Source organism: Dactylosporangium sp. NBC_01737, from assembly GCF_035963215.1.
In the GTDB taxonomy this organism is placed as follows: Bacteria; Actinomycetota; Actinomycetes; order Mycobacteriales; family Micromonosporaceae; genus Dactylosporangium.
On the sequence record NZ_CP109153.1, the window covers coordinates 2579042 to 2691218 of the forward strand.

107 protein-coding genes, 2 tRNA genes, 1 other RNA gene and 4 pseudogenes (2 of these 114 cut by a window edge) are annotated in these 112177 nt (G+C 71.1%); 66 read left to right on the forward strand and 48 right to left on the reverse strand.

What is annotated here, in order from left to right; all coding sequences use genetic code 11:
- Positions 1-803, forward strand: the 3' portion of a protein-coding gene (locus tag OHA72_RS11250; protein ID WP_327007789.1) for a carbohydrate-binding protein. The gene continues 499 nt to the left of window position 1, outside the view; only the last 803 of its 1302 coding nucleotides appear in the window; its start codon lies beyond the left edge, outside the window; its stop codon occupies positions 801-803.
- A 237-nt stretch (positions 804-1040) separates the two neighbouring features.
- On the opposite strand, the gene OHA72_RS11255 is transcribed toward OHA72_RS11250, so the two are convergent.
- From OHA72_RS11255 to OHA72_RS11270, 4 genes are all read right to left on the reverse strand, one after another.
- Positions 1041-3815: an ATP-binding protein gene (locus OHA72_RS11255; protein ID WP_327011530.1), complete on the reverse strand. Its 2775-nt coding sequence runs from the start codon at positions 3813-3815 to the stop codon at positions 1041-1043.
- Between the two features lie 156 nt (positions 3816-3971).
- Entirely contained in the window at positions 3972-4913 is a 942-nt protein-coding gene (locus OHA72_RS11260) for a hypothetical protein (RefSeq protein ID WP_327007790.1), read from the reverse strand.
- Between the two features lie 38 nt (positions 4914-4951).
- The gene (locus OHA72_RS11265; RefSeq protein ID WP_327007791.1) at positions 4952-5896 is read right to left on the reverse strand and encodes a GlxA family transcriptional regulator; all 945 of its coding nucleotides are present in this window, start codon (positions 5894-5896) and stop codon (positions 4952-4954) included.
- Positions 5897-5905: 9 nt separating this feature from the next.
- Positions 5906-6634, reverse strand: coding sequence for an alpha/beta fold hydrolase (locus OHA72_RS11270; RefSeq protein ID WP_327007792.1), 729 nt, complete (start codon positions 6632-6634; stop codon positions 5906-5908).
- A gap of 53 nt (positions 6635-6687) precedes the next feature.
- Between OHA72_RS11270 and OHA72_RS11275 the strand changes: the two genes are divergently transcribed.
- Complete coding sequence (locus OHA72_RS11275) at positions 6688-7674, forward strand: helix-turn-helix transcriptional regulator (protein ID WP_442788562.1); 987 nt, start codon at positions 6688-6690, stop codon at positions 7672-7674.
- Here OHA72_RS11275 and OHA72_RS11280 read toward each other — a convergent pair.
- The 3 genes from OHA72_RS11280 to OHA72_RS11290 form a co-directional block, all read right to left on the reverse strand.
- Complete coding sequence (locus OHA72_RS11280; protein WP_327007793.1) at positions 7627-7935, reverse strand: DUF5808 domain-containing protein; 309 nt, start codon at positions 7933-7935, stop codon at positions 7627-7629. The two genes, OHA72_RS11275 and OHA72_RS11280, sit on opposite strands and share 48 nt — an antisense overlap.
- A 22-nt stretch (positions 7936-7957) precedes the next feature.
- Complete coding sequence (locus tag OHA72_RS11285) at positions 7958-9076, reverse strand: RNA polymerase sigma factor (protein WP_327011532.1); 1119 nt, start codon at positions 9074-9076, stop codon at positions 7958-7960.
- 65 nt (positions 9077-9141) lie between these two features.
- Complete coding sequence (locus OHA72_RS11290; protein WP_327007794.1) at positions 9142-9483, reverse strand: YciI family protein; 342 nt, start codon at positions 9481-9483, stop codon at positions 9142-9144.
- 65 nt (positions 9484-9548) lie between these two features.
- Between OHA72_RS11290 and htpG the strand changes: the two genes are divergently transcribed.
- Genes htpG through OHA72_RS11330 form a run of 8 tightly spaced genes read left to right on the forward strand, consistent with a single transcriptional unit; the run spans position 9549 to position 20277 of the window.
- Positions 9549-11399: a molecular chaperone HtpG gene (gene htpG, locus OHA72_RS11295; protein WP_327007795.1), complete on the forward strand. Its 1851-nt coding sequence runs from the start codon at positions 9549-9551 to the stop codon at positions 11397-11399.
- On the forward strand, positions 11396-11758 hold the full coding sequence (locus OHA72_RS11300; protein WP_327007796.1) for a nuclear transport factor 2 family protein: 363 nt from the start codon (positions 11396-11398) through the stop codon (positions 11756-11758). The genes htpG and OHA72_RS11300 overlap by 4 nt, the downstream gene beginning before the upstream one ends.
- A 10-nt stretch (positions 11759-11768) precedes the next feature.
- Entirely contained in the window at positions 11769-12914 is a 1146-nt protein-coding gene (locus tag OHA72_RS11305) for a phosphotransferase family protein (protein WP_327007797.1), read from the forward strand.
- 38 nt (positions 12915-12952) lie between these two features.
- Complete coding sequence (locus OHA72_RS11310) at positions 12953-13447, forward strand: hypothetical protein (protein WP_327007799.1); 495 nt, start codon at positions 12953-12955, stop codon at positions 13445-13447.
- Positions 13447-14820, forward strand: a complete 1374-nt coding sequence (locus OHA72_RS11315; protein ID WP_327007800.1) for a hypothetical protein — start codon at positions 13447-13449, stop codon at positions 14818-14820. Before OHA72_RS11310 ends, OHA72_RS11315 begins: the two co-directional genes overlap by 1 nt.
- A 58-nt stretch (positions 14821-14878) precedes the next feature.
- Positions 14879-16171: a vWA domain-containing protein gene (locus OHA72_RS11320; RefSeq protein WP_327007801.1), complete on the forward strand. Its 1293-nt coding sequence runs from the start codon at positions 14879-14881 to the stop codon at positions 16169-16171.
- 9 nt (positions 16172-16180) lie between these two features.
- Positions 16181-17311, forward strand: a complete 1131-nt coding sequence (locus tag OHA72_RS11325) for an ATP-binding protein (protein ID WP_327007802.1) — start codon at positions 16181-16183, stop codon at positions 17309-17311.
- Entirely contained in the window at positions 17308-20277 is a 2970-nt protein-coding gene (locus OHA72_RS11330) for a DUF5682 family protein (protein ID WP_327007803.1), read from the forward strand. Before OHA72_RS11325 ends, OHA72_RS11330 begins: the two co-directional genes overlap by 4 nt.
- A 322-nt stretch (positions 20278-20599) precedes the next feature.
- Here the strand turns inward: OHA72_RS11330 and OHA72_RS11335 are convergent, their stop codons facing one another.
- Both OHA72_RS11335 and OHA72_RS11340 read right to left on the reverse strand, forming a co-directional pair.
- Positions 20600-21112, reverse strand: a complete 513-nt coding sequence (locus tag OHA72_RS11335; protein ID WP_327007804.1) for an SMI1/KNR4 family protein — start codon at positions 21110-21112, stop codon at positions 20600-20602.
- Positions 21113-21142: 30 nt separating this feature from the next.
- A complete protein-coding gene (locus tag OHA72_RS11340; RefSeq protein WP_327007805.1) occupies positions 21143-21835 on the reverse strand; it encodes a DUF1963 domain-containing protein in 693 nt (230 codons plus the stop codon).
- Between the two features lie 53 nt (positions 21836-21888).
- Between OHA72_RS11340 and OHA72_RS11345 the strand changes: the two genes are divergently transcribed.
- Positions 21889-22578, forward strand: a complete 690-nt coding sequence (locus tag OHA72_RS11345) for a hypothetical protein (RefSeq protein ID WP_327007806.1) — start codon at positions 21889-21891, stop codon at positions 22576-22578.
- A 101-nt stretch (positions 22579-22679) separates the two neighbouring features.
- On the opposite strand, the gene OHA72_RS11350 is transcribed toward OHA72_RS11345, so the two are convergent.
- Complete coding sequence (locus OHA72_RS11350) at positions 22680-23045, reverse strand: winged helix-turn-helix transcriptional regulator (protein WP_327007807.1); 366 nt, start codon at positions 23043-23045, stop codon at positions 22680-22682.
- A gap of 80 nt (positions 23046-23125) precedes the next feature.
- On the opposite strand from OHA72_RS11350, the gene OHA72_RS11355 reads away from it, so the two are divergent.
- The 3 genes from OHA72_RS11355 (at position 23126) to OHA72_RS11365 (ending at position 25669) form a co-directional block, all read left to right on the forward strand.
- Positions 23126-23962, forward strand: a complete 837-nt coding sequence (locus OHA72_RS11355) for an SDR family oxidoreductase (RefSeq protein ID WP_327007808.1) — start codon at positions 23126-23128, stop codon at positions 23960-23962.
- A gap of 91 nt (positions 23963-24053) precedes the next feature.
- A complete protein-coding gene (locus OHA72_RS11360; protein ID WP_327007809.1) occupies positions 24054-24539 on the forward strand; it encodes a SigE family RNA polymerase sigma factor in 486 nt (161 codons plus the stop codon).
- Positions 24536-25669 carry a hypothetical protein gene (locus tag OHA72_RS11365; protein WP_327007810.1) on the forward strand — a complete coding sequence of 378 codons (1134 nt, stop codon included), beginning with the start codon at positions 24536-24538 and terminating at the stop codon, positions 25667-25669. Before OHA72_RS11360 ends, OHA72_RS11365 begins: the two co-directional genes overlap by 4 nt.
- A gap of 7 nt (positions 25670-25676) precedes the next feature.
- Here the strand turns inward: OHA72_RS11365 and OHA72_RS11370 are convergent, their stop codons facing one another.
- Positions 25677-26300 carry a hypothetical protein gene (locus OHA72_RS11370; protein ID WP_327007811.1) on the reverse strand — a complete coding sequence of 208 codons (624 nt, stop codon included), beginning with the start codon at positions 26298-26300 and terminating at the stop codon, positions 25677-25679.
- A gap of 135 nt (positions 26301-26435) precedes the next feature.
- On the opposite strand from OHA72_RS11370, the gene OHA72_RS11375 reads away from it, so the two are divergent.
- Entirely contained in the window at positions 26436-26921 is a 486-nt protein-coding gene (locus OHA72_RS11375) for a hypothetical protein (protein WP_327007812.1), read from the forward strand.
- A 49-nt stretch (positions 26922-26970) separates the two neighbouring features.
- Here OHA72_RS11375 and OHA72_RS11380 read toward each other — a convergent pair whose 3' ends face one another.
- Entirely contained in the window at positions 26971-28038 is a 1068-nt protein-coding gene (locus OHA72_RS11380) for a hypothetical protein (RefSeq protein ID WP_327007813.1), read from the reverse strand.
- Positions 28039-28215: 177 nt separating this feature from the next.
- On the opposite strand from OHA72_RS11380, the gene OHA72_RS11385 reads away from it, so the two are divergent.
- The 3 genes from OHA72_RS11385 to OHA72_RS11395 are packed head-to-tail and all read left to right on the forward strand — an operon-like array spanning position 28216 to position 31231.
- Complete coding sequence (locus tag OHA72_RS11385) at positions 28216-29205, forward strand: permuted SH3 domain-containing protein (RefSeq protein ID WP_327007814.1); 990 nt, start codon at positions 28216-28218, stop codon at positions 29203-29205.
- Complete coding sequence (locus OHA72_RS11390; protein WP_327007815.1) at positions 29202-29909, forward strand: ABC transporter ATP-binding protein; 708 nt, start codon at positions 29202-29204, stop codon at positions 29907-29909. Before OHA72_RS11385 ends, OHA72_RS11390 begins: the two co-directional genes overlap by 4 nt.
- Positions 29906-31231, forward strand: a complete 1326-nt coding sequence (locus OHA72_RS11395) for an ABC transporter permease (protein ID WP_327007816.1) — start codon at positions 29906-29908, stop codon at positions 31229-31231. Before OHA72_RS11390 ends, OHA72_RS11395 begins: the two co-directional genes overlap by 4 nt.
- A 388-nt stretch (positions 31232-31619) precedes the next feature.
- On the opposite strand, the gene OHA72_RS11400 is transcribed toward OHA72_RS11395, so the two are convergent.
- The gene (locus OHA72_RS11400) at positions 31620-33935 is read right to left on the reverse strand and encodes an AbfB domain-containing protein (protein ID WP_327007817.1); all 2316 of its coding nucleotides are present in this window, start codon (positions 33933-33935) and stop codon (positions 31620-31622) included.
- Between the two features lie 175 nt (positions 33936-34110).
- Positions 34111-36951 carry a PQQ-dependent sugar dehydrogenase gene (locus OHA72_RS11405; RefSeq protein WP_327007818.1) on the reverse strand — a complete coding sequence of 947 codons (2841 nt, stop codon included), beginning with the start codon at positions 36949-36951 and terminating at the stop codon, positions 34111-34113.
- Between the two features lie 626 nt (positions 36952-37577).
- On the opposite strand from OHA72_RS11405, the gene OHA72_RS11410 reads away from it, so the two are divergent.
- Positions 37578-38222 carry a DUF6230 family protein gene (locus OHA72_RS11410; protein WP_327007819.1) on the forward strand — a complete coding sequence of 215 codons (645 nt, stop codon included), beginning with the start codon at positions 37578-37580 and terminating at the stop codon, positions 38220-38222.
- 276 nt (positions 38223-38498) lie between these two features.
- A complete protein-coding gene (locus tag OHA72_RS11415) occupies positions 38499-39941 on the forward strand; it encodes a DUF6114 domain-containing protein (RefSeq protein ID WP_327007820.1) in 1443 nt (480 codons plus the stop codon).
- On the opposite strand, the gene OHA72_RS11420 is transcribed toward OHA72_RS11415, so the two are convergent.
- Together OHA72_RS11420 and OHA72_RS11425 are read right to left on the reverse strand one after the other, a co-directional pair.
- Positions 39929-40999, reverse strand: coding sequence for a CaiB/BaiF CoA transferase family protein (locus OHA72_RS11420; protein ID WP_327007821.1), 1071 nt, complete (start codon positions 40997-40999; stop codon positions 39929-39931). The two genes, OHA72_RS11415 and OHA72_RS11420, sit on opposite strands and share 13 nt — an antisense overlap.
- 8 nt (positions 41000-41007) lie before the next feature.
- Positions 41008-42681: a DUF885 domain-containing protein gene (locus OHA72_RS11425; protein ID WP_327007822.1), complete on the reverse strand. Its 1674-nt coding sequence runs from the start codon at positions 42679-42681 to the stop codon at positions 41008-41010.
- A 133-nt stretch (positions 42682-42814) separates the two neighbouring features.
- On the opposite strand from OHA72_RS11425, the gene OHA72_RS11430 reads away from it, so the two are divergent.
- Complete coding sequence (locus tag OHA72_RS11430) at positions 42815-43807, forward strand: DMT family transporter (RefSeq protein ID WP_327007823.1); 993 nt, start codon at positions 42815-42817, stop codon at positions 43805-43807.
- Here OHA72_RS11430 and OHA72_RS11435 read toward each other — a convergent pair.
- Both OHA72_RS11435 and OHA72_RS11440 read right to left on the reverse strand, forming a co-directional pair.
- Positions 43703-44737, reverse strand: a complete 1035-nt coding sequence (locus OHA72_RS11435; RefSeq protein WP_327007824.1) for a PHP domain-containing protein — start codon at positions 44735-44737, stop codon at positions 43703-43705. The genes OHA72_RS11430 and OHA72_RS11435 overlap by 105 nt on opposite strands.
- A gap of 3 nt (positions 44738-44740) precedes the next feature.
- The gene (locus OHA72_RS11440) at positions 44741-45199 is read right to left on the reverse strand and encodes a hypothetical protein (RefSeq protein ID WP_327007825.1); all 459 of its coding nucleotides are present in this window, start codon (positions 45197-45199) and stop codon (positions 44741-44743) included.
- 70 nt (positions 45200-45269) lie between these two features.
- On the opposite strand from OHA72_RS11440, the gene mtnA reads away from it, so the two are divergent.
- On the forward strand, positions 45270-46223 hold the full coding sequence (gene mtnA / locus OHA72_RS11445) for an S-methyl-5-thioribose-1-phosphate isomerase (protein WP_327007826.1): 954 nt from the start codon (positions 45270-45272) through the stop codon (positions 46221-46223).
- 472 nt (positions 46224-46695) lie between these two features.
- Here mtnA and OHA72_RS11450 read toward each other — a convergent pair whose 3' ends face one another.
- The 3 genes and pseudogenes from OHA72_RS11450 to OHA72_RS11460 all read right to left on the reverse strand — a co-directional run.
- Positions 46696-46869 (reverse strand): hypothetical protein, encoded by a 174-nt coding sequence (locus OHA72_RS11450; RefSeq protein WP_327011990.1) that lies wholly within the window; start codon positions 46867-46869, stop codon positions 46696-46698.
- Positions 46870-46953: 84 nt separating this feature from the next.
- Positions 46954-47202: pseudogene (locus OHA72_RS11455) on the reverse strand (hypothetical protein); the annotation flags it as partial.
- A pseudogene (locus OHA72_RS11460) lies at positions 47100-47717 on the reverse strand (prephenate dehydrogenase); the annotation flags it as partial. The pseudogenes OHA72_RS11455 and OHA72_RS11460, both read right to left, overlap by 103 nt.
- A 126-nt stretch (positions 47718-47843) precedes the next feature.
- On the opposite strand from OHA72_RS11460, the gene OHA72_RS11465 reads away from it, so the two are divergent.
- A complete protein-coding gene (locus OHA72_RS11465; protein WP_327007827.1) occupies positions 47844-48971 on the forward strand; it encodes an NHL repeat-containing protein in 1128 nt (375 codons plus the stop codon).
- 71 nt (positions 48972-49042) lie between these two features.
- Positions 49043-49624, forward strand: a complete 582-nt coding sequence (locus tag OHA72_RS11470) for a hypothetical protein (RefSeq protein ID WP_327007828.1) — start codon at positions 49043-49045, stop codon at positions 49622-49624.
- 58 nt (positions 49625-49682) lie between these two features.
- Here OHA72_RS11470 and OHA72_RS11475 read toward each other — a convergent pair whose 3' ends face one another.
- Positions 49683-49964 (reverse strand): hypothetical protein, encoded by a 282-nt coding sequence (locus tag OHA72_RS11475; RefSeq protein ID WP_327007829.1) that lies wholly within the window; start codon positions 49962-49964, stop codon positions 49683-49685.
- Between the two features lie 14 nt (positions 49965-49978).
- Here OHA72_RS11475 and OHA72_RS11480 point away from each other — a divergent pair, with 14 nt between their 5' ends.
- Entirely contained in the window at positions 49979-50497 is a 519-nt protein-coding gene (locus tag OHA72_RS11480; protein WP_327007830.1) for a tRNA adenosine deaminase-associated protein, read from the forward strand.
- Positions 50498-50526: 29 nt separating this feature from the next.
- A complete protein-coding gene (locus OHA72_RS11485) occupies positions 50527-50952 on the forward strand; it encodes a nucleoside deaminase (protein WP_327011533.1) in 426 nt (141 codons plus the stop codon).
- Here OHA72_RS11485 and OHA72_RS11490 read toward each other — a convergent pair.
- The 4 genes from OHA72_RS11490 to OHA72_RS11505 are packed head-to-tail and all read right to left on the reverse strand — an operon-like array spanning position 50923 to position 53836.
- Entirely contained in the window at positions 50923-51393 is a 471-nt protein-coding gene (locus OHA72_RS11490) for an acyl-CoA thioesterase (protein ID WP_327007831.1), read from the reverse strand. The genes OHA72_RS11485 and OHA72_RS11490 overlap by 30 nt on opposite strands.
- A complete protein-coding gene (locus OHA72_RS11495; protein WP_327007832.1) occupies positions 51390-52025 on the reverse strand; it encodes a TetR family transcriptional regulator C-terminal domain-containing protein in 636 nt (211 codons plus the stop codon). The genes OHA72_RS11490 and OHA72_RS11495 overlap by 4 nt, the downstream gene beginning before the upstream one ends.
- A 36-nt stretch (positions 52026-52061) precedes the next feature.
- Entirely contained in the window at positions 52062-53183 is a 1122-nt protein-coding gene (locus tag OHA72_RS11500) for a sensor histidine kinase (RefSeq protein ID WP_327007833.1), read from the reverse strand.
- Positions 53180-53836 carry a response regulator transcription factor gene (locus OHA72_RS11505; RefSeq protein ID WP_327007834.1) on the reverse strand — a complete coding sequence of 219 codons (657 nt, stop codon included), beginning with the start codon at positions 53834-53836 and terminating at the stop codon, positions 53180-53182. Before OHA72_RS11505 ends, OHA72_RS11500 begins: the two co-directional genes overlap by 4 nt.
- An 87-nt stretch (positions 53837-53923) precedes the next feature.
- Here OHA72_RS11505 and OHA72_RS11510 point away from each other — a divergent pair, with 87 nt between their 5' ends.
- Genes OHA72_RS11510 through OHA72_RS11525 form a run of 4 tightly spaced genes read left to right on the forward strand, consistent with a single transcriptional unit; the run spans position 53924 to position 57247 of the window.
- Complete coding sequence (locus OHA72_RS11510; RefSeq protein WP_327007835.1) at positions 53924-54415, forward strand: hypothetical protein; 492 nt, start codon at positions 53924-53926, stop codon at positions 54413-54415.
- Positions 54412-55440, forward strand: coding sequence for a peptidoglycan-binding protein (locus OHA72_RS11515; protein ID WP_327007836.1), 1029 nt, complete (start codon positions 54412-54414; stop codon positions 55438-55440). Before OHA72_RS11510 ends, OHA72_RS11515 begins: the two co-directional genes overlap by 4 nt.
- Positions 55437-56087: an ABC transporter ATP-binding protein gene (locus OHA72_RS11520; RefSeq protein WP_327007837.1), complete on the forward strand. Its 651-nt coding sequence runs from the start codon at positions 55437-55439 to the stop codon at positions 56085-56087. Before OHA72_RS11515 ends, OHA72_RS11520 begins: the two co-directional genes overlap by 4 nt.
- Positions 56084-57247 (forward strand): ABC transporter permease, encoded by a 1164-nt coding sequence (locus OHA72_RS11525; RefSeq protein ID WP_327007838.1) that lies wholly within the window; start codon positions 56084-56086, stop codon positions 57245-57247. Before OHA72_RS11520 ends, OHA72_RS11525 begins: the two co-directional genes overlap by 4 nt.
- On the opposite strand, the gene deoD is transcribed toward OHA72_RS11525, so the two are convergent.
- Entirely contained in the window at positions 57237-57944 is a 708-nt protein-coding gene (gene deoD, locus OHA72_RS11530; protein ID WP_327007839.1) for a purine-nucleoside phosphorylase, read from the reverse strand. The genes OHA72_RS11525 and deoD overlap by 11 nt on opposite strands.
- 67 nt (positions 57945-58011) lie before the next feature.
- On the opposite strand from deoD, the gene OHA72_RS11535 reads away from it, so the two are divergent.
- The 4 genes from OHA72_RS11535 (at position 58012) to OHA72_RS11550 (ending at position 60403) form a co-directional block, all read left to right on the forward strand.
- A tRNA-Ser gene (locus tag OHA72_RS11535) sits at positions 58012-58098 on the forward strand.
- 235 nt (positions 58099-58333) lie between these two features.
- Positions 58334-59131: a hypothetical protein gene (locus OHA72_RS11540; RefSeq protein WP_327007840.1), complete on the forward strand. Its 798-nt coding sequence runs from the start codon at positions 58334-58336 to the stop codon at positions 59129-59131.
- Between the two features lie 492 nt (positions 59132-59623).
- The gene (locus tag OHA72_RS11545; protein ID WP_327007841.1) at positions 59624-60016 is read left to right on the forward strand and encodes a DUF6232 family protein; all 393 of its coding nucleotides are present in this window, start codon (positions 59624-59626) and stop codon (positions 60014-60016) included.
- A 186-nt stretch (positions 60017-60202) separates the two neighbouring features.
- Entirely contained in the window at positions 60203-60403 is a 201-nt protein-coding gene (locus OHA72_RS11550) for a DUF397 domain-containing protein (RefSeq protein WP_327007842.1), read from the forward strand.
- A 42-nt stretch (positions 60404-60445) separates the two neighbouring features.
- Here OHA72_RS11550 and OHA72_RS11555 read toward each other — a convergent pair whose 3' ends face one another.
- The 3 genes from OHA72_RS11555 to OHA72_RS11565 all read right to left on the reverse strand — a co-directional run bounded on the left by OHA72_RS11555 (position 60446) and on the right by OHA72_RS11565 (position 62187).
- Positions 60446-60646: a DUF397 domain-containing protein gene (locus OHA72_RS11555; RefSeq protein ID WP_327007843.1), complete on the reverse strand. Its 201-nt coding sequence runs from the start codon at positions 60644-60646 to the stop codon at positions 60446-60448.
- Between the two features lie 69 nt (positions 60647-60715).
- Entirely contained in the window at positions 60716-61624 is a 909-nt protein-coding gene (locus OHA72_RS11560; RefSeq protein WP_327007844.1) for a helix-turn-helix domain-containing protein, read from the reverse strand.
- 290 nt (positions 61625-61914) lie between these two features.
- Positions 61915-62187, reverse strand: a complete 273-nt coding sequence (locus tag OHA72_RS11565; protein WP_327007845.1) for a DUF6232 family protein — start codon at positions 62185-62187, stop codon at positions 61915-61917.
- Positions 62188-62470: 283 nt separating this feature from the next.
- On the opposite strand from OHA72_RS11565, the gene OHA72_RS11570 reads away from it, so the two are divergent.
- Positions 62471-62977: a hypothetical protein gene (locus OHA72_RS11570; protein WP_327007846.1), complete on the forward strand. Its 507-nt coding sequence runs from the start codon at positions 62471-62473 to the stop codon at positions 62975-62977.
- A gap of 58 nt (positions 62978-63035) precedes the next feature.
- Here OHA72_RS11570 and OHA72_RS11575 read toward each other — a convergent pair.
- Positions 63036-63123, reverse strand: a tRNA-Ser gene (locus tag OHA72_RS11575).
- Positions 63124-63178: 55 nt separating this feature from the next.
- Between OHA72_RS11575 and ffs the strand changes: the two genes are divergently transcribed.
- The 4 genes from ffs (at position 63179) to recR (ending at position 67676) form a co-directional block, all read left to right on the forward strand.
- Positions 63179-63272: signal recognition particle sRNA small type (ffs, locus tag OHA72_RS11580), an RNA gene on the forward strand.
- A 95-nt stretch (positions 63273-63367) separates the two neighbouring features.
- On the forward strand, positions 63368-66388 hold the full coding sequence (locus tag OHA72_RS11585; RefSeq protein ID WP_327007847.1) for a DNA polymerase III subunit gamma and tau: 3021 nt from the start codon (positions 63368-63370) through the stop codon (positions 66386-66388).
- Between the two features lie 364 nt (positions 66389-66752).
- Positions 66753-67073, forward strand: coding sequence for a YbaB/EbfC family nucleoid-associated protein (locus OHA72_RS11590; protein ID WP_327011534.1), 321 nt, complete (start codon positions 66753-66755; stop codon positions 67071-67073).
- Between the two features lie 9 nt (positions 67074-67082).
- Entirely contained in the window at positions 67083-67676 is a 594-nt protein-coding gene (recR, locus tag OHA72_RS11595) for a recombination mediator RecR (protein WP_327007848.1), read from the forward strand.
- Here recR and OHA72_RS11600 read toward each other — a convergent pair.
- Complete coding sequence (locus tag OHA72_RS11600) at positions 67673-67900, reverse strand: hypothetical protein (RefSeq protein ID WP_442788565.1); 228 nt, start codon at positions 67898-67900, stop codon at positions 67673-67675. The genes recR and OHA72_RS11600 overlap by 4 nt on opposite strands.
- 17 nt (positions 67901-67917) lie before the next feature.
- On the opposite strand from OHA72_RS11600, the gene OHA72_RS11605 reads away from it, so the two are divergent.
- The gene (locus tag OHA72_RS11605; RefSeq protein WP_327007849.1) at positions 67918-68226 is read left to right on the forward strand and encodes a hypothetical protein; all 309 of its coding nucleotides are present in this window, start codon (positions 67918-67920) and stop codon (positions 68224-68226) included.
- Positions 68227-68308: 82 nt separating this feature from the next.
- Here the strand turns inward: OHA72_RS11605 and OHA72_RS11610 are convergent, their stop codons facing one another.
- The 3 genes from OHA72_RS11610 to OHA72_RS11620 all read right to left on the reverse strand — a co-directional run bounded on the left by OHA72_RS11610 (position 68309) and on the right by OHA72_RS11620 (position 71894).
- The gene (locus OHA72_RS11610) at positions 68309-69013 is read right to left on the reverse strand and encodes an HNH endonuclease family protein (protein WP_327007850.1); all 705 of its coding nucleotides are present in this window, start codon (positions 69011-69013) and stop codon (positions 68309-68311) included.
- Between the two features lie 218 nt (positions 69014-69231).
- Entirely contained in the window at positions 69232-70938 is a 1707-nt protein-coding gene (gene leuA / locus OHA72_RS11615; protein ID WP_327007851.1) for a 2-isopropylmalate synthase, read from the reverse strand.
- 155 nt (positions 70939-71093) lie between these two features.
- Positions 71094-71894, reverse strand: a complete 801-nt coding sequence (locus tag OHA72_RS11620) for a hypothetical protein (protein WP_327007852.1) — start codon at positions 71892-71894, stop codon at positions 71094-71096.
- A gap of 120 nt (positions 71895-72014) precedes the next feature.
- On the opposite strand from OHA72_RS11620, the gene OHA72_RS11625 reads away from it, so the two are divergent.
- The 4 genes from OHA72_RS11625 (at position 72015) to OHA72_RS11640 (ending at position 76503) form a co-directional block, all read left to right on the forward strand.
- The gene (locus tag OHA72_RS11625) at positions 72015-73280 is read left to right on the forward strand and encodes an aspartate kinase (protein ID WP_327007853.1); all 1266 of its coding nucleotides are present in this window, start codon (positions 72015-72017) and stop codon (positions 73278-73280) included.
- Between the two features lie 11 nt (positions 73281-73291).
- Positions 73292-74353 (forward strand): aspartate-semialdehyde dehydrogenase, encoded by a 1062-nt coding sequence (locus OHA72_RS11630; RefSeq protein ID WP_327007854.1) that lies wholly within the window; start codon positions 73292-73294, stop codon positions 74351-74353.
- A gap of 82 nt (positions 74354-74435) precedes the next feature.
- Positions 74436-75944, forward strand: a complete 1509-nt coding sequence (locus OHA72_RS11635) for a DHA2 family efflux MFS transporter permease subunit (RefSeq protein ID WP_327007855.1) — start codon at positions 74436-74438, stop codon at positions 75942-75944.
- Positions 75922-76503: an acyl-CoA-like ligand-binding transcription factor gene (locus OHA72_RS11640; RefSeq protein ID WP_327007856.1), complete on the forward strand. Its 582-nt coding sequence runs from the start codon at positions 75922-75924 to the stop codon at positions 76501-76503. The genes OHA72_RS11635 and OHA72_RS11640 overlap by 23 nt, the downstream gene beginning before the upstream one ends.
- A 448-nt stretch (positions 76504-76951) precedes the next feature.
- Here OHA72_RS11640 and OHA72_RS11645 read toward each other — a convergent pair whose 3' ends face one another.
- A complete protein-coding gene (locus tag OHA72_RS11645) occupies positions 76952-78595 on the reverse strand; it encodes a DNA repair helicase XPB (RefSeq protein ID WP_327007857.1) in 1644 nt (547 codons plus the stop codon).
- A gap of 299 nt (positions 78596-78894) precedes the next feature.
- On the opposite strand from OHA72_RS11645, the gene OHA72_RS11650 reads away from it, so the two are divergent.
- A complete protein-coding gene (locus tag OHA72_RS11650) occupies positions 78895-79089 on the forward strand; it encodes a hypothetical protein (RefSeq protein WP_327007858.1) in 195 nt (64 codons plus the stop codon).
- 43 nt (positions 79090-79132) lie between these two features.
- Positions 79133-79369 carry a hypothetical protein gene (locus OHA72_RS11655; protein ID WP_327007859.1) on the forward strand — a complete coding sequence of 79 codons (237 nt, stop codon included), beginning with the start codon at positions 79133-79135 and terminating at the stop codon, positions 79367-79369.
- A 566-nt stretch (positions 79370-79935) separates the two neighbouring features.
- Here OHA72_RS11655 and OHA72_RS11660 read toward each other — a convergent pair.
- Together OHA72_RS11660 and OHA72_RS11665 are read right to left on the reverse strand one after the other, a co-directional pair.
- Positions 79936-82305 (reverse strand): helicase-associated domain-containing protein, encoded by a 2370-nt coding sequence (locus OHA72_RS11660; protein ID WP_327007860.1) that lies wholly within the window; start codon positions 82303-82305, stop codon positions 79936-79938.
- Between the two features lie 77 nt (positions 82306-82382).
- Positions 82383-84014, reverse strand: a complete 1632-nt coding sequence (locus OHA72_RS11665; protein WP_327007861.1) for a glycosyl hydrolase family 18 protein — start codon at positions 84012-84014, stop codon at positions 82383-82385.
- A 174-nt stretch (positions 84015-84188) separates the two neighbouring features.
- Between OHA72_RS11665 and OHA72_RS11670 the strand changes: the two genes are divergently transcribed.
- Together OHA72_RS11670 and OHA72_RS11675 are read left to right on the forward strand one after the other, a co-directional pair.
- Positions 84189-84788 (forward strand): HAD family hydrolase, encoded by a 600-nt coding sequence (locus tag OHA72_RS11670; RefSeq protein WP_327007862.1) that lies wholly within the window; start codon positions 84189-84191, stop codon positions 84786-84788.
- A gap of 52 nt (positions 84789-84840) precedes the next feature.
- Complete coding sequence (locus tag OHA72_RS11675) at positions 84841-85239, forward strand: cold-shock protein (protein WP_033364916.1); 399 nt, start codon at positions 84841-84843, stop codon at positions 85237-85239.
- Between the two features lie 39 nt (positions 85240-85278).
- Here OHA72_RS11675 and OHA72_RS11680 read toward each other — a convergent pair whose 3' ends face one another.
- From OHA72_RS11680 to OHA72_RS11690, 3 genes are all read right to left on the reverse strand, one after another.
- On the reverse strand, positions 85279-86097 hold the full coding sequence (locus OHA72_RS11680) for a 1,4-dihydroxy-6-naphtoate synthase (protein ID WP_327007863.1): 819 nt from the start codon (positions 86095-86097) through the stop codon (positions 85279-85281).
- A 1107-nt stretch (positions 86098-87204) separates the two neighbouring features.
- Positions 87205-87897: a futalosine hydrolase gene (locus OHA72_RS11685; RefSeq protein ID WP_327007864.1), complete on the reverse strand. Its 693-nt coding sequence runs from the start codon at positions 87895-87897 to the stop codon at positions 87205-87207.
- On the reverse strand, positions 87894-89729 hold the full coding sequence (locus tag OHA72_RS11690; protein ID WP_327007865.1) for an MFS transporter: 1836 nt from the start codon (positions 89727-89729) through the stop codon (positions 87894-87896). The genes OHA72_RS11685 and OHA72_RS11690 overlap by 4 nt, the downstream gene beginning before the upstream one ends.
- Before the next feature lie 72 nt (positions 89730-89801).
- Between OHA72_RS11690 and OHA72_RS11695 the strand changes: the two genes are divergently transcribed.
- A complete protein-coding gene (locus tag OHA72_RS11695; protein WP_327007866.1) occupies positions 89802-90653 on the forward strand; it encodes a DUF3027 domain-containing protein in 852 nt (283 codons plus the stop codon).
- A gap of 64 nt (positions 90654-90717) precedes the next feature.
- Positions 90718-91332, forward strand: a complete 615-nt coding sequence (locus OHA72_RS11700; protein ID WP_327007867.1) for a helix-turn-helix domain-containing protein — start codon at positions 90718-90720, stop codon at positions 91330-91332.
- Here OHA72_RS11700 and OHA72_RS11705 read toward each other — a convergent pair.
- Together OHA72_RS11705 and OHA72_RS11710 are read right to left on the reverse strand one after the other, a co-directional pair.
- A complete protein-coding gene (locus OHA72_RS11705; protein ID WP_327007868.1) occupies positions 91322-91714 on the reverse strand; it encodes a VOC family protein in 393 nt (130 codons plus the stop codon). The two genes, OHA72_RS11700 and OHA72_RS11705, sit on opposite strands and share 11 nt — an antisense overlap.
- Positions 91715-91724: 10 nt before the next feature.
- The gene (locus OHA72_RS11710; protein WP_327011535.1) at positions 91725-91958 is read right to left on the reverse strand and encodes a DUF2530 domain-containing protein; all 234 of its coding nucleotides are present in this window, start codon (positions 91956-91958) and stop codon (positions 91725-91727) included.
- Between the two features lie 106 nt (positions 91959-92064).
- On the opposite strand from OHA72_RS11710, the gene OHA72_RS11715 reads away from it, so the two are divergent.
- The 3 genes from OHA72_RS11715 to OHA72_RS11725 are packed head-to-tail and all read left to right on the forward strand — an operon-like array spanning position 92065 to position 94640.
- Positions 92065-92508 carry a MarR family winged helix-turn-helix transcriptional regulator gene (locus OHA72_RS11715; RefSeq protein ID WP_327011536.1) on the forward strand — a complete coding sequence of 148 codons (444 nt, stop codon included), beginning with the start codon at positions 92065-92067 and terminating at the stop codon, positions 92506-92508.
- Positions 92505-93830, forward strand: a complete 1326-nt coding sequence (locus OHA72_RS11720; protein WP_327007869.1) for an MFS transporter — start codon at positions 92505-92507, stop codon at positions 93828-93830. The genes OHA72_RS11715 and OHA72_RS11720 overlap by 4 nt, the downstream gene beginning before the upstream one ends.
- Positions 93831-93863: 33 nt before the next feature.
- Positions 93864-94640 (forward strand): maleylpyruvate isomerase family mycothiol-dependent enzyme, encoded by a 777-nt coding sequence (locus OHA72_RS11725; protein ID WP_327007870.1) that lies wholly within the window; start codon positions 93864-93866, stop codon positions 94638-94640.
- A gap of 442 nt (positions 94641-95082) precedes the next feature.
- Here OHA72_RS11725 and OHA72_RS64615 read toward each other — a convergent pair.
- Positions 95083-95765 (reverse strand): annotated as a pseudogene (locus tag OHA72_RS64615) (transposase); the annotation flags it as partial.
- Between the two features lie 450 nt (positions 95766-96215).
- Between OHA72_RS64615 and OHA72_RS11740 the strand changes: the two are divergent.
- The gene (locus OHA72_RS11740; RefSeq protein ID WP_327007871.1) at positions 96216-96746 is read left to right on the forward strand and encodes a hypothetical protein; all 531 of its coding nucleotides are present in this window, start codon (positions 96216-96218) and stop codon (positions 96744-96746) included.
- On the forward strand, positions 96743-97297 hold the full coding sequence (gene thpR / locus OHA72_RS11745) for an RNA 2',3'-cyclic phosphodiesterase (protein ID WP_327007872.1): 555 nt from the start codon (positions 96743-96745) through the stop codon (positions 97295-97297). The genes OHA72_RS11740 and thpR overlap by 4 nt, the downstream gene beginning before the upstream one ends.
- Before the next feature lie 3 nt (positions 97298-97300).
- Here thpR and OHA72_RS11750 read toward each other — a convergent pair whose 3' ends face one another.
- The 4 genes from OHA72_RS11750 to OHA72_RS11765 all read right to left on the reverse strand — a co-directional run bounded on the left by OHA72_RS11750 (position 97301) and on the right by OHA72_RS11765 (position 101991).
- Positions 97301-98287, reverse strand: coding sequence for an aldo/keto reductase (locus OHA72_RS11750; RefSeq protein WP_327007873.1), 987 nt, complete (start codon positions 98285-98287; stop codon positions 97301-97303).
- 24 nt (positions 98288-98311) lie between these two features.
- Positions 98312-99451 (reverse strand): septation protein SepH, encoded by a 1140-nt coding sequence (gene sepH, locus OHA72_RS11755; protein ID WP_327007874.1) that lies wholly within the window; start codon positions 99449-99451, stop codon positions 98312-98314.
- Positions 99452-99633: 182 nt separating this feature from the next.
- The gene (serC, locus tag OHA72_RS11760) at positions 99634-100749 is read right to left on the reverse strand and encodes a phosphoserine transaminase (RefSeq protein WP_327007875.1); all 1116 of its coding nucleotides are present in this window, start codon (positions 100747-100749) and stop codon (positions 99634-99636) included.
- Positions 100750-100893: 144 nt separating this feature from the next.
- On the reverse strand, positions 100894-101991 hold the full coding sequence (locus OHA72_RS11765) for a citrate synthase 2 (RefSeq protein WP_327007876.1): 1098 nt from the start codon (positions 101989-101991) through the stop codon (positions 100894-100896).
- A gap of 204 nt (positions 101992-102195) precedes the next feature.
- On the opposite strand from OHA72_RS11765, the gene pdxH reads away from it, so the two are divergent.
- The 11 genes and pseudogenes from pdxH to OHA72_RS11820 all read left to right on the forward strand — a co-directional run.
- A complete protein-coding gene (gene pdxH, locus OHA72_RS11770) occupies positions 102196-102795 on the forward strand; it encodes a pyridoxamine 5'-phosphate oxidase (RefSeq protein WP_327007877.1) in 600 nt (199 codons plus the stop codon).
- 79 nt (positions 102796-102874) lie between these two features.
- Positions 102875-104116, forward strand: coding sequence for an MFS transporter (locus tag OHA72_RS11775; protein WP_327007878.1), 1242 nt, complete (start codon positions 102875-102877; stop codon positions 104114-104116).
- A gap of 16 nt (positions 104117-104132) precedes the next feature.
- On the forward strand, positions 104133-105071 hold the full coding sequence (locus OHA72_RS11780; RefSeq protein ID WP_327007879.1) for an aldose 1-epimerase family protein: 939 nt from the start codon (positions 104133-104135) through the stop codon (positions 105069-105071).
- Positions 105058-105675: a nitroreductase family protein gene (locus tag OHA72_RS11785; RefSeq protein WP_327007880.1), complete on the forward strand. Its 618-nt coding sequence runs from the start codon at positions 105058-105060 to the stop codon at positions 105673-105675. The genes OHA72_RS11780 and OHA72_RS11785 overlap by 14 nt, the downstream gene beginning before the upstream one ends.
- A 67-nt stretch (positions 105676-105742) precedes the next feature.
- The gene (locus OHA72_RS11790; protein WP_033364898.1) at positions 105743-106033 is read left to right on the forward strand and encodes a type II toxin-antitoxin system VapB family antitoxin; all 291 of its coding nucleotides are present in this window, start codon (positions 105743-105745) and stop codon (positions 106031-106033) included.
- Between the two features lie 26 nt (positions 106034-106059).
- Positions 106060-107229: an acyl-CoA dehydrogenase family protein gene (locus OHA72_RS11795; RefSeq protein WP_327007881.1), complete on the forward strand. Its 1170-nt coding sequence runs from the start codon at positions 106060-106062 to the stop codon at positions 107227-107229.
- 68 nt (positions 107230-107297) lie between these two features.
- A complete protein-coding gene (locus OHA72_RS11800; protein WP_327007882.1) occupies positions 107298-108164 on the forward strand; it encodes a DUF4230 domain-containing protein in 867 nt (288 codons plus the stop codon).
- A gap of 163 nt (positions 108165-108327) precedes the next feature.
- Positions 108328-109647 (forward strand): ABC transporter ATP-binding protein, encoded by a 1320-nt coding sequence (locus OHA72_RS11805; RefSeq protein WP_327007883.1) that lies wholly within the window; start codon positions 108328-108330, stop codon positions 109645-109647.
- 273 nt (positions 109648-109920) lie between these two features.
- Complete coding sequence (locus OHA72_RS11810; RefSeq protein WP_327007884.1) at positions 109921-110742, forward strand: ribosomal eL19 family protein; 822 nt, start codon at positions 109921-109923, stop codon at positions 110740-110742.
- Between the two features lie 29 nt (positions 110743-110771).
- On the forward strand, positions 110772-111236 hold the full coding sequence (locus OHA72_RS11815) for a DUF4442 domain-containing protein (RefSeq protein WP_327007885.1): 465 nt from the start codon (positions 110772-110774) through the stop codon (positions 111234-111236).
- 86 nt (positions 111237-111322) lie between these two features.
- Positions 111323-112177 (forward strand): annotated as a pseudogene (locus OHA72_RS11820) (glycoside hydrolase family 3 protein) (its annotated part continues 456 nt past the right edge of the window); the annotation flags it as partial.

Here is a 112177-nt window from a genome sequence, read left to right on the forward strand (position 1 = left end):
TGGCGGCGGCCGCCGTCGACCCGGCCGCGGTCCGCGTCGAGGCGACCAGCGAGGACCCGAAGCCATACATCGACGTGGTCGGCGGCAACGCGTACTACATCGGCAGCGGCACCAGGTGCTCGATCGGCTTCTCCGTCAACGGCGGCTTCGTCTCCGCCGGCCACTGCGGCACCACCGGCGCCCGCACCACCCAGCCGAGCGGCACGTTCCGCGGTTCGAGCTTCCCCGGCAACGACTATTCCTGGGTACAGGTCGACGCCGGCAACATCCCACGCGGCCTGGTGAACAACTACAGCGGCGGCACCGTCGCCGTGGCCGGCTCCACCGAGGCGGCTGTCGGCGCGTCCGTCTGCCGCTCCGGCTCCACCACCGGCTGGCGCTGCGGCACGATCCAGCAGAAGAACGCGTCCGTCACGTACTCCCAGGGCACCGTGACCGGGCTCGTGCGCTCCAACGCCTGCGCCGAACCCGGCGACTCCGGCGGCTCCTGGCTGTCCGGCACCCAGGCGCAGGGCGTGACCTCCGGCGGCTCAGGCAACTGCACCTCCGGCGGCACGATGTACTACCAGCCCGTCAACGAGATCCTGCAGGCCTACGGGCTGGCCCTCGTCACCTCGGGTGGCGGCCCGGGCCCCACCGCGACGGCCACGACGACCCCGCCGCAGGGCGGAACGTGGGCGCCGAACACCGCATACGCGACCGGCGCGACCGTCACCTACGGCGGCCGGTCCTACCGCTGCCTGCAAGGACACACCTCGCAGGTCGGCTGGGAGCCGCCGAACGTCCCGGCTTTGTGGTCCTAGTTCGCGGGAATGGGGAGGAGCGGGCCCGCCAACGTCGTCGGGCCCGCTCCGCGTGCCGCTGTCCAACGCTGTCCAGGATCGTGGGGGTGGCGGCCGGTGGTCGGGCACGATCGCTGCCGGGTTGTGCTGGTTGGGCGGCTCGCCCCGGGCTGCTCGCCTCGGGCGGCCTGCACCGGTGGCCCGTTGCTGCGGGCGGCGCGTTTGCGGTGATCGTCGTCCCCGGCGGTTGCAGCGTTGTCAGGTGGTGACGGGCCACCGGAGCTCGTCGACCGTGGGTGTGTCGAGGACCTTGAGCCTGGCCCGTACCTCGGCGGCCTTCGGATGGGCGAGACCGTCGAGCGTCTCGACGGCACGCAGCCACGCCTCGCGGGCCATGTCCCACCGTCCGGCCGCGGCCCAGGTGTCGCCGAGCCGGATCGAGGTGTCAGCCTCGTTGAAGCGGTCGCCCTGTTCGGCGTACAGCAGCAGCGCCTCCTGGTAACACTCGATCGCCTGGTCGTGCTCACCGAGCCCGTGGTGGACGTAGCCGAGGCTGTCCAGGGTCGCGGCGATCCCCGCGGCGTCGCTGAGCCCGCGCTGCAGCTCGAGGGCCTCCTCGCAGCATTCGAGCGCCAGGTCGTGGTGGCCGAGCCGGGCATGGTGCCAGCCGGCCGAGTTGAGCGCCCTGGCCTGCCCGACCGGGTCGTCGGCCAGCCGGAACAGGTCCAACGCCCGCTCGTCGTGCGCGACCGCTTCGGCGAACCGGTCCTGCGTCTCCAGCAACCAGGCCAGCGCGTGCTGGCACCTGGCCGCCCCGGCGTGGTCCGCCAGCTCGACGAACAGGTCGAACGCCACCAGCAGATGCCGCCGCGCCTCGACGTGCCGCCCACTTCGGATGTACCCACCGGACAGGCTGCGGTGCGCCAGCGCGAGCGCCGCCGTGTCACCCAGCCGCTCGGCGGCGCCGACGGCGGCCCGCTGCGTCGCGATCCAGTCGCCCCAGTGCCCGCCGCGGTCGAGATGATCGGCCATGGCCCAGGCCAGCCGCCACACCTCCCGGTCGAGCCCGCACGCCACCGCCACCTGCACCGCCCCGATGAGCGCCCGCCGGTGCGCCGCGAACCATTCCGCGGCCGCGGCTTCGTCGGTGGGCTCGCCGTCCAGGCCCTCGATCGCCGCCGCGTCGCGATGGCCGCCGTGCGTCGGTGCCCAGTCCGCTGAAGGTTCCGCACCGCTGGATTCCGACTGGTCGGGCGCGCCTCGCCCGCCGGAGCGCGCCGACTGATGCGGCGCGGGCTCGGACTGCGGAGCCGGCAGGGGTTGCGGGGTGGGGCGCGTCGGCCGGAGTTGCGTCGTGGGTGTCTGCGGCTCGGCTTGCTGGGCCGGGCTTGCGGCCCGCAGTTGGGTGGCGGCCGGCTCGGGTTCGGGCCCCGCTGTCCGGAGTTGTGTGGTGGGTGGCGTGGGCTCGGGCCGCGTGGCGGGCTGTGCGGGTCGGACCTGCGTGGTGGGCGGTTCTGGTTCGGGTCGTGCGGCGGGCCGCGTTGGCCGGGGTTGTGTCGTGGGTGATGTCGGCTCGGGTGGCGGTGAGGTGGGGTGGGGGTGGAGGCCGGCTGGATGGCGGGAAGGGTTGAGGAGCATGGCGGCTGTAGTGGCGGTGCGGGTGTAGTGCTCGATGAGGCGGCGGCGGGCGGCGGCGCGGGCCGGGGTGGGCTCGTCGGCGTGGGCGAGGCCGTACGCGTAGGCGCACAGCAGGTCGTGCATGCCGAAGCGGCCGGGGCGGGGCTCGATGATGAGCTGGGCGCGGACGAGCTCGGCGAGGAGTGGGCGGACGGCGTCGACGGGCAGGTCGGCGAGGGCCGCGGCGGCGGGGATGTCCAGCTCGGGGCTCGGGTGAAGGCCGCCGAGGCGGAACAGGCGCTGGGCCGGCGGGGTGAGGCGCTGATACGACCACGAGAACACGGTCTCGACGTCGGCCTTCGGGTCGTCGGAGCGCAGCGCGTCGAGGCGGCCGTGGGCGCTGGACAGGTCGGCGGCGATCGCGGCGAGGCTGAAGTCGGGGTGCAGGGCGGCGCGGGCGGCGACGACGGACAGGGCGATGGGCAGGCCGGCGCACGCGGCGACGATGCTGTCGACGGCCTCGGGCTCGCGGGCGGTGCGGGCGGCGCCGATGCGGCCGGCGAGCAGGGTGCGGGCGTCGGCCGCGTCGAGCAGGTCGAGGGTCACGGGGCGGGCGCCGTCGGCGGTGACGAGGGAGGGGAGGTCGACGCGGCTGGTGACCAGGGCGAGGCTGGCGCTGCTGCCGGGGAGCAGGGGGCGGACCTGCTCGGCGGTCGCGGCGTTGTCGAGGACGATCAGCATCTGCTTGTCGCGCAGCAGGCCGCGGTACAGCGCGGCGCGCGACTGTGGCTCCGCCGGCACCTGGGCGGGTGGGACGCCCAGGAGGCCGAGCGCGACGCCGAGCGCGTCGAGCGGGGCGACGGGGTCGCGGCTGCTGGGGCCGAAGCCGCGCAGGTCGAGGAACAGCTGGCCGTCGGGGAACAGCGCGGCGACCTGATGTGCCCAGTGCACGGCGAGGGCGGTCTTGCCGACGCCGGCCGTGCCGGACAGCACGATCGGGCGCCGCTCGGCGGTGAGCCGGTCGAGCAGGGCGAGCTGCCAGGTCCGGCCCGCGAACGTGGTCAGGTCGGCGGGCAGCTGCCGCGGCGCGACCCCGGACCAGTCTCGCGGACGCTGATCGGGGTGCTCCGCGGCGGCGCGCTGCTCCTCGACGCGGTCGCGGGCCGAGGCCAGGGCGACCTGCTCGGCCGGGGTGGCACCGAGCAGCCGCACCAGGGCGTCGAAGCGGTCCGTCGGCGGCAGGACCCGGCCGGCCAGATACTCGCCGATGATCCCGTGCGACCAGCCGGTGCGGGCGGCGAGCTGCCGATAGGTCAGCGGGGGACGGCCGGTGCTGCGGGACTGCCGGCGGCGCAGGCCGCGCAGGAGGTTCGCGAGCTGCGGCATGGTCGTCACCGTCGCGGAGCTGCCCTGCATGTCGTCCACTGCTGCGATCCTCGCCTGCCACTCGCGGCAAACCCGCCGCCGCCCCGCGAACCCGCCGCGGAGCCGCAGATCTGCCGCTCGTCCGGAAAACTTGCCGCTCGCCCCGTGGAAACTACCGCTCGTCCCGCACGATGCCATTGTGGCCCGTCACTGCAACCTGCGGATCTCGCGGGGGAGGCTGCGCATCCAGGCCCGCAGCAGCGGCGTGACGGTGCGCGTCAGCGGGCTCGCCGGTGCGTCGTCGATCGGCGACGCCAGATGGTCGCCCGCGAAGACGAACGGGTCGATCAGCGGCGTCGGGCGGTGCCGGTCGTGGGCGTCGCTGCGCTCCAGGGCGTCCTCGACCAGGGCGCGGAAGTCCGCCGGCGGCACGTCCTCGCGGACGGCGCGGATGGCCTCGTGCAGGTGGCGCCGGACGCCGAGCTGCTGCTCGTGGGCCGGGGAGCCGACACCGACGAGAAACGTCAGGTAGGTGCGGATGAGCCGGCCGTCGGTGCGATCCAGATAGCACTCGACGGAGCGGGTCCAGCCGGCGCGGGCGACCGAGAAACCCAGCCCGACGGTGGTGCCGTCGGCGGCGACGAGGCGGTGGCAGCCGCCCGCGCGCAACGGCCCGGCGAGCTCGGGCGACCAGACGGGGCGGTGCGCGCCGGCGGCGACCATCCGCTCGACGGCGGCGGCGGCCGCGGCGGCGACCCGGCCGCCCGCGACGCTGCCGAGGCCGAGCACGACCGCGGGCGCCATGGGCGTGGCCGCCTGCTCGAAGCTCGGGATCACGTCGGAGAGCAGGACCGCCTCAAGGGTGCCGCCGGCGGTGACGCGGGCCATCGGGTCGCCGATGGTGAGCGCGGCCATCGACACGAACGCCGCACCGGCGAACTCCGCGTCGGTCGGGTCGTCGTCGGGGACGAGCGCCGCGGGGCCGCCGAGGATGCGTCGCAGAAGGGGGTCGACGTCACCGACGACGGCGGCGAACAGGCCCGGCGGGCCGGCCGCGCTCGAAGGAGCCCGCCGGTGCGGCGTGCGGCGGTGGACGGACTGCTGGCGATGTCTGCGTTTGTGGCTACGACCACGACTCCCCGGACCCATGCTTGCAGTCTGCACCTACCCCCCGACAAAAAATCGGCTCACGCGCCCCGGAAGGCCCGTCGATATGCGTGCGGACCAGTACCGATGATGCGTTTGAACCTGTCCCGGAATGCGGTAGGCGAGCCGAACCCGACCTGAGCGGCGATGCGCTCGACGGGGTCGGTGGTCGCCTCCAGCAGGTGCTGCGCCCGCCGGATCCGCGCCCGGTGCAGCCATTGCAGCGGGGTCGTGCCGGTCTGGTCGCGGAAGCGCCGGTTGAGGGTGCGCACGCTCATGCCGGCCCGCGCGGCGAGCCGGTCCAGGGTGAGCTCCCGGCCCAGGTTGTCCTGCATCCAGCGCAGCAGCGGCTCGAGCTCGGCGCCCTGCGGGGTCGGCGGCTGGTCGTGCACGATGAACTGCGCCTGCCCGCCTTCGCGCTCCAGCGGCATCACCGACAGCCGGGCGGCGTCGGCCGCGACCGCGGAGCCGTGGTCGCGGCGGATCAGGTGCAGGCACAGGTCCAGGCCGGCGGCCGCGCCGGCCGACGTGAGGACCTGGCCGTTGTCGATGTACAGGACGTCGGGGTCCACGGTGACGGCCGGGAACGCCGCCGCGAGCTGCGCGGCGGCGGCCCAGTGCGTGGTCGCCCGCAGGCCGTCGAGGAGCCCGGTCGCGGCGAGGATGAACGCCCCCGAACAGATCGAGGCGAGCAGGGACCCAGCCGCGGCGGCCGACCGCAACGCGTCCAGCACGTCCGGCGGCACCGCCGCGGCGGGATCGGCGCAGCCCGGCACGATGACCGTCGCCGCTTCCCGCATGACCGACAAATCAGACAAATCCGATAAGCGGAACGCGCCCGCCGAGACCGAATGTGACGGTGAGCACACCACCACCCGGTACGCGGGCCGCCCCGACGGCAGCACTGAACGCCCGAAGACCTCCAGCGGCGTGGCCAGGTCGAACGGGATCACCCCGTCCAGCGCCAGCACCGCCACCGTCCGCATGGCCAGAACCTACCGCCGGGGGTCGAAACCGCCACCGCCCTGGCCGAAACCCGCGCCGGGCTGGCCGGAAACGAGCGAGTCCAGGAGGGTCGCGAGGTCGTCCGGCCGGCTGAACATGGCCCAGTGCCCGGTGGGCAGCTCGTGGACGCGGTAGTCACGCCGGTCGAGTCCGCTGAAGAACGGGTGCCCCTCCTCGATCATCTGCTGGACGACCAACGCCGAGAACGTCGTGCACACCAGGTCCGTCGGCGGCTGCGCGGCGCTGCCCAGCTTCAGCGGCGACACGGCGCTGGCGACGGGGTGCGGGACCGCCCGCGCCCGGATCCATCCGGTCATGCCCTCGAGCCCCGCGAACTGCACCGGGTCATCGGCCGGGTCGAACGAGGGCGGCGGGATGAACGCGCCGTCCACAGTGGGCGGTCCACCCATGTCGGCCTGCGACATCCCGTCGGGCACCGGGCCGCTGTCCACATAGATCACGCGGGCAACGCCGCCGGGCAGCCGATCGGCCGCGCCCCGGACGGGCAGACCGCCGTAGCTGTGCCCCACCAGTACCACATCCGAAACGCCGACCACGGCGGATGTCACCTGCTCGATGTGGGTGTCGAGGGTCGCGTCCGCGGTCAGGTCGAGGTTCAGCGCGGTCACGTCGTGGCCGGCCTCGCGCAGCCGCGTGGCGACCGCGTCCCACGCCCAACCACCCAGCCACATGCCCGGCACCAGGATGAAGTTCGTCATGCCACGACCGTAGGACCGAATCCGGGCCGATTCCGCCCTGATATACAGGAGCAGTGGCACAGTCCACCGAAAAGGTCCTCGCCATGCTGGAGCTGCTGCAGGCGCAGCCCGGCCTGACCGGCCCTGAGCTGGCCCGGCGCCTCGACGTGGACGGCCGGACCGTGCGGCGGTACGCCGGCACGCTCGCCGACCTGGGGGTGCCGGTCCAGGCGGAGCGCGGCAGATACGGCGGCTACCGGCTGCTACCCGGCTACAAGCTGCCCCCGCTGATGCTGACCGACGACGAGGCGGTCGCGGTCGTGTTCGGCCTGCTCATCGCCGCCCGGCAAGGGGTGACCACGCCGCTCGCGCTCGCCAAGATCGAGCGGGTCCTGCCCGCGAAGCTGCGCGAACGGGTCCAGGCGGTCCGCGAGACGCTCGGCTTCACCGCGCCCGTCCGCGCCGCGACACCGCCGCCGGCCGGCCACCTCCTCGCGCTGGGCGAGGCGACCCGCTCCCACCGCCGGATCCGGGTGACCTACCGGTCCTGGCGCGGCGAGGACACCGAACGCGACTTCGACCCGTATGGCGTCGTCGTCCACAACGGACGGTGGTACACCGCCGGTCATGATCATCGCAGCGGCGAGATCCGCACGCTGCGGCTGGACCGGATCGCTTCGATCAAGGGCCTGGAGGTGTACTTCCAGCCGCCCGCCGCCTTCGATCCGATCGCCCATGTGGTGGCCGGGCTGGCCGCGGTGCCCTACCGGCACGACGTGGAGGTGCTGCTGCGGACCGGGCTCGCCGACGCCGCCCGCCGCATCCCCGCGGTCGTCGGCACCCTCGCCGAACACCCCGGCGGCGTCCTGCTGACCTGCCGCGCCGAGCGGCTCGACGGCATGGCCCAGCTGCTGGCCGGCCTCGGCTGCGACTTCACCGTGCGCCGCCCCGACGAGCTGCGCCGCGAGGTCCTTGCGCTGGCCCGCCGCCTGGAGCGGGCCGCCGGGCACGGCTCAGTCGTGGACGAGGGTGGTGTTGAGGACGACCATGGCGACCAGTGAACCGATCGTCAGCCAGATCAGCCGCCAGGTCCATTTGTGGGCCAGGTTGAGGGTCCAGCCGGCGCCCTGGCGCTTCGGGACGAACAAGGCGGGATCGTCGGGGTTGACGTAGAAGTTGCCGCGCCAGGCGCGCGGGTCGGCGCTCATCCCGCGGGCGTTGCCGCCGTCGCGACGCTTGGGTGCGGGGACCGCGACGATCGCGAGGGCGAGGACAGCGACCATGAAGGCGATCGCGAGGAGCTCGGCCAAGGCTAGGTTCACCATTCGAGCGTGCCACCGCTTGTCACCGTTCGGAAGAGCTGCGTGCCTGAAGGTATGACCGCTGCACATCGTTGCCGGTGAGATCGGCCGCCCGGCGGAACGCCTCCTGTGCCTCCGGTTCGCGGCCGAGCCGGCGCAGCAGGTCGCCCCGGACCACGTGAAAGACGTGGTAACGGGGCAGGTCCAGCGCCTCGACCAGGTCCAGTGCGGCGGCCGGACCGGCCACCTCCGCGACGGCGACCGCCCGGTTGAGCGCCACGACCGGGGTCGGAGCAAGGTGCAGGAGCTGGTCGTACAACTGCAACACCTGCTGCCAGTCGGTGCCGGGTCCGTCGGTGTGGACGGCGTTGATCGCGGCCTGCAGCTGATAGGGACCGGGCCGGTCGCGAGCGAGGCACCGCCTGACGAGCAGGTGGCCTTCGGCGATGAGGCTGACGTCCCACCGGCCGCGGTCCTGGTCGCGCAGCAGGACGAGTTCGCCGCCGGTTCCGGTGCGTGCGGGCCGGCGCGCCTCGGTGAGCAGCATCAACGCGAGCAGGCCTGTGACTTCGGTCTCGTTCGGCATCAGATCGTGCAGCAGGCGGCCGAGCCGGATCGCCTCCGCGCACAGGTCGTCGCGGATCAGCAGGCGGCCGGAGCTGGCTGAGTATCCCTCGTTGAAGATCAGGTAGACGACGGCGAGGACGGGTCGCAGCCGCTCGGGGAGCTGGTCGTCCGGCGGCACGCGGTACGGGATCCCGGCGTCGCGGATCTTCTGCTTCGCCCGGACGATCCGCTGTGCGACGGTCGCCTCCGGCACCAGCAGCGCGTGCGCGATCTCCGCGGTGCTCAGGCCGCCGAGCAGCCGCAGGGTCAGGGGCACCTGCGCCGTCGCCGACAGCGCCGGATGGCAGCAGGTGAAGAGCAGCCGGAGGCGGTCGGGCGGCTCCTCCGAAGGGGTGGTGTCGCGCAGCAGGGCCGCCTCGCGGTGCCGGTCATCGCGTTTCGCCTCGCGGCGCAGCCGGTCGAGGGCGCGGTTGCGGGCGGTGGTGATGATCCAGCCGGCCGGGCTGGGCGGCGGGCCCTCCCGCGCCCAGTGCTGGACCGCCGCGGCGAACGCCTCCTGGACCGCCTCCTCGGCGAGATCGATGTCGCCGAGCATCCGGACCAGGACGGCGACCGCGCGGCCGTACTGCTCCCGGAAGGCCCGCTCGACCGGGTCCGTCGTCACCGGAACGGCCGCACCTCGATCGGCAGGCGGGTGGCGAGCATCGCCTTGCCGGCCCACTCCAGGGCCTCGTCGAGATCCTCGACGGCGATGACGCAGAAGCCGCCGAGGTGCTCCTTGCCCTCGATGAACGGCCCGTCGCTCAGCAGCACCCCGTCGTCCTTCGGCCGCAGCACGGTGGCGGCGGCGGGCGGGAACAGCCCGCCCGAGAACACCCACACGCCGGCGTCGCGCAGCCGCCGGTCGAACGCCGCGACGTCGGCGTCGATGGCCGCCATCTCCTGCGGCGACGGCGGCTCACCCTCGCTCGGTTCGATCACGCTGAGCATGTACTGCCTCATGGTCACCTTTGTACCGCAGCACCCACGTATTCTTTTCTGCGGCATCTTCACGGAAGGGGTTTCACGTGAGCAGCGAAACGCTGGAGTTTCAGGCCGAGACGCGGCAGCTCCTGCACTTGATGGTCCACTCGATCTACTCGAACAAGGACATCTTCCTGCGGGAACTGATCTCCAATGCATCCGATGCGCTGGACAAGCTCCGGCTCGAGTCGATGATCGACAAGGATCTCGTCGCGGACACCGACGACCTGCACATCACCCTTGCGGTCGACACCGAGGAGCGGACGCTGACCGTCCGGGACAACGGGATCGGGATGTCCCGCGACGACGTCATCCAGCTCATCGGCACGATCGCGAAGTCGGGCACCGCCGAGATGCTGCGCAAGATGCGCGAGTCGAAGGACGCGGCCGCCAAGCAGGAGCTGATCGGGCAGTTCGGCGTCGGGTTCTACTCGACGTTCATGGTCGCCGACAAGGTCACGCTGGTGACCCGGCGGGCCGGCGAGACCGGGGGCACCCGCTGGCAGTCCACCGGCGAGGGCACCTACGAGATCGAGGCCGCCGACGACGCGCCGCAGGGCACGTCCGTCACGCTGCACCTCAAGCCCGAGGACACCGACGATCAGCTGCACGACTACGCGGCCGACTGGAAGATCCGCGAGATCGTCAAGCGTTACTCGGACTTCATTGCCTGGCCCATCCGCATGGAGGGTTCCGACACGCCGCTGAATTCGATGAAAGCGCTCTGGGCCCGGCCCCGCAGCGAGGTCAGCGACGAGGAATACCACGAGTTCTACAAGCACGTCTCGCACGACTGGACCGATCCGCTCGAGACGATCCACATGAAGGCGGAAGGCACCTTCGAATACGAGGCGCTGCTGTTCATCCCGTCGCGGGCACCGTTCGACCTGTTCACGCGCGACGGCAAGCGCGGCGTGCAGCTCTACGTGAAGCGCGTCTTCATCATGGACGACTGTGAGGCGCTGACCCCGCAGTACCTGCGGTTCGTGAAGGGCGTCGTCGACGCGCACGACCTGTCGCTCAACATCTCCCGGGAGATCCTGCAGCAGGACCGGCAGATCCAGGCCGTGCGCCGCCGCCTGGTGAAGAAGGTGCTGTCGACGCTCACCGACCTGCGGGAGAAGGACGCCGAGCGGTACGGCACGTTCTGGGGCGAGTTCGGCCGGGCCCTCAAGGAGGGTCTGCTCGACGACGCCGACAACCGCGACACCCTGCTCGACCTGCTTCTCCTGCCGTCCACGGCGGGAAGCGGGCTGACCTCGCTGCGCGACTACGTGTCGCGGATGAAGGAGGAGCAGAAGGACATCTACTTCATGACCGGTGAGTCCCGCGCGATGGTCGAGCACTCGCCGCACATGGAGGCGTTCCTCGACAAGGGATATGAGGTGCTGATCCTCACCGACCCCGTCGACGAGGTGTGGGTCGAGCAGATCAACGAGTTCGACGGCCACCCGCTGCAGTCGATCGCCAAGGGCCAGGTCGACCTCGGCGCGTCGGACACGCCGGCCGAGCAGCAGGAGGAGTTCGCGCCGCTGCTGACCTGGCTCGGCGAGAAGCTCACCGACGACGTCAAGGAGGTCCGGCTCTCCTCGCGGCTCACCACGTCGGCGGCGTGCATCGTCGGCGACGCGCATGACATCACGCCGACGCTGGAGAAGATGTACCGGGCGATGGGCCAGGAGATGCCGCGCACCAAGCGGATCCTCGAGCTGAACCCGGCGCATCCCCTGGTCACGGGCCTGCGCTCGGCACACGCCGCGGCCCCGGACGACGCCGGCCTGGTGGAGACGGCGGAGCTGCTGTACGGCGTCGCCCTGCTCGCCGAGGGCGGGGAGCTCACCGACCCGGCCCGCTTCACCCGGCTGGTCGCCGACCGGCTGGCGCGGTCGCTGTGACGACACCGGAGAGCCTGCTGGTCGCGGAGCGGCGCCTGCAGGCCGCGCAGCTGGCAGGTGACGTGGCGGTGCTCGACGAGCTGATCGACGAGCGGCTCATCTTCACCGGTCCCGACGGCCTGCTGTACGGCAAGGAGGACGACCTGCGCCTGCACCGCACCGGCGCGCAGACGATGACCGCGGTGCGGGAGGAGGACCTGCTGTCGCTGGTCGACGGGCGGACCGGGGTGACCTGGTTCGTCGGCCGCCTCGCGGGCACCTTCAACGGCGTCGCGTTCGACATGCGGGTCCGCTACACGCGCACGTGGGTGTTCACCTCCGGGTGGAAGCTGGTTGCCGGGCACGCCAGTGGCGCCTGACCCTCGGGTCGTGACCCTCGTGCTCGTCTCGTCCGGCGGCGACGTACTGGGTGCGTTGCCGCCGTTCGAGGTCGAGCTGCCGTGGTGGTCGGAGGTCACTTCGGTGGTCTCCGCCGCCCGGTCGCGGTTCGGGGTCGCGGTCACCGTCCTGCGGCTGCTGTCGACGTCCCTGCCTGAGCAGCCCGGCGGTGCGGTGACCTATCTGGCGGAGGTGGCCTCTGCTGTGGGGATCGCCTTGGCCCCTGCCTCGGTCGATCTGGCGCCTCACCCGCTGCGGGCGCCCTACGCCTCGGTCGGCGGGCCGTCCCGCTCGCTGCGATGGGCCGGTTCCTTCTCCGCGGCCGTGCAGGTCAAGACCTGGAACCTCTCCTCGCTGTGGCGGCTGGAGACCGGCGACGGCACGGTGTGGCTGAAGGAGCTGCCGACGTTCCTGCGCGGCGAGACCGCGGTCCTGCGCTGGGTCAACGCGGTGGCGCCTGATGCGGCACCGACGCTGCTCGCCGCCGACGGTGAGGGCCGGCAGCTCCTGTCGCATCTGCCGGGGGAGGACCGCTTCGGCGCGCCCGAGGCCGACCGGCTGCCGATGGCCGAGCTCCTGCACGGCATCCAGGTGCGGTTCCTGGCCGATCGGCCGGGGCTGGACGGCATCCGCGACCGCCGGGGACCGCTGCTGCTGGAGCAGATCACCGCCGTGGCCTCACCGTGGCTGGCCCGGATCGACGGGCTTGAGGAGGTCATCGCCGCGCTGCCCGGACGGTTGGCGCAGCTGGCCGCGTGCGGCGTGCCGGAGACGCTGGTCCATGGGGACTTCCATCCTGGCAACGTGCGTTCATCAGATGGTGTACGGCCGGCCGCGCTGGACTGGGGCGACGCCTTCCTCGGCCATCCAGGGTTCGACATCCTGCGGTTGAGCGTCGGGCTCGCGTCGTCCACGGCGTTGCTGGACCGATGGGCGTCGCTCTGGCGCGCAGCCGTGCCCGGCTGCGACCCGTTACGCGCCGTGGCGCTGCTGCGGCCCGTCGCGCCGCTGCTGGGTGCCGTCGTCTACGGCGCATTTCTGGAGAACATCGAGCCATCTGAATGGCCATACCATCTTGAAGACGTTCCGAACTGCCTGAAGGCGGCCGTCGAAAATTTTGTCGTACCGATGCTGTAGAACTACCGGCGTCAAGGATCGTCCGACGCTGGAGGTCGATGGCTGTGGACCCTGTGGATGCCGAGCGGCGCTCGGTAGCGCCCATCATCCCGCCGGTGAAGCCCCGCAAGTTGGCCAAGGTGCCGTTCGTCGAGCTTGCCGACGGGCGGTTGCAGGGAGTCGTGTCGAGCGGCTCCGACGTGGAGCGGGTCTATGTCTCCTCGATCGGGGCGGGCAGCCACGGTTTGAGCTGCAGCACCAACAACAACCGGCCCTGCGGCGGGCTGCGCGGGTCCTATCCGTGCAAGCACCTGCAGGCGCTGATCGACGAGGCGGTGCTGCAGTATGGCGCCGACCGGGTCGCCCGCTATCTGCGCGTCGACGTCGAGGAGGGCAGGAGCATCGCGGCCGGGCTGCGCGCGCACCATGAGCCGTCCCCGGCGGCGACCGTGTTCAGCAGTTTCCTGCGCCACCTGGCCTATCTGGAGCTGCCCGACACCACGCTGCCCGTGCCCGAGCTGCACTGGTTCCCGTCGGTCGGGGCGGCGAGCTGATGCTTCCCACACAGCTCGGCGCGCTGACCGCCGATCCCGCCGCGGGCGTGCCCGAGGCGCTGGAGCTGGCCGGCTCCCTCGACCACGGCCTCGTCGACGGGCTGGCCAGGGTCTCCCCGTCGGCGTTCGCCGGCCTCGCCGACGCCTTCTCCGCCAGCCCGCTGCGTGACAGGGTCACCGAGGCCGTCGACAAGATCGCCGCCGGGTCGGTCTCCGACGAGCACCTGTTCGTCCTGGCCGGCGCCCGGTCGGCGCTGTTCGGCGCCGTCCACGACGCGCTGCTCGGCCAGGCCGACGCGGCGCTCGGGCGCACCAGGCTGCCATGGCCGGGCCGCACCGGCGACGGCGCCGCCGCCGGCAAACTGCTTGCCGGCAGCCGGTCCTGGCTGCGGGAGCTCGCCATCACCGGCTGGCGCGGCGTCGACCACGACCTGGTCACCGCCGCGGGGCAGATCATCGAGGCGTCCCTGGCCGAGCCCCGGCTGCGGCGCCTCGCGACGCTGCTCGACGGGCTCGCCGCCGAGCTGCGCGCCTGCAGCCCCATCGCGACGATGGATCGGCTGCCGGTGCGGCGCTGGGGCGACCTGTGGAGCAGGGCGATGCTGCTCGCCCAGGACGGCGGCCGGGCCACCCTGTCCGAGCCGGTGACCGGGCGGCTGCTGCTGCTCGGCGCCGACGTCCACGAGCACGCCACCGCCGTGCAGGTCCAGGTGCACGGCATCCTGGAGACGCCGGGCGCCGCGCCGCGACTGGTGCGCACCAGCGTCGCCGCGCCGAAGGTCGACACCATCGTCGGCCCCGCCGTGTGGCGGCTGTTCGCGGCGCATCCGGTGCTGCTCGGCGCGCTTGCCGAGCGGTTGACGCTCGACGTCACCGACATGCCGCTGCTCGACAGCGGCGACCTCGTCTGGAGCGACGCGCGGGCCAAGGCCGGACCGTCGGCGGACCCGTTCGCCACCGCCCGGGTGCTGCTCGCCGGCGCGGCCGCACCGGCGGTGCCGCCGTTGGAGCGCCACCCGGCCCGCATCGGCGAGCCGGTGTTCGTCGAGGGCTACTCGGCCGGGAACGCCACGTTCACGCTCGGCGACCAGACGATCGCCGTCGACACCGGCAGGCTGCCGTCGTGCGGGCCGCTGACCCCGCAGCTCGTCGCCGCCTCGCACGCCTGCATCGGGCTGCTGCGCTGGGATGACGGCGGGTGGTCGCTGCAGCCGGTCGCGGCGCTCACCATGGTCAAGCGCCAGCCCGTGGCGGTGCACACCACCGACTGGGCGCTCGGACCCACCGACCCGAAGGTGGTCAAGGCGGCCGCGGCGGCCGGCGACGCCGTCGCGGTGCTGCGCGAGCGCGCCGGAAGGTTGCTGCGCAAATGAGCGGCCCGGAGCGCAGTGTCGGCTCGGGCCGATGCCGCAGCGCTGCGGAGGTGGCGGCATGAGCGATGAGAATCGGCGCCAGGTTCTTTACTGGCGGATGCTGGCCCGCGTCTTCGAGGCCGACGAGCAGCATGCCCTCGAGGCGGCGAGTGTCGCCATCGTCGAGGACATCGGCCTGCCCGCGGCGCTGCTCGACCCGGGCGTCTCCGTGGACAACCTGGTGCAGCGTCACCCCGACCTGGCGGGTGCCTTCGACGGGCTGATGGCGCCCTTCGACGACACCCCGCAGGGCGACGAGGTCCGGCGCGCCGCGCTGGTGTCGAAGCTGCTCATCAACGTGTTCGCCACCGGCAGCGGCAACGTGAGCGCCACCCAGCTGTCCAACTGGCAGGCCGACGCCGGCTGGTTCGAGCGGGCCCTGGGCATGGATCCGGGCGAGCTGCGCGGCCGGCCCAACGCCGGCGGTCTCGCCGGGGTCCTCGGCGGGCTCGAAGGCGACCTGGTCAAGCGGATGCACCTGCGGGAGGTCCTCGCCAACCCGGCCCTCGCCAAGCAGCTGACCCCGAGCATGTCGCTCATCGAGCAGCTGCTGCGCGACAAGGACAACCTGTCCGGCGTCGCCCTCGCCAACGCCAAGGCGCTGATCCGCCGGTTCGTCGACGAGGTCGCCGAGGTGCTGCGCACCCAGGTGCAGCAGAGCAGTGCCGGCGTCATCGACCGGTCGGTGCCGCCGAAACGGGTCTATCGCAACCTCGACCTCGAGCGCACCATCTGGAAGAACCTGACCAACTGGAGCCCCGAGGACGAGCGGCTCTACGTCGACCGGCTCTTCTACAAGCAGACCGCGAAGCGCACCACGCCGGCCCGGCTCATCGTGGTCGTCGACCAGTCCGGCTCGATGGTCAACGCGATGGTCAACTGCACCATCCTCGCCTCGATCTTCGCCGGGCTGCCGAAGGTCGACGTGCACCTCATCGCCTATGACACGCGGGCGCTGGACCTGACGCCGTGGGTGCACGACCCGTTCGAGGTGCTGCTGCGCACCCGGCTCGGCGGCGGCACCGACGGCACGGTCGCCATGGCGCTCGCCCAGCCGAAGGTCGCCGACCCGCGCAACACGGTCGTCGTCTGGATCTCGGACTTCTACGAGTCGCAGTCCCAGCCGCTGTTCGACTCGATGCAGGCGATGCACCGCTCGGGGGTCAAGTTCATCCCCGTCGGCTCTGTCAGCAGCGGCGGCCAGCAGAGCGTCAACCCCTGGTTCCGCCAGCGGTTCAAGGATCTCGGTGCGCCGGTGCTGTCCGGCCACATCCGCAAGCTCGTCACCGAACTCAAGAACTTCCTGGCATAGGAGACCGACATGACCGACGACATGCTGCGCGCCCCCGCCGAGGTCAAGTACGCCGACGAGCTCGACTGGCTCGAGTCGATCGACGACGGGCCGAAGCCGTTCTCGTGGCGGCTCAGCCCCAAGATGGTCCGCCTGTTCGTGCTCGGCACAGAAGGACGTTCTTTGGGCGACGCCGACGGCCTCGACCGCGAGGTGTCGCAGAAGTGGTTCGGCGACCGCAGTTTCGTCGAGCGCAGCATCGTGACGCTCGCCTCCGACCGCGGCCTGCTGCTCATCGGCGACCCCGGCACCGGCAAGAGCTGGCTCGCTGAGCTGCTGTCCGCGGCCATCTCCCGCAACTCGACGCTCGTCGTGCAGGGCACCGCCGGCACCACCGAGGATCACATCAAGTATTCGTGGAACGTCTCGATGGTCATCGCGAAGGGCCAGTCCCGGTCCTCGATGATCCCGTCACCGATCATGACGGCGATGGAGCGCGGCGTCATCGGCCGGTTCGAGGAGCTGACCCGCTCCACCAGCGACGTCCAGGACGCGCTCATCTCGATCCTGTCCGAGAAGTACGTGTCGATCCCCGAGCTCGACGAGGACAACATCGTCTTCGCCCAGCCCGGCTTCTCGATCATCGCGACCGCCAACAGCCGCGACCGCGGGGTCAACGACCTGTCCTCGGCGCTGAAGCGCCGGTTCAACTTCGTGCGCATCCCCGTGGTGACCAACAAGCGCAGCGAGGCCGAGATCGTCCGGTTCCGCACGTCGGAGCTGCTGCGCCGGCACCGCATCGAGCTCGACGTGCCGCCCAACCTGCTCGACATCCTGCTGCAGAGCTTCGCCGACCTGCGCACCGCCGCCGCGTCGGCGACCAGCGACGACGAGAAGCTGGAGTCGGCGCTGTCGACGGCCGAGCAGATCGGCGTGCTGGAGGACGCGATCCTGCACAGCACCTTCTTCGGCGACCGCACGCTGCGCGCGCAGACCCTCGCGGGTTCGCTCGTCGGGTCCCTCGCCCGGCGCAGCCCCGAGGACCTGGCGATCCTCAACAAGTACTGGCACGGCGTCGTCGAGCCGCGCAGCAAGCAGGACGGCGGGGACTGGTCGGCCTTCCTCGAAGGCGGCCGCGAGGCGATCGCCACCCTGTCATGAGTGAGCCTTTCGGGGCGCTGCGCCAACAGCTCGTCGAGGCGGCGACCACGTTCGCCGCCTCGCCGGGCGCCGTGCCCGACATCCTCGCCGGGATCGTCGACGACGTCGACCGGGCGCTGCGCGAAGAGCTGGAGATCTTCCCGGTCTGCCACCACTCGCCGGCGTCCGCCCTCGCCATGGTCCGCAGGCTGCGCGAGAAGCAGCCCAAGGTGATCTACCTGGAGCTGTGCGAGGACCTCACGCCGCTGCTGACGGAGCTGCGCAACTGCCGGCTGCCGGTGGCGCTGCAGGCGTTCGCCTCGGAGCTGGACACGTTCCCGAAGGACTGGGGACCGCTCAGCGTCATCGCGCCGATCACCGAGGCGTCGGCCGAATACCAGGCCATCGCGTATGCGCTGGACACCCCCGACGTCGAGCTGGTGCTGGTCGACCGCTCCACCGACCACGTCTTCCAGTGGCAGCCGCGCACCTCGGGCGCTTCCGGCGAGGCCGCGCCGGGCGATGCCGACGCGTCGGACGAGGACGATGCCGGTGACCTGCACGGCGACGCGGTCGGCATCGAGATCGGCGACCTGCGGCCCCGCTTCGCCGAGCTGGAGACGCACCTGCTGCACCACGGCAAGGTGCGGCACTGGTCGGAGTGGTGGGACCAGTATGTCGAGCAACCGCTCGTCGACGCGGACTACGCCACCTACCGGCAGGTCATGGTGCTCATCGGCAGCCTCTTCCGGCGGCTGGCGCCCAGCGGCGCCGAGCGGGTCACCGTCGATGAGGACCGCGAGCGCTACATGTGGACGCGCATGCGGGAGCACCTCGCCGCGTCCGGCGTCGACCGGGCCGACTGCCTGTATGTGTGCGGCGCGTTCCACGCCGCCAGCCGGGTCGAGCAGTTCGGGACCGGGCCCGACGCGGCACCGTTCGAGATCACCCCGCGCACCGCGACGAAGTGGCTCTACGGGCTGATCCCGTCCAGCCACTCCGCCATCGAAGGCCAGTTCGGGCTCGCCTCGGGCTCCGTGTCGATCGCGGCGGCCACCTGGGCCAAGGCCGTCAGCCGGTCGAAGCTCGCCACGTTCCAGCTCGAAGGCCAGCGGGGGAGCCGGAAGCGGGCGGCCCGCCCGGCCGTCGCGGCGGTCGAGGCCGCCCCCGTCGCCGACCAGCTGACCCAGTTCCTGGCCAGCCCGCCCGACCTGCACGGGTTCGACGAGGAGGAGCTGCTCGGCTGGTGCGTCGACATCGTCCGGCTGGCCCGCCGCAACGGCTACCTGGCCAGCACCGCCGACGCGATCGCCGTCTTCGAGACGTCGATCCTGCTCGCCGGCATGCGCAACCGGGCCCGGCCCACGCCGTATGACTTCCAGGACGCGGCGGTCACCTGCATCGAGAAGGACGTGATCCCCGGCCGGCGCGACGTGCGGCGGCTCTGCGAGATCCTGCTCGGCGGCGATCGCGTCGGCCAGGTCGGCTACGACGCCCTGCCGCCCCTGGCCCGCGACGTCTACGACCGGCTCGCCCCGGTCGGCCTGGACCTGCGCAAGAGCACCGTGCAGCGGGCGCTGCTCGACCTCAACGGCCGCCCGGAGCTGACCCCCTGCTCACACCTGCTGTGGATGCTGCGATACCTGCTGCCGGACGGTGCCGTCCGCCCCATCATGGGCGCGCGGCGGCTCGGTGAGCGCTCCATCCAGGAGAGCTGGGACCTCTCCATCGGCAAGCATCAGCGGTACATCATCGAGCTGGGCTACGAGGGCGTCACCGTCGAGCAGGTCGTCGAGCGGCGGCTCCGCCGGTCCGTGTATGCGCCCGACGCGACCGCGGCGGTGGCCCTGCGCGCCGTCGAGGACTCGATCCTGTTCCTCGGCAGCCGCCGGTTCACCGACGAGCTCGGCGCGCGGGCGGTCGAGCTGCTCGCCGCCGAGCGCACCGTCGACGACGCGCCCGACGTCCTGCGCCGCATCCGGCGGCTCCTGGCCCACTACCGGGCCACCGAGCCGGAGCTGCCGGCGTGGTGCGGATCGTTCGTCACCGCCGGCTATGCGCACTACTGCACCCTGCTGCCCACCGCCTTCGTCGACGACGAGACCGGCGTCCGGCAGGTCGGCGCGATGCTCGGCTTCCTGTTCACCATGGAGGGCCTCGCGCTGTCCCTCGGCTGCGACCGGGCCCAGCTCGAGATCGCCGTGCGGCAGTCGCACCCCGAGTCGCCGGCGAAGGTCGCGCTGCTGTGGGCCGCGCACCACCAGCTCGGCCTGCTGCCGCTGGCGGACCTGCGGGCCCGGTGCGCCGACCTGCTCGGCAACCCGCTCGTCGTGCCGACGTTCCCGCAATACCTCAGCGGCTTCGTCCAGGCGCTGGAGCCGGTGCCGAAGCTGGCCGCGTTCGTGGTCGAGGTGATGTCGGACGCGTTCGCCCACCTGCCCGACCCGGTCCTGCTGCCGTGGCTCCCGACGCTCATCACCACCCTGCGCGACCAGGCGGCGGAGCTGGTGCCGGTCCTGATCCGCGAGGCGGGCCGCACGTTCCCCGCGACGCTGCCGGCCGTCGATGCCTGGGTCCCCCCGTGGGCCCCTGCCACGGCAGGGTCGCCTGCGATCTCGGGGCGTGGTGTCTCCGGGTCCGGCGCACCGGGAGGCGCACGCGCTGGCGGCGGGTTCGTCGGCGGTGCCGCGGGTGGGGTGGGGTTCGGCTCCGTGGACGGGTCCGTCGGCGTGGACGGGTTCGGCCCGGGTTCGGCGCGCTGGGAGGCGGCGGCGCCGGTGCTGCGCCTGCTGGCGGAGCACCCAGCGGCCTGCGACAGCGTCGCCGAGCTGCTCGGGATCCCCGGCGCCGGCGGCGAAGGGCCCGGCTGGCTCGACCTCGACCTGCTCGAGGCGCCCGCAAGCCCCGGCGGGTCCACGGTCCAGGCTCTGCTCGCGTCCCACCCGGCCACGGCGGAGGCGTTGGAGGCGCTCCTGGTCGCAGGCTAGACGGCACGGAGGCGAGGCGCCTCGGGCGCGATGTTCGTGCGGCGGACCGCAAGTCCCCGCCCGGCACCAGGCCCGAGGCGCTCGGCGCCGGCATGGCACGGCACCACGCACGGAGGCGAGGCGCCTCGGGCGCGATGTTCGCGCGGCGGACCGCAAGTCGCTGCCCAGGCATCACGTCCGAGGCGCTCGGCGCCGGCATGGCCGGCATCACGCGCGGAGGTGCCCGGCGGCGGCGTGACCGGATCCGCGGGCCTGTTCACCCATGGCGGCCTCGACCGGTCAGCCATGGCCGGAGCCCGTTTCCGGAGGCACCCGGGGGCGCTCAGTCTTCGTAGTCCTCGTCTGGGCGCAGGGCCTGGATGAAGGTGGCGAAGTCGGGTGCCAGCACCGTGATCCGGTAGTCGCGCTCCTGGTCGACGTGGACCACCTGCGGCTCGCCGTCTGGGCCGCAGGTGCGGTAGTCGAACGCGATCATGTCGTGGCCGGCGGAGGGGCAGTCGGCGAAGTACACGCCGATGGCGGGGTACTGCCACTCGTCCATCCAGAAGCGGCTGCCGGTGGGGCCGGCCAGGGAGTGGTCCAGCTCGCGGCCGATGCCCATGATGCCGTGCACGGCGACGTGGTCCTCGGCCCAGGTGGTGGCGGCCGGGGCGGGGCAGCAGGAGTTGCGGGGGATGCCGCCGTTGTGGGTGCGCATCAGGGCCACGTACGACGCCGGGAGCCGGTAGCCGAGTTCCGCCTCGACCGAGGCGATCAGCGCGTCGGACGGGACGTCGCCGACGTAGCTCTCCAGCGCGTAGTCGCTGTCGTCCCAGAACGTGTCCGTGGGCGGCATGCGGTGATCCTTCCCAGAAGCCGGGCGGGGTCAGGCGACCTCGAGGTAGCGCCGGGCGCCGGTGAGGCGGCCGACGGCCAGGTCCGGCTCGGGGAGCCAGAAGGAGACGTTGACGACCTCGCCCCAGGCGGTGCCCGGTTCGGCCTCCAGTTGGAGCAGGGGGCGCAGGCCGGGCAGGTGCAGGAAGGCGTCGCGCTGCCAGCCGAGCACCTGGTGCCTGGGCGGTCGGCCGGCGGCGTCCTCGGCAAGGTCGCGGGCGTTCATGGCGGCGACGGGGTCGGTGGTGAAGGCGTCGCGGAGGGCGGGCGCGTCATACGGCGGGACCGAACCGACCCGGTTCGCGGCGAGGGGCAGCGGCGGGATGACCTGGACGCCGGCGGGGGCGGGGCGCGGGGGAAGGCCCGCGGGCACGTGCAGCACCCTGCAGCCGTCATCGTGCCCCGGACCGTCCGGCGCACCCGGCGCGGGCGGTGCGGCGGTGAACGTGTCCTCGTGGAAGAAGAGCAGGGTGCCGGAGGCGGGCAGGGTCCAGGTCTCCGGGAGCAGGGCGGCGAGGTCGGCGCAGTCGAGGCGGGCGAGCAGGGTCATGGGCGTGCCACCGTACGCGGGCCAGTCCGTGCCGACGGGCAGGCCGGGCAGGCCGCCGTAGGAGTGCCGGGCGGCGGCTTCGGGGATCACCGTGAGTGCGGCCGCCGGCTCGATCAGGGACTCGAACAGGTGCATGCGGGGTTCCTCGCGGAAAGGCGGAAGTGGCACGGGGACTTTAGCGTGGGTGCATGGAGCCCTCGGCGATCGTGGTGAGCGTCGTCGCCTGCTTCGGAGTGCTCATCGTGCTGATCGTCGTCGGGGCCGTGGTGGCGGCGCGGCGGGAGCGGGAGCGGCAGGAGGCGCTGCGGGCCTGGGCGAAGCGGCACGGGTGGCAGGTCGTGGACAGGCCGCAGGTCGACTGGGGGCGGCGGATGCCCGGCAGGAACCGGCGGGGCGTGTCGCTCGCATTGTTCGGGACGCTGGGTGGGCGGCCGGTGGCCATCGGCGACTACTCGTACACGACGACGTCGACGTCGACCGATGCCAACGGGACGAGCCACACGACGACCACCACGCATCATCATGTCGCGGTGGTGGTGCGGCTGCGGATGCCGCGGCCGAGCGTGGCCGTGCACCGGCGGGGTGGTGGGTCGAAGCTGTGGCGGTCGCTGTTCGGGGACAAGGCGACCGCGATCGGCTATGAGGCGTTCGACAGTGCGTACCGGGTGAACGCACCGGACCCGAGCCTGGTCAGAGCGGTGCTCGGCGGGCCTCTGGTCGCGGAGCACGTCGCGGGCAGGCTGCCGGACTGGAGCGTCGAGGGCAACGAGCTGCTGACCTTCGTCCAGGGGCGGATCGGGGCGCCGGACGGCATCCCGGCGCAGTTCGGGCCCCTGCTGCGGGTCGCCGACCTGATCGAGGCGCACGCGCGGACCTGACGGCGCACGCGCAGGACCTGGCAGCGCACGCACAGGACCCAGAGGCGTACGCGCGGGACCCAGCGGCGCACGCACAGGAGCTGGAAAGGGCACGCGCGGACCTAACCGTCGTAGCGGGCCTGGGCGGCGGAGATGCCCGGCATCTCGGCCTCCACGAGCTCGATCAGCTCCAGGAGCTTCGTCGCGATCCGGCGGCCGGCGTCGGTGAGGCTGTACTCGACGCGGGGCGGGATCGTGCTCTGCACGGCGCGCAGGACCAGGCCGTCACGTTCGAGGGAGTGCAGGGTCTGCGACAGCATCTTCTCGCTGACGCCGTCGACGCGGCGGCGCAGCTCATTGAACCGGTGGGTGCCGTCCAGCAGCGCGGCCATCGACAGGATGCCCCAGCGGCCGGCGACCGTGTCCATGACCGGTCGCGAGGTGCAGTTTCTCGCGAAGACGTCGAAGACCAGCTCCTCGAAGGACATGAGACAACGGTAACTCAAGGTTTGCACTTTCTATAAGTTAGTGCTTACTGTGGGAGAGTAACCAGGACGAGGGAGTTCTCATGACCATCACTGTCACCGGCGCCACCGGCCACCTCGGTCGCTTCGTCGTCGAGGCGCTGCGGCACCGCGGCGCGCCCGTGGTCGCCGCGGTCCGCGACACGTCCAAGGATCTCGGTGTGCCGGCCCGGCTCGCCGACTACGACCGGCCCGAGACGCTCGTGCCGGCGTTCGAAGGGACCGACCGGCTGCTGTTCATCTCCGGCAGCGAGGCCGGCCGGCGGGTCGAGCAGCACCGGGCCGTCGTCGACGCCGCCGTGCGGGCCGGGGTCGGGCACATCGTGTACACGAGCATCACCAAGGCGGACACCTCGACCAACCCGCTCGCGCCCGAGCACAAGGCGACCGAGGAACTGATCGTCGCGTCGGGGCTGCCGTATACGTTCCTGCGCAACAACTGGTACCTCGAGAATTACACGGGCAACCTCGCCACGGCACTGGAGCACGGGGTGATCCTCGGCGCGGCGGGTCAGGGCAGGGTGGCCGCCGCGACCCGGGAGGACTTCGCCGCCGGCGCGGTGGCGGTGCTCACCGGTGACGGGCACGCGGGGAAGATCTACGAGGTCGGTGGCGACGTGACCATGTCAATGGCGGACCTCGCCGCCGAGGTCACGGCGCAGTCGGGCACCCAGGTCGCCTACCAGGACCTGCCGGCCGACGACTACGCGCAGGCGCTGATCGGGTTCGGCCTGCCCGAGGGGTTCGCGCGGCTGCTCGCGGCGGCCGACGTGTCGATCGCGCAGGGCAGCCTCGACGTGGCGACCGGCGATCTGTCGACGCTCATCGGGCGCCCCACCACGACCCTCGCCGAAGCCGTCGCGGTGGCGCTGAAGAAGTAGCCGGAGCAGGCCGCAGAAAAGCCGGAGACGCCGGGAACGCATCGGCACCCCCATGCGTGTGTGTGCTGTGGGGACGCCAATGATGACAGCGATGTCCAGGGCACCGGTCGGCGATTTCGAGTCGTTCTACCGGGCCGAAGCCGATCGGCTCTACCGTGCGCTCGCCGTCACCCTCGGCGATCCGCATCTCGCCCGCGACGCCGCGGACGAGGCGATGGCACGCGCCTACGCCCACTGGGGCCGGGTCCGTAGCCACGACAACCCGGGTGGATGGGCGTTCCGCGTCGGACTCAACTGGGCCACCTCCTGGTGGCGCAAGGTCCGGCGGGAGCGCCCTCTGCCGTCCACGGACACCGCCACCGGCGTCAAGGAAGGGCCGGACACGCACGCCGGCGCGCTCGCCGCGCTGCGGAACCTGCCGCTGCCGCAGCGCGCCGTGATCGTCTGCCGGGTTCTGCTGGACCTGTCCACCGCGGAGACCGCGGCCGTGCTCGGCGTCGCCGAGGGCACCGTCAAGAGCCGGATGGCGCGCGGCCTCGCCGAGCTGCGCCAGGCGCTGGGTGAGGAGCGCGCATGATGACCGACGACATCGCCGAGACGATCCGTCGCGCCGCCGATACCGTGCCCCCCAGCCGGTCGGACCTCGATGCCGTGCTGCGGCGGCACCGGGCGCACCGCCGCCGGCGTGCCGCGCTCGCCACGGTGGCCGCGGCGGTGGCGGTCATCGCGGTGACCGGTGTCACGGCGGGACTGACCAGGCAGGCGGCGCCCGGGACGCAGACACCGGCGACGCAGCCGCCGCCAACGCACGCGGCAACGCCGACGCCGGCAACGCAGGCGCGGGCGCAGCGGCTGCCACTGGACGCGGGCTGGGCGCTGGGGCCGGACAAGAACGGCGGCAAGGTCACGGTGCACGATGCGCGGGCCCTGCTGGAGCTCCGCGCCGACCAGCGGCTCGTCGCCAACCCGGTGCCGGCGGAGGTCGTCGACGACATCCGGTCGTGGGTGGCCCTGGACGACGGGCGTTCCGTCGTGCTGGGAGGCAAGGACCTGAAGCCGGGCGTCCAGCGTCAGGACGGGCCGGACGTCACCGACTACGCGATCAGGCTGCTGGTGCTCAGCCCGGACGCGCAGGTCAAGCTGCAGCGTGAGGTGCGCGTCCAGGGCCAGGACGTCCAGCTCATCGGGGCGACCGCGACGACGGCGTACCTGTACCGCACCCCAGGCCGCGTCATGGCGCACGACCTCGCGACCGGGGCGGAGCAGCGGCTCACCACCCTCGACCCGTTGCCCGCGTGGGAGGCGCAGACCCTCACGATCCAGGGCGGGGTGCTGTTCGCCGCATCGCGGGAGTCCTGCCGGCTGACGGCGACCGCGCTGGACACCGGCCGCAAGATGTCGGCGGATCTTACGCAGTGGTCCTGCCCGACGATGCGCACGGCCCGGCTCTCCCCGGACGGCGGGACTCTCGCGATCGCGGTGAGCGACGGCGACGAGGCCGCGACCGTGAGCCTGCTGAAGGTCGACGTCGCGACCGGGAAGGTCAGCTCGTTCCCGGTGAGCGGCGGCGTGGTGGCCCGCGACCTGAAGCCCGGCACGCTCGGCGTCGGCTGGGTGGGGACCTCGGTCCGGGTCGCCTGGCTACGGATGCCCGCCCCGGGCGTCCACACCCTCAGCGAGTCCATACAGGTCACCGACATCCCATAAGCGGAAATCAGTAGGACAGCGCGACCGTGGCGACGCCCGCGCCGACCAGTGCCACCGCCCAGACGGTGTCCAGGTCGACGCGGGCCAGCCGCTCCAGCCGCAGGCCGACCGTCTGGTAGACCAGCAGCGCGATCGCGCCGGCGACCGCGACCATCGCCGCGGTGTGCACCCCCGTGGCCAGGAAGCCCATCCAGAGCGGGTCGCCGCCGGCGCCGTGGTCGTGGCCGACGCCCGCGGGCGGGTTCGCCACCAGGACCGGGACCAGCATCAGGCCGGCGCCGTGGACGCTCGACATCAGAAACGACCACCCGGCGAGCTGCGCCGCGGACAGGTGCAGCCCGGGTGCGCCGACGTGCCGGCGCGAGACCGCCCGCCACAGGCCGAAGCCGACCAGGACGACGCCGCCGCCGATCGCCACGAACCGGGTCGCGACCACCGACTGCAGGGCGCTGACCAGGCCTGCGACCACGAAGATCGAGGCGGCGTGCCCGGCGGCGACCGGGGCGAGGGCCCGCAGCACCGCGGCCCGGCTGCGCTCCTGCACCCCGTTGGCGACCGCCAGCAACCAGCCCATGCCGGGGTTGAGGCCGTGGAAGGCCCCCATCGCCGCGAGCAGCGCGATCACCGGCATGATCCCGGAGCCTAGTGCGGATGTCCCCCGACCGGTGGACACCGGTAGGGCGGTCTTTGCGGCAACGTCTCAGGCCGTTCCCCACGGAGTCGATGGCAGGCACGTCGCGGTCACCGAAATCCTTGAGGAGCACGGATGCGCCCAGGTGCACGAAGCATCGCCCGCACCGCCTCCGGCCTGCTGATGGCCGCCGGCGGCACCCTCGTGGCGGTGACCCCGGCGGCCGCGGCAACCACGCCGAACGCCACCACACCGGGCACCAATTCGCTGCCGCACGCCGTCGGCGGATTCACCCCGCCGGCCACCCGTACCGACGTGAAGCTCAAGATCGGCGTCTCGGCCGCGCTGCCGGACAGCGCGACGCTCAAGTCCAACCTGCCGTCCGTCGGTGACCAGGGCCAGATCGGCTCCTGCGTGGCCTGGACCGTCGCCCACTCGATCATGGGCTACTACGCGAAGCGTGACGGCGCGGCCGGTGCCCCGTACGCGCCGCTGTACCTCTACATGCGCTCGGTGCAGAAGGGTGGCGCGCCGAACACGGGTCTGGTGCCGGAGAAGGCGCTGACCGAGGCGGCCACCAATGCCGCTGCCACGGCGTCGACCTTCACCTACAAGGTCTGACGCGTTCCAGGGCCGCCCCGCACCGGACACCGGTGCGGGGCGGCCGCCTTCAGATGCGTGACGTGAACGTCGACAGGTACCGGTCCGCGATCGGCGCCCCGGCGTTGGTGAAGCAGGCGATGCTGACCAGCGCGGTGCCGCCGGCGTCGCTCCACAGCTTCTCCAGGCCGCAGTAGCTCGACGAGTCGCCGAACGCGGTCACCTGCGAGTGCGTCTCCTTCTGGTGCAGGTCCGGGTACTTGATGACCATGCCGCCGATCGAGTTGGCGCCGAAGCCGTAGAGGCTGTTGAAGTTGGTCTGCCCGGCGAACGCGTTGGCCACGTAGCCGAAGTAGACCGGCACGTTCGCGGTCACCGCCCGCTGCCGGTGGAACGAGGCCACGAACTCCGAGTCCATCAACGCCCCGGTCGCCGGGTTGTAGCAGGCGACCAGCGCGATCACGTCGGTGCCGGACCAGCCCCAGCGGGCGACCTTGCACCGCCGCGGCTGCGCGTTGGGCTGTACCGCGGTCACCTGGATGTTGCCGGACTGCACGCCGGCCGTGCCGACACCGGTGAAGCGGACGGTGTAGTAGCCGGGCGAGGACGGTCCGATCGTGACCGGCCCGCCGGTCGAGTTGTACTGCTGCACGATCGCGCCCAGTGCGGTGGACTGCACGGAGGCGTACGCGTTCGCTGCCGGTACCACACCGGAACTGAGCGTCCAGAGCACCGTGAACGGGGTGTCGACGGGGAAGCCGCCGGGCTTGAAGCACTGGACGTCGACGATCTCGTCCACGCCGGAGAGGTTCCAGCGGACCGCCTCGCAGAAGCGGCCGTCGGGGTTGACGGCGGTGACGTGCGGGATGCCCCTGGCGCCGGCGACGCCGATCTGCGGGAAACGCACCAGGTAGCGGCCGGTGGTCACCTTGATCCCGTCGGCCCAGGCGGCCGGAGCGAGGGTCTTCCAGCTGCCCCACTGGTAGGTGGTGGGCAGTGTGTTCCACACCGTGATGGTGGGGTCCTTCACGTACGCGAAGCCCCAGCGGTCAGGGGTGGCGGCCTGCGCCGGGGCGGAGGGGAGGAGGAGGGCTGCCGTCACCATGGCGGTGGCGACGGCGACCAGTCTTCTGCGCATCTGTGCTCCAATCGATGTTGGTCGATGCTGCTGGATGCACTGTGCCGGGGGTTGCATCAAAACGCTGTCGTGTTCAGTACATTTCCTCACCCGTATGAAATTCATGATGGGACATCGCCTCACCCGGTCGACCGCTACCCTTTGCCGGACTTCGATCCTTGCTGGGGGTGAACCCGGGTGCGACGAATCCTTTTCGCGGTGGCCGCCGTCGGTGCTTTGAGTGCACTGGGCGCCTGCACGGCATCGGGCGCGGAGGAGGTGAGCACTCCCGGCCTCGCCGACCGGGGCGCCGCGATGACGACGGTGAAGCCGACCCGGCAGGACCTGACCAACAAGGTGAGCCTGAGCGGCAAGGTGCAGCTGAGCCCGACGTTCGGCCTGGTGGCCCCGATCGACGGCGAGATCCGCTACCTCGACGTGAAGACGTCGACGAGCACGCCGACCAAGCCGACCAAGGTCGCCAACATCTGGGTCAGCGGCAAGGCGACGCCCATCGAGGTGCCGGCCGGCGCCATCTTCAGCGGCCGCCTCGTCGACGACCGGTCCAAGGTGACCGCCGGCATGCCGATCGTCTCGGCGAAGCAGGTCGGCTACGGCGTCGTCGCGGACATCGACGGCTCGCAGGCGTACCAGATCTCCGACAATCTCGAGTCGGTGCAGGCGCAGATCAAGAGCGGCCCCGGGCCGTTCCCGTGCGAGGTCCTCGGCACGCTCGCCGCGCTGCCGGCCGGCACGATCCCGGAGCCGGTAACGCCCACCCCCAACCCGTCGGCCTCGGCCGCGCCCCCGCCGAAGGTCATCGGCCAGCAGCAGCAGCAGCCGTCGGAGCCGACGGGCATGCGCCTGGTCTGCGTACCGCCGGCCGACGTCAAGGCGATCAACGGTGCCGCCACCACGGTCGAGGTGATCACCGCCCGCGCGGCGAACGCGCTGGTGCTGCCGGTCGAGGCGGTCGCCGGCTCGCAGGGCAAGGGCAAGGTCGACATCGTCAAGCCCGACCAGACGCGGGAGACCCGCGACGTGACGCTCGGCCTCAGCGACGGCAAGGTCATCGAGATCAAGAGCGGCCTCAACGGCGACGAGACGGTCGCGGTGCCCGGCCCGAACCTGCCCGGGGCCAAGAACAACGGCGGCGGTGGCGAGCCGATCCCGGGGTTCAGCAAGTGAGTCCGCTGATCGAGATGGTGGGGATCACCAAGACCCTCAAGGGCCAGCAGGAGCCGCGGGTGATCCTCGACGGTGTCGACCTGACCGTCGACCGGGGCGAGAGCGTCGCGATCCTGGGCAGGTCCGGATCGGGCAAGAGCACCCTGCTGAGCCTCATCGGCCTGTTCGACCGGCCCGACGACGGGCACTACTTCATGAACGGCCGCGACCTGGCCCGCATCCCGGAGCGCAAGGCCGCCGCCCTGCGCAGCGCCGAGTTCGGCTTCGTCTTCCAGCGCTTCTTCCTGCTCAAGCACCTCACCGCCGCACAGAACGTGGCGATGGCCCTGGTCAACGGGCAGGGCTGGCTGCCACGCAGGCACCGCCGCGCCCGGGTGCTGGAGGCCCTCGACCAGGTCGGCATCGCGCACCTGGCGAAGCAGCGTCCGGCGAAGCTCTCCGGCGGTGAGCAGCAGCGGGTCGCGGTCGCCAGGGCCCTCGTGCGCAGCCCGAGCCTGCTGCTCGCCGACGAGCCGACCGGCGCCCTGGACACCGAGACCGGCAACCTCGTCATCGAGGTCATGCGCGCCGCCACCGACCGTGGCTGCGGCCTGATCCTCGTCACGCACGACCACGCCCACGCGGCCAAGATGCAGCGCGTGCTGTCCCTGAGCGACGGGGTGCTGACAGGAACGAACAAGAGCGCGGCGGAGGTGACGGCGTGATCAGACTTTCGGGCCGGTTCCGTTCGGCGCTCATCATCGGCGGGCAGGGCATCCGGTCGCGCAAGCTGCGCACGTTCCTGTCCATGATCAGCCTGTTCCTGGGCGTCCTGGCGGTCGTTACCGTCCAGGCCGGCGCGGAGACGGCCAAGACGCTGCGCCTGGCCGACCTGGAGCTGCACGTCGGCAAGGACGGCACCCGCCAGATGTACGTGCCGTCGATGCCCGACGCGATGGACGCCGCCCTCAACACCGTCGCCGGCAAGCCGGACGCCATCGGTCTGATGCAGTACCAGGCGATCATCGGCGAGCCGAACGTGCTGCCGATCAACCAGGGCGCGGCGCCGTTCGACAACAACGACGGCGGCTACTACGGGCCGTCGATGGAGATGTACTGCGACCCGATGACCGGCGCGTGCCGCCCCATCCGGAGCGAGCAGGGGCCGCAGCCGACCCGCGGGCAGGCGGTCGAGCTGGTCCTGCAGGGCCTCACCGGCGACATCCGGCAGTTCCGCCCGTTCCGCCCGGTGGCCGGCAACTGGCTCGACTTCAGCGGTGAGCCGTCGTACTCGCCCCGCCTGGTGCTGAACAAGGAGGCCGCGAAGGGCTTCACCCGCTACCAGATCCCCGCCGAGATGCGCGTCGAGGGCGCCGTGGCCAACCCGACGCCGCGCATCGTCGGCGTCATCGACGACGGCAACTCGCAGCCGACGGCGTACGTGCGGGTCGACGAGATGCGCAACTGGATGCCGAAGACGGTCGCGAACCAGATGTACGGCCCCGGCCTGCAGCTGATGTTCGCGCCCTCCGCCGGCGAGACCGAGGCGCTGGTGGTGCGCAAGCTCACCGCGCTCGGCCTGCCCCAGGAGATGCTCCACGTCGAGACCATCAACGCTCGCAAGGACATCGCGGGCGAGCTGGCGATCATCCGCTGGATCTTCCTCGGCATGGCGGGCCTGGTGCTGCTCATCGGCGTCGCCGGCATCCTCAACGTCGGCCTCGCCACCGTCGGCGAGCGGGTCGAGGAGTTCGCGCTGCGGCGGGCGGTCGGCACGCCGCGCTCGCTGCTGGCCGGCATCGTGCTGGCCGAGACGCTGCTGACCGGGCTGCTCACCGCGGCGGCCGCGATCGGCCTCGCGGTCGTCGCGCTCGACGTCGGGGCGGGGCTGCTCGGCTCGCGGGTCCCGCAGCTGCAGGACATGACGTTCCCCTGGCAGGCCGGCGTCGCCGGCGTCATCGCCGGCCTGGTGGCGGGCCTGCTCGGCGGCTCGATCCCGGCGATCCGCGCCGCCCGGATCCCCATCGCCACCGTCATGAGGGCGTAACAGCTTGGGTAGGCCCCACGGAGCCGGCGGCGGAGCCGGCGGAGCTGGAAACAGCTTGTGTGGGCCCCACGGAACCGGCGGCGGAGCCGGCGGAGCTGGAATCAGCTTGTGTGGGAGCGGAGCGAGCATGGGGGGTGTGGGGAGGCGCAGCCCTCCACGGAACCGGCGGCGGAGCCGGCGGAGCTGGAATCAGCTTGTGTGGGAGCGGAGCGAGCATGGGGGGTGTGGGGAGGCGCAGCCCCCCACGGAACCGGCGGCGGAACCGGCGGCGGAACCGGCGGCGGAACCGGCGGCGGAACCGGCGGCGGAACCGGCGGCGGAGCCGGCGGAGCTGGCGGAGCTGGAAACAGGGGACGCCGGGTCGGCGTCCCCTGCTTCGATCCACCCTTTACGGGGCCCAGGGGTTCTCCACGGACCACGTCGTGTCCTCGGTGAAGGACGCGGGCGCGTCCCATGCGTTCGGCCCGCCCGGCGTCGCCAGCCACAGCTCCGAAGCGCGGTGGCGCAGGAACTGGCCCGGGAAGTTCCAGGCGGTCAGCCGCACCCCACCGGTGCCCTGCTGGGCGCACCAGGTGGCGTCGGCCTTGAACAACGCCGAGTTGTCGTTGGCGTCCTTGCGGATGCGGTACGCCTGGTGCCGCAGGTACTGCCCGGGGTAGTTGCGCGACTCGAAGGAGTAGCACGACGAGTCCGCCAGGCCGGGCACGATCCGCCAGGTGGCGTCCTGCTTGAGCAGGGCGCTGCTGTTGGCGTCGACGACCTCGGTGTAGCCGAGGCTGTTCTGGTGCCGGATGTAGCGGGTGGTGCAGCACGGCGTCACGACCCGGAACGACCGGTACACGTTGGTGGGCAGCGTGGCCGGCGCCGGCGGGTTGGTGGAGGCGTTGATGAGCGCCTGGTTCGCGGCCCGGACGCGGGCCGTGTCGACCTTCACCACCTGCCGGTCGTAGGTGAGGAAGCCGTTGCTCTCGTTCTCCACGTCGGTGATCTCGGTGTAGACCGACGCAGACAGGCCGGCCGGCATGCCGCCGGTGCGGATCTGGTCGTAGAGGCCGACGACGCGGTTGTTGAGCGCCGCGACGCTGGCCTGGTCCTCGTAGCTGAAGCCGTTGCCGGGCGACCACTCGTGCCCGGCCACCTTCCACCCGAGGCCGCCGAACTCGCCCAGGACCGCGGCCCGGGTCGCGGTCGGCAGGGTGGAGCCGGGACCGACGTAGATGTGGTTGTCGATCACGTCGCCGTTGCCGCCGTCGACGGAGCCGCAGCAGTTGACGCCGCTCATGTTGTTGACCAGGCGCGAGGGGTCGTAGGCCTTGACCTCGTTGGCGATGCGGGCCTGGTCGTACTGGCCCCAGCCCTCGTTCTGGTTGACCCACATGACCAGCGACGGTGAGCTGCGGTGCTGGTCGATGATGCGGTCGTACTCGAGCTCCCACTGGGTGCGGGCCGCCGTCGTCGGGTTCTTGCCGGTCGGCATGGCGGGCATGTCCTGCCACACCAGCAGGCCGAGCTGGTCCGCGGCGTAGAACCAGCGCTGCGGCTCGACCTTGATGTGCTTGCGGACCATGTTGAAGCCGAGGTCCTTGTGCGCCTGCAGGTCGTAGCGCAGGGCGGCGTCGGTGGGCGCGGTGTAGATGCCGTCGGGCCAGTAGCCCTGATCGAGGGTGCCGGACTGGAAGACGAACTGGCCGTTGAGCAGGATGCGCAGCTTGCCGTTGACGTTGCCGATCGAGATGGAGCGCATGCCGGCGTAGCTGCCGACCGAGTCCACGACCGTCGAGCCGGTCTTGAGATCGACGCGGACGTTGTACAGGAAGGGATCGCTGGGCGACCAGCGGTGCGCGTTGGGCACCGGGACGCTGAACGCGGTGCCGGTGCCGCCGTTGGCGGTGCCGACCTGGGTGGTGCCGTTGAGCACGGTGGCGGTCACGGTGTGCCCGGACAGCCCGGCGCCCTGGACGTTGACCGACAGCGTGTTGTTGGCGATGTTCGGGACCAGGTCCACGCGGGTGATCCGGGCCGTCGGGGTCGGCTCCAGCCACACCGTCTGCCAGATGCCCGAGGAACCGGTGTAGAAGATGCCGCCGCCCGCGTGCGGGAGCACGTCGTTGCGGCGCTGCTTGCCGACCGCCTGGGTGCCCGCGTCCGTGGGGTCGTAGACGCCGACGACGATGGTGTTGGTGCCGCCGTTGAGCAGGGGCGTGATGTCGTAGGTGAAGGCGTCGTAGCCTCCACTGTGGACCGCGCCTGCCTGGGTGCCGTTGACCCAGACGGTGCTCTGCCAGTCCACGGCGCCGAAGTTGAGCTGCACCCGGCGGCCGGCCCAGCCCGCGGGGACGGTGAAGGTCCGGCGGTACCAGAGCTTGTCGTTCTCGGTGACCTTGCGCTGGATGCCCGACAGCGCCGACTCGACGGGGTAGGGGACGCGGATCTGCTCGCCGAACGTGGCGGGCGGGGTGCTCTGGCCGCTGCCGGTGACCGCGAAGTCCCAGATGCCGTTGAGGTTCTGCCAGTCGGTGCGGGTCAGCTGCGGGCGGGGGTATTCCGGCAGCGGGTTGGTCGTGGACACCGAGTTGGTCCACGGGGTGGTCATCGGGGGAGTCTTCGGAGTCCAGGCGCTGGCCGGGCTCGCGGTGGCGATCACGGTGCCCGCGGTGGCCAGCAACGGGGCCAGGGCAAGGGCGAACCATCTGGAGAGCTTCATACGAGGGGCTCCTCGAGGTATGCGTCAGCCCCGGTGGCGGCCGAGGCTGATCCGTGGGGACGACGGACGTCCCCACGGACCAACACATACACTCACGATCCAACGAAGAGTGTCAAGTGTCACTCATCAATATCCCGCACAAGTGCGTGACGGGACCGCACATTTTCCAACAGCGTCAGGCTCCGACGAGTTCGAACTTCTCCCAGGGGCCGATCGACGCGCGGTTCGCGATGAGCGAGCCGGCGCCGTTGTTCTCCGCGGTGACGTACTGGCTGTTCACCGTCGCCTGCAGGCTCTCGCTGCCGTCGGCGTTGCGGATCAGGTTGAACGTCTCCCACGAGCCCGCCGTGGGCCGGTTGGCCAGCAGCGGGTTGGCGCCGCCGTTCTCCGCGCAGACGAACTGGCCGTTCGCCTTGGACTTCAGCGCCACCTTGGTGCCGCCGAGGCTGACCAGCTCGAACTGCTGGGCGGTGCCGATCGACGCCGAGTTGGCGATCAGTGCGGTGGTGGCGTTCGGTGCCGACACGTACAGGTTGTTCGTCAGCGAACGGAGACTGACCGTCGGGCCGGTCGAGGTGGTCCCGGTCGTGAACGTGAACGCGTCGACGTCGAACAGGTTGCCCGATCCGCCCTTGAACACCAGGTACAGGGTGGTGGCGGTGCCGGGCGCGCCGGAGATGTTCGCGGAGACGTTGGCGAACGTGTCCCAGCTGCCGGTCGGGGCCACGGTGGCGGTGCCGAGCAGCGTGCCGGTCGGCGAGCCGGCGCGGACCTCGATCGTGCCGCCCGCGCCCGCCGAGGAGACCCGGGCGGTGAACTGGGTGGCGTTGTTCAGCAGGTACGGCGTGTAGGAGATCCAGTCGCCGTTCTCGATGAAGCCGGCGGTGTTGCCGCCCTCGGCCGTCGCGTGCGCGGCCACCTGGATGCCCGACTGGGCGCCGAAGTGCTCGCCCTGGCGGTGCTTCGGCTGCAGCGTGCGGATCACGTGCGTGGTCAGCCCGCCGTTGTCGGTGTAGGCCGCGTCGAAGACGCCGAAGATGTTCGCGGCGGCGTCGTGCTCACCGTCGACCGGCACGGCGATCGAGCCGGTGCAGCCGGTCTTCGAGGTGATCTGGTGGGCGTGGCTGTCATGCCCCAGCGAGTAGGTCATGCTCACCCGCGAGCAGTTGATCGTGCCGTCCTCGGCGTCGGTGACGCTGATCGTGAAGGGCACGCTGTCGCCGAAGTTGAACAGCTGGCCGTTGGCCGGCAGTGACAGCGTCACGTTCGGCGCGGTGTTGCCCACGGTGATGACGGTGCTCGCCGATCCGGTGAGGTTCGCCGGGTCCTTGACGGTCAGGGTCGGCGTCTTGGTGCCGTTGGTGGTGTAGGTGTACGTCGGGTTCGCCGCCGTCGAGTCGACGGTGCCGTTGCCGTCGAAGTCCCAGGCGTAGGTGAGCGCGCCGCCCTCGGGGTCCGAGCTGCCGGCCGAGGAGAAGCTGACCGTCAGCGGGCTCGGGCCGGACGTCACCGACGGGGTGATCTTCGCCGTCGGCGCGCGGTTGCCGCCGCCGATGTACTCCACCCGGTACAGCGCCTGGTTGTTGCTGCCGGTGCCGTAGTCCAGCACGTACAGCGCGCCGTCGGGGCCGAAGGCCATGTCCATGACCTGGGTGCCGGCCCACGGGAAGGTCGAGATCTCGCCGGGGCTGCCGTCCGCGTTGACCTTGATCGGCTTGATCCAGCGGCGGCCGTACTCGCCGGCGAAGAAGTTGCCGTCCAGGGTCTGGGGGAACTTCACCGCCGAGTTGAGGCCGGCGTTGTAGCGGTACACCGGACCGCCCATCGGCGACTCGGAGCCGCCGCCGAACTCCGGCGGGGTCGAGTCGAACCCGTAGCGGATCCAGCTGGACTTCGCCGCGGGCAGCGTGGTGAGACCGGTGTTGCGGAACGAGTTGTTCGTGGGTCCGCCGCCGCAGTTGTACTTCGGCCCGGTCGCGTTGGTCGCGAAGTTCCACTCGTTGTAGGTCTCGTTGGTGGAGTTGCTGCCGGTGCAGTACGGCCAGCCGTAGTTGCCGGGTCCGGTGATCCGGTTGAACTCGACCTGCCCGCCCGGGCCGCGGTTCGCGTCGGCCGCGCCGGCGTCCGGTCCGTAGTCGCCCAGGTAGACGATGCCGGTCGGCTTGTCCACGCTCATCCGGAACGGGTTGCGCAGGCCCATCGCGTAGATCTCGGGACGGGTCTTCGCGGTGCCCGGCGCGAACAGGTTGCCCGACGGGATGGCGTAGGTGCCGTCCGTGTTCGGCTTGATCCGCAGGACCTTGCCGCGCAGGTCGTTGGAGTTGGCCGAGGAGCGCTGCGCGTCGTACTGCGGGTTGCGGTTGGTCCGCTCGTCGATCGGCGCGTAGGAGCCGGACTCGAACGGGTTGGTGTCGTCACCCGTGGTCAGGTACAGGTTGCCCGCGGCGTCGAAGTCGATGTCGCCGCCGACGTGGCAGCAGCTGCCCCGGTCGTTGGCGACGGTCAGCACGACCTTCTCGCTGGCGAAGTCGAGCGTGTTGTCGGTCTTCAGCGTGAAGCGGGACAGGTTGAGGTGGCCCTTCCACGGCGCGAAGTCCGCGTCGGTGCCGGTGGCCGGCGAGTCCCCGGCGGGGGTCGACAGCGGTGGCGAGTAGTACAGCCACACCCAGCGGTTGGAGGCGAAGCCGGGGTCGACGGCGACGCCCTGCAGCCCCTCCTCGTCGTGGGTGTAGACGGACAGCTTGCCGGCCACCTTGGTGTTGCCGGCGGCGTCGGTGACGCGGACTGTGCCGTCGCGGGCGGTGTGGATCACCGTGCGGTCCGGCATCACGGCCAGGGACATCGGCTCGCCGAGCTCGGCACTGCCCAGGGCCAGCTGGACGTGCTGATAATCGGTGGCCGGCAGGGGGATCGCGGCGGCGGCGGGCGCGTGGGCGATCGCGGCCACGACGGAGCTGCCGGCGGCGAGGGTGGCTGCGGTGAGCAGCCTTCGCCACCGGCGAGGGGATGGTGCCATTACGGGGGTGTCCTTCCTGGGCTGATGGGGGTTCCAGCCAGGCAAGACGCGCGCCGATCGCGCTTCCTGAGACCGTGCGGCGCTCGGGTGCCGATCCCTTCGCGCGCGCGGGCGATGAGAACTGTGGCGGTGGATGGCGGCCACCGTGTTAGTTATCAGGGCTAACTAACCATCGCGCCGGACAAACGGCAATGCTGAGTTTTTCGGGATGCGGCATTTCTGCCGTTGTGCGACAAAGTCATGGCAGTCGATGTGCACATTGAGAACCTCTGAGGTTTGTCGTTATAGAACCGTGACCTCAGGCGGGATCGCTCACATGTGGTAACCGTCACAGCGGGCCTTTGTCCGTCTTTGCGCTCTTTGAAGGCCGGTCATCGCCCCGAAACACCCCGGTAACCGATTACGCAGCGTGCGATTTCTGGACTGAAGCCGTTACCGGTCAGTAACTACGGGCCTTGTCCGCGCACGTGGGAGGCGGCAACATCGTCCGCACGCCCCACCCCCCGGTTCCACCCCCTGTTAGCGCAGGGCCGGCCGGGGCGTCGAGACACCAAGGCCGGTGCGAGCGCCCCAGTGACAGGGAGCGCCGCACCGTATGCACCCCCGCGACCCAAGAGGAGCTTCACGTGTCCGTAGCTCAGGGCAGCGCGGTGAAGGGCCGCACGAGATGGAAGCGTTTCGCAACCGTCGTCGTGCCTGCCACCTTCATCGCCGGCGCCATCGTCTTCGGCCAGGCGACCGGCGCGATCGCCGCGTCGTTCAGCGTCTCCGGCCAGCAGTTCAAGGTCTCCGCCGACAAGCTCGAGGGCACCGGCTTCGTCCAGTACGGTGGCCTCGCCACGGAGAAGGGCGGCAACCCCGCCAACCCGGCCGACCCGAAGAACCACTTCGTCGCGGTCTCGGGCATCAAGTCCGCCAAGCTGTACAACCTGTGCCAGTCGGTCAAGGTCCCCGGGCTGCCCGTCAGCATGGTGATCCACGCCGGTCAGGCCGCGGGTGCCCCGGCCGAGGCGACCGACCTGCTGATCGACCTGACGTCGCTCAAGGGTGACGCCACGTTCGAGAACATCCAGATCGGCATCGACGCGTCCGACCTGACCAAGGGCGGCGACAAGGCCAAGGGCCTGCAGGGCAGCTTCGCCCAGCAGGCGGACAGCGTGGTCATCACCAACCTCAAGCAGGTTGCCTGGTCGACCACCGCCGGCACGTTCAAGCTGACGGGTCTCGACCTCAGCCTCTCCACCGGTGGCACCCCCTTCGAGTGCTTCTAGCCTTACCGCCTGGGCCCGCGGCTTCACCTCCGCGGGCCCAGTTGCTTGCCTGTCCCTAGCTCCACGGGCTGACGCCCGCGGCCGGTGGGGGGTTCCCACCCCACACCCCCCATGCGACGCTGCGCGTCGCACTAGTACTGAATGCCCTTTCAGCTGGAGGATCCCGTGACCACTCCCCACCCTTCGCACGTCAGACGCCGTGCGATCACCGGTGGATTCAGTGGCTGGCGCGCCCAGCGCCCGTTCTGGGGTGGCTGGTTCCTGATCCTGTCCGGGGTGGAACTCTTCCTCAGCGCCAACCTGAAACTCGCCCTGGAGGTCCACTTCGGGCCGACCGGGTTCCTGTCCTACGTCATCCCGGCGATGCTGCTGCTCTGCGGCGTGCTGACCTGGGTGTCGCCGGGGCAGCGGCTGTTCTACGGCATCCTGGGCACCCTCACCGCGCTGTACTCGATCATCGGGCTCAACCTCGGTGGCTTCTTCCTCGGCATGATCCTCGGCGTCGTCGGCGGTGGCCTGGCCGCCGCCTGGTCGCCCGGGGTCGCACCCGCCACGGAGGACGCCGGCGAGGAGGACGACGCCCCGGCGTACGAGCGGGCCCCGCTGAACGACCTGTTCACCGAGGACCAGGACAACTGGCCGTCGCTGCGGAAGGCGACCGACCCCGCCGCCTATGACGAGCCGACCCGGGAGCAGCCGGCGTTCGACTTCGACGAGCCGGCCCCGCGGCACTCCTCCGGGGTGCTGACGGACTCGTTGCCGAGCGCGCAGCGCAGCCCGCTGCACGACGACTACGAGGCATCCACCGGCGGGGCGGGCAGCGCCGACGACGAGCGTCCGCCGACGGGCCACGACGGCCTGCCGCGGCGGCGCGGGCGCGGCGTCCCGCTGTTCGCGCTGCTGCTCACCGGTGCCGTCGCCGGCGCCGCGCTGTTCGGGGCCACCAACGGGGCCGCGCCGGCGTCCGCGGCGCCGGCCGCCTGCGCCAGCCCTTCGGTGAAGACCAGCACCGGCACCCAGCCGGCGCCCAGCGGCGGCGCGACCTCCGCGTCGCCGAGCCCCAGCCCGTCGCCGACGAAGACCGAGGAGGAGAAGCCGGGCCTGCTCGACTGGCTCGGCGGCCTCTTCGGCGGCGGCAAGCAGGCCGACCCGGTGCCGTCGGCGTCGGCCACCACCGCACCGGCGTTGGCCGCGTCGCCGACCACCTCGGCGGCGGTGCCGGGCACGGCGAAGTCACCGGCGAAGGCGACGGCCTGCCCGAGCGCCTCGGCCTCGATCAACGACAAGAAGGCGAAGGTCGCGGAGGGGCAGCCGCACGTGGCCGCCGCGCCGTCGATCCTCCTCGCCGACACGATGACCATGGACGGCCTCGTCTACGACGGGGTGGCGGAACTGACGAAGAAGGACGGCAGCAAGGTCAAGGTGCTGGCGTTCAGCATGAAGAACTCGGTGTCGACGCCGTTCGAGCTGCGGACCCCCGGCGCGCCGAAGCTGCTGCTGACGAAGAGCAGCAAGCTGACCGTCGAGGGCAACGTGAAGTTCTACACGTCGAAGTTCTCAGCCAAGGTGCTGGGCATCATCCCGCTGACCTTCACGCCGTCGTTCCCGCCGCCGCCGATTCCGCTGCCGGGGTACTACACCGACTGCGAGATCGAGCTCGTCTACGTGCAGTCCAACGTCCTGACCGCGGCCGCACTGAGCATCGCCTACGCGTCCTGAGGGGGTGGAAGTCGATAGGTCACCGGGGTCTCCGACAGTCTGATCGGGGACGCCACCGACCTGGCACCGTCGACTTCCACCACCGGCGCGAGCCCCAGCCGCTCCGCGAGCGCGATCCCCTCCGCCACGGTGTTCACCGGCCCGCACGGCACTCCCGTGGCGGCCAGCAGCTCGATCCAGTGCGCTTTCGGCAGGTGTACGGTCACCGCCTCGATCCGCGCGACGAGCGCTTCGCGGTGTGCCACCCGGCCCGCGTTCGTCGTGAAGCGCTCATCCTCCGGCAGCCCCAGCGCCTGCACCAGGCGCTGGAACTGGCGGTCGTTGCCCACCGCCACCGCGAACTCGCCGTCGTCGGCCCGCAGCGTCTCATACGGGGCGATGCTCGGGTGCCGGTTGCCCATCCGCTGCGGGACCACCCCGGCGTTGAGGTAGGCCGAGGCCTGGTTGACCAGGCCCGCCAGGAGACTGCTGAGCAGGTCCACCTCGACCCGCTGGCCGCGGCCGGTGCGCTCCCGGGCATACAGGGCGGCCAGGATCCCCGCGGTCAGCTGCTGGCCCGCCAGGACGTCCACGAGCGCGACGCCCACCTTCGTGGGTGCGCCGCCGGGATCCCCGGTGATCGACATCAGGCCGCCGACCGCCTGCACCAGGAAGTCGTAGCCGGGGGCGTGCTGGTGCCGCCCGAAGCCCGTCACGCTGGCGTAGACGAGCCCCGGGTTGGCGACCTGCTCATAGCCCAGACCGAAGCGCTCCATGGTGCCGGGGGCGAAGTTCTCCACCAGTACATCGGCCGCCTCAGCCAGCCGCAGCGCCTCCCGCTGCCCGTCCGCGGTGCTCAGATCGAGCGCCAGTCCCCGCTTGTTGCGGTTGACGGACAGGAAGTAGGTCGAGCGGCCGTCGGCGGCGAACGGCGGCCCCCACGAGCGGGTGTCGTCGCCGGCGCCGGGCCGCTCCACCTTGACGACGTCGGCGCCGAGGTCGCCGAGCGTCATCGTGGCGATCGGCCCGGCGAGGACTCTGGAGAAGTCCGCGACGAGGATGCCGTCGAGCGCGCCCACGTCTTCCTTCAGAGACGCGCCAGCGCGGCCCGCAGCGGGTCCAGGCCCAGCGAGCCGAGGTTGAGCGCGTCGCGGTGGAACGCCTTCAGGTCGAAGTCGGCGCCCTTGCGGGCCCGGGCGTCGTCGCGGGCGGCCAACCAGGCGCGCTCGCCGAGCTTGTACGCCGGTGCCTGGCCGGGCCAGCCCAGGTAGCGGTTGAGCTCGAAGCGGAGGCTCTTCTCCTCGACCCGGCAGTGCGCCCGCAGGAACTCCCAGCCCAGCTCCGGGGTCCACCGCTCGCCCGGCGCGAAGCCGAACGGGTTGTCGCGAGGGATCGGAAGCTCCAGGTGCATGCCGATGTCGATGATCACGCGGGTCGCGCGGAACGCCTGCCCGTCGAGCATGCCGAGCTTGTCGCCCGGGTCGGCGAGGTAGCCCAGCTCGTCCATGAGCCGCTCCGCGTAGAGCGCCCAGCCCTCGCCGTGCCCACTGGACCAGGCCAGGATGCGGCGCCACCGGTTGAGCAGCTCGGCCCGCACGTAGGTCTGGCCGATCTGGAGGTGATGGCCGGGGACCCCCTCGTGGTAGACCGTCGTGACCTCGCGCCAGGTGGAGAACTCCTCGACGCCCTGCGGCACCGCCCACCACATCCGGCCCGGCCGGGAGAAGTCCTCGCTCGGGCCGGTGTAGTAGATGCCGCCGTCGGACGTCGGCGCCAGCATGCACTCGATCTGCTGCACCTGGGCGGGGATGTCGAAGTGCCGCCCGTTGAGCTCCTGCACCGTCGCGTCGGCGAGGGACTGCATCCAGTCGCGGAACGCCTCCTTGCCGCGGATCGTGCGGGCCGGGTCGGCGTCGAGCGCGGCGACCGCGTCGTCGACGGTGCCGCCAGGGACGATCTTGTCGGCGACCGTGCGCATCTCGCTCTCGAGCCGGGCGAGCTCCTCGAAGCCCCACGCGTAGGCCTCGTCGAGGTCGACGGTGGCGCCGAGGAAGTAGCGGGAGGCAAGCTGATACCGCTCGCGGCCGGCGGCCTCCTTCTCCCTGCCCAGCGGCGCCAGCTCGCGGCGCAGGAACTCCCCGTGCGCGACCGTCGCGGCGCGGGCCGCCTCGGCGTTGCGGACGAGCTCCGCGGCGAGCGTGGCGCTGACCCCGTCGCCGGCCTTGGCGGCCAGGTCCGGGTAGAAGTTGTCGCCGTCGGGGTCGGCCCAGACGTCGCACTGCTTGGCGACCTCGACGATCTGGCGGGTCGGCGCCACGTGCCCCTGCTGCGCGGCGTGCAGCAGCGAACGCTGCCACTGCTCCAGCGCGGCCGGCACGGCGCCCAGGCGGTCCTTGATGTCGGACGCGGCCTGCTCACCCTCCATCGCCATGAGGTCGAACGAGCTCCGCACCCCGTGCAGCGGGCTGGAGATCACGTTGACGTCACTGGTCATGTCGCCGGCCTCGAACCGCTCCAGGGCGAGCCCCAGGCGCTCCTGCATGGCCTCCTTGGCGACCCGCTCCGTCTCGTTGGCGGGCGTCTCGGCCGCGAGCGCGGCGAGGGTGCGCCGGTCGAGGTCGGCGAGGGCCGCGAAACCGTCGGGCGAGAGGTCGGTCAACGTGTCGTCATACCCGGCCACTCCGACGAAGGTCGCCCCGATCGGGTCGAGGGGCGCCCACTGCTCGACATAGCGATCGGCGATGTCATCGATAGATCCCACGCGCCGACCCTACGCGACCGCATTCTGTGTTGTCGCCCGTGTTGAGGCCAATTCACAACCAGTGGCCTGACCTGCGCTCCGAGGTCCGAAATCCGCGCGACGGGGGCCGGTCGGCGGGCGCAGAGTAAGGCCCATGACCTCTCCCGCTCCTAACGCGGCCCGATGGCTCCCGGCGTTCCTCGCCATCGCCCTCATCTGGGGCACGAGCTTCATGTTCATCAAGGACGCCCTCGCGGAGCTCGAACCGGTCTACATCGCCGGCTACCGGATCCTTCTCGGCGCGCTCACCCTGCTGGTCTACCTGCTGGCCCGCCGGTTGTCGCCGCCGCGTGGCGCCCGGCTCTGGGTGCACCTCTTCGTCTACGCGATCGTCGCCACGACGGTGCCGTTCACCCTCTTCGGCTATGCCGAGCAACGGGTCCCGTCGGTCCTCGCCGGTATCTGGAACGGCACCGCCCCGCTCACCACACTCGTCGTGACCCTGATCGCGATGCGGTCGGAGCGCCCGACCCGCCGGCAGATCGCCGGTCTGCTCGCCGGTTTCGCGGGGGTACTGGTCGTCCTCGGCGTGTGGAACGGCGTCGGCGGCAGTTCGCTCGACGGCCAGCTCATGCTCCTCGGCGCGGTCACCTGCTACGGCATCGCGTTCAACTACACCCGCTGGCTGATGAAGCGCTTCGAGCTGTCACCCCTGCAGCTGACCGTCGGCCAGCTGACCATGTCGACGCTGCAGCTGCTGGTCGCGGCGCCCCTGATCGCGGGCGCGCCGCCGTCGCCGCTGTCGCACTCGCCCCGGGTGTACCTGGCGGTCGTCGCGCTCGGCGTGTTCGGCACCGGGATCGCGTTCGCGTTGAACAACCACGTGGTGCGCACCGCCGGCATCACCACCGGCTCGATGGTGACCTACCTGCCGCCGTTCGTCGGCGCCGTCGCCGGTGTCGTCGTGCTGCACGAGCACCTGACCTGGAACCAGCCCGTCGGCGGCATCATCGTTCTGTGCGGCGTCGGCATCTCGCAGGGGCTATTTATGCGTTTTCGTCCACGCGAGCAGGTCCGCGGCGGGGAGCGTGTTGACGATCCGGTCGAGCGGGACCCCGCAGGCGACGGCGCGCGAGCAGCCGTTTGACAGCCAGTCGAGCTGGCCGGGGGCGTGCGCGTCGGTGTCGATCGAGAACCGGCAGCCCGCCTCCAGCGCCACCCGCAGCAGCCGCTTCGGCGGGTCGAGCCGCTCCGGGCGCGAGTTGATCTCGATCGCCTTGTCGTGCTCGACCGCCGCCGCGAACACCTGCCCCGGATCGAACCGGCTCTCCGCCCTCGTGCCGCGCCCGCCGGTGATCAGCCGCCCGGTGCAGTGGCCGAGAATGTCCAGATGCGGGTTTGCCAGGGCGGTGACCATCCGCCGGGTCATCACCTCCGGCTCGTCCTTGAGGTTGCTGTGCACCGACCCGACCACGACGTCGAGCCGCTCCAGCAGCTCGTCGGTCTGGTCGAGCGAGCCGTCGGCGAGGATGTCGACCTCGATGCCCGTCAGGATCCGGAAGGACATGCCGATCCCGGCGAAGCCCGCGTTGAGGTCGGCGACGACGTCGAGCTGCTCGGTGAGGCGCTCCGCCGACAGCCCTCGTGCCACGGTCAGCCGCGGCGAGTGGTCGGTGAGCACCAGGTATTCGTGCCCGATGGCGGCTGCCGCCAGGGCCATCTCGTCGATCGGCGACCCGCCGTCGGACCAGTCAGAGTGCGCGTGACAGTCGCCGCGCAGCGCCGCCAGCATCGCGGCGGTCGCCTCGTCGAGGTCCTGCCCCGCAGTCGACTCGAGGCGGCGCAGGTAGACCGGCTCCTCACCGGCGAGCGACTCGACCACGCACCGCGCGGTCACCTCACCGACGCCCTGCAGGTCCTTGAGCGTGCCGGCCTGTGCCCTCGCGGCCAGCTCACCCTCGGGCAGCTTCGCCAGGGTGGCCGCCGCACCGCGGAACGCGCGGACCCGGTAGGTCTTCTCGCCGGCCCGCTCCAGCAGGAACGCGATGCGCCGCAGATCGGCGAGCGGATCCCTCATGCCCTAGAAGGTAGTGCTCCGCGAGGCGTTGTGCGCGACCACCGTCCGCGTGCGGGTCAGCGTCGCGAACGGGTTGGCGAACTGCAGCACCAGCGCCGTGAACTCCGCTTCCGGCCGGCAGGTGATCATCAGCAGCTGATCGCCGTTGCGCACGTCCCAGAACGTGCCGTCGTGCACCCCCGCGGTGATCTTCCCGTCGAGGTGCAGCGCACCCGGGCGCAGCCGGTGCTTGTGCGGCACGGCCGGTGCCTCCGAGCGCGGCACGATCCGGATCGAGGCGATCGCCGCGAGCGGCACCTCGACCCTGCCGGTGCCCGCCCACCATCGGTCCAATCCTTGCGGCTCGATGAGCAGGGCCGTGTCGGTGACTGTCAGCTGCAGGTGGGTCGGGACCCTCATCAACGCGATCGGACCGGCCATCATCAGGCCCAGGACCGTCGCGAGCGCCAATCCGGTGCTCATAACCGCGAATGTACGCCCGTCAACGTCCGCCGTTGGCGTTTTCCAAAAATCATGACCATTGGGAGTTGACATGCGAACGATCGACTGGGTCGACGAGGCCGTCGTCATCGTCGACCAGACCCGCCTGCCGCTCGAGGTGGTCTGGCTCCGCCTGTCCACAGTGGACGACCTGGTCGACGCCATCCAGCGCCTGGCCGTGCGCGGTGCGCCGGCCCTCGGCGTCGCCGGCGCCATGGGCGTCGCGTTGGCCGCCCGCGCCTCCGCCGACCCGTCGGTCGTCGCCGACCTGGTGCACCGCGTCGAGACCGCGCGCCCGACCGCCGTCAATCTCGCCCGCGGCGCCCGCCGCGCCGCCGCCCACCTGCCGTCGTTCCCCGACGTGCTCGCCGAGGCGCTGCGCATCCGCGACGAGGAGATCCACTCCTCCACCGAAATGGCCCGCCTCGGCGCCGACCTGGTCACCTCGCTCTGTGGCGACCGGGTCCGCCTGCTGACCCACTGCAACGCCGGCGCCCTCGCCACCGTCGTCGGGGGCACCGCCCTCGCCGTCGCCTTCGAACTGCACCGCCGCGGCACGCTCGGCGGCGTCATCGCCAGCGAGACCCGCCCCCTGCTGCAGGGCGCCCGCCTCACCACCTGGGAACTCGCCCGCGCGGGCATCCCGCACCGCCTCGCCGTCGACTCCGCCGGCCCGTTCCTCATGGCCCGCGGCGAGGTCGACGCCGTCATCCTCGGCGCCGACCGGATCTGCGCCAACGGTGACGTGGTCAACAAGGTCGGCAGCTATGCCCACGCTCTTGGCGCCCGGGCGGCGGGCATTCCGTTCATCTGCGTCGCGCCTGAGTCCACGGTCGACCTGTCCACTCCTTCGGGCGGTGAGGTGGAGATCGAGGACCGGGGCGCTGCGGAGATCGTCGGCACGACGGCGCCTCTCGGGACGGCGGCGGTGAACCCGGCCTTTGACGTGACGCCGGCTGCTCTGGTCACCGCCATCGTTACTGATGTGCGTGTTTGGCGTCCTTGACCCCCAGGATCGTGTGGTCGTCTTCCGGTTGCTCGTCCGCTTGGGGGTACGCCGCCTGGAGTGGTTCCTGGTGTCGGTCCTCGGGGCTCGGTGGTTTCGCGCAGCCTGCGGCGGCGCGGACGGGTAGCGCGGTTGCCGTCCGTGCCGTGTCGAGGTGATGCCAAGCCAGGTCCGCGCTCACATGATCCAGCGCCGTCGAGGTCGTCATTCGGTGGTGCCACACCGTCGCTGGTATCAAAAACCATCGCAAATCACCCAAACCGCGGCGCGCCCGAGGCGCGCACCAAGATCCAGCCCGCCCGCCGTCTTGATCGAAGGCTCCGGGTGGTCGTCCGGGCGGCCGCCGCTGTCCTTCGATCATGGGGCGGGACGGAAGATCGGCGTCCGAGTGCTGGTACTGCCCGGTCTAGTGATCGATGGTCTTGTGAGTGCGGACCTGGCCCGGCATCACCCCGGGTGCGGCACGGACGAATCAGGCAGGGCGCACGGCACGAACGGTCTTGCCGTCGTTGGCCACCGACTCGACCCAGCCGCCGACCCGGCCCAGCCGCAGCAGGACGTCGGCCCGCGCCGGAAGGTCGGCGGTCTCGCCGGGCACCGGCGGCCAGGCCTGCCGTGCCGTGTGCCCGGGTGTCAGCCACGGCACCAGCGTGGTGATCGGGTCCGCGCCGTCGAGGGCGGCCCGCGCGGCGGCGAGGTCGGCGAGCACGGCGTCCAGGGCGTCGAGGACCGCTTCGGCGTTGCCGCCGCACATGGCCGCGGTGAGCTCGGGGCGGGCGGCGGCGACCCGGGTGCCGTCGCGGAAGGAGCCGGCGCCGAGCGTGCCGGCCAGGGGTCGGTGGCGATGCGGGCGGCGACGGCGGCGGCGACGAGGTGCGGCACGTGGGAGATCGTGGCGACCGCGTGGTCGTGCTCCTCGGCGGTGGCGGGCACGACGCGGGCGCCGAGGCCGGTGACGAGCGCCGCGAGCTCGATCCAGTCGCGCAGGCCGGCGCCGTCCTCCTCGAGGCACAGCACCCAGGCGCAGCCGTCGAAGAGTCGCGGGTCGGCGGCGGTGAAGCCGGACGTCTCGCGGCCGGCCATCGGGTGGCCGCCGATGAACGTGGCCAGGGACTGCCCGCCGGTGCGGAGCCGGTCGAGCGCGAGGTCCCGGACGGGGCCCTTGACGGAGGTGACGTCGGTGACGACGCCGACGTACGCCAGCGATGCCAGCTCGTCGAAGACGCCGCCGACCGCGGGGAGGGGGACCGCGACGACGGCGAGGTCGGCGTCCCGGACGGCGTCGGCGACGGTGGCGGTGACGTGCCACCGGGCGTTGGCGGGGGCCTGTGCGGCGGCGGTGCGGGCGGTCGCCCTGGTGGCGGGGTCGGCGTCGTAGCCGCTGACATGATGGCCACTCGCCGCGAGCGCACGCAGGACCGATCCGCCGATCAGTCCGAGTCCGATCACCGCCACGTTCAACGTCGCATCACGCACTGCGGAACTCTCGCACATCACCCGATCACCCGTTCGGCTCGGGACGGCCGCCGAACGCCTTAAGCGTGCTCATTCGCACCTGTTTGGGCGGTTACAACCCGTTAGCATGTTCACATGCGACTTTTCCGGCAAATGGTGAGAACGGTGCTCGTGGCGGCGGCCGCCACGGCGGTGTGCGGTCTCCTCGGCGGGGCTCCGGCCGAGGCCGCGGTGGTCGAGAAGACGCCGCTGCTGTCGCCGTCGTTCGACGGCACCGTCTGGGCCGTGGCCTACTCCTCCGACGGTGCGACCGTTTACGTCGGTGGATCGTTCGGCAAGGCCATCGTCAATGGCAAGAGCATCACGCGGAGCCGGCTCGCGGCGATCAACGCCCGCACCGGCGCGCTGCTGGACTGGGCGCCGGTGGCCGACAACACGGTCCGGGCCCTGGCGGTAAACGGTAACTCTGTGTATGCAGCCGGTGACTTTTCGAAGGTTGCCGGGGTCAAGCGGGACTCGCTCGCCGAGCTTGACGCGACCACCGGCGCCGTCAACGCGTTCAACCACGCGATGTCCGGCTCGCCGGTCACCCTCGGGGTGGGCGGCGGCCGGCTGTACGTGGGTGGCAAGTTCACCACGATCGACACCGCCAAGCGGACCAACCTCGCCGCGTTCAGCCTCGCCACCGGCGAACTCGACGCGGGATGGGCGCCCACCACCGACGACAGGGTGGAGGCGCTCGCGGTGACGAGCAGCCGGGTGTACCTCGGCGGCTCCTTCCACAAGACCAACGGGGTGAGCAACGCGCTGCGGCTCACCGCGGTCGACTCGGTCGACGGCAAGCTGGACAAGAACTTCCTGCCGCGGCCCTCGGCGATCGTCCTCGCGGTGGCCGTCGGCCCGGACGGGATCTACGCCGGCATGGGCGGGCAGGGCGGACGTGCGGTCGCCTTCACCCCCTCCGGCAAGGTCCAGTGGACCCGGGTCTTCGACGGCGACGTCCAAGCGGTCACCGTGCTCGACGGCGTCGCGTACGTCGGCGGGCATTACGACAAGGCCTGCACGACCAGCAACAACGGCACGCAGGGTGCCTGCACCGACGGGTCCGTGTCGCGGGTGAAGCTCGCCGCGATCGACGGGCACGGCAAGCTGCTGGACTGGGCGCCGCAGGGCAACGGGGTCGCCGGCGTGCGCGCCATGGCCGCCAACCCCGCGCTCGACCAGGTCGTCGCCGGCGGCGAGTTCACCACCATCGGCGGGGTGACGCAGAAGCGGATCGCGCTGTTCGGCTGAGAAGGTCCTTCGGTAGGTCGCGTGGCTCGGCCCGGTCGTCCCTGTGGGACGGCCGGGCTAAGCTCTTTTTCGTGGCAGTGAACGAGTCGCCGTGGAGCTCGCCGGACGCTTCGCGCCCCGCGAAACCGGCGCCTGCGCTGCCCAGCAGCGCGCATCCGGTGCCGCCGCCGCCCAACGGGGCGTCCCGGGTGACGGCCGCGATGCCCGCCGGGCGGCCGGTCTGGCCCGGCGCCAACGGCCCGCCGGTCATCGGCCCGCCGCCGCGGCTGAGCGCCACCCGCCCGCTCACCCCCGCCGCGTCCTACGGGGCCTGGCAGGGCGTTCTACGGCCGCCGCCGTTCGTGGTCAGCCAGGGGCCGCCACGGCCCACGTATCGCGAGCCGCTGCCGGTGCGCAGCCAGATGGTCACCGCCGGCGCCGCCGCCGGGGCCGCCTGGATGCTGCTGTTCGGGCTGCTCGCCACGTCGGCCCGCGGCTACATCTGGCTCACCCTGATCGCGGGACTGGTGTCGTGGGTCGCGGCGTTCATCCTTGCGAGGTTCGGCGACCGCGGCGTCGCCGTCGGGGTCGCGGTGTCCAGCGGCATCGCCCTGGCGATCGCCGGCATCGTCGTGGCATACCGGCTGGCCGGCGGCGACTGGCTGCTCTGGTAGCGGCGAAGCACCCGGATCCGCTGCGCTGACAAGGGCGTTCGCTCACGCTCGGTAGCTGTCACCAGGAATTTTCCGTGTAGTCTTGACGTGGATTGCGACGAGCATCACTCTCAGCAACATGGCTTTGAGGCTGCAGCGGCTCGATCCTGAGCGGCGTCGTCGGCGGCTCGCGCTGCTGGTCGAGCTCGCGGACGCGAAAGCGCTTCGCGAGCGGCTCCATCCACGCCGTCTCCGCGCCGATCGTCTCCGCGAGCTCATCGCGACTCGCCGACGACTTGCCGACTAGCCCTGCGCCAACCGCCGATCTGCTCGAATAGTGTTCTCGGGTAACGACGAACACCGACCGGGGGGACCGTGTCGCACTTCGCTGCCGCTGTCACACGCGGCTCCAAGAGCTGGGCCGCGGCCGAGCTCGACCTCAGTGGCGTCGCCGACGTCGAGGAGATCACCGAACGCCTGCGCGACACCGACCCGGACGCGACGGTGTCGCTGCTGTTCGTCGAGTCCGACGATGCGTATCTGGTGATCCTGCGACTCGACGACGGCGAGGATCTGAGGATTTTCGGCTCCGACTCGGTCTTCGCCGCGGAGTCGCGCCTCGGCGCCATCCTCCTCGGCGACATCGAGGAGCAGCTGCCGGAGATCATCGACGAGGAGGTCGACGCCGCCGACGACGATGACGAGGAGCGACCTTCGGTCGAGCCCGACATCGAGCCGGTCGGCGATCCCGAGCTCCTCGCCGACCTGGGCCTGCCCGGCGGCCGGCTGCTGGAGCTGTGTGCCCAGGAGGGCATGCTCCCGGCCGACCTGACGGCGGAGATCTGCCAGGCGATCGGCGCCGGCGACGAGATCGAAGAGCTGCGCGAGGTCTGACGCCGTTGCGCCAGCGCTGGGAGCCGGCGATGTGGCGGGCCCTTGAGGTCGCCGCGTCCGCCGGCACCGACGTGCCGATCGGGGCGGTCGTGCTCGGCCCCGACGGCACGGAGCTCGGCGCCGCGCACAACGAGCGGGAGGCCACCGGCGACCCGACGGCGCACGCCGAGATCCTGGCGCTGCGCCGGGCCGCGGGACGGCTCGGCGCGTGGCGGCTCGAGGACTGCGCGCTGGTGGTCACCGTCGAGCCGTGCACGATGTGCGCCGGCGCGCTGGTGCTCGCCCGGATCGGCATCGTGGTCTTCGGCGCGTGGGAGCCGAAGACCGGCGCGGTGGGCTCCCTGTGGGACGTCCTGCGCGACCGCCGGCTCACCCATCGCCCCGAGGTCCTCGCCGGTGTCCTGGCGGAGGAGTCCGCGACGCTGCTACGCGACTTCTTCGGCGATCGGCGCTGACGCCGAGGCGTGTGCCAGCAGGCCGGAGGCGTGGGCAAGGGCGTCCTCGCTCCACGGTGCGGGCCGCAGGGTGCGGGGGTCGAGCTTCACATTGACCCGCCGGCCCTCCGCGTGCACGGTGAGGCCGTCCGCGGACAGGATGCGGAAGCGGTAGACGGCGCTGGTCTCACCCAGGGTCTCGACCCAGAAGTGGACGCCGATCTCGCCGGTGCCGCGCACTGGGGTCCTGTAGGAGATCGAATACTCGGCGACGGCATGCATCACGTCGGACGTGGTCGGCCGGCCGCCGGCATAGGAGTGGCCGCGCTCGCTCCACCACTGGGACAGGGCCCGTTCCAGGAACACCGCGTAGCGGGCGTTGTGCACGATGCCCATCGCGTCGAGGTCGTCGAAGTGCACGACGAACGGGGACACGTGACCGGGCAGCACGGCAGTGGTCATGGCAGATCCTCCAGATACGGAACCAGAGCGAGGCCGCGGAGCCGTTGCAGGGCGGCAGTCCGCGCGTACGTGTAGATCTCATCCGCCCGCAGCAGGCGCGACTCGTAGACCGCGGCGGTGCCGAGCGCGTTGAGCTCGAACGCCAGCTGCGCCACGGGGACGTCGTCACGCAGCTCGCCGAGCTCGATCGCCTCGGTGATCAGCCGCTCCAGCAGCGTGTGCCAGTCGGCGAGGGCGGCACTCAGCGCGTCGCGGACGCTGCCGGGGCGCATGCTGAACTCGAACTGCGCGTTGGCGAAGAAACAGCCGCCCGGCAGGGCGCCGCTGGCCATGTCGGCGAGGCGGCTCTCCTGCAGCGCCCACAGCCGGCGGATGCCGCGCGGTGCCCGCAGGGCCGGTCGCACGACCACCTCGGTGAAGCGGCGCTCGGCCCGCGCGACCGCGGCGAGCTGCAGCTCCTCCTTGGTGGACCAGTGCGCGAAGAGGCCGGACTTGCTGACCCCGGCCCGCTCGGCGAGCTGGCTGAAGGAGAGCCCGTCAAGACCCGACTCCGTCGCGAGGGCCACGGCGACGTCGAGGGTCGCGGTGCGGGCACGCTCGCCGCGCAGCAGGCGGCCGTCAACGGTGCTCATGCGCTGACCGTACCAACTAAAAAACCGATCGGTCGGTTAGTTTTGTGTGGGAAGGGTCACCGTCACGATGAGCCCGCCACCATCGCGGGGGCGCGCGTCGACCCGCCCGCCGTGCGCCACCGCGACCGAGCGCACGATCGACAGGCCCAGGCCCGTCCCCTGGCCGGAGCCCGTCCGTGAGCGCAGCCGGCGGAACGGCTCGAACAGCCGCGGCACCTCATAGGCCGGGACCACCGGACCCGTGTTCTCCACGACGAGTTCGGCCCGCGACCCGGTCGTGCGGGTGCGCACCCAGACCTCGCCGTCGGGCACGTTGTACGCGAGGGCGTTGTCGACGAGGTTCTGCACCACCCGCTCCAGCAGCACCGGGTCGCCGGCCGTGACCGCCGGTTCGAGGGAGACGGTGCCGACCTTGCCGGCCGTGACGTGCCGGGCGATCTCCGCGACGTCCACTATGTCGTGCACGGTCAGCGCCTGCTCGGACGCGACCAGGGTCAGCAGCCCGTCGATCAGCCGCTCGTGCCGCGCGTTGACGGCCAGGAGCGTCTCGCCGAGGTGGACCAGCTCCGGCGGCGGCGCGGGGCGGCCCAGCGCGACCTCGATCAGCGTCCGGTTGATCGTCAGCGGCGTGCGCAGCTCGTGCGACGCGTTCGCCACGAACCGGCGCTGCCCGTCGAACGCGGCGTCCAGGCGTTCCAGCATCGAGTCGAAGGTGTCCGCGAGCTCCTTGATCTCGTCCGCCGGCCCCTGCAGCGCGATCCGTTCGTGCAGGCTGCCGCCCGCGACCCGCCGCGCCGTCTCGGTGATCCGCCCGACCGGCCGCAGCGCCCGTTCCGCCATCAGCCAGCCGAACCCGACGCCGATCACGGTCACCACGCCCAGCGCGATCGCGCCCTGGGTGAGCAGCGCGTGCAGGGTGTTCTGCTCGATCTGCTCCTGCCGGACCTGCAGGTCCTGCAGGAACTTCGTGATCGCCACCTGCTGATCCCCGAAGTTGATCTTGAACTCTGCCGGCAGCTGCGTCATCGCGCCCGAGTTGCGCTGGTGGATGTTCTGCTTGACCAGGAAGTACGTGACGCCCAGCAGAGTCGCGCCGCCCAGCAGGAACAGCACCCCGTACAGGACGGTCAGCCGCGTCCTGATCCCAAGTCTGCTCATCGGATCTGGTACCCCACGCCCGCCACCGTCTCGATCACCGGCGGGTCGCCGAGCTTGCGCCGCAGCGTCATCACCGTCACCCGCAGCACATTGGTGAACGGGTCGATGTGCTCGTCCCAGGCCCGTTCGAGCAGCTGCTCGGCGCTGAGCACCGCGCCGCCGGCCCGCAGCAGCTCCTCCAGGACCGCGAACTCCTTGCGGGTCAGCGCCACGTAGTGCCCGCCCCGGAACACCTCCCGCCGGTTGGGGTCCAGGCGCAGGTCGCCGCGCTCCAGCACCGGCGGGGTCGCCGCCCTGGCCCGCCGGCCGAGCGCCCGGACCCGCGCGACCAGCTCCGCGAACGCGAACGGCTTGCCCAGGTAGTCGTCGGCGCCGATCGACAGCCCGTCGACCCGGTCGAGGACCGCAGAGGCGGCCGTCAGCATCAGGATCCGGGTCTCGGGCAGCTCGGCGCTGACCCACCGGCACACCTCGTCGCCGCCGATCGACGGCAGGTCCCGGTCCAGGACCAGCACGTCGTACTCGTTCACGCCGAGCCGCTGCAGCGCGCCGTCGCCGTCATACGCCACGTCGACCGCGAACGACTCCCGTCGCAGGCCCTCGGCGACCGCGTCGGCCAGCAGCTGTTCGTCTTCGACCACCAGAACCCGCACAGGTCCATGGTGCCCGTCACCCACGTAAGCCCGGGATAAACGGTTCCGCTCATGCCCGTCTTATCGCCGCGCGGGTCTCATGCTGGCATGAAACGCATCCTGTTCACGGCGGCGGCCGCGGTGCTGCTGCTCCTGCCCGCCGCCTGCTCGTCCAGCACCGGCCCCTCGGTCGCCACCGCCGGCGGCGGCGCCACCGTGTCCGCGTCGCCGTCAGCCGACAAGGCCGAGGCCAACCGGCGCTTCGCCAAGTGCATGCGCGAGCACGGCGTCGAGGTGCCCGACCCCGGACCCGACGGCGAGCTGCAGATGAGCGGCACCATCGACCGCGGCAAGGCCACCGAGGCGATGTCCGCCTGCCAGCAGCTGCTGCCCAACGGCGGCACCCTGAGCAACCTCTCCCCGGAGCAGCTCGAGCAGGCCCGCGCGTTCGCCAAGTGCATGCGCGAGCACGGCGTCGACATGCCGGACCCCGACCCGGCCACCGGCGTCACCGAGCTGCTCAAGAACGGCACGATCGACGTCAACAGCCCCGCCTTCCAGGACGCGGCGAAGGCGTGCAAGGGCGTGGTGGGCCGATGAAGCGGGCCCTCCTGGTCGCCCTGCCGGTCCTGCTGCTCGCCGGCGCCAGCGGGTGGCTGCTCCTGGACCGCGACGCGACCCCCGTCGCGAGCGCCGCCTCACCGGCTACCGCGAAGATCACCCGGGGGACCCTCACGCAGACCGAGGACGTCGACGGGACCCTGGACTTCGGCGCCGCGACCACCGTCGTCGGCCGGTTGCCCGGCATGATCACCGGGCTGCCCGGCGAGGGGCGCACCGTCGAGCGGGGCCAGCCGCTCTATCGCGTCGACGGGTTGCCGGTGCTGCTCATGTACGCCGAAGCCCCGCTGTTCCGCGCGCTGCGCGCGGGGGACTCCGGCGCGGACGTGGCCGCGTTCGAGCGCAACCTCTCGGCGCTGGGGTACCGGGGATTCACCGTCGACGACTCCTACACCTCCTCGACGGCGTCGGCGGTGCGGGACTGGCAGGAGAAGCTCGGCCTGCCCGAGAGCGGCGTCGTCGAGCTCGGCCGGGTCGTCATGGCGCCCGCCGCGATCCGCGTGGGCGCGGTCAAGGGCCGCCTCGGCGACAACGCCACCGCCCCCGTCCTGGACTGGACCGGCCCGACCCGGCAGGTCACCGTCAAGCTCGACGTCACCCGGCAGGACCTCGCCACCGTCGGCGACCAGGCGACCGTGAAGCTCCCCGACGGCGCCACCGTGCCCGGCACCATCGCCGCGATCGGCGCGGTCGCGACCGTCCAGCCGGGCCCGCCGTCGATCGTCACCGTCGACGTGACCGTGACCCTCGCGTCCCAGGAGAAACTCGGCGCCTACTCCTCGGCGCCGGTGGACGTCACGCTCGTCGCCGACCGCCGCGACGACGTGCTCATCGTGCCCGTGTCGGCGCTCGTGGCCCTCGCCGAGGGCGGCTACGGGCTGCAACTGGTCGACGGGGGTACCGTGCGGACCGTCGCCGTCACGACCGGCCTCTTCGCCGCGGGCCGGGTCGAGGTCTCCGGGCCGGAGATCCGCGAGGGACTCACGGTCGGGACCGCCGCATGATCGAGCTTCGGGACGTGCGCAAGTCGTACACCGGCGCAGTGATGGCACTCGACGGAGTGTCACTGTCGGTCCAGGCCGGCGAGATGCTCGCGATCGTCGGCCCCTCCGGCTCCGGCAAGTCGACGATGCTCAACCTCATCGGCACGCTCGACCGCGCCACCAGCGGCACCGTCGAGATCGCCGGCCTCGACGTGGACGCGCTCGACGACGACGGGCTCTCCCGCCTGCGCGCACAGACGATCGGGTTCGTCTTCCAGCAGTTCCACCTTGCGGCCGGGGTCAGCGCCCTGGACAACGTCGCCGACGGCCTGCTGTACGCAGGGGTCCCGCTGGCCGCGCGGCGGCGCCGGGCACTGCGGGCCCTCGAACGGGTCGGGCTCGGCCACCGCGTCACGCACCGGCCGCACCAGCTCTCCGGCGGCGAACGGCAACGCGTCGCCGTCGCCCGCGCCGTCGTCGGCGAGCCCTCGCTGCTGCTCGCCGACGAACCGACCGGCAACCTCGACACCGCCGCCGGCGCGGCGGTCCTGTCGCTGCTGCGGGACCTGCACGCGGACGGCACCACCGTGGTCGTCATCACGCACGACCGGGACATCGCCGCGGCCCTGCCCCGCCGCGTCCAGATGCGCGACGGGAGAATCGCATGAGACTGTCGTTCCTGGACGTCGTCCGGGTGGGCGGCGCCGGCCTGCGCACGCGGCCGCTGCGGGTCGTCCTGTCGGCCCTGGGCATCGCGATCGGGATCGCCGCCATGGTCGCCGTCGTGGGCATCTCCACGTCCAGCCGTGCACAGGTCGACCGGCAGCTGTCCGCACTGGGCACCAACCTGCTGTCCGTCGGGCCCGGCAAGTCGTTCTTCGGCGACGCGTCGCACCTGCCTTCCTCCGCGCCGGCGATGGTGGCCCGGATCGGCCCGGTGACCTCGGTGTCCTCGACCGGCCGCGTCGCCTCGGCCCGGGTGTACCGCACCGACCGCGTCCCCGCGACGGAGACCGGCGGCATCGCCGTCCTTGCCGCGTCGCCGACGCTGCTGTCCACGGTGGCCGGCACCGTCGCGACGGGCTCGTGGCTGGGCACCGGGCCGGTGCCCGCCGTGGTCCTCGGCTCGCGAGCCGCCTCCCTGCTGGGCGTCACCCCCGGCCTGCTGGTATGGCTCGGCGGGCACTGGTTCACCGTCACCGGGATCCTGGCGCCGGCACCCCTGGCACCCGAGCTCGACTCGGCCGCCCTCATCACCTGGTCCGCGGCGACGGACGTGCTCGACTTCGACGGCTACCCGACCACCATCTACACCCGCGCCCGCCCGGACGCCGTCACCGCGGTCGCGGGGGTCCTCGCCGCCACCGCCAACCCGGAGGCCCCGAACGAGGTCCAGGTCTCCCGGCCCTCCGACGCCCTCGCGGCCCGCGCCGCCTTCGACGAGGCGTTCACCGGCCTGCTGCTCGGCCTCGGCGCGGTCGCCCTCCTCGTCGGCGGCGTCGGCGTCGCCAACACCATGGTTATCTCGGTGCTGGAGCGCCGCGCCGAGATCGGCCTGCGCCGCGCCCTGGGCGCCCGCCGCGGCCAGATCCGGCTGCAGTTCCTGGCCGAGTCGCTGCTGCTGTCGCTCTTGGGCGGCGTCGCCGGCGCTGTCCTGGGCTTCCTGGTGACGGTTGTCTACTCCGCGCTGCGCTCCTGGCCCGCCGTGGTGCCGTTGTGGGTGCTCGGCGGCGGGCTGCTCGCGACGCTGCTGATCGGCGGGCTGGCCGGGCTGTACCCCGCTGTCAGGGCCGCCCGGCTCTCTCCGACCGTGGCGCTCAGCTCGTAATCGCCTTCAGGGCGATCTCCACCATCTGGCTGAACGTCTGCTCCCGCTCCTCGGTGGACATCCGCTCCCCGGTCTTGAGGTGGTCGCTGACCGTCAGCAGCGTCAACGCCTTCGCCCCGTAGCGGGCCGCGATCGTGTACAACGCCGCCGACTCCATCTCCACGGCCAGGACGCCGTAGGCGGCGAGCCGGTCATACAGGTCGGGCCGATCCGTGTAGAACGCGTCAGCGGCCAGGATCGGCCCGACCCGCATCTCGATGCCTCTCGCGGCGGCCACGTCGACCGCGGCCCGCAGCAACCCGAAGTCCGCCACCGGCGCGTAGTCGATCAGCCCGTCGAACCTGGCCCGGTTCATGTTCGAATCCGTGCTCGACCCGATCGCCGCCACCACGTCGCGCAACTTGAGCGACTCGACCAGCGCCCCGCAACTCCCCACCCGGATGAGCGACTTCACCCCGTATTCGTTGATCAGCTCATGCGCATAGATGCTGGCCGACGGCATCCCCATCCCCGACCCCTGAACGCTGACCCTGGTCCCTTCGAACGTCCCCGTGAACCCGAACATGTTCCGCACCGTCGAGTAGCAGCGGGCATCCTCCAGGAACGTCTCAGCGATCCACTTGGCCCGCAGCGGGTCTCCCGGCATCAGGACAAGTTCAGCGATGTCGCCCGGCTCAGCGCCGATGTGCGTGCTCATGGCCACGATCCTGCCAAACGGTGATCCCCCGCGCGGACGCGGCCGGGCATCCGGTAGCCTTCTCGGCGGTGGCGTGTCCGAGTGGCCTAAGGAGCACGCCTCGAAAGCGTGTGAAGGTGCAAGCCTTCCCGGGGTTCGAATCCCCGCGCCACCGCCCTCGGCCAGCACGAACGCCCGGCTCGTCCCACGGACGATGACCGGGCGTTCGTCGTTTCAGTCGCCGCCGGGCCGGTCGCGGTCCCGGATGCTCGCCTCCCCGTGGTCGCTTGCCTTCGCCCGGCCGCCTCGATTCCGCCGTTGCCGCGTCTGTTGAGTGGCCGAGTCGTTGACCCTGAATATCCGAATTGACTGTTTTAGTCGGTTCGGTCTCGACGGGGGAAGGACGGTCCATGAGCATTCGACGCAGGCTCGTCGTGGCGGGGCTGGTGGGGATCAGCGTCGTCGGTGTTGCGGGGGTCGGCGCGCAGGCCGCGCATCAGCCGCTGGAGGCGCACCGGCTGCCCGGAGTGGCGCCGTGCAAGGTCGTCAAGCACGGCACGACCGAGGCCATCGTCACCACGTCGAACGGTGAGGCGCCCAGCACCACCAATGCGCCGTCGACCGCGGTGGTCAAGGTCGGCAAGGAGGGGGTCGAGGCGACCCTGCCGGACGCCGGCGCGAAGGCGCTCTACCTGGAGGAGCCGGTCAGGACCACCAAGGTGGCGCGGATCGGGAAGTTGTCCTACCGCACGCTGCAGCTCAACCCGGGCAGCGTCGCACTGTGGTCCTACCAGCTGCCGATCGACATCAACGGCGGCACGCTGCAGGCGGGCGACTTCACGACGCTGGTGTACGAGCCGTACCAGGACGGCCGCAGCATCGTGGCGGACCGGTGGCAGACCTGGGACGCGCTGCGCGGCGGCCAGGCGAAGTGGTGGAGCACCCGCGCCCTGCCGCTGGTGGCCAACGGTGCCACGCAGGCGTTCCCGACGGCGTGGGCGGCCATCCTCGCGGCGTATCCGGACGCGACGGTCCTGGCGTACGGCATGAATCTGGGCAAGGGCAGCCCGGGTGCCTCCGCCCGGGTGGACGGACTGACGTTCGGCGCGGGCGACGCGTGTGTGACGCACCAGTGGTCGACGAGGTTCGACCGGAGGTCGCGGCACGTCTCGATCTTCCAGCTGTGGCGGCGGTGGCTGCTCCCGTAGGCGTTTTTCGCGGGGGTACGGCCATTGGCCGGCCTGAACGCCCGGTGCCGTCCTCGTGGACGGTGCCGGGCGTTCGTCGTCGGCGCGGCTGAATCCGCACGTCCGGGGTCGGTCGTCCGGTTGCTGGGGGCGACCGGACGTGCCCGTCCAGTTGCGGTGCGGCCAGTCGTAGTACGTCAATCTGCGATATGGCAGGTTGTGGCCTGGCGATCTGTGACCCACCTCATCCATACTGGTGGAGCGGATGGACGGCCAGAGTCTCAACCGCTCAAGTATCCGGTGGGGGCCGGGTGCGGATCGACAGCCGACTCTGACTGTGTGGTGGTTCGCCCGCGGATGGGGACCCGCAGGACCGCCCTACAGCACGGACGACCGCGATGACTTGCCCGACATGGAGGGGGAGCAATGTCAGCGACGGTGTATTACCGAAGTACCGACCTGATGATCACGGAGGAGATCTTCGCCCTGTGGTCGCCGGAACCCCGGGTTTTCGTGCTGGACGAGGTGCAGGGGGTGCACGTCGTCCGCGGCTCGATCCACCCGGCTCGGATCGTTTTGATGGTGGTCGGAGTCCTGGCCGTGTTCGGAGTGCTCATCGCATGGCCGGTGATCGATTCGGCCGGCGAGTACCTTTTCGCCTTCGCCGCGCTCGCCGCGCCGCCGATGGTTGGTTCGACGTCACGCGCCCTCACGCCCCGGACACTGCACCTGGTGGGTCACCACCTGGGCGTGAAGGTGACCTTGTTCAGTTCCTCGGACATGCTCATGTTCGGCCAGGTGAAGCGGGCCCTCATGCGGGCGTTCGAGGCTCGTTCACGCAGTATGGACCGGCGCGACCTGGCCGGTTACGACGAGGCGTTCCGGAAGCTCAACCAGGTCCTCTAGCGGCCTGAGGGGTTGTGCCGCCTGCGAAGTGCATAACGCAGGCGGCACAACCATCGCCTTTTCACCCCGGTTTGCACATGAATGAGGCATTCACATATGCCAAAGTCGTGCAAATGGATAAATCCCAGTGGTGCCGCTCGCGGCCGTCCGTATCCTGGATGCCAGGTCCAAGGTGAGGAGGGCCCTGTGGCTGAGTTGATCTGGTGCAAGAGCCGGTCGTGTGCAAACGCGGCGTGTGTCGAGGTCGCCCGGGACGAGACACTGTTTCTGATCCGCGACTCGACGGATCCTGACGGTGCCAGGCTGGCATTTGACCGTGCCGGCTGGTCTTCGTTCATCGCTGCGTTGCGCAGCGGCGAAGGCGGGCTAAATGCAGTTGAGCGCTAGGTGCACCCGCACCATAGCGCTCAACCGTGAAGCTCTGTTATGTCAACGGGGGTCTAGGGCGTCGGTCCTGATGCCGGCGATGAAACTACCCCAGTCTGCCCGGTTAAAGGTCAGCACCGAGCCCGTGGAATTCTTCGAGTCACGAACGAAGAATGTATCGGGTTGCTCGGCGACCTCAACGCATGCCTGATTCGCACACGCTTTGCTCTTGCGCCATGCCAATGGCGCCGCACTTAGCTGCACTATACTCCTTCCCTTTTGAAAAGCACCAGGCCGTGCCTCAGGATTGAGGGCACGATTTTCCCCGGAGTCTCAGCCCCGAGATCTATGAATGCCGAGGAGCTCATTGGCACGAGCCTCGATCATTTCCGTCGAGCGTTCTTCGTCATATGCGGCATGCCAGATCTTTTCCCATTGGGCAACGTGTCGTTGCAGGCCCATCTGGTCATCCACGATCTCGTCCTTGGTCGAGTTCTCCCGATACAGGACGCCTTCGCCGACGTCTTCCGCGCCAAGGTAGAAGATTTCCCAGTTGCCGATACCGGGATTGGGTTGCTCGAAGGACGCGACGCGCACTGCAAGCCAGCCTTCTTTGATCACGTCATGGACCAATGACAATTGCGCTCCCAGGACGTCCGGGCGTCCCTGCGTCCGTAGGAGCACCGACTCGTCGAGGATCACTCGTGCGTCGGGGCGGCTGCCGCGTGCTTCGAGGGCCTTTCGCCGCAGCGCGCGGGTCTCCATGCGGGCGGCGATGGCCTCGGGGTTCAGTTCGTCGTCGAAGAAGCTCAGCACCAGGTGCGCGTAGTCCGGGGTCTGCAGGAAGCCTGGGAAGCTCACGGCGCAGTAAATGAGCATCGTGGTGGCTTCGACTTCGTAACTGAACCATTGTTTCATCGAGGGAGTGAGCATGCCCGCGAACTTCGCCTGGTCCCACCACTGGCGCCGTTGTTTCGACGCCTTTGCCGCCTGGATGAGTTCGTCCACCCGGGCTTTGTCGCGGATTCCAAGATGTACCAGGAGTGGCCGCAGGTCGTTCTGGGATATAGTGACCTCGCCGCTTTCAATGCGCATCACCTTGGAGAGTGACCACTCCATCGCATCGGCGACATTCGATTGGGTGAGACCTTTTGCCACCCGCGCGTCACGGATCGCCAAGCGAACCGTGCGGCGGGCCACAGCAGGCGTGTCACCCGATGCCATGACGTCCAGCCCCTCCAAGGGACATATGTCTACCTGCAACCTCGCAGGCAGCTAGCCACTTCCAGACCTTACGCGCGTGATCATGGGTGCACGCGGTCAACGCCGAAAACCGTAACAAGCGCGTGCTGCACCGCGCGTCAGCCTCATGGGAGGACGCATACAAAACGGGCGCGCGGGTTGTCGCCCACGGGATGGTAACGACCAGCTACCCGGCAAGGTGCAATATTGCAAGTTGCATTTTTGCATCATCTCGATGAACCCGGGATGACCGCGCGCGAGGCGTATGCTCGCGCGCGGTCTTTCGGGGCCTAACTACGTGCTGGTTTGCACTGCTCCAGTGCTCTGATCAACGCTCTGCGGACCTGGCCGAAGGTGCGGGCGTCCGTGGTGCTGAAGAGGCGGACGTCGCTACTGCCGTAGCGCGCTCTGATCTCCAGCAGGGGCCGGATCGACGCAGATCCATGCCGGACGATGTACGCGCCGCGCAGCTCGGTCATCCGGAACCGGGCGGGACTTGGCCGGAGGACGGCCACATGGTCGCTGGTGACCATGATGTCCGGACTCCGATAGAAGGTGCGCATCTCCTTTCCCCTCTCGGTCTTGCGGAGGGGTTCTCGATGCGCAAGGATTGCTGTGGGTATCACCGCTGACCCTCCGCGTAGTCGTAGAGGTGGAAGCGATCACAAACAGCACCCGGTGGCCGCCGGGTGCTGTTGTGTTTCAACGCCTCCAAAGCCGGTTTGGCCATGCCTCATCGTCCCATGCGGCGTCACTATGCGCTAGGTCACATTCAGCCATATGGCAGATTGAGCGCTCGGAGCGGCCATGGCGGAACCGGATCGGCCCGCCGGAGGTCCAAGGCGCATGAGGCTCGCACTGGTCGCCGTCCTGCTGCTCGCGCTCGCCGGCTGCGATCGCAGACCCGACATGAAGGCCGAAACCGTCCGGTATCAGGCGGACTATCCGCAGTACCAGACCTTGGCCGAGCTGTTCGCCGCGGCCGATGTCGTCGCCGAGGTGCGCTTGGGCCCGTCCGCCGAGGTGCGCGGGGCCACGGAAACGGTGCCCAACGTTCACACAGTGTTCGACGCCACCGTCGGGCGCACCTTCAAGGGCCGCGCGCCGTCGCCGCTGGAGATCAAGCAGGGCGGTGGCCGCCACAAGGGCACGACCCACATCGAGGCCGGCAGTGTCAGTCTGCAGCCGAAGGCTCACTATCTGGTGTTCATCGAGGTGTACGACGATGCTCCGGCCTCACTGCTCAACCCGACGCAGGGCCAGTACCGACTGGATGACGGGGGCACTGTGACCCCGGTCGACGACGCCGGCCTGCGCTTCACCCTCGCCGACCTGGAGCGGCTGAGTTCCTAGCCAGACGCCAAACGCCGGGCGGCCCTGGCGGGCTTCCCGGCGTTTTGCCTGGTCAGGCTGGCGGAGGATACGAGATTCGAACTCGTGAGGGTTTTATCCCAACACGCTTTCCAAGCGTGCGCCCTAGGCCTCTAGGCGAATCCTCCGTGCGCCAGGATACCCATGCCTCGACCGCCGCGCGCCACCGGGTATTGTTGTCTGCAAGCCACTCGTGCGGCGTCATCTTACGAACCTCCCCAGGGCCGGAAGGCAGCAAGGATAAGTGAGCTCTGACGGGTGCACGGGTGGCGCCTTCATGTCCGGGCTCCGGTCGGCCGTTTTGTCGGTGGCTGGAGGTACCGTGGTCCCGGCCCGCCACACCGAGCCGATGACGCGAACGGAGGACCGCTGGTGGCGCTCGCGTTGTACCGCAAGTACCGGCCTCGCACGTTCGCCGAGGTGATCGGGCAGGAGCACGTCACAGAGCCGCTGTCGCAGGCGCTGCGCTCGGGGCGGCTCAACCATGCCTACCTCTTCTCCGGACCGCGTGGCTGCGGCAAGACCAGCAGCGCGCGCATCCTCGCCCGCTCGCTCAACTGCGAGAAGGGTCCGACGCCCGACCCGTGCGGCGAGTGCGACTCGTGTCGCGCGCTCGCGCCCGACGGCTCCGGGTCGATCGACGTGATCGAGATCGACGCCGCCAGCCACGGCGGTGTCGACGACGCGCGTGACCTGCGGGAGCGGGCGTTCTTCGCGCCGGTCTCCAGCCGGTTCAAGGTCTACGTCATCGACGAGGCGCACATGGTCTCGTCGGCGGGGTTCAACGCGCTGCTCAAGCTCGTCGAGGAGCCCCCGGAATACGTGAAGTTCGTCTTCGCGACCACGGAGCCCGAGAAGGTGCTCGGGACGATCAAGTCCCGCACCCATCACTATCCGTTCCGGCTGATCCCGCCGGGGGTGCTGCGGCCGTATCTGGAGCAGCTGACCGCGTCCGAGGGCGTCACGGTCGAGCCGGCGGTGTTCCCGCTCGTCGTGCGGGCCGGCGCCGGCAGCGCCCGGGACTCGCTCTCCGTCCTCGACCAGCTGATCTCGGGCGCCGGTCCCGACGGCGTCACCTATCAGCGGGCCGTGGCCCTGCTCGGTGTCACCGACGTCGCCCTGATCGACGAGATGTGCGACTCGCTCGCCGCCGACGACGGGCGGGGCGCCTATGGCGTCATCGACCGGGTCGTCGAGGCGGGACACGACCCGCGGCGGTTCGCCTCCGACCTGCTCGAGCGGCTCCGCGACCTCATCGTCCTGCAGCAGGTCCCCGACGCGGTCGCCAAGGGGCTGCTGGACGCGCCGCACGACCAGCTCGAGCGGATGGGCGCCCAGGCGACCCAGCTCGGGCAGGCGACGCTGTCGCGGTTCGCCGACATCGTGCACAACGGGCTGACCGAGATGCGCGGGACCACCGCGCCGCGGCTGCTGCTGGAGCTGATCACGGCCCGCATGCTGCTGCCGGGGGCCGACGACGCCAGCAATGCGCTGCTGCAGCGGCTGGAGCGCATGGAGCGGCGCGTGCTCGCGGGCGGTCCCGTTCCTGCTCCGGCGGTCGGTCTCGGCCCGGCGGCGGGGGATGGTGGCGGGGAGCGCTCCCTGCCTCCCGCGCAGGCTGCTGCGCCGTCCACGCCTGCTCCTGAGGCCCCCGCGCCTGTTCAGCCTTCCCCGCCGCCCGTTCAGGCTCCCGAGCCTGCCGTTGCGCCGCAGGTGGCGCCGGCCGCGCAGGAGCCGGCCGCTCAGGCACAGCCGGTTCCGCCGCAGCCGCCACAGGGCGGGCAGGGGGGCGGTGGGGTCGGCGCGCTCGACGCCGGCGCGGTCCGGCGGGTGTGGGCCGACGTGCTGTCGCTGGTGAGCGGGAAGTCGAAGAAGGCGGCGGCGATCGTCCGCGAGGCGACCGTGCAGGACGTCGAGGGCACCACGCTGGTGCTCGGGTTCAAGCACACGGCCCACGCCAACATGCTCAACGCCTCGCCTGACGTGCTCGTCGCCGCGCTGAGCGAGCTGCTCGGGGGCAAGTGGCAGGTCAGGTGCGAGGTCGGCGGGCAGCCCGGCGGCGGGGGCGGCGGAGGCGGAGGCGGCAGCCGTCCGAGCCCGCCACGCCCGACGCCGCAGTCCGGGCCGGGTGGTCCGCCGGTGCCCACCGACGGCGGTCCTCGCGGCGGCGGCGCGGCGGTGCCGCAGCAGGCCGCCGAGGCGTGGCCGACGCCGGCGCGACCCGCGGGCGATCCCGTGACGGTCGACGCGCGGGCGGCGGACACGAGCATGGCGTCGGCGCGGCCCGCCATGGCAGGTGCGCCGGCGTCGAGTGGGGACGGCTGGCCGACGCCGGTTGCTGTTCCCGGTGCGGTTGGTTCCCAGGGCGGCTGGCCCGCGACCGCGGTTCCGGGCGGTTCCGCGGCGCAGGCGGTTCAGGGAGCGTCGGCGGGCTATGCAGGCGGTCAATCGGGCGGTGGGTCGCTGAGTGGCGCTCAGCCGGACGGTGGGCTGCCTGGCGGTGGGCAGGGTGTTCAGGCGGGCGGTGGGGTGCCGGGTGGTGGACAGGGTGTTCATTCCGGCGGCGCTCATCCGAGCGGTGTTCATCCGAGCGGTGCTCAGCAAGGCAGTGTTCAGCAGAGCGGTGGGCCGGCGGGTGGTGGGCTGCCGGGCGGCGGCGGTGGGCAGAGTGTTCAGGTCAGTGGCGGGCAGGGTGGTGGGTGGCCGACGCCGGCTGTGCCGGGTGGTGTGACGCAGGTCGATGGCTGGCCGGCGACGGCGGTGCCGGGTGGGGTGGTTCGCACGCCGTCCGGTGGGGCGTTGGCGGATCCGCGTGGTCTGGCCGGGCAGGGGAGTGCCGGCGGCCCGACGCACGCGGGTGGCACACAGGTGAGCGAGTGGCCGGCCATTGCGACTCCCGGTGGTTCGGCTCCGGGTGGGCCGACGCAGGTGGTGACCAGGCAGCAGGGTGCGGGGCAGTCGTTCAACGGTGCCGGCACACAGAGCGGGCCGGGCCAGTCTCCGAACGGCGGCGGTGCGCCCGCGCACGGCGGTGGTCAGTCCTCCAACGGCGCACGCACGCAAGGGGGCGCCAAGCCGCAGAACGGTGCCCGGCCGCGCAGCGCGATCGAGCAGGCCCGGGAGGCGGCGAGCCGGGCGGCGAACGCGCCGCGGCGAGGGGGCGCAGCGCCCGCGCCGGCGGCCGAGTCGGTGTGGGAGGGTTCGGGGGCGGAGGAGCCGCCGTTCGATCCGGACTACGACGGGCCCGTCGCCGATCCGCGGTTTCCGGGGTTGGACCCGGGGGATGAGCTGCTCGACGATGCCAACTCGGTGCGCGAGTCGAGCGAAGAAGCGGCGTTGCGGTTGCTCAGTGAGGCGCTCGGCGCGGAGAAGATCGGCGAGACCACGAGCTGAGACCGCCGGGCCGGCCCGCGAGTCGGGCAGGGCCAGGCGGGCAGGGCGACCTGCACCCGACCGGGCGAGGAGCGCGAACCGCGCACGACCGAGCGACACCCCGCGCCGCACGCACCACCGAGCGATACCACGCCACACGCACGACCGAGCGACACCCGCGCCGCACGCACCACCTGAGCAAGAAACGTGGATTCGCGCACGACGGAGGCGGTTCGAGCGGAGCACCAACCCAGAAGCGGGAGCACCAACCCAGAACGCAGCAACGCCGGCTGGGGTATACAGCTAGGCGAGTCAGGTAAGAGCAGCTGAGCATTGCCCGAGGATCGAAGAGGAGCAGACCGTGCGCCCCGGTGGACAGCCCAACCTGCAGCAGATGATGAAGCAGGCGCAGAAGATGCAGCAGCAGATGGTCGCCGCGCAGGCCGAGTTGGCCGAGGCCGAGCTGACCGGCACCGCCGGTGGTGGTCTCGTCACGGCGGTCGTGCGCGGGTCCGGTGAGGTCGTCAGCATCAAGATCGACCCGAAGGCGGTCGACCCGGATGACGTGGAGACCCTCGAGGATCTCGTGGTCGCCGCGCTGCACAACGCCGCGAAGGCCGCGAAGGATCTGACGGAGGAGAAGATGGGACCGCTGACGGCGGGTCTGGGCGGGTTGGGCGGCGGCCTCGGGCTGCCCGGATTCTAGCCACCGCAGATGTACGAAGGTGCCATCCAGGACCTGATCGACGAGCTGGGCAGGCTGCCCGGCGTCGGTCCGAAGAGCGCGCAGCGGATCGCGTTCCACGTGCTCGCGTCCGACCCGTCGGACGTGAAGCGGCTCGCGCACGCGCTGACACGGGTGAAGGAGCTCGTGCGGTTCTGCACGCGCTGCTTCAACGTGGCGGAGGAGGAGCTGTGCCGGATCTGCCGTGACCCGCGCCGCAGCGACGAGGTGTACTGCGTCGTCGAGGAGCCCAAGGACGTCGTCGCGATCGAGCGGACCGGTGAGTTCCGGGGGAGGTATCACGTGCTCGGCGGGGCGATCAACCCGCTGGAGGGCGTGGGGCCGGACAACCTGAAGGTCCGCGAGCTGATGATGCGGCTCGCGGACGGCACCTGCAAGGAGCTGATTCTCGCGACCGACCCCAACACTGAGGGCGAGGCCACCGCGACGTACCTGGCGCTGCTGGTCAAGCCGATGGGGCTCAATGTGACCCGCCTCGCCAGCGGGCTGCCGGTCGGCGGCGACCTCGAATACGCGGACGAGATCACGCTCGGCCGCGCGTTCGAGGGGCGCCGGTCGGTCTAGCCTTCGGGGCGGTTCAGGATGCCGACGGCCACGGCGTGCACGGCGGCGATGTCGGCGGGGTCGCGGAGGTGGGTTCGGGTGCCGGTCACCACGTACCACTCCTCGGCGTCCTTGTACTGGACCCGCACGAGCGCGGCGCCGGTGGCGTCGACCTCGGAGCGCAGGGTCAGCTCGCCGGTGACGACGCCGACCTCGTCGGTCATCACCCCGCCGGGGCCTGCCATGATGTCGGTCGTCGGCGGTGCGGGCACCGCAGGCCCGGCACCGGCCGCGGCAGGAGCGGCCGGCGCAGGAGCGGCCGGCGCAGGAGCGGCCGGCGCAGGAGCGGCCGGCGGAGCGGCCGGCGCAGGAGTGGCCGGCGCAGGAGTGGCCGGCGCAGAAGCGCCAGGATCGGGAGCCGAAGCCGCGGGAGCCGCCGCAGCAGCAGCGGTCGCCGCCGCCGGGCCGGTCCCAGCGGCCGGACCCGCCGCCACAGCACCCGCCGCCACAGCTCCAGCGACCGGAGCCGCCGGAGCCGAAGGTGCAGCAGGGGCGGCCGGTGCCTCCGTAGTAGCCGGTGCCGCTCCCGGCACCGGTGCTGCGTCTGCCATCTCGGCCGCCCTTCAGTCACACGTCGATACGGATGGAACTACCTACTTGCAGGTCGCCAGCATGTCCGTCAGCGCCGACTTCTCGGCGGTGGTGACGGTCAGCTTGTAGAAGCTCTTCACCGTTACCCAGTTTTGCGCATATGTGCACCAGTAGGCCTTGTTCGGCGGCTTCCACGTCGACGGGTCCTGGTCACCCTTGGACCGGTTCGACTGGAGGCTGACCGCGAACAGCTGCGGTCGCGTCAGGTCGTTGGCGAACTGTTTGCGCTGCTCATCGGTCCACTTGCTGGCACCGGAACGCCAGCCGGCCGCGAGCGGCACCATGTGGTCGATGTCGAGGGCCTTGGGGTCGGTGAGGTTCTTGTCGTCGTACGGGCTGTACCACGCACCGGACAGGATCTTGCACTCGGCGTCGGCCTTGACGTCCTTGCCGTCACGCTTGAGCACGACGTCGCGGGTGTCGCAGCCGTCACCCTGGCCGATCCAGTGGGTGAACTTCTCGCGGCTGTAGCCGGCCATCGACCCGCTCGCAGCGACGGTGAGCTGCTCGAGGGCCGCGGTCGCAGCGGCCGGGTTGCCCGCGGCCGGCTTGCTCGCGCCGGTGGTGGCACCACCGCTGCCGGCCGTGGAGGTCGAGCTGGGCGCTGCCGCGCCCGGTGTGGAGGAGACCTCGCAGCTCGCGGCGCCGGTGAGCACCGTGGCGAGCGCGAGGGCGAGGATGACGGCTTTACCGTTGGAGGGGCGCACGCCACCACTGTGCGGCATCGAGGCACGCCGCGCGCGCTGCGCCACAGTGCGATTCCCGACACGAACCGGGGGACAGACCCCAGGATGACGGGACCGCAGTCCCTGTCGGGCGGGACACCGCGCCCGGCAGGATCTGTTGCATGCGAACGAAAATCTGGGCAGGACCCACATAGCAGAGAACGGGCCGGCCCAGAAGGACCGGCCCGTTCCAACCACGATCAGCTGCGGTTTGCGGCGCTCAGCACGGCACGCAACGATGCGGTCACGATGTTGGCGTCGATGCCGACGCCCCAGAAGGTCTGACCGTCGACGGAGCACTCGACATACGCCGCGGCCTGCGCGCTCTCACCGGCGGTGAGAGCGTGCTCGGCGTAGTCCAGGACCCGCACGTCGACGCCGAAGTCGCCCAGCGCGTGGACGAACGCGTCGATCGGGCCGTTGCCGGTCGCGGAGACCGAGCGGACCACGCCGTCGACCGCGACGTCCGCGGTCAGCGTGACCTTGCCGTCGACCGTCGAGGCCTCATATCCCTGCAGCATGAACCGGCGGTCGGAGAAGTACTCCGCGGAGAAGAAGTCCCACATCGCCTGCGGGCTGACCTCGCCGCCCTCGTCGTCGGTGTGCCGCTGCACGACGCCGGAGAACTCGATCTGCAGGCGACGCGGCAGGTCGAGGTGGTGCTCGGACTTCATCACGTACGCGACGCCGCCCTTGCCGGACTGCGAGTTGACCCGGATGACCGCCTCGTAGGAGCGGCCGACGTCCTTGGGGTCGATCGGCAGGTAGGGCACGCCCCACGTGTAGCGGTCGATGTCGACCCCGGCGGCCGCGGCGTCGCGCTGCAACGCGTCGAAGCCCTTCTTGATCGCGTCCTGGTGGGAGCCGGAGAACGCCGTGTAGACCAGGTCGCCGGCGTACGGGTGGCGCTCGTGCACGGGCAGCTGGTTGCAGTACTCGACGGTGCGCTTCACCTCGTCGATGTCGGAGAAGTCGATCTGCGGGTCGACGCCCTGGGAGAACAGATTCAGCCCCAGCGTCACCAGGTCGACGTTGCCGGTGCGCTCGCCGTTGCCGAACAGGCAGCCCTCGATCCGGTCGGCGCCGGCCATCAGGCCCAGCTCGGCGGCGGCGACGGCGGTGCCGCGGTCGTTGTGCGGGTGCAGGGACAGCACGACTGACTGGCGCCGCGGCAGGTTGCGCGACATCCACTCGATGGAGTCCGCGTAGACGTTGGGGGTCGCCATCTCCACCGTCGCCGGCAGGTTGATGATCAGCGGCCGGTCGGGCGTCGGCTGCAGGACCTCGATGACGGCGCTGCAGATCTCCAGCGCGTAGTCCAGCTCGGTCCCGGTGTACGACTCTGGCGAGTACTGGTAGTAGATCTCGGTGTCGGGCGTGATCGCCTCGGCGTACTTCTGGCACAGCCGCGCCGCGCTCGTTGCGATGTCGGTGATCCCGGCCTTGTCCAGGCCGAACACGACCCGCCGCTGCAGCGTGGAGGTCGAGTTGTAGAAGTGCACGATGGCCCGCTTCGCGCCGCGCAGGGACTCGAACGTGCGCTCGATCAGGGTGTCGCGGCACTGCGTCAGGACCTGGATGGTGACGTCGTCCGGGATCAGGTCCTGCTCGATCAGGGTCCGCACGAAGTCGAAGTCGGTCTGCGAGGCGGCCGGGAAACCTACCTCGATCTCCTTGTAGCCCATGCGCACCAGCAGGCCGAACATGCGGCGCTTGCGCTCCACGGACATCGGGTCGATCAGTGCCTGGTTGCCGTCGCGCAGGTCGACCGCGCACCAGCGGGGCGCCACGGTGACCTCGCGGGAGGGCCATTGGCGGTCGGTCAGCGGGACCGGAAACTGTTCACTGAAAGGCCGGTAGCGCTCGACGGGCATCCGGCTGGCGGTCTGGTTCGCGATTTCTGACATGGTCTGCTGCTCCTGGGAAAGGTGGCCGAAGAAGGTCGACCGGCAGGAGCGCGCAGACGCGACTCAACCCCGCGACGAGGTGCCGGCCTGTCGGGCCTCGTCGCGGCGACGAAGAAGAAGAACCGTCTGCCACATGTCGAGCGACAGCCTACCACTCACCGCGACGGCGAAACCGAGGCTGTGAGCGAGGTCTTGGGCGACGGCGGAGGGGGCGGCGGCGACGACGTGCCCAGCGGAGCGCCCGCGACCACAGGGCCGGGCAGCGAGATCGTCTCGGGCGCCGGCGCGGGTTCCCCCGTGAGGGTGAGCTGCCCCAGCGGGATCTTCGCGGCGACGAGGATGCCGCGGTCGTTGTAGCAGAACACCCCGGCGTCGATCGGCGGCTGGACCGCGGTGACGCCCGGCTCGACCGCGAAGCACGGCGCCGACGTGCCGGCCAGGGGCTGGGCGGGGGCCACCGCCAGGGGCACCTGCCGGTCCAGGAGCACGTCGAGCCAGGCGATGAAGACGTACTGCAGCCGCGGGTCGATCGCGACGGGCAGCTTCTTGTTGGTGGCGGCGACCCTGACGCACCCGCTGGAGGGGTTGATCGGGCACTGGTAGACGCCCTCGGGCCGGTTGGCGATCGCGACGTCGGCGGTACCGCCGAGCGCGCCGCCCTGGATGTCGACCCGCCACGTGCGGTCGGTGGCGACGGTGACCAGCACCGACCGGGGCGACTTGCCCTGCACGACGAGGGTGTACGCGGCGATGTACCGCTGGTCCTTGGCGACCGCGACCCGGGCGGCGAGCATGCCGCGGGGGTCGGGCTGCGCGGGCGCACCGGTCGCCGGGGCCGACGCCGGGTCCGTCGGCGGGTCCCCGCCACAGGCCGTCAGCAGCAGCCCGGTGACCACGGCGAGCGCCGTGCCGGTGGTCACAGTGATCGCGGTTACCCGGCCCCGACGTGAGCGCACGTGCGTATTCTCGCCTGTCGGACGGCCGGATCGTGGGAACGCCACTCCCGACGGGTACCCGGCGCCGGTACGCTCGGCTGCGTCAACATCGCCCGTACGGGTGGAAAGGAGCTCGACGGCGTGGCGCTGATCGTGCAGAAGTACGGCGGGTCGTCCGTCGCCAACGCCGAGCGCATCAAGCGCGTCGCCGAGCGGATCGTCGACACGCGGAAGGCCGGCAACGAGGTCGTCGTGGTCGTCTCGGCCATGGGCGACACGACCGATGAGCTCCTCGACCTCGCATCGCAGGTCAGCCCGGTCCCGGCCGGCCGCGAGCTGGACATGTTGCTCACCGCCGGCGAGCGCATCTCCATGGCGCTGCTGGCGATGGCCATCAACAATCTCGGATACGAGGCAAGGTCGTACACCGGCAGCCAGGCAGGCGTCATCACCACCTCGACGCACGGCCGGGCCCGGATCATCGACGTGACGCCGGGTCGCCTGCGCGGCGCACTGGACGAGGGTGCGATCGCGATCGTCGCCGGCTTCCAGGGTGTGTCGCAGGACACCAAGGACATCACCACCCTCGGCCGGGGCGGCTCGGACACCACGGCGGTCGCGCTCGCGGCGGCGCTGCACTCTGACGTGTGCGAGATCTACACCGACGTCGACGGGATCTTCACCGCCGACCCGCGGGTCGCGAAGAACGCCCGGCACATCAAGCAGATCACGTACGAGGAGATGCTCGAGCTGGCCGCCTGCGGCGCGAAGGTGCTGCACCTGCGCAGCGTCGAGTATGCGCGGCGGTTCTCGTTGCCGATCCATGTGCGCTCGTCGTACTCAACCGCCAACGGCACCATGGTCACCGGATCGATAGAGGACCTTTCTGTGGAGCAAGCGCTCATCACCGGCGTCGCACACGACCGCAGCGAAGCGAAGATCACCATTGTCGGCGTGCCCGACCAGCCCGGTGTCGCCGCGCGGATCTTCCAGACGGTCGCCGCCGCGGAGACGAACATCGACATGATCGTGCAGAACGTGTCGACCGAGGGCACCGGCCGCACGGACATCTCGTTCACGCTGCCGAAGACCGACGGCGCCACCGCGAAGGCGGCGCTCGAGAGGGTCAAGGCGACCGTCGACTTCCGCGACATCCTGTTCGACGACCACATCGGCAAGGTCTCACTCATCGGCGCCGGCATGCGCTCCAACCCCGGCGTCGCGGCCAAGCTCTTCGCCGCGCTCGCCGAGGCCGGCGTCAACATCGAGATGATCTCCACCTCGGAGATCCGGGTGTCCGTCGTGTGCCGCGACACCGACCTTGACGTCGCCGTCCGTGCCATTCACGACGCCTTCGAACTCGGTGGGACCGAGGAAGCCGTGGTTTATGCGGGGACCGGACGGTAGGTTCGCTCGTTATGGGCGCGTTACCAACGTTGGCCGTCGTCGGTGCTACCGGCGCCGTCGGCACAGTCATGTGTGAGCTGCTCTCCTCCCGCAAGAACATGTGGGGGGAGATCCGCCTCGTCGCCTCCAAACGCTCCGCCGGCCGCACCCTGGTCGTGCGGGGCGAGGAGCTCATCGTGCACGAGCTCGCCGCCGAGGTGTTCGACGGCGTCGACGTGGCGATGTTCGACGTTCCGGACGAGGTGTCCGCCGAGTGGGCCCCGATCGCGGTGTCCCGCGGCGCGATCGCCGTCGACAACTCCGGCGCGTTCCGGATGGACCCGGACGTCCCGCTGGTCGTCCCGGAGATCAACCCGGAGCAGTCGCGCAACCGGCCCAAGGGCATCATCGCCAACGCCAACTGCACCACGCTGACGATGATCGTGGCCCTCGCGCCGCTGCATCGTGAGTACGGGCTCAAGGAGCTGGTGCTGGCGTCGTACCAGGCCGTCTCCGGTGCCGGCAAGGACGGCGTCGACACCCTGCTCGGCCAACTGGAGCGGGTCAGCGGCGACCGGAGCCTCGGCTCCCGCTCGGGCAACGTACGCCAGGCCGTCGGCGACGACCTCGGCCCGTTCCCCGCGCCGCTCGCCCTCAACGTGGTCCCGTGGGCGGGCTCCCTGCGCGACGGCGGCTGGTCGTCGGAGGAGCTCAAGATGCGCAACGAGTCGCGCAAGATCCTTGGCCTGCCCGACATGAAGGTCTCCGCGACCTGCGTGCGCGTCCCGGTCGTCACCGGCCACTCGGTCGCCGTGCACGCGGTCTTCGGCGTGGAGGTCGACGCCGAGGGCGCTCGCGAGGTGCTGCGGCACGCGCCGGGCGTGATCCTGGTCGACGACCCCGCCGCCGGCGAGTTCCCGATGCCGATCGACGCGGTCGGCACCGACCCGGCGTGGGTCGGCCGCATCCGGCGCTCGATCGACGACCCGCGCGCCCTGGACCTGTTCGTCACGGGCGACAACCTGCGCAAGGGCGCGGCGCTGAACACCGCGCAGATCGCCGAGCTGCTGTCCAAGGAGCTGCAGGCGTCCTGAGATTTTCTGAGAAGCCCCCGCCGATCCCGGCGGGGGCTTTTTTGTTTGACAGTTACTACCAAGTGAGAGTTACTCTCAAATCATGGTTGCTGTCACTTCAAGCCCGCGCCGCTGGTGGGCGCTCGTGGCGATCGTCCTGAGCATCCTCACGATCGGCTTCGACACCACGATCCTCAACGTCGCCCTGCCCACGCTCGCCACGGACCTGCACGCCGGCACGGGCGAACTGCAGTGGCTCGTCGACGCCTACGTCCTCGTGTTCGCCGGCCTGCTGCTGCCGATGGGGGCGCTCGGTGACCGGTACGGCCGCCGCAAACTCCTGCTCATCGGCCTTGCGCTGTTCGCGGGCGCCTCGGCCGTCGCCGTGTTCGCGTCGACCGCCGGTCAGGTCATCGCCGCCCGCGCGGTCATGGGCATCGGCGCGGCGATCCTCACCCCGATCACCCTCGCCGTCCTGCCCGTGCTCTTCGAGCCGCACGAACGCGGCAAGGCGATCGCCGTCACCACGATGGGCATGGGCCTCGGCCTCCCGCTCGGCCCGATCATCGGCGGCTACCTGCTCGAACACTTCTGGTGGGGCTCGATCTTCCTGATCAACGTCCCGGTCGCCCTGGTCGCGATCGTCGCCGTCACGCTCCTGATCCCCGAGTCGCGCGCGGCGTCGCCCCGCCCCGCCGACATCCCGGGCGGCGTCCTGTCCACCGCCGGTCTGGTGCTGCTCGTGTACGGCACGATCGAAGCCCCGTCCCGTGGCTGGACCGACGCCCTCGTGCTCGCCACGCTCGGCCTCGGCGCCGCCCTCCTGGTCGCCTTCGTGCTCGTCGAGCGGCGCCGGGCAGCACCCATGATCGATCTGCGACTGTTCCGCCGTCCGCGTTTCGCCTGGGGTACGGCGGCCGGCACCGTTGCCTCGTTCGCCCTCTTCGGCCTGCTGTTCATCCTCCCCCAGTTCCTGCAGTCCGTCCTCGGCCACACCGCCCTCGGCGTCGGCCTGCGCCTGCTGCCCCTGATCGGCGGCCTGTTCGTCGGCGCCCCACTCGGCGAACGGCTCGGGCATCTACTGACCACCCGGGTACCCGTCGCCGCCGGCCTGCTCATCGGCGCCTGCGGCCTGCTTCTCGGCGTCTGGAGCCTGCGGCACGGCACCGGCTACGGGTTCGTGGCCACCTGGCTCGCCGTCACCGGCCTGGGCATCGGCCTCGCCCTCGCCCCGGCCACGGACGCGGTCCTCGGCGAACTGCCCCGCGACGAGGCCGGCGCCGGCACCGCCGTCACCATGACCCTGCGCCAGGTCGCCGGCGCGCTCGGTGTCGCCCTGCTCGGCAGCCTCGCCTCGGCCGTGTACACGGCTGCCTCACCCGGCCTGCGCTCCGTCGCCGCGGACGTTGCCTCGCCCGCGCTGGCCCTGGCCGCGCGGGGCGCCTTCGTCGACGCGATGAGCGCCGTGCTGCTCGTCTGCGCCGCCTTCGCGCTCATCGGTGCCGCCCTGACCGCGGTCTTCCTGCCCGCCGCTGCCGCCGGCCCAGCTCACGGTGCGGACCCGGCCGGCGGTGCGGGAGAATCGAAGGATGAGCTCACCGGGGTTGCGTGAACGCAAGAAGCAGAAGACCCGCTGGGCGATCCAGGCGCACGCCCTGCGGCTCTTCACTGCACAGGGCTACGACGCGACGACGGTCGAGCAGATCGCCGAGGCCGCGGAGATCTCACCGAGCACGTTCTTCCGGTACTTCAAAACCAAGGAAGACGTCGTCACGCAGGACCGGTATGACGACGTGATGGTCGCCGCGATCCGCACCGCCCCGCCGGAGCTGACCCCGATCGAGACGATGCGGCTCGCGATCGTCGGCTCGTTCGCGCAGATCGTCCCCGACGAGGCGGAGCAGGTGCTGCAACGGGCGCGGCTGGCGTTCTCCGTCCCCGCGCTGCGCATGCGCTCGCTGGACAGCATGCTCTCCGCGATCGACGTCCTGGCCGCCCCGCTCGCCGAACGCCTCGGCCGCCCCGCCGACGACTTCCGCGTCCAGGCCTTCGTCGGCGCCTGCGTCGGCGCCATCATCAACGCCGCCATGACCTGGGTGACCGCCCGCGGCGACGCCGACATCCTCATCCTGCTCGACGAGGCCCTCTCCGTGGTCGCCGACGGCCCCTGACGTACCCCGGCCCGACAGCTCCGCGGGAGAATTGGATCTTCCGATCCCGGCGCAGCGGCGAGGTGGCGGCAGACGATCTTGCGGGCGTGATCAAAGGACAGCAGTGGCCACCCCGGCGACCACGGGCGTCCTTCGATCAAGCGGCCGGGTGGAGATCGCCGCCTGGGGCGTGGTCCTCCCCGGTCCAGTCAGCGATCCGGAGACGCCACCCCACGGGAACCACCGATTGACACAACCCTGCACAGATCGAAGTCGCCCCGTGGTCGTCGGGCGACCGGTGCGCGGTGTTGATCACGGCAGCACGGTGTCCGGCGGCCCTTCCGCCGGAGTGTTCGTGCCGGTGGTCGCGGGTTCGGGGCATTTGCCGTCCGTCACCACCACTTGGCGAGCCTCCCGTGCAGGACCGTGGCTCCGGGCGGAGATCTTTGCCTGGAGCCGCGGTCTGCAGTTACGGGGCGAGGACGTCGTCGGCGTCGGTGATGGTGTACGCGTAGCCCTGCTCAGCCAGGAACCGCTGTCGATGGGCGGCATACTCGGTGTCGATCGTGTCGCGGGCGACGACCGTGTAGAAGTGGGCCTGGCGCTTGTCGGCCTTCGGGCGCAGGACGCGGCCGAGGCGCTGGGCCTCCTCCTGGCGGGAGCCGAAGCTGCCCGACACCTGGATCGCCACGGCGGCCTCGGGCAGGTCGATCGAGAAGTTGCCGACGCGGGAGATCACGAGGGTCTTGAGCTCGCCGGTGCGGAACGCGTCGAAGAGGCGCTCGCGCTCCTTGTTGGTGGTCGCGCCCTGCACGATCGGCGCGTCCAGGAACTCGCCGAGCTGGTGCAGCTGGTCGATGTAGCCGCCGATGACCAGGATCTGATCGTCCTTGTGCCGCTCGACCAGGGCCTGGACCACGGGCAGCTTCGTGCGGGCGGTCGCGGCGACCCGGTAGCGCTCCTCGGGCTCGGCGACCGCATACGCCATCCGCTCCGCGTCGGTCAGCGTGACGCGGACCTCGACGCACTCGGCGGGTGCGATCCAGCCCTGCGCCTCGATGTCCTTCCACGGCGCGTCGTAGCGCTTCGGGCCGATCAGCGAGAACACGTCGCCCTCCCGGCCGTCTTCACGGACCAGCGTCGCGGTCAGGCCGAGCCGGCGCCTGGCCTGCAGGTCGGCGGTGAACCGGAAGATCGGGGCGGGCAGCAGGTGGACCTCGTCATAGACGATGAGCCCCCAGTCGCGGGCGCCGAACAGGTCCAGGTGCGGGAACACGCCGCCGCGGCGGGTCGTCAGCACCTGGTACGTCGCGATCGTGACCGGCCGGATCTCCTTGCGCTCGCCGGAGTATTCGCCGATCTCCTCCTCGGTCAGGCTGGTCCGGGCGATCAGCTCGCGCTTCCACTGCCGGCCGGCGACCGTGTTGGTGACCAGGATCAGGGTGGTCGCCTTGGCCTCCGCCATCGCCGCCGCGCCGACGAGCGTCTTGCCGGCGCCGCAGGGCAGCACGACGACCCCGGAGCCGCCCGCCCAGAACGAGTCGACCGCCTCGCGCTGATAGGAGCGCAGGACCCAGCCGTCCTCGGCGAGGTCGATCTGGTGCGCCTCGCCGTCGACGTAACCGGCGAGGTCCTCCGCCGGCCAGCCCAGCTTGAGCAGCGCCTGCTTGAGCCGCCCACGCTCGGACGCGTGCACGATGAGGGTGTCGGCGTCGATGTTGGCGCCGAGCATGCCGGCGAGCTTCTTGCTCTTCGCGACCTCGACCAGCACCGCACGGTCCAGCCCGCGCAGGACCAGCCCGTGCACGGGGTCGTTGAGCAGCTGGAGCCGCCCATAGCGATCCATCGTCTCGGCGATGTCGACGAGCAGCGCGTGCGGCACCGGATAACGGGAGAACCGCAGCAGCGCGTCGACCACCCCCTCCGCGTCATGCCCGGCAGCGCGCGCATTCCACAGGCCGAGCGGCGTCAGGCGATAGGTGTGCACGTGCTCCGGCGAGCGCTCGAGCTCGGCGAACGGCGCGATCGCCATCCGGCACGCAAGCGCGTCGGGATGGTCGACCTCAAGCAGCAGGGTCTTGTCGGACTGGACGATCAGTGGACCTTCGGGCACGGCAACCAGTGTCGCACGCACCTGTGACAGTTCCCGAGATGTGGGAGGTTCGCAGTTTGCTGCAACCTTGCGGGGGTCGCATTGCGTCTGACGTAGTGACTGCCATGCGATGGATGCGATCGACTTCGCCTCCATCGTTTGTCGTGTCGCTGTTGTACCAGCAGGGCGTTGGTGGGAGCCGGACGGTCGCGTTCGGATCGGGAAATGGCGGTGTGGTCGCGGGGGCCGGCTACCGCTCGACCGATCGACGCAATCGGGGGTGGGCGCGTCGTCCGCTCCACCTCCGTAGACTGGTCCGCGTGGGTCGGCGGTTTGGCGACAGAGCGGCCTTGACGTTCGGCGGTTTCGCCGCGGTGGCGGTGGCCGTCGGCTGGTTCCTGCTCTCCTCACAGGTGGCGCACACCGACGTCCAGACCGCCGTCAGCGAGTCCCTGGGCGCGATCCTCGTCCTCATGCTGATCGTCTCCGTGATCGGATCCATCCGCCGAGGCTGATGAACGCCGTGACAGCGGGCGATGAGTCGGTACGCTGTGGAAGGTGACCGACCTGGAGGGCGCGCCAGTATCGACTGTGGAAGATGACGCCACGGTCGGCTTCTCGCCGCTGGCGATGATCGGCGTCGGCACGGTGGGTGTCCTGGGCATGGCGTGGTTCCTGGTGTCGTGGCTGGTGCTCGGAAGCCCGCTCACCGACGCGATCGGCGAGACGGTCGGCAGCCTTGCCGCAGTCCTGCTGATCGTTTCGATCATCGGCGCTGCCCGCGCCGCCGACTGACGCCGCAAAGCGCTACGGCCGGATCCGTCCATCGATCAATCGTGTGTCGAACGCACGCGCGGTGCAGGGCACGAGCCGCACGGCATGGACGCACGACGGGGCCGGAGTGCGGGGTGCATGGCCGTGGGTGTGTAGCGCAGGCCACGGCACGGAGGCATGGCGCGCGCAGGGTGAGGACGACGGGGAACCCGACGGCGGGCGCAGAAGGTGGACGGACGACCCGACCGCGGGGCAGCGGTGCGGCGGGCGACCAAGCCGCGGGAGTAGAGGGCCAGCGGGCGCGGAGGGTGGGCGGGCGACTCGGCGGTGGGGTGACGGGCACTCGGGTGGCGCGAAAAGGTGTCCGGCAGCGCAGTGGCTCCCCCCATGTCGCGGTTGTGGGGTTGTCGCGGCCGGCAGGTCGCGTCGCTGCCGGCTACGGCTGCGGCTCTTCGCGGCCGGAGGTCGCGGCTGCGCAAGTGTCCGCGGAGGTGGCAGGGCCAGGGCCAGCGAAGCTGGGCCCCGGCCCGGTGGCTGACGGGAGCGACGGAGCGTGCCCACCGCGGACCGGAGCAACGATGGATTGGCTACCCGGAGGAGTCTTCCGGGGCGGCGGCGGTGATGCGGTGCAGTGCGAACGTGTGCAGCATCTCGGTCCGCTCGTCCTCGGCGCGGAGGTAGCCGCCGCCCATGGACACGGGTCTGACCAGGCGGGAGGCGGTCGCGCCGTGGGAGTCGACGTAGCCGACCCAGACGCGGGTCTTGTCGCGCAGGGCCTGCTGGAGGACTTCGAGGGCCTCGGTGTGGGAAGAGGTGGAGGTGCCGTTTGCGCGGACGGTCACGGGGGCACGGCGGGCGACGCGGGCGGCGGCGTCGCCTCGGCGGATCTGCTCGATGACACCGGCGAGGCGTGGGCTGGACAGGCGCGCGGCCGCGGCGGGGTCCTCGATGCCGCGGTGTGCCCAGCTGGGGCGGGGCGGACCGCGGCGGGCCTTTGGGCGGGTCAGGACGGCGGCGCCGGTTGCGTCCTCCTGAACGGGTGGGTATCCGGCCTCGCGGAGGGCCTCCAGCAGCCTCGCCGGGGTGTGGCGGCTGGCGAGGACCGTGGGGGCGAGGTGGCGCAGCATCAGCGGCTGGAGGCGGCGGTCGGCGAGGACCTCGGCGATCAGGGTCTCGTCGTCGCTGCGGACGTAGGAGTTGGCGGAGCCGATGCGCATGCCGCCGTGGCGGCGGGCCATGTCGTCGATGAGATACGTGAGGGTCTGTGGCACCGGCGTGCGGGAGCGGCGGGCCAGGAGGGCGTGCAGGTCGGCGGCGGTGTAGCCGGCGTCGAGGCTGCGGCGGACCGACTCGGCGGTGATGCGGAAGACGCTGGCGGACTCCTGCACGCCGAGCAGCTCGAGCTCGCCGGCGAGGGTCGGCTCGGGCGGGCCGGGGACGATGACGGACAGGTCCGCCTGCAGCAGCACGTGATCGACGGGTGCCGGCAGCAGCGTGTCGAGCAGGGACGCGGAGCCGGTGAGGGCGGCGCCGTCGGGGGCGTTGAGGCCGAGGGGGTCGTCGGTGTCGATGCTGCCGGAGATGACCTCGTCCAGCAGCAGCCGGCCATAGCCCGTGAGCCCGTCGAAGCCGGTCAGGCCGATGAGGGCGGCCTCGGCGAGGTTGGCCTCGACGACCGCGGCGGCGCTGCGGGAGACCCGGCGCGGGGTGCGCCATGACAGCAGGTCGACGACGTCGGTAGGGGCGATGGTGGCGCCCGGTGGCAGCTCGGACAGCACCTGCAGGGCGGCGCGGCGCTGTGCGGGGGCGCCGGGGCGGGACAGCTCGGGGGCGAGCGCGTTGATCGGGCGGTCGCGGTCGTCGCGCTGGCCGATGAGCGACGGGGCGCGGGTCATCGTCAGCCAGGTCACGGCGATGCGGTGCCAGCGGGCGGCGATGCCGAAGGCGCGCCACACGTCATAGGCGACCGTCGGCAGGAAGACGCTCTCGACCCGCTTGTTGTCGATGATCTCCTCGCCGAGCAGGCCCGCGGCGGCGGCGATCTCGACCAGGAGGGCGGCGGCCGGCTCGTCGACGCCGGTGAGCTTGGCGAAGCGGCGCAGCTCGCGCACGCCCATGCCGCCGGAGCGCAGCACCGACGGCGGGTCGGCGTTGATCGCCTCGATCAGGGTCTCCAGATTGCGCACCAGCTCCAGGACCTGGCCGGCACCGGCGCGGTCGAGCTGCGCGGCGTCGCGGATCGGGGTCTGCACCTGCGGCGGGTCGGGGTGCAGCTGACCGAGCGGGCCGCCGTCGCGGCGCAGGACGAGGGACACCTCGACGGGCAGCTCGACGGCGTCGCGGCTGACGGCGACCAGCAGGTGCTGCTCGACCAGCCAGCGCACGGGTGAGTCGGGGTCGGCGCGCAGGCTGGCCGGGGTGACGGTGCCGACGGGAGGCCCGGCGGCGAGCCGGTCGAGCACGGCCCGGGCGGCCGGCGGGGCGGCCAGCAGCGTGCGGCGGAGCCTGGCGGCGTCGGCGACCAGGGCGCCGGCGAGCGGGTCGAGCTCCGCGGCGGGCCTGCCGAGCCCCGCGGGATACGGGGAGCAGACCTCGTCGACGGCGCCGACGATGCGCAGGGCGCCGTCGTGGCCATAGGCGATGCCGTGCTGCACGAGCAGGTCGATCGCGCCGCGCACCCTGGCGGCCTCGACCCCGGCCGCGGCGGTCAAGGCCAGGACGGCCTCGGTGGATGTGGTGTGCCCGATGCGCGTATATCGCAGTGCGTCGAGGATCTCGAGGGTGAACGTGTCGAGCCCGTCCAGCGCGCGGGCCACCGCAACGCGGGACTGCGCGCGGTGGGCGAGGGCCGAGAAGTCCGACGGTGGCGGGATGACCAGATCCGGGCGCAGCCGGATGAGCGCCATCAGCCCGTCGTCGGGCAGGGCGCGGAAATGGTCTGCGAGCGAGGTAGTCATCTCACCTCATACGCTAACCGGCCCGTATGACAAAAGAGGGCGGGGCCGTCGGCCCCGCCCTCTTTCGAAGGGGTTGCTTACTTCAGGCCGTTGCTCACCGCAGTGATCAGTTCACCGTTGGTGGTGTCGCCCGAGAGCTCCCAGAAGAACGCGCCGCCGAGGCTCTGCGCCTTCGCGTAGCTCATCTTGCCGGTGATGGTGGCCGGCGTGTCGTAGCTCCACCAGTTGCTGCCGCACTTGGCGTACGCGGTGCCGCCGACGGTGCCGGTGGCCGGGCAGGTGTTCTTGAGCACCTTGTAGTCCTCGTTGCCCGCCTCGTACGTGCCGGGCGCCGCACCGGTGGCCGTGCCGCCGGGGGCGGCCTGGGTGACGCCGGTCCAGCCGCGGCCGTAGAAGCCGATGCCGAGCAGCAGCTTGCTGGACGGGACGCCCTTGGCCTTGAGCTTGGCGATCGCGGCCTCGGAGCAGAAGCCGGCCTGCGGGATGCCCGCGTAGCAGCTCAGCGGCGAGTGCGGCGCGGTCGGGCCGGCCGCGTTGAACGAACCGAAGTAGTCGTACGTCATCGGCATCAGCCAGTCGAGGTTGCCCACGGCACCGGCGTAGTCCGTCGCGTCGATCTTGCCACCGTTGCTGCCGTCGGCCGTGATGGCGGCGGTGACCAGCTTGCTGCTGCCGAACTTGGTGCGCAGCGCGGCGATCAGGTTCTTGAAGGCGTTCGGGCCGCTGGTGTCACACTGCAGGCCACACGCGTTCGGGTACTCCCAGTCGATGTCGATGCCGTCGAAGACACCGGCCCAGCGGGGGTCGTTGATCAGGTTGTAGCAGGAGTTGGCGAACGCGGTCGGGTTCGCGGCGGCCTGCGTGAAGCCGGCCGACCAGGTCCAACCACCGAACGACCAGATGACCTTGAGGCCCGGGTGCATCGCCTTGAGCTTCTTCAGCTGGTTGAAGCTGCCCCGCAGCGGCTGGTCCCAGGTGTCGGCGACGCCGTCGACCGAGTCGGCCGCGGTGTACGCCTTCTCGTAGTCGGCGTAGCTGTCACCGACGGCGCACTGGCCGTTGGCCGGGTTGCCGAACGCGTAGAGGATGTGCGTCAGCTTGGCGGCCGACCCACTCGTCTCGATGTTCTTCACGTGGTAGTTGCGGCCGTAGACGCCCCACTCGGCGAAGTAACCGACGACCTTCTTGCCGCCCGGCGGGTTCGAGGTCGGAGGGTTCGAGGTGGGCGGGTTCGACGTCGGGGGGTTCGAGGTGGGCGGGTTCGACGTCGGAGGGTTCGACGTCGGCGGGTTGGTGGTGGGGGTACCGCCACTGCACGCCACGCCGTTGATCTTGCAGTTGACCGGCGGCTTCGCGCCGCTGCCGTTCATGCCCCAGCTGAAGCTGGCACCGGCGGCGAGCGTCGGCGCCCATGACTTGTTCTTGGCGACGTAGTGCTGCCCGGTGCGCACGACGTCGGCGTCCCAGAAGCTGGTGATCTGACCGCCCGCGGGCAGGTCGAACTCAAGAGTCCACCCGTTGATGGTGCTGGAGGTGCCGTTGGTGATCTTGTAGTTGGCGCCCCAGCCGCTGCCCCAGTCCTGGTCGACCGTGAACGTTGCGCTGAGGTTGCCGGCGGCGTTGGCGGTAGTGGTGACGATTGGGACGACGGCCCCGGCCACTGCCAGCGCGGCGGCGACGATGAGGCCGTTGCGGACGGATCGTTTCATCGCGTCTCCTGGATGATCCTTTAGGAAACTTTCCTAAAAGTATTGGTGACGCTAGTGGCCAGAGTCTCACCCCGTCAATACGTGACCGGCGGGTATTTCGATGGCGCACCTATCGTGACCTGGGCATCCTTAAAGGTGTCTCAACAACCGGTTGTCATTGGCTTTGACCTTGACATGACGCTCCTCGACACCAGGCCGGGGATCGCAGCCACGTATCGGGCGCTCACAGCGCGTACCGGCGTGCATGTCGACGCCGACCTGGCCGTGTCGCGCCTCGGTCCGCCGCTGCGCACGGAGATGTCGGAATGGTTCCCCGCCGAGGCGGTCGAGGAGGCAGTCCGGATATATCGCTCCCTATACCCCTCTTATGCGATTGCGCCGTCGCTGGTGCTGCCGGGCGCGTTGGCGGCGCTGGCGGCGGTCCGTTCGTCCGGAGGCCGGATCGTGGTGATCACATCGAAGCTCGGCAGGCTCGCGTCACTGCATCTCGCGCATCTGGACATTCCGGTCGACGAGGTCCACGGCGACGTCTTTGCCGCGGAGAAGGCGTCGGTACTACGTTCCGTCGGCGCCACTGCGTACGTCGGCGACCATGTCGCCGACATGCAGGCGGGTGTCTTGGCCGGCGTACCGGTCCTCGGCGTGACCACCGGACCCTGCTCCGCCGCTGACCTGCAGGCCGCCGGCGCTTCCGCGGTGAGCGCCGATCTGCACGCATTCCCCGCGTTTCTCCGGGGCGTGATCTCGGTTGGCCGTCCGGGAAGCGATGACTAGCCTTGTGGTGTTGTGGGTGGGACGGGACAAAGACACTGGGGAGCAGGACAGCGTGCCGACGGGTCGAGTGAAGTGGTACGACCAGGAGAAGGGTTTCGGGTTCCTCACCAGCGACGACGGTGGCGACGTCTTCGTGCACAAGGCGGCACTGCCCGCCGGCGCGGGTGAGTTGAAGACCGGCCAGCGGGTCGAGTTCGGGGTGGTCGAGAGCCGCAAGGGCAGCCAGGCGATGCACGTCAAGCTCCTCGACGCGCCGCCCTCGGTGACCGAAGCCCGCGCGGTCGCCAGCCGACGCCAGCCCGACGAGCTGCACGGGCTGATCGAGGACATGATCAGGGTCCTCGAGGCGAAGATCCAGCCCGACCTGCAGCGGGGCCGTTTCCCGGACCGCAAGACCGCCAAGACCGTCGCCGAGGCGGTCCACCTGGTGGCCCGCGAGCTGGAAGTGTAGTTCTCCGTTTTCGTGCGTTTTCTCGGTTTTTCGTGAGATTCAGGCGCCGACGAGGGGTGTGGCTGGGACCAGCCCCTCGGCGGCCGCCCTGGTCAGCAGGGCGTCGACCGCAGCGTGACCGTCCGGGCCCAGCGACGAGGTGAACTCGTTGACGTAGAGCCCGATGTGCTGGTCGATGACCGCCTGCTCCATCTCCTGGGCGTGCGCCAGCACGTAGTCGCGGCTGCGAGCCGGATCGGCCCACGCCTGCCGCACCGACTCCTTGATCCACGCGGTCGCCTGCTCCGGGTCGACCCGGTCGCGGTGCGCGATGATCGCGCCGAGCGGGATCGGCAGGCCCGTGTCACCCTCCCACCACTCCCCGAGGTCGGCGAGCGCGTGCAGCCCGTGCCGCTGGAACGTGAATCGCGCCTCGTGGATCACCAACCCGGCATCGAACTGCCCCTTTGCCACCGCAGGCATGATCTCCGCGAACGGCACGATCTCCACCCGCTTCGGCGGCGCCCCCGCCGACCACAGCCGCATCAGCAGATACGCCGTGGTGCGATCGCCCGGCACCGCCACCGTCCTGCCTTCCAGGCTGGTGATCGCCTGGTCCTTCACCAGCACCAGAGGACCGCAGCCCCGGCCGAGCGCGCCGCCGCAGGGCAGCAGCGTGTACTTGTCCAGCAGCCACGGCAGCGCCGCGTAGCTGACCTTGACCAGGTCGAACTCGCCCCGCTCGGCAGCGGTGTTGGTGACGTCGACATCGGCATACGTCACGTCGAACGCTGGCGCCCCCGGCACCAATCCATGTGCCAGCGCATGAAAGACGAAGGTGTCGTTGGGGCACGGCGAGAAGGCGAGCGAAAGCGTCACAACCCCGAATCTAACGCCGCCCAGCCATCCCGCACGATGAGTCGCGAAACGCCTGCTGTGACACTTGCAACGCATTCGAAGCCCGTGAATACCGTTACGCCCGGTGCGCGTGCCGCCAGACGAATCCGACAATTTCCCTCGGACTTGAGTCGCCATGCGCTCTGCCCATGATCAACGGAGGAGCCCGGCCGTCCGCGCGACCAGTGCTGTCCTTCGATCACTGGGTGGGCGCCCGCCTGCACGCGCGCGGGATGGTGAACCTGCAAGCACGACGGGCAGAGGGTGCTGGCTACGCGTTCGCGGATCTGCGAGGTGCGGGCCGGCGGGTTGTGGCCCTGCGGAAGCGCGCGGCGGGGTGGGGTTGCTGGGCGTCCGGTGGCGCCTGCCGGTGACCCAGCTGGTCTGCGCACTGGGCGGGCAAGCGTTGGCGGGGCGGGCCTGATGGGCGATGCCTTTGCGCCGCCGGACATTCCCCTCAGAAGGGGCAGCGACCGGCGACGCGGTCGGGGAAGGGGCAGCGAGAGGCAGCAGCGGCCGGTCGCGCCTGCCAGTGACCCAAGTGGTCTGCGCCCTCTGGCGGGCAGGCGTTGGCGGGGCGGTCGGCCTGGTGGGCGATGCCTTTGCGCCGCCGGACATTCCCTCAGAAAGGGCAGCGACCGGCGACGCGGTCGGGGAAGGAGCAGCGGGGAGGCTGCAGCGGGTGAGCGGAGCGTGGCGGGTCCGCAGTGGGGGAAGGCCGGCAGCGGGACGGGCCAGTTGGACCGTGGGTGGCGAGGCGGCAGTGGGAACGGGGCAGCGACCGGCGAGGAGGCGGCGGAAGAAGGCTGCCGGACCGTGCGTGGCGAGTCGGCTATGGAACAGGGGCAGTGGCAGCGAGAGGGGCGCGGTGACGAAGGCGCCGTGCGTGACGAGGGCGCGGTGATGAGGGCGTTGTGACGAGGGCGCCGTGAAGGGAGTAGCGAGAGGCAGGCTGGCGAGGCGGCACTGGGAGCAGCGGCCAACGTGGAACGGGCGTGCGGTGGGAGCGGCGCGTAGTGGGAGCGGCGCGTGGCGGGGACAGCGGGTGGTGGGGACAGCGGGTGGTGGGTACAGCGGGTGGTGGGGAGGTCAGCGGCCGGCGAGGGTGGCGAAGGCTTCGCGGAGAGTTTCGAGGGCTTGGGGGATGCGCCAGGCGGCGCGGTCGCGGGGGCCGACGGCGTTGGAGACGGTGCGGATCTCGCCGAAGGCGGTGCCTGGCCAGAGGCGGGTGGCGGTGGCGACGCCGAAGCCTTCCATGGCCTCGGCGACCGCGTCTGGGTGGCGCTTCTGGACGGCTTCCTTGGACTCGGCGGTGCCGGTCACCGTGGAGACGGTGAGGACGGGGCCGCCGACGGCTTCGGGGAGGGCCTGGCGCAGGGTGCGCAGGAGCGTGGGGTCGGCGTCGTGGCGGGCGGTGCCGAAGCCGAGGTCGTCGACGCTCTCGAAGCCGTCCGGGCCGGCGGCGCCCAGGTCGGCGGCGATGCTCTCGGTGGCGACGACGAGGCCGCCGATCTCGACGCGGCCGGCGAAGCCGCCTGCGATCCCGGCGGACAGCACCACGGCGAAGGGGCGGCCGTCGTTGAGCGCGGTCGTGGTGAACTGGGCGGTCACGGCGGCGGCCGCGGCGGGGCCGACGCCAGCGGCGACGACGACCACGGGCGCGCCGGACTCGAGGTCGTCGGGGTGCGGGTCGGTGATGCCGAGACCGGCGAGCACGGTGGCCCGCTCGATCTCGACCGCGGTGACGATCAGCGTGCGGTCATATCCCAGGAACGGCCTCATCGTTCATCATCCTCCAGGCGTCTGGTCGGGTCGATGCCTGAGGGGCGATACAGGGTGTATCCAGGCGGTGCGAGTGGTGCGGTCTCGTCGGCCACGTCGACGGCCGGCATCCGCCGGGTCGCGTCGGCGGGCTGCTGCGCCCCGGCCGCCTGGGCGCCGGCGCCGGCCGGGGTGGTCGCGGGGCGGCCGCGGCGCCAGCCGAAGCGGCGGCGCGCGCCGGCGCCGTCGGCGCCCTGATCAGCCGGCCGGGTCTCGTCGCCGGTGCGGGACTGGAACGGCATCCGCCGGGTCTCGCCGGCGGTCGTGCCCGAGGTCGCGCCGGCCGGTCGTGGCACGGTCGTCGCGTCGGATCCGCTCCGCCCGCCCGAACCGGTCGCGGAGCCGCCTGCCGTGGGTGCGCCGGCAAAAGAACCGCCGGTGGAGGGGGCGCCGGACGGAGCGCCGGCGGCGAGCGGGTCGGTGGGCTGCTCGTCGTGGTCGAGCGGGGTGCCGCGCAGGCGCTCCTTGCGCAGGGCGACCGCCGACCACAGCGCACGGATCGCGCCGAACACCATGAACGTGGCGGCCACGATCAGGCCCCAGTCGGCGCCGAAGGGGATGAGGCCGACGGCGCCGCCGAGGACCCAGGCCACCATGAGCAGGGTCTCGGAGTGGGCGAACGCGCTGGCCCTGACCTGCTCGTCGGCCCGCTCCTGGATCGAGGCGTCGACGGCGAGTTTCGCGAGGCCGCTGGCGATCGCGGTGACCAGGCACAGCAGGGCCACGGTGCCCAGGGAGTTTCGCTCGGCGGCGATGACGGCGACGAACGCGACCAGGGTGATGCCGACCGCCTGCAGCAGGGCCGGGCGGTAGATGCGCAGGCGGGTGCCGATCGCGGTGGCCAGGAACGAGCCGACGCCGAGCGCGGCGGCCACGACCACGACCGCCACCTGCTCCGACAGCTTCCAGGGACCGAGACCGACCGGGAGCACCTTCTCCTTGATCGCGAACGCCAGGAACAGCGTCAGGAACCCGTAGATCGCGCGCAGGGTCGCGCTGCCGATCAGGGCACCGATGACGAGCGGGCCGGAGAGGATCTTTGCGCCGCGGTGGCTGGGGCGCTGCAGGACGCGGGGAACCTGCTCGGGCGGGTCCGAGTCGGCGCGGGGCGGCAGCCGCAGCGAGGTGACCATGCCCCAGAAGAAGACGAGGGTCGACAGCCGCAGCGGCCACTGCGGGCCGAAGTGGGCGGCGGCCAGGCCGATCGGCAGCACGATCGCGCCCGCGAACGCGCCGAAGACGGAGGCGCGGGCCCCGGCCTCGGACAGCCCGAGCCCCTTGGGCAGCACGCGGGGCACGGCGGCGCTGCGGGCCACCCCATAGGCGCGGGAGAGCACGAGCATGCCGAACGCCGCCGGATAGAGCGCCCACCCGGTGAGGTGCTCGGCGATCAGGATCGCCAGGAACGCCCGGCCGAGCATCGTGGTGGCCAGCGCATAGCGGCGGCCGTGCCGGAACCGGTCGAGCACCGGCCCGACGATCGGGGCCAGCAGCGCGAACGGCAGCATCGTGACGATCAGATACAGCGCGACCCGGTCGCGGGCCTCGCCGGCCTCCACCGAGAAGAAGATCGTGCCGGCGAGCCCGAGCGCGACGAGGGTGTCACCGGCGCAGGACGCCGCGTGCAGGTCGAGGAGGCGGAGCATCCCGGTCTCGCCGCCGGCGCCGCGCTTGCGGACGCGCAGCAGGTTGCGACCGACGAAGCGGCCGGCCCGGGCGCCGCCGACGGTGGCGACCCGTGCTGCTCGCACGGTGGTCACCACGGTCTGCGCAACGCCTCGAATCACCGACATGCCCCCCATCCTGAACCATGGGTGCGACAGTTTCCGGCCACGCCGGGGCCGCCGTGCTCATCGGGCGTGGCGATGAGGAACAATGGAGCTGTGACAGCTTCGACTGCCCCGACCCGCTCCAGCGGCCGCGCGGGGAAGCCCGACCAGGTCTGCGCGGACGCCGTGGAGATCGCCCGCCTCGGGCTGGACGTCGTCGATCCGGACCATATCGGCGAGCACCTCGGCGTCGTCGCCGAAGGTGAGCGGCTCGTCACACATTTCTTCGCCTGTGGTCTGCCCGGATACCGGGGATGGCGCTGGGCGGTGAGCGTCACCCGGATCCCGCGCAGCAAGCAGGTGACGATCTGCGAGTCGACGCTGCTGCCCGGCCCCGAGGCGCTGCGCGCGCCCGAGTGGGTGCCGTGGCAGGAGCGGCTGCAGCCCGGTGATCTGGGCGTCGGCGATCTGCTGCCGACGCCGGCGGATGACGTGCGGCTCGCGCCGGGTTACGTACAGTCCGATGATCCCGCGGTCGAGGAGACCAATTGGGAGCTCGGTCTCGGCCGGGTCAGGGTCCTGTCGCGCGAGGGCCGGCTCGACGCCGCCCAGCGGTGGTATGACGGCGACCGCGGCCCCAACGCGCCGATCTCCGTGGCCGCGCCGTCGGCCGCCCGGTGCGGTTCGTGCGGGTTCTACCTGCAGCTGGCCGGGTCGATGCGGCAGTCGTTCGGGGTGTGCGGCAACGAGTATGCGCCCGATGACGCCCAGGTCGTGAGCGTCGACCACGGTTGCGGCGCGCACTCCGAGGTGCTGGTCGAGCAGGTCCAGGCGGTCGACGAGCTGCCGACGGTGTTCGACGACAGCGAGGTCGAGTCGGTGTCGGTGAGCCGTGCGCACGGATCGGTCGACGAGGCCGAGCCCGCCGAGCCCTATGGTCACGGCTGAGTTCGGCTACAGGGAGCGACCGTCGCGGATTCCCGACGCGACGGTGTGGCAGCGTCGCGCGGATGTGAGTGAGCAGGTCCGCATCCTGCCCGACGGCTGCATGGACGTCATCCACTACGAGGGCCGGCTGCTGGTCGCCGGCCCGGACACCACCGCGCAGCTGGGCGTCAGCCCGGTGGGCCGCACGTACACCGCGATCCGCTTCGGTCCTGGGACCGCGCCCGGCGTGCTGGGTGTCCCCGCCGAGGAGTTGCGCGACCAGCGCGTGCCGCTGTCGGCGCTGTGGCCGTCGGCGCGTGTCAGGCGGCTCACCGAGCAGCTCGACGAGGCCGCCGACCGGGCCGGGCAGCTTGAGGCGGCATTTGCCAGGACAGACAATCCGGACGGGCTCTGGGTGCGTGCGGTGGTTGAGCGGCTCAGGAGCCGCCGACCGGTCGCGGAGATCGCCGCCGACGTGGGTCTCAGTGAGCGCCAGCTGCACCGCCGCGGCCTGGCGCTCTTCGGGTACGGGCTGAAAACGCTCTCCCGGATCCTGCGCGTGAACGCGGCGCTGGACCTGGCACGCGGCGGCATGCCGTTCGGCGTGGTGGCGGCCAGCAGTGGCTACGCCGACCAGGCGCACCTCTCGCGGGAGGTGAAGGCGCTGGCCGGCGCGCCGCTGCGAGAGGTCATCCGATAGCGCTGTAGAGGTCGACGCCGTTGCCGTCGGGGTCGTGCAGCACCGCATAGCGCTGGCCCCAGAATGCGTCCCAGGGTGCCTTGTGGCCGTCGTACCCTGCGGAAATCATCGCGGCATAGACCTTGTCGACCTCGGCGGGCGTGTCGCACTCGAAGCCGAGCGCCGAGCGGCCGCCGCCGGCCCCCGGGGTCCAGTCCGGGTCGAACGAACGGATCGTCTCCTCCGTGTCCCAGGCGATCCGCATGCCGCCGGGCAGCGTGAGCTCGGCGTGCGGTGCGGTGTCCTGCTCGGCCGGAACGTCCAGGCCGAGCTGCCGGTAGAACGCCAGGGATCTGGGCATGTCGGCCACCACGAGGCCGATGTAGTTGAGTGTGGGTGCCATGCCTCCGACGCTAGGCGCCGCCGGTCGCCTCCGTCTTGAACGAATCGGACGCGGCCCGCCGCCGCTTCCGGTTGCGATCGTGCACGACCATGGTCAACCCGCCCGGGATGCCCCACAGCACGCCCGCCACGGCGATGCCGAACCAGTTTCCGTGCCCCGCGTCGGCCAGCTCGTCGCGGAACGGCAGCATCACGAGCACCGCGATGATCCACAGACCGATCCCGGCGAGGGCGAACGGCACCATCGGCGGGTCGAGCGGCTTCGGCTGGCTGGTCACGCCGCACACGGTACTCCCCGTGATCACCGACACAGGTCGTTAGCCAAGCTTATTAGATAAGCTAACGACTGTGATGATGGTCCGTGCCCCGAAGATCACTGGTGCGCAGCTCGCGGCGGCGCTGCGGGACAGCATCACCAGACTCAACCGCCGCCTGCGCCAGGCCCGGCCGATCGGCGACCTGACGATCACGCAGCTGTCGGCATTGACAAGCCTCGAGCTCAACGGCGCGCTGACCCCCCGTGAGCTGGCCGACGCCGAGCGGGTGCAGCCGCCGACGCTCACCAAGATCGTGGCGAAGCTGGAGGAGCGCGGCCTCGTCCAGCGCACCCCGCACCCGACCGACGGCCGGCAGGTCATCCTCGCCGCCACCGAGTCCGGCCGCGCCGTGATCCTGGAGCACCGCCGCGCCCGCGACGAGTGGCTGGCCAAGCAGCTCGCCGCGCTCACCCCGGAGGAGCGCGAGACGCTCGGAAAGGCGGCCGAGATCCTCGGTCGAATAGGCCGTAGCGCATGACGGTGTTCAGTTCGCTCAAGGTTCGTAACTACCGGTTGTTCACGACCGGACAGCTGGTCAAGCTCCTCGGCACATGGATGATGGTCGTCGCGCAGGACTGGTTGGTCCTGCAGCTGTCGGACAATTCCCCGACCGCACTGGGCATCGTGACGGCCTTGCAGTTCACGCCTGTGCTGCTGCTCACGTTGTACGGAGGTCAGCTCGCCGACCGGTTCGACAAACGCCGTCTGCTCCTGATCGCCAACTTCGCATCCGCCCTGGTCGCGGGCCTGCTCGGCGGGCTGGTCGTCGCCGGCGTCGTGAACCTGTGGTGGGTCTTCGTGACGGCGGCGCTCTTCGGCGTGATCAGCGCGATCGAGACGCCGGTGCGGCAGGCGTTCGTCTCCGAGCTGGTCAGCAGGGAACTGCTGCCCAACGCGCTGTCGCTGTCCTCCGCGACGTTCAACACCGCGCGGGTCGTCGGTCCGGCGATCGCGGGGCTGGTCATCGCGCTGCTGCACGACCGTACCGGCCCGATCTTCCTGATCACGGCGGGGCTGTGCCTGGCGCCGCTGGTGGGGCTGAGCCGGATGCGCACCGAGGAGCTGTTCCGCGTCGAGGGGCCGCCGGTCGCGGCGAGCGATGCCCGTACCATCGACGGACTGCGCTACGTGAAGCGCCGGCCCGACCTGAGCCTGGCCATCCTCCTGGTGCTCGTCGTCGGACTGTTCGGCTTCAACTTCCAGCTCACCCTCGCCGTCCTGGCGAAGGTCGAGTTCAACGCCTCCGCGCAGTACTTCGGCCTGCTCACCACCGCACTCGCCGTCGGCGCGCTCGGGGGCGCCCTGGCCAGCTCGCGCCGCCGCACGCGGCCCACGGCGTACGCGGTGCTCGCCGCCGCCGTGCTGTTCGGTGGGTTCGAGACGCTCGTGGGGTTCGCGCCCACCTTCGTCACGGCGGTGCTGCTGCTCCTGCCCACCGGGTTCTTCATGATCTACTTCGCGCAGGCGGCCAACCAGCGCGTCCAGCTTGGCACCGACCCCGAGTTCCGCGGTCGCGTGATGGCGCTGTACGTCCTGGTCTTCCTCGGCAGTACGCCGCTGGGATCGCTGATCATCGGGTGGTGCGCGGAGCGGTACGGGCCTCGGTCCGGCATCTGGATCGGCGGGCTCGTGTCGGTCCTGGCCACGCTCGTGATCGCCGCGCTGCAGCTGCGCAAGGTCGGCGGCAAGGTCAGCGTGCACCTGCGCCCCCGGCCCCACCTCCACGTGTTCGAACCGGCCCGCAAGGACACCCCGGCGTTCGAGCTGCGGGTGCCGCGGGTGAGGCCCGCAGTTCGCTGATTTTTGTCGTACCCATGTGGTTAGGTCGCGGGCATGGAGCGATCGCGATTGCTGGAATGTCTTGCCGCCGACGTTGCGCGGCTTCGGGAGGTCGCCGCGTCGGACCTGACCGCCGCGGTGCCGAGCTGCCCCGGCTGGACCGTCGCCGACCTGGTCAGGCACGTTGCCGAGGTCTATCTGCACAAGGTCGAGTGCATGCGGCTCAACGCCTTTCCCGACCCCTGGCCACCAGCAGATCTGGAGTCCGTGGCGCCGATCGAGCTGCTCAACCGCGCCTACGCCGAGCTGACCGGCGAGTTCGCCGCCCGCGGCGCCGCCGACCCGTCGCGCACCTGGCACGAGCCCGACCAGACGGTCGGCTTCTGGATCCGGCGGATGGCGCAGGAGACCGTGATCCACCGCCTCGACGCCGAGCTGGCACTCGGGGTGCCGGTCGCCCCGATCCCCGACGACCTGGCGGTCGACGGGATCGACGAGGTGCTCAAGCTGTTCGTGGGCTACGGGTCGCACGCGTGGGTGGAGGACTTCCAGCCCGTCCTCGCCGGCGCGGAGGGTCGCACGGTGATCGTCGGGGTCGACGGCGGGCCGGGGTGGCTGCTCCGCACCGGGGTGACCGGCGCCGACGTGAGCGACGTGGACCCGGCGGCCGCTGCTTCGACGTCTGTGGACGCCACGGTCAGCGGCAGCGCGGCGGGGGTGCTGCGGTGGCTGTGGTCTCGGGAGTCGCCGGGCGTGTCCGACGCACAGGCCGAGGGCGACGAGGCGACGCTGGTCGAGCTGCGCAACCTGTTGGTGGCCTCGACGCAGTAGCGGTCGCCGGGCGGCCTGGTGGCCGGCGGGCCTGTGGGCTTGGCGGCGCGTCCGGCTTGGGTGGCGTGCACTGCGTAGGTGGCTTCGCCTGCGGGATTGCTCGGTTGGTGTGCGGCGGCCGGGTCGGCGCACGTTACCGACGGGCCGCGGTGGGTCGAGGGCGGGGCGATCGGTGGGAGTTGGGTCGGCTGACCGACGGGGGCGGCCGATCGAGCGGGGGATCGTCCAATCCTCGGGCAGAGCGGCGACGGTGACGGTGACGGTGACGGTGACGGTAAGGCTGACGGCGGAGGCGGTGGCTGGGTGATCTGGTGGCGACGAGGGGTGCCACCAGCTCGGCCTGACTGCCGCTGATCCGCGGGGCCGGCCTTTCACGAGCCGGGTCGGCAGGCTGCCGGGCGTGGTGGAGGAACGGCCGGCGCTGATCCAGCTGTTTGGATGTCAGGCCGCTGTAGCGGCGGCCTTCGGTCCATGCATCGGTTCGGCTAGGACCGCGCCGACGAGGCGGATGATCGCGGTGCGGTTGGGGAGGATGCCGACGACGTCGGTGCGGCGGTGGGGAACCCGTTCGGTTATCGCGGTGACGGCGCGGTCGTACTGGGCGCGGACGGAGTCCGGTCGGGCTGGTCGAAGATCGTGCGGACGAGGGTTGCGACCCATGGCTGCGCGGATTTCGGGACCTTCGTGGTCAGGTTGCGCAGGTAGTGGGTGCGGCAGCGTTGCCAGCCGGTGCCGGGCAGGGCAGGGCAGGGCCGATGGCGTTGACGAGGCCGAGGACCTCCCGGCCGCCGTCGGACACGACGAGGCGGATCCCGGACAGGCAGGCGCGGTCAGGGAGTGCGGGAACGCCAGACTGTTCGGCGCGGCGGCGGTGCTGCAACAACCAGTCCGGGAAGTAGCTGCCCGGCCGCAGCTTCGGGATCGCCAGCTCGACCGTGCCGGCGCGGGTGTCCCAGTCCCGCTGCCGGTAACCATTGCGGGAGTTGACGCGTTTGCCGTAGCCGGCGCCGCACAACGCGTCGGCATCAGCGTCTCGGCGAACGTCTTCACGATCGCACGCAACAGATCGGGTGACGCGGGCTCGACATGCTCACGCAGGAACGGGGCACCGTTCACATCAACGATGCGGCCGTTCCCATTCGCCACATCACGCCCAAAGTGGGCGGTCGTACGCTACCTTGCGTTGCGGTTCGCGTGCGGGTTTGTCATGCCCGTAACAGAAGATCCATCACGGCTGCGGCCTTCGTGGTTCCGCACGGATGCCAAGCCAGGTCCGCACTCACATGATCGAGCGCCGTCGAGGTCGTCATTCGGTGCTACTCGTCCGCGCCGAGACCCCACCCATCCGTGCACATGATCGAAGGACCGGGATGGTCGTGCGGACGGCCGGGGGCGTCCTTCGATCATGGACTGGGACTGAAGATCGCTGTTCGGGTTCCCTGTGATCACGGGGTGGGTAGACCTGCAAAGGGCGCGCCGGGCGTCCTGGGGTGTGGGGGTGGGATGGTTGCGAGTCGGTGCCGAAGTTGGGTGGATCGGTGGCGGTCGTTGTTCGTGCGGGCTTAGCCTCAGAGGGTGGGCGTGCTGCACGGCCTGCTGGTCGTCGGCGCCATAGGGCTGATCGCCGTGGCGCCGTGTCTTGTCTGCCTATTTCTCATCTCCGCGGACGAGATGTTCGACCGGGGGATGCGGGTGCTGCGGCGGGTCGTGAGGAAGGTTGCCCGGCGGCGCAAGGAGCCCGAGCCGGGCTGGCGCGACGGGCCGGTGCGGCGGTGGTGGCACATGAGCTGGGCAGGGCGGGCGCTGCACACGGTTGCCGCAGCGCCGCCGCCGGTGCCGGCGGTGCCGCCGATCGAGCAGCTGGCCGGGGACCTGCGCCGGTTGAACCGGTTGCGGGTCGGGGTGGCGACCAGGTCGCAGGTGTGGTTCAACGCGGTGCAGCGGGCGTACGACGAGGCGTTGCGGGTTGCGTGCGTGCAGTTGGGGATCGAGCAGTACCTTGACGAGGTGAGCGGGGTCGACCTGGAGGTTGAGCGGTTGAGGGTCGAGGGTGAGCTGCAGCGGGCCGGGTTGGCCCTGCGGGACGCGGGGGCGCAGCAGCGGTGAGGTTGTTCATCGCGGCGTATCTGCCGGCGGAGGCCGAGCAGCACTTCGCGGAGACGGTCGGGACGCTGGCCGTGGCCAGGCCGATGCCGGAGGGGCAGTCGCTGCGGCTCGTGCCGGCCGAGCAGTGGCACATGACGCTGGCGTTCGTCGGAGAGGTCGACGACGCGCGCGCCGACGATGCGGTCGAGGTGGTGCAGGCGGTGCCGGCGTTGATGCCGCGGGTGAGGATCGCGGGTGGCGGCAGGTTCGGGCGGGGGAAGTTCACCACGCTGGTCGCGAAGGTCGACGGGGACGTGGCGCCGCTCGGTGACGCGGTGCGGAAGCTGCTCAAGCGGCGGAAGCTGCCGTTCGACCGCAGGCCGTTGCAGCCGCACGTGACGATCGCGCGGCCGGGGGACCGGCTGCCGCAGGAGGTGCTCGCCGCCGATCTGGAGGTGCTGCGCGAGTACCAGGGACCACAGTGGAGCGTCGATGACGTGCGGCTGATGAAGAGCGTGCTCGGGCCGCGGCCGGCCTACGAGGTGCTGGCCACGGCCCGAAGCGGGGAATGAGGCCTACCAGGCCCAGGCTTCCGGGCCGGCGCCACCGTTGCCGACCGGCGGGAAGAGCTCGTCGAGTTTCTGCAGGGTGGCCTCGTCCAGGGACACGTCCAGGGTGCCGAGGGTCGAGTCGAGCTGCTCGATCGTGCGCGGGCCGATGATCGGGGCGGTGACGCCGTCCTGGGCCAGCAGCCAGGCCAGGGCCAGGTTCGACGGGTCGGTGCCGAGCGAGGCGGCCAGCTTCTCGTACGCCTCGATCGCGGGGCGGTGCTTCTCGAGGCCCTCGGCGGCGCGGCCCTCGCTGGAGCGGCCGGCGGAGCCCGCGGCGGCCTTCGCGATGGCGCCGCTGAGCAGGCCGCCGTGCAGCGGCGACCAGGGGATGACGCCCAGCCCGTACTGGCGGGCGGCCGGCAGCACCTCCAGCTCGACGGTGCGGGCCATGAGGTTGTAGATGCACTGCTCGGCGACGAGGCCCAGGAAGTGCCGCCGGGAGGCCGACTCCTGCGCCTGCGCGATGTGCCAGCCGGCGAAGTTCGACGAGCCGACGTAGAGGACCTTGCCCTGCGCGACGAGGAGCTCCATCGCCTGCCAGATCTCCTCCCACGGCGTGCTGCGGGAGATGTGGTGCATCTGGTACAGGTCGATGTAGTCGGTCTGCAGGCGGCGCAGGGAGGCGTCGGCCTCGGCGATGATGTGGCGTGCGGACAGGCCCTGGCCGTTGGGCCACTCCTGCATCTTGCCGTAGACCTTGGTGGCGAGGACGACCTTCTCGCGCCTGCCGCCGCCCTGGGCGATCCAGCGGCCGATGATCTGCTCGGTGACGCCCTCGCCGAGTTTCCAGCCGTAGACGTTGGCGGTGTCGAAGAAGTTGATGCCGTGGTCCAGTGCCCGGTCCATGATCGCGAAGCTGTCGGGCTCGGTGGTCTGAGGCCCGAAGTTCATGGTGCCGAGGCACAGGCGGCTGACCGAGAGGCCGGTCCGCCCGAGGTTGGTGTACTCCATGCACACCAACCTAACCCGCAGAAGTTAACTGGTTTCCCGGGCGGCGGAAGGTGCCCCGCCGAAGAGGACGTCGTCCCAGCTGGGCAGGCGCTTGCGCGGCTTGTCCGACGCGGTCGGCTGGTCGGCGGCGCCACCGGCGGCCGACGGCGTGTTGCGCCGCGGGCGGAGCACGGCGAGCGACGGCACCGCCGGGATCTCCTTGCTCTGGTCGCTGTCGTCGTCGAACGGGGAGCGGCCGATCAGCGCAGCGGCGCCGCGGGCGCGGTTCTCACCCTGGCTGACGGGGGCCGGCGCCGGCGCCGGTTCGTCGGCAGCGGAGGAAGGGGACGAGCCCAGCGGCCGGTCGAGCGAGGCGAGCAGCGCGTCCCGCCCGGCCCGGATCGGGTCGTTGCCGAGCAGCCCGCGGTCGGCGCCGCGGTCGCCCAGGCCGCGGCCGCCGGGGCGGCGCTCCGGCTGGACGTTCGACGGGCGGATCAGCTCGTGCCCGCCGCCGCCGTGGCGCAGCGGGTCGGGGCGCATGCCGAGGTCGCCGCGGCTGGTCTCGCCGCGGCTGGGCAGCGCGCGGTCCGGCGCCGGCGGCTCCTGGCCCAGCACGTGCGGGGCGCGCTCGGTGCACAGGTATTGCGCCATGTCGTCGTGCGGGGCCACCTGCTGGCGGGCCTTGTCGAGCTCCCACACGGCCTGCGCGGTCGCCTTGCCGCTCGGCCACGTGGCGGTGATGCGCCAGGTGCCGTCCTCGCGCCGGTACGCATCCCACGAGATCTTCTCGGTGTCGATGCCGTGCTGGCCGAGGCGCGCGTCGACGACCTCCGCGAGGGACGAGCCCTTGTCGGAGTTCTTCAGCTTGGTGCGGCGGGCGTGCTGGGCGAGCATGGCCCGCTCCTGCAGGACCGGGCCGGCGTAGCGCAGCACGCGGTCGACGGGCACGCCGGCGACGCGGGCGACCTCTTCGGCGGACTCGCCGGAGCGGATGCGGGCCTGGATGTCGCGCGGCGCGAGCTGCGACGCGGCGGTCTCCATCGTCGCGGTCGGATGGCTCTGGTCGGGACGCAGGGCGCTGTGCACCCGGTCGTCGATCGGGAGCGCGAGCAGTCGGCCGACCTCATCGGCGAGGACGAACGCTTGGCCGTCCTCGGAGAGGGCGACGAATCGCACAGGCCGCATAGCGTGCCTCCGTCCCACCCGCATCGGCACCGACTTTCCCGGTACCACTCGGTCACAGTACGCGTAACCCTAGCTGGAACGAAGCGTGCCGCGCCGACAGAAAGCGAAGACAAGGGCAAACGCGAATGCCCGCCACCAGAGCAAACGATGCAAACAAGGTGGCGGGCATTCGTACATACAAACTAAAGACGCTCGATGACGTAATCGATGGAGGCCGTCAACGCCTCGACGTCGGCGGGATCGACGGTCGGGAACATCGCGATCCGCAGCTGGTTGCGGCCGAGCTTGCGATACGGGTCGGTGTCCACGATCCCGTTGGCGCGCAGGACCTTGGCCAGGGCCGTCGCGTCGACTGAGTCGGCGAAGTCGATGGTGCCGACGACGTTGGAGCGCACCGTGGCGTCGGTGACGAACGGCGTCGCGACGGGCGAGCGCTCGGCCCAGCCGTACAGGATGGACGCCGACTCCTCGCTGCGCTTGGTCGCGAACGACAGGCCGCCGCCGGCGTTCATCCAGTCGACCTGCTCGGCGGTGAGGAAGATCGTCGACAGGGCCGGGGTGTTGTAGGTCTGCTCCAGGCGCGAGTTGTCGATCGCCGTCTGCAGGTCGAAGAAGTCGGGGATGTACCGGCCGGACTCCTTGATCTCCGCGACGCGGGCGATCGCGGCGGGCGACATGATCGCGATCCAGAGGCCGCCGTCGGAGCCGAAGCACTTCTGCGGGGCGAAATAGTAGACGTCGGTCTGCGAGATGTCGACGTCGAGGCCACCGGCGCCGGAGGTGGCGTCGGTCAGGACGAGTGCGCCCTCGTCGGAGGAGACCCGCCGGACCGGCACGGAGACGCCGGTCGAGGTCTCGTTCTGCGGCGTGCAGTACGTGTCGACGCCCTCCTCGGCCCGCAGGAACGCGGCGGTGCCGGGGTCGGCCTTGATGATCGTCGGGTCGCCGATGAACGGCGCCTTCTTCGCGGCGCTGCCGAACTTGGCGCCGAACTCGCCGAAGCTGGCGAACTGCGCGCGGTCGCGGATCAGCCCGAAGACCGCGATCTCCCAGAACGCGGTGCTGCCGCCGTTGCCCAGGACGACCTCGTAGCCGTCGGGGAGGCTGAACAGCTCGGCGAAGCCGCGGCGCAGGCGGGCCACCTCGTCGCGGACGGTCTTCTGCCGGTGGCTGGTGCCGAGGTAGGAGGTCGCGACACCGGCGAGGGCCTGCACGGCCTCGGGCCGGACCTTGCTCGGGCCTGAGCCGAAGCGGCCGTCGGCGGGCTTCAGCTCATCGGGAATGCGGATGTCGACCATGGTGTGGGTACTCCGGGATGCGGCGGCGGGCGGGCAGGTACGGGTACCCCGCGAATCCTGCCACTTCCGCTGCCGCTGTCCCGGTCGATTCAGTGCCCAGGGCGACACGCGTCACACAAAAGACGTGTCGCGCAACGAGGCGGCTCACATCAGGGCGGTCCAGCCCTCGACGTCGTGCGGCTTGCGCGGCGCCGGGCCCACGTAGGTGGCGGACGGCCGGACCAGGCGGCCCAGCTCCTTCTGCTCGAGGATGTGCGCGCTCCACCCGGCGACCCGGGCGCAGGTGAACATCGACGTGAACATGTGCGCCGGTACCTCGGCGAAGTCGAGCACGACGGCGGACCAGAACTCGACGTTGGTGGCGAGGACCCGGTCGGGGCGGCGGGCGTGCAGCTCGGCGAGGGCCGCCTTCTCCAGGGCCTCGGCGATCTCGAAGCGGGGGGCGCCGAGCTCCTTGGCGGTGCGGCGCAGCACGCGGGCGCGGGGGTCCTCGGCGCGGTAGACGCGGTGGCCGAAGCCCATGAGGCGCTCGCCGCGGTCCAGGACGCTCTTGACGTAGCCCTCGGCGTCGCCGCTGCGCTCCACGGCCTCGATCATGCCCAGGACGCGTGACGGCGCGCCGCCGTGCAGCGGGCCCGACAGCGCACCGATGCCGGAGGAGATGCAGGCCGCGGCGTCGGCGCCGGTGGAGGCGACGACCCGGGTGGTGAACGTGGAGGCGTTCATGCCGTGCTCGGCGGCGGAGATGAAGTACGCGTCGACGGCCTTGACGTGCCGCGGGTCGGGCTCACCCCGCCAGCGGCGCATGAACCGCTCGACGATCGTGTCGGCCTTGTCGATCTCCTTCTGCGGCACGGCCGGCAGGCCCAGGCCGCGGGCGGCCTGCGCGACGAACGACAGGGCGGTGACGCTGACCCGGGCGAGGTCCTCGCGGGCCTGGGTGGTCTCGATGTCCAGCAGCTGGCCGAGGCCCCAGTAGGGAGCCAGCATGGCCACCGCGGACTGCACGTCGACCCGGATGTCACCGGAGTGCACGGGCACCGGGAACGGCTCGGCCGGCGGCAGGCCGGGGCCGAACTTGCCGTCGACCAGGAGCGCCCAAACGTTGCCGAACGACACCTGGCCGATGAGATCCTCGATGTCGACGCCGCGATAGCGCAGCGCGCCGCCTTCCTTGTCGGGCTCCGCAATCTCGGATTCGAAGGCGATGACGCCCTCGAGTCCCGGCTTGAAATCGGACATCTCGCACTCCTGCTGTTTCGGGGGTGTCTGACTAGGTTTGTTACCCGCCGGTGTTCCCTTTGACATCTTCGCCCCGCTGGGGTGCCAGTACCGACTGAACGGGGGCTCAAATGTGTCCTACGTGACACATCTTCACGCATCTGTGATCGCTGGAGGAAGGATGTGAGCGTGAGACCTAGCACATCACCGCAAGATTTATCGCGGATGCGCAACGAGTACACGGGGGAGTTGAGCGAGCAAGGGCTCGCCGGGACCTGGCTGGAGCAGTTCGCCACCTGGTTCGCCGACGCCGTCGAGGCGGGACTGCCCGAGCCCAACGCGATGCTGCTCGCGACCGCCGACGCCACCGGCCGGCCGAGTGCGCGCACGGTGCTGCTCAAGGGGTACGACCAGCGCGGATTCACCTTCTTCACCAACTATGAGTCGCGCAAGGGCCGGGATCTCGCGGCGAACCCGCGGGCCAGCCTGGTGTTCCCCTGGTACCCACTGCACCGCCAGGTGATCGTCTGCGGCGACGTGGAGAAGGTCTCCCGCGAGGAGACCGAGGAGTACTTCGCGATCCGCCCGCACGGCGCGCAGGTCGGCGCGTGGGCGAGCCCGCAGTCGCGCGTGATCGGCTCCCGCGACGAGCTGCGGGCCCGCGTGGAGGAGGTCGAGGCGCGGCCGGGACCGCTGAATGCCCCGCCGCACTGGGGCGGGTTCCGGGTCAGCCCGGACGAGGTCGAGTTCTGGCAGGGGCGGGAGAGCAGACTGCACGACCGGCTCCGGTACACCGGCGGCAAGATCGAAAGACTCGCGCCGTGAGCTGCCCGGAGCGCAGCGGAGCGGCTGCTCACCAGGATCACAGCTTGAAGTCACTCGGCCGGAGCGGAGCGCAGGCAGAGTGACGTTGCAGGAGCAGCTGCGCAAGCACGTCATCGACGTCAGGCCGCTGCGGCACGTCGCGTACCGGCGGCTCTTCGTCGGCAACGCGGTCTCGTTCTTCGGCGTGCAGTTCACCGCGGTCGCCGTGCCGGTGCAGGTCTACGACATCACGAAGTCGGCGCTGTGGGTCGGCGTCGCCAGCTTCGTCGGCCTGGTGCCGCTCATCGTGTTCTCGATCTGGGGCGGCGCGATCGCGGACGCGTTCGACCGGCGCAAGGTGCTGCTGACCAGTTCCACCCTGATGTGGCTCACGACACTCGGCCTGCTCGCGCAGGCGGTCCTGCATGTCGACAACCCGTACCTGATGCTCGCGCTCATCGCGGCGCAGTCGGCGGCGTTCGGCGTCAACAGCCCGGTCCGGCAGGCGATCATCCCGGCGCTGATCGGGGAGGGCGAGGTCGCGGCCGCGAACACGCTGAGCTTCACGGCCTCCAGCGTCTCCTCGATCTTCGGGCCGGTCGGCGCCGGTCTGATCATCGCCTCGGCCGACTTCTCCGTCGCGTACGCCATCGACGCGGTCCTGTTCACGATCGTGCTGTGGGCGGCGCTGAAGCTGCCGCCCCTGCCACCGGCGGCGCCGGAGGAGACGAAGACCACCGGCGGGCTCCGCGACATCCGCGACGGCCTGCGGTTTCTCGCCGGCTCGAAGCTGATCCTGCTGACGTTCGCGATCGACATCGCCGCGATGGTCCTCGCCATGCCCAAGGCGCTCTTCCCGGTCGTCGCCGATCAGCGGTACGGCGAGACGTCGCTGGGCTGGCTGTACGCCTCCATCGCCATCGGCTCGACCCTGGCGGGGCTCACGTCCGGGTGGATCGGCCGGGTGCACCGGCAGGGCGTCGCGCTGGTGCTCGCCGTCGTCGGCTGGGGGCTCGCCGTCGCGGCCGCGGGCGCGGTGCCGTGGCTGTGGGCATGTGTAGCTTTCATGGCCGTGGCCGGGGCGGCCGACATGATCAGCGGCGTGTACCGGCAGACCGTGTTGCTCAGCGCGCCCGACGTGATGCGCGGCCGGCTGCAGGGTGTGTTCTTCGCCGTGGTGGCCGGAGGTCCACGTCTGGGTGACCTTCGAGCGGGTTCGGTGGCCGACGCGACCAGCGCCACCTTCTCCTGGGTCAGCGGCGGGATCGCCGCCGCCGTGGTGGCCGTCCTGCTCGGGCTGACATTTCCCGTCCTGCTTCGGTACACCGACCGGTCGGACTGAGGATATTGTCGCGGCCATGGACACCGCCGCCGCCGCGCAGCTCTCGCACGCCCCTTCGGGTACACAGTGGACGATCACCTCGGGCGGCCACGAGGCCGTCATCGTCGAGGTCGGCGGTGGCGTGCGCAGTTACACCGTCAACGGGGCCGACGTGCTCGCCGGCTTCGCCGAGGAGGAGCGCGCGGTCGGCTGCGCCGGGCAGGTCCTCGCCCCGTGGCCCAACCGCATCCGCGACGGGCAGTACGCGTTCGGCGGCGACCACCTGCAGCTGCCCCTCACCGAGCCCGAGCGGCACAACGCCATCCACGGCCTGGTCAACTGGGCCCGCTGGCGGCTCGTGGACGCCGCGCCGGACAGCGTGACCGTCGAGCACGACCTGGTGCCGCAGCCGGGCTACCCGTGGCCGCTGCGCCTGCGCACGACCTGGTCCGTCGGTGACGGCGGCCTGCGCGCCGAGCACGAGGTGACCAACACCGGCTCGGAGGCGGCGCCGTTCGGCCTTGCCACCCACCCCTACGTGGTGGTGCCGGGCGTCGCGGTGGACGAGCTGACGCTGAAGGTGCCGGCCCGCAGCCGGCTGCTGGTCGACGCGCGCCTGCTGCCGATCGGCGCGGCCCGGGTCGCCGGCACCGAATACGACTTCGTGGAGGGCCGCCGGCTCGGCGGCACGATCCTCGACACGGCGTTCGGCGAGGTCGAGACCGACGCCGACGGCGGCTCGCAGGTGAGCGTCACGGCCCCCGACGGCCGGGGCGTCACGGTCTGGGCCGACTCGTCGTTCGGCTGGTGGCAGGTGTACTCCTCCGACACGCTACCTGCCGATCGGCTCCGCAAGGCCCTGGCGATCGAGCCGATGACGTGCCCGCCCGATGCGTTCCGGTCGGGGCGTGATGTGGTGACCCTGGAGCCGGGAACGTCCTGGCACGGGGTGTGGGGGATTCGTGGAACTGTCTGAGGCGATCCGCCGGCGGCGGATGGTGCGCAACTACGACGCGTCGCGTCCGGTGGATCCTTCGCTGATCGACAAGCTGCTGGGGTACGCGGTGCACGCACCGTCGGCGGGGTTCTCGCAGGGCTGGGAGTTCCTGGTCCTGACCTCCGAGGAGGAGCGGTCGAGGTTCTGGGCGGCGACCACGCCACCGGACTCCGGCCTGACCTCCTGGATGGAGGGCATGAGCCGGGCGCCGGTGATCGTCGTGCCGCACAGCCACCGCGACGCGTACCTGGACCGGTACGCCGAGCCCGACAAGGGCTGGTCCGACCGGGACGAGGCTCGCTGGCCGGTGCCCTACTGGCACATCGACACCGGGATGGCGAGCCTGCTGGTGCTGCTGGGCGCGGTCGACGAGGGCCTGGGCGCGTGCTTCTTCGGCATCCCGCCGGAGTCCGACGCCGCGTACCGCTCGGCGTTCGGGGTGCCTGCGGAGTACACGCCGATCGGCGCCATGACCATCGGCTACCGGGCTCCCGACGCGAAGTCACCGTCCCTCAAACGGGGCCGCCGTGAGTCACAGACCGTCACCCACCGTGGACACTGGGGCGCCAGCGCCGATTTGTGACAACGCTCGGCGTCGGTTCTGTCGCACCGGGTCGGTACCCTGACAGCGTCAGGGGGGTGACGCGTTCATGATCTTCAAGGCGGTCCGCGACGGTCGGCCTTATCCGGAACATGGGCTGACGCTGAAACAGTGGTCCGAGATCCCGCCGCGCCCGGTGCGGCTCGACCAGCTCATCACCACCAAGCGGGAGCTGGCGCTGGACAAGCTGCTCGCCGAGGACTCCACGTTCTACGGCGACCTGTTCCCGCACGTGGTCCAGTGGGAGAACGGGTTGTATCTGGAGGACGGGCTGCACCGTGCCCTGCGCGCGGCGCTGCAGCAGCGCACCTCCATCCACGCGAGAGTCCTTCAGGCCTAGCGTTCGTCTGACTTACAGTGTTAGTTGTGACGACCACCCGGCCCCTGGACCTGCTCGACGTCGACGCGCTGCACTCCGAGGAGGAGCTGGCGATCCGCGCCGTGGTGCGCAGGATCGTCGACGACCACGTCCGCCCGAATGTCGCGGACTGGTATGAGCGGGGCCAGGTGCCGGTCCGGGACCTGGCCAAGGAGTTCGCCTCCGTCGGTCTGCTCGGCATGCACCTGACCGGCTACGGCTGCGCCGGGTCCAGCGCCGTGGCCTACGGGCTGGCCTGCCTGGAGCTGGAGGCCGGCGACTCCGGCGTGCGCAGCCTGGTCAGCGTCCAGGGCTCCCTGGCGATGTTCGCGATCTGGAAGTACGGCGCCGACGAGCACAAGGACCGCTGGCTGCCCGGCATGGCGTCCGGCGATCTCATCGGCTGCTTCGGCCTGACCGAGCCCGACCACGGCTCCGACCCCGGCTCGATGGCCACCCGGGCCCGCCGCGACGGCGACGACTGGATCCTCGACGGCACCAAGATGTGGATCACCAACGCGCCCGTCGCCGACGTGGCCGTGATCTGGGCCCGCACCGAGGCGGGCGTCAACGGGTTCGTGGTGCCGATGGACACGCCCGGCGTGACGGCCCGCGAGGTCAAGCACAAGCTGTCGCTGCGGGCGTCCTGCACCGGCGAGATCGTCCTGGACGGTGTCCGGCTGCCGGCCGGCGCGCTGCTGCCGGCCGCGAAGGGGTTGAAGGCGCCGCTGTCGTGTCTCACCGAGGCGCGGTATGGCATCGTCTGGGGCGCGCTCGGTGCCGCCCGTGACAGCCTGCACACCGCGCTGGACTACGCGGGCGCCCGTGAGCAGTTCGGCAAGCCGATCGCCGGCTTCCAGCTGACCCAGGCCAAGTTCGCCGACGCCGCCGTCGAGCTGCAGAAGGGGTATCTGCTCGCCGTGCACCTCGGCCGGCGCGCCGACGCCGGGGTGCTGACGCCGGAGCAGGTCAGTGTCGGCAAGCTCAACAACGTCCGGGAGGCGCTCGCCATCGCCCGGCAGTGCCGCACCATCCTCGGCGCCAACGGCATCAGCGCCGAGTATCCGGTCATGCGGCACGCCGCGAACCTGGAGACGGTGCTCACCTATGAGGGCACCTCGGAGATCCATCAGCTGGTCATCGGCCAGAAGCTGACCGGGCTCGCCGCGTTCGGCTGAGATCGATTCGCGGCGCTTTACGGACCCCTCTACCGTGTGAGGAAGAAGATCCTCCCGGAGGAGTCAGCATGGCCCGCAACGACGAAACCGTGACCCCCGACGACTCGGACGACGTGCCGACGCAACGGCGCGAATCGGACCCGAAGACCTCCGAATACCCCGAGATCACGTCAGGGCCCGCTGACGCCGCGCCGACCTCGGGCAGCGGCTGGTCGCCGAAGATCGGTGACCGGATCGACCCGCGCGACCGTCCCGACCGCGACGCGCCGGTGATCGTGCCGGTCAAGGCGGGCGGCGGCGCGATGCGTGGCCTGTTCTGGCTCGTCGCCACGATCGGGCTGATCGTCGCGCTGGTGCTGGGCGCCAAGACGGTCGGGCTGTTCCCCGACCTGAAGAACCCGTTCGCGAAGGAGCAGACCGACCGCAGCGGACCCGCGCTGCTCAAGTCGGTGCAGGATCTGAGCCAGTATGTCGCCGCCGAGGGCAACTTCGAGGTCATCGTCGACGTGCAGAAGGACCGCAAGTACATCCCGGACTTCCTGCTCAACGAGCGGATCCTGTTCGTCGCCGCCGGGTCGGTGGAGGTCTACGTCGACTTCGCCGGGATCGGTCAGGGCGCGGTGAAGGAGTCCGAGGACCGGCGCACGGTGGAGATCACGCTGCCGGCGCCGCAGCTGCGCCCGGTGCGGATCAACAACGACCGCAGCTACGTCTACCAGGAGGATCGCGGTCTCTTCAACCGGCTCGCGGACGCCTTCAAGTCCGACCCGAACCGGCTGCAGGAGGTCTACAAGCTCGCCGAGGAGAAGATCGGCGCGGCGGCCAAGGAGGCCGGTCTCAGCAAGCGGGCCGAGGAGAACACCAGGAAGATGTTGCAACAGTTCCTCGGGGCTCTCGGATACACCTCGGTGACCGTAAACTTCCCGGCGTCGTGACCGCAGGGGCAGCTGCAAACTTTCCTAACGGTAGTTGTGCGGTAACACGCTGAACACTGGTCATTTACCCGATGGACCAATAGCGTGCCCCTCGTCACAGTACTTGACTCGGGGTAACTGAGTTATCCGCGAATTGCTTTGCTGACCTGGGGCGGAGGTGACGGTGGCTACCGTCGCACTCAAAGATGTGATGAAGGTTTTCGCCGACGGCACGGTGGCTGTCGACCGAGTGAACCTGGACGTGGGCCAAGGCGAGTTCATGGTGCTCCTGGGCCCTAGTGGCTGCGGGAAGTCGACCCTGCTCCGCATGGTCGCGGGGCTCGAGGACCCCACCTCCGGCGCGATCATGCTCGACGGGGATCTGGCCAACGACCTCCCACCGCGGGAGCGGGGTGTCGCGATGGTCTTCCAGGACTTCGCGCTCTACCCGCACATGACGGTGGGGGAGAACATCGGCTTCCCGCTGCGGCTGTCCGGCGTCGAGCCGGAGCCGCGGGCCGAGCAGGTCGCCGAGGTCGCCAGCGCGCTGGGCATCGGTGACGTGCTGGCGCGCAAGCCCGGGCAGCTCTCCGGTGGTCAGCGGCAGCGGGTCGCGATGGGCCGCGCCATCGTGCGCCGGCCCAAGCTCTTCCTCATGGACGAGCCGCTGTCCAACCTCGACAGCGGCCTGCGGGCGGAGCTGCGCGCGGAGATCTCCGGCCTGGTCCGCGAGCTCGGCGTCACGACCATCTACGTCACGCACGATCAGGCCGAGGCGCTGACCATGGCGGACCGGGTCGCGATCCTGCGCAAGGGCGTCCTGCAGGACGTGGGGACCCCGACGCAGGTGTACGGCCGCCCGGCCACGCTTTATGTCGCGGCCTTCCTCGGCAGCCCGCGGATGAACCTGCTCGAGGCCGAGGTGTACGTGCACCTCGACCGGCACATCGCGCTGCACATGGGCGACCAGGTGCTGCACCTGCCGTGGAACGATCTGCGGTCCCGCCAGGTCGCGCACTTCCACGGCGAGCGGATCGTCATCGGCGTGCGCGCCGAGGCGCTCACCCCCGTGCCGGACACGACCGGCGGCGACGTCCTGCGCGGGCGAATCCGCTACCTGGAGCACCACGGCCACGAGTCGCTGGCGTTCCTCGACATCGGCGCGACCGCCGTGATCGTCGACGAGATCGGCGCGCCGCCGACCGACATCCCGATCAACGGTGGCGGGCTGAAGCGGTTCGTCAGCAAGATCACCGGTCGCGGCGGTGGCGTCGATGACCTGGAGCTGGTCGGCGCCGGCAACGGTCGCGGACGTCGCGCGCCCCAGCGCGACAGCGTCCTGAGCGACCCGGGCCGCCACCACCGCCGCCCGGCGGAGCTCGCGGTGCGACTCGCGCCGTACCCGGCGGTTACGCATGGTCACCCGCTGACCGTTGCCGTCCGCATGGAGGCACTGCACTTTTTCGACGAAAGAGGACAACGTATCGATGTGGGGTGGCGCTGAGTAACGCGGCTGCTCTAGCCTGCGGCGATCTGGCCCTCCGACATAGGGGGAATGTTCTGATGGCTGCTCAAGGCGCAACAAGCACCGCTCAACCGCCCGGAAGCGGACTGCTCATCATCGAGCGGATCCTGCGGGACCGGGACTCGATCTGGCGGCAGATCGGGGAAGAGCGCGATCTCGGCAAGCTCACGTTGCAGATGCTCACCAGCTCGGTGCTGGCGCTCGCCTGCTACGGGGCGGTTCTCGGCGCTGAAACTGCCACTGCTGTTCCTGATGACGCTCGCGATCTGCCTGCCGACGCTGTGCCTGTTCAACCTGGTCTTCGGTGCCAGGCTGCAGGTCCGGCAGGCGCTCGCGCTGGTCATGGTCACCATCACGGTGACCGCGGTGCTGTCGCTGGCATTCGCGCCGATCAGCCTGTTCTTCCTGCTCACCGCGTTCAGCTACTCGTTCTACAAGATCCTCAACGTGGCGGTCCTCGCGATGACCGCTTTCGTCGGGCTGAAGTTCCTCACCAGCGGCATGCACGCGCTGAACGCTCACACGGCCACGGCCGCCGCGGCGAAGCGCGAGCAGCAGGAGGCCGAGGAGCGGGCGGTGGCCGCGCTGGCCGTCCCGTCCGCCGACGCGCCGGTGTCGCCGGCACCGACGGGCTCCGAGCAGGACGCGGAGACGGATGAGAGCAGTGCGGCTGTCCCGGCCGCGTCGGTGTCGGCCGGGCCTGCGGCGCAGCCGCAGGTGTCCAACGGCGCGGCTGCGCCGGTCCGGACCGCCGCGCCGGCCGTGCCGGTCTATCCGCCGAAGCAGCCGCTGCTGATGCCGGACGGCCGCTACGCGTATCCGGTGGCTCCGATCGCTCCGCTGGCGCCAGGGTTGCGGCCGGTCGCGGCCGCCGCCACGCTGCCGGCGGGTGAGCGGCCGGCCAGCATGACGCTGCTGCACGTGTGGATCCTGCTCTTCGGCTTCGTCGGCACCCAGCTCGCGTGGACGCTGCGCCCGTTCGTCGGCGAGCCGCACGAGCCGTTCCAGGTGTTCCGGCCGATCGAGGGCAACTTCTACGTCAACATCATCCATACGATCGGTGAGCTGTTCTAAGGCTAGCTACTAGCCGGTAACATCGGCGCATGACCGTTGACCCCCCAACACTTGCCGCCGGCCTGATCGCCGCAGTCCCGTTCGCGCGCACCATCGGTATCGAGATCGCCGACGTGCGCGTGGACGGTGACGACATCACCGCCACCGCCACGCTCCCCGACGAGGAGCGACTGCACAACCACGTTGCCGGGCCGCACGCCGGCGCCATCTTCACGCTCGCCGAGACCGCTTCCGGCGCCGTGGTCATGGCCGCGTTCGGCGAGCACCTCGCGCTCGGCACCCCGCTCGCGGTGCGATCGGACATCGCGTACCGCAAACTCGCCGTCGGACCCGTCCAGGCTGTCGCCCGCCTGGGCCGGCCGGTGCGCGACGTCCTCGCCGAGCTCGCCGCCGGTGAGCGCCCCGAGTTTCCCGTCGCGGTCGAGGTCACGAGGGCGGACGGCGCCGTGACCACCGAGATGACGGTCGTCTGGACCATTCGTCCACATCGATGACAGTGCCGTTAACTACTGGAAGGTTTCTTGACTATTACTGAGATGTGATGTGACCATTCTCGCCAGGCGCGAAGGGTGGTTGACGCATGGACGCAAGCACGGGGGACGACCTGGTCAGCATGGCGAATGCCGTGCTCCAGCCAGGATTCGTGGGCAAGGAGCCCCCACCGTGGGTCCGCCGCCGCCTTGCCGAAGGGCTCGGCGGCGTCGTTCTCTTTGCGCGCAACGTCGTCGACCGTGACCAGGTGGCCGAGCTGACCGCGGCGCTGCGCGCCGAGCGCCCCGACATCATCGTCGCCATCGACGAGGAGGCCGGCGACGTCACCCGCATCGACGCGCACAACGGCAGCCCGTGGCCCGGCAACCTCGCCCTCGGCGCCATCGACGACACCGCCCTGACCCGGGAGGTCGCCTGCCACATCGGCCGCGACCTGGCCTCGGTCGGCATCACGTTCGACTACGCGCCCGACGCCGACGTCAACTCCGACCCCAACAACCCGGTCATCGGCTCGCGCGCGTTCGGCGCCGAGCCCGACCGCGTCGCCCGGCACACCGCCGCGTGGGTCACCGGCCTGCAGGAGGCCGGGGTCGCCGCCTGCGCCAAGCACTTCCCCGGGCACGGCAACACCAGCGTCGACTCGCACCTGGACGTGCCGATCATCAAGGCCGGACGGCCCGAGCTCGACGCGACCGAGCTGGTGCCGTTCCGCGCCGCCATCGCCGCCGGCGTGCAGGCCGTCATGAGCGCCCATCTGCGCGTCCCGGCCCTCGACCCGGACCTGCCGGCGACCCTCAGCCGGCGGATCATGACCGAGCTGCTCCGCGACGAGCTCGGCTTCCAGGGCCTGATCGTCACCGACGGCATCGAGATGCGGGCCATCTCCGACCGCTTCGGCTTCGCCCACGCCACCGTCCTGGCCCTGGCCGCCGGCGCCGACGCG

Excerpts from the sequence above, each read along its gene's own strand:
- OHA72_RS11765 (WP_327007876.1), bottom strand. The coding sequence starts at position 101,991 with ATGTCCGATTTCAAGCCGGGACTCGAGGGCGTCATCGCCTTCGAATCC.
- OHA72_RS11370 (WP_327007811.1), bottom strand. The coding sequence starts at position 26,300 with ATGCCGGTGATCGCGCTGCTCGCGGCGATGGGGGCCTTCCACGGCCTC.
- OHA72_RS11290 (WP_327007794.1), bottom strand. The coding sequence starts at position 9,483 with ATGAGGCAGTACATGCTCAGCGTGATCGAACCGAGCGAGGGTGAGCCG.
- OHA72_RS11255 (WP_327011530.1), bottom strand. The coding sequence starts at position 3,815 with ATGCAGGGCAGCTCCGCGACGGTGACGACCATGCCGCAGCTCGCGAAC.
- mtnA (WP_327007826.1), top strand. The coding sequence starts at position 45,270 with ATGCGAACGATCGACTGGGTCGACGAGGCCGTCGTCATCGTCGACCAG.
- OHA72_RS11485 (WP_327011533.1), top strand. The coding sequence starts at position 50,527 with ATGTGGCGGGCCCTTGAGGTCGCCGCGTCCGCCGGCACCGACGTGCCG.
- serC (WP_327007875.1), bottom strand. The coding sequence starts at position 100,749 with ATGGTCGACATCCGCATTCCCGATGAGCTGAAGCCCGCCGACGGCCGC.
- OHA72_RS11380 (WP_327007813.1), bottom strand. The coding sequence starts at position 28,038 with ATGCGCAGAAGACTGGTCGCCGTCGCCACCGCCATGGTGACGGCAGCC.
- OHA72_RS11310 (WP_327007799.1), top strand. The coding sequence starts at position 12,953 with ATGGCTGTGGACCCTGTGGATGCCGAGCGGCGCTCGGTAGCGCCCATC.
- OHA72_RS11350 (WP_327007807.1), bottom strand. The coding sequence starts at position 23,045 with ATGTCCTTCGAGGAGCTGGTCTTCGACGTCTTCGCGAGAAACTGCACC.
- OHA72_RS11695 (WP_327007866.1), top strand. The coding sequence starts at position 89,802 with ATGAGGAACAATGGAGCTGTGACAGCTTCGACTGCCCCGACCCGCTCC.
- OHA72_RS11330 (WP_327007803.1), top strand. The coding sequence starts at position 17,308 with ATGAGTGAGCCTTTCGGGGCGCTGCGCCAACAGCTCGTCGAGGCGGCG.
- deoD (WP_327007839.1), bottom strand. The coding sequence starts at position 57,944 with ATGAGCACGCACATCGGCGCTGAGCCGGGCGACATCGCTGAACTTGTC.
- OHA72_RS11525 (WP_327007838.1), top strand. The coding sequence starts at position 56,084 with ATGAGACTGTCGTTCCTGGACGTCGTCCGGGTGGGCGGCGCCGGCCTG.
- sepH (WP_327007874.1), bottom strand. The coding sequence starts at position 99,451 with ATGCGGCCTGTGCGATTCGTCGCCCTCTCCGAGGACGGCCAAGCGTTC.
- OHA72_RS11375 (WP_327007812.1), top strand. The coding sequence starts at position 26,436 with ATGCGCCCAGGTGCACGAAGCATCGCCCGCACCGCCTCCGGCCTGCTG.
- OHA72_RS11750 (WP_327007873.1), bottom strand. The coding sequence starts at position 98,287 with ATGGAGTACACCAACCTCGGGCGGACCGGCCTCTCGGTCAGCCGCCTG.
- OHA72_RS11500 (WP_327007833.1), bottom strand. The coding sequence starts at position 53,183 with ATGAGCAGACTTGGGATCAGGACGCGGCTGACCGTCCTGTACGGGGTG.
- pdxH (WP_327007877.1), top strand. The coding sequence starts at position 102,196 with ATGCGCAACGAGTACACGGGGGAGTTGAGCGAGCAAGGGCTCGCCGGG.
- OHA72_RS11710 (WP_327011535.1), bottom strand. The coding sequence starts at position 91,958 with ATGGTGCCGTTCGCCCTCGCCGGGATCGGTCTGTGGATCATCGCGGTG.
- OHA72_RS11270 (WP_327007792.1), bottom strand. The coding sequence starts at position 6,634 with ATGACGAACTTCATCCTGGTGCCGGGCATGTGGCTGGGTGGTTGGGCG.
- OHA72_RS11685 (WP_327007864.1), bottom strand. The coding sequence starts at position 87,897 with ATGAGGCCGTTCCTGGGATATGACCGCACGCTGATCGTCACCGCGGTC.
- OHA72_RS11670 (WP_327007862.1), top strand. The coding sequence starts at position 84,189 with ATGACGCTCCTCGACACCAGGCCGGGGATCGCAGCCACGTATCGGGCG.
- OHA72_RS11715 (WP_327011536.1), top strand. The coding sequence starts at position 92,065 with ATGATGGTCCGTGCCCCGAAGATCACTGGTGCGCAGCTCGCGGCGGCG.
- OHA72_RS11800 (WP_327007882.1), top strand. The coding sequence starts at position 107,298 with ATGGCCCGCAACGACGAAACCGTGACCCCCGACGACTCGGACGACGTG.
- OHA72_RS11345 (WP_327007806.1), top strand. The coding sequence starts at position 21,889 with ATGGAGCCCTCGGCGATCGTGGTGAGCGTCGTCGCCTGCTTCGGAGTG.
- OHA72_RS11790 (WP_033364898.1), top strand. The coding sequence starts at position 105,743 with ATGATCTTCAAGGCGGTCCGCGACGGTCGGCCTTATCCGGAACATGGG.
- OHA72_RS11720 (WP_327007869.1), top strand. The coding sequence starts at position 92,505 with ATGACGGTGTTCAGTTCGCTCAAGGTTCGTAACTACCGGTTGTTCACG.
- OHA72_RS11320 (WP_327007801.1), top strand. The coding sequence starts at position 14,879 with ATGAGCGATGAGAATCGGCGCCAGGTTCTTTACTGGCGGATGCTGGCC.
- OHA72_RS11810 (WP_327007884.1), top strand. The coding sequence starts at position 109,921 with ATGACGCTCGCGATCTGCCTGCCGACGCTGTGCCTGTTCAACCTGGTC.
- OHA72_RS11360 (WP_327007809.1), top strand. The coding sequence starts at position 24,054 with ATGTCCAGGGCACCGGTCGGCGATTTCGAGTCGTTCTACCGGGCCGAA.
- leuA (WP_327007851.1), bottom strand. The coding sequence starts at position 70,938 with ATGTCAGAAATCGCGAACCAGACCGCCAGCCGGATGCCCGTCGAGCGC.
- OHA72_RS11520 (WP_327007837.1), top strand. The coding sequence starts at position 55,437 with ATGATCGAGCTTCGGGACGTGCGCAAGTCGTACACCGGCGCAGTGATG.
- OHA72_RS11660 (WP_327007860.1), bottom strand. The coding sequence starts at position 82,305 with ATGACTACCTCGCTCGCAGACCATTTCCGCGCCCTGCCCGACGACGGG.
- OHA72_RS11430 (WP_327007823.1), top strand. The coding sequence starts at position 42,815 with ATGACCTCTCCCGCTCCTAACGCGGCCCGATGGCTCCCGGCGTTCCTC.
- OHA72_RS11400 (WP_327007817.1), bottom strand. The coding sequence starts at position 33,935 with ATGAAGCTCTCCAGATGGTTCGCCCTTGCCCTGGCCCCGTTGCTGGCC.
- OHA72_RS11325 (WP_327007802.1), top strand. The coding sequence starts at position 16,181 with ATGACCGACGACATGCTGCGCGCCCCCGCCGAGGTCAAGTACGCCGAC.
- OHA72_RS11540 (WP_327007840.1), top strand. The coding sequence starts at position 58,334 with ATGAGCATTCGACGCAGGCTCGTCGTGGCGGGGCTGGTGGGGATCAGC.
- OHA72_RS11315 (WP_327007800.1), top strand. The coding sequence starts at position 13,447 with ATGCTTCCCACACAGCTCGGCGCGCTGACCGCCGATCCCGCCGCGGGC.
- OHA72_RS11665 (WP_327007861.1), bottom strand. The coding sequence starts at position 84,014 with ATGAAACGATCCGTCCGCAACGGCCTCATCGTCGCCGCCGCGCTGGCA.
- OHA72_RS11260 (WP_327007790.1), bottom strand. The coding sequence starts at position 4,913 with ATGGGTCCGGGGAGTCGTGGTCGTAGCCACAAACGCAGACATCGCCAG.
- OHA72_RS11435 (WP_327007824.1), bottom strand. The coding sequence starts at position 44,737 with ATGAGGGATCCGCTCGCCGATCTGCGGCGCATCGCGTTCCTGCTGGAG.
- OHA72_RS11630 (WP_327007854.1), top strand. The coding sequence starts at position 73,292 with ATGGGCGCGTTACCAACGTTGGCCGTCGTCGGTGCTACCGGCGCCGTC.
- OHA72_RS11365 (WP_327007810.1), top strand. The coding sequence starts at position 24,536 with ATGATGACCGACGACATCGCCGAGACGATCCGTCGCGCCGCCGATACC.
- OHA72_RS11815 (WP_327007885.1), top strand. The coding sequence starts at position 110,772 with ATGACCGTTGACCCCCCAACACTTGCCGCCGGCCTGATCGCCGCAGTC.
- OHA72_RS11335 (WP_327007804.1), bottom strand. The coding sequence starts at position 21,112 with ATGCCGCCCACGGACACGTTCTGGGACGACAGCGACTACGCGCTGGAG.
- OHA72_RS11440 (WP_327007825.1), bottom strand. The coding sequence starts at position 45,199 with ATGAGCACCGGATTGGCGCTCGCGACGGTCCTGGGCCTGATGATGGCC.
- OHA72_RS11510 (WP_327007835.1), top strand. The coding sequence starts at position 53,924 with ATGAAACGCATCCTGTTCACGGCGGCGGCCGCGGTGCTGCTGCTCCTG.
- OHA72_RS11355 (WP_327007808.1), top strand. The coding sequence starts at position 23,126 with ATGACCATCACTGTCACCGGCGCCACCGGCCACCTCGGTCGCTTCGTC.
- OHA72_RS11600 (WP_442788565.1), bottom strand. The coding sequence starts at position 67,900 with ATGGCAGGCCCCGGCGGGGTGATGACCGACGAGGTCGGCGTCGTCACC.
- OHA72_RS11705 (WP_327007868.1), bottom strand. The coding sequence starts at position 91,714 with ATGGCACCCACACTCAACTACATCGGCCTCGTGGTGGCCGACATGCCC.
- OHA72_RS11285 (WP_327011532.1), bottom strand. The coding sequence starts at position 9,076 with ATGCTCGGCGACATCGATCTCGCCGAGGAGGCGGTCCAGGAGGCGTTC.
- OHA72_RS11640 (WP_327007856.1), top strand. The coding sequence starts at position 75,922 with ATGAGCTCACCGGGGTTGCGTGAACGCAAGAAGCAGAAGACCCGCTGG.
- recR (WP_327007848.1), top strand. The coding sequence starts at position 67,083 with ATGTACGAAGGTGCCATCCAGGACCTGATCGACGAGCTGGGCAGGCTG.
- OHA72_RS11490 (WP_327007831.1), bottom strand. The coding sequence starts at position 51,393 with ATGACCACTGCCGTGCTGCCCGGTCACGTGTCCCCGTTCGTCGTGCAC.
- OHA72_RS11340 (WP_327007805.1), bottom strand. The coding sequence starts at position 21,835 with ATGCACCTGTTCGAGTCCCTGATCGAGCCGGCGGCCGCACTCACGGTG.
- OHA72_RS11265 (WP_327007791.1), bottom strand. The coding sequence starts at position 5,896 with ATGCGGACGGTGGCGGTGCTGGCGCTGGACGGGGTGATCCCGTTCGAC.
- OHA72_RS11635 (WP_327007855.1), top strand. The coding sequence starts at position 74,436 with ATGGTTGCTGTCACTTCAAGCCCGCGCCGCTGGTGGGCGCTCGTGGCG.
- OHA72_RS11780 (WP_327007879.1), top strand. The coding sequence starts at position 104,133 with ATGGACACCGCCGCCGCCGCGCAGCTCTCGCACGCCCCTTCGGGTACA.
- OHA72_RS11570 (WP_327007846.1), top strand. The coding sequence starts at position 62,471 with ATGAGGCTCGCACTGGTCGCCGTCCTGCTGCTCGCGCTCGCCGGCTGC.
- OHA72_RS11565 (WP_327007845.1), bottom strand. The coding sequence starts at position 62,187 with ATGCGCACCTTCTATCGGAGTCCGGACATCATGGTCACCAGCGACCAT.
- OHA72_RS11690 (WP_327007865.1), bottom strand. The coding sequence starts at position 89,729 with ATGTCGGTGATTCGAGGCGTTGCGCAGACCGTGGTGACCACCGTGCGA.
- OHA72_RS11495 (WP_327007832.1), bottom strand. The coding sequence starts at position 52,025 with ATGAGCACCGTTGACGGCCGCCTGCTGCGCGGCGAGCGTGCCCGCACC.
- OHA72_RS11405 (WP_327007818.1), bottom strand. The coding sequence starts at position 36,951 with ATGGCACCATCCCCTCGCCGGTGGCGAAGGCTGCTCACCGCAGCCACC.
- OHA72_RS11515 (WP_327007836.1), top strand. The coding sequence starts at position 54,412 with ATGAAGCGGGCCCTCCTGGTCGCCCTGCCGGTCCTGCTGCTCGCCGGC.
- OHA72_RS11725 (WP_327007870.1), top strand. The coding sequence starts at position 93,864 with ATGGAGCGATCGCGATTGCTGGAATGTCTTGCCGCCGACGTTGCGCGG.